Genomic DNA, 115,343 nt, shown 5'->3' on the forward strand with positions numbered 1-115,343 from the left:
TAACGGAACAGATACAGCACAAATGCCGCAATGATCAGCACATAAACCAGCAGAGTCCTTTTCATGAGATGATCCAGCCTCCTCTCTCAGCCGGTTGCAAAGTGTTCTAAATCCATATGATGTTTCAAGTTAAATTGTAAACGGATTCACATCAAATGTGAACCTGTCCGTTTAACATGACCGTCATCCGGTGAAAAATAATTAATCAAGCCTTAATCTTCGGGGGATACAATAGACAGGTAGATCATACGAGTGGGCTACAAGAATGAAATAAAGGAGCAACGAAATTGGAAAAAACGTTCAGAAGGCCACGCATTGATGAATGGACAGAACTGCGTGGATTGGCGTTTCTGGCTATCGTCCTTCAACACTCGATCGGTGAATACATTTACAGACCGGATATCCAGAGCCCGGACTCTGTCATGCTGGGCATCATTTATCATTTGACCCGTTTTGGGACGCCGACCTTCGTGTTTCTATCGGCCGCTCTTTTATTTTATAACTATAAATACCGCCGGGCTGCAGCAAATGCACACTGGCTCGGCAAGAGATTCGGAGATATCTATATTCCCTTTATATTTTGGGCGGTGGTCTACTGGATCGTCGCCCGCAGTTGGTCGAAAATACCGCTGACCGGTCCCGGCTGGTGGCAGAGCCTGTTGCGTGAAATGATCATTCCCCTCAGCGGCTACCACCTCTGGTTTGTCGTGATGATTTTTCAGTTCTATGTGCTGTTTCCTTTGTTCGGACCGGCATGGAACGCGATCAAGCCTTTCTTCCTGAAGGACAACGGTACGGGGAACGGTGTACGAACTGCAATCATGCTGAGTGTGCTCGGAGTCCTTTATACTGTACTCATGCATTGGTCGTATTATGACATGTCCGGCTGGCTGCAAGGACTGCCTCGTCCACTGCAATTTTTGGTTGAACACCGGACTTATATTTTTGTCATGTATTTCTTTTACTTCGTTCTGGGCGCGGTGTGTGCAAGCATGGTCGGATCATGGCGGTTATTCGTACAACGATCGCTGCCCTGGAACGCCATTATCTTTCTGTTTCTCTTTACGATGATGGGCTATACGCTGCTTCGGCAATCGGGAGAGACCATCAATCTGAACATATCCACCTATCTCAAACCGAGCACCTTTCTGTTGATTGTTTCGCAGATGCTGCTGCTGTACGGACTACTGCTTCGCCCGCATGCTAATGCTGCCCCCGGAAGATTCCGCAGGATGCTGGCCTGGATGGGAAAATATTCATTCGGCGCTTATCTGTGCCATGCGTTGCTCTTGTATGGGGTTGCTTACTTTACCCGCAGCCTTCCTCTCCAGAACCTGCATCTCGCTGTGGCCGTAGGCAGCTTTGTCATCGTAGCCTGCACCGCTCTCGGGGTTAGCAGACTGCTGTCCGCACTGCCTGGCGGGCACTGGATTATCGGCGCCAGCGGACGCCGCAGCCGGCACAAGGGTCCAGCCGACCGGCAAGAATTCCAAATCTTTGCCGGAAAGAACCGCCCCTGACCCAATGAAACAGGCAGCCTTGGGGGTTGAAGCACAAAAAAGGTCGAGAACAGAAGAAACTTGCTGCTGTTCTCGACCTTTTTCGCTCGATGAATTACTCCCCGGCCGTCGCTCGTGCATTGGACGGTGTGCGTTCGAAGCTGATCGGCGCTTTCCGGTTGATCATCTGCTTGAGGTCCCCCGTCATTTCGTCCTTCAGCTTGCGAATCAGCTCATCCTCCCCCATACCCCGCTTTTGCGCAATTTCGGCAACGGACTTTCCTTTGCGGAGCTCTGTTTCCAGTTGGGTCGGTGTCAGGCCCAGGATGCGGGCAACCGCTGCACGGTCAATTCCCACTCCCCAGCCTCTTGGCCGTGATCTGTGAAAACCGTGCAATTCCCGTAACGGCTTGTTCACCATCTGCTTCACCCACGCCGCTCCAAGGGCCTTGCGAGCCTTGGCTTCTTCGGCCGTGAGGTGTCCCTGCTTGACAAGCTCGTCCACACGAGCGTTGAGCATGGGTACCAGCTTGGCAGTAAGCTGCTCCTCCGACCAGCCCGAACGCTTCTTCGCAATTTCCGCCAGCGTGCTTCCCTTATCGATCTCAGTGGATAGCTCCTGAGAGGTCATCCCCAGCACTTTGGCAACCTCGTTCAGAAAAGACCAACGGGGACCCGTGTGTCCCTGGTCAATCCTTTGCTCTGGGGCGGATTTCTCCTTACGGGCCTCGTGAGGCGGATGTACCTCAGACGCCTGAGCCGCAGTCAACGGACCCGAGCTCATTAAGAGGGCCGCCATACTGGCCGTTCCGCATATGTACATGAATTTGTTCATTCTATCTCGCATCCTTCCATTATTCTCGCCGCAATTATCGGCAATTTCTACAACACTTTGCCATGAATCGAGCCATTTCTCCCTTTCATTTGTATTATTATGGGGGTCAACCATGAATAATATGCGTTTATGACGAAAACAAGCTCTTGCAGGAATAGCGGACAAGCATTAAGATGCTTATAACAACTAGATTACATGCTTAAAATTGAAGCTATTCGGATGGTGGGGAAATGGAATGGTACACGAGGTACAGGCATGAGCTTGAGCTGGTTTTTGCTGAAGCGGAGAAACGGATTTCCTCTTTTCCCGCTCCCCTGAACACCATGGGGCAGGAGTACGCCGCGCAATTCAACCCTCTGCTGGAGGACAGCACACGCAATTATATTTGCTATCTGCTCCCGTTCTGGGTAAACGAAATTGCCGACCTGCAGCCTGATATGATCCGCCGTTTGTCTTTGGGCAATGTATATATCATGCTGTCCTTTCTCCTTCAGGATGATGTGATGGATACAGGCCCGGACGATTGGAGAAGCCGTCTCGCTCTTGCCCAGTTGTTTCTGACTGAAAGCATGGATGTATACCGCGCACTATTTCCACCCGACTCCCCCATTTGGGATTATTACAGGCTTTATGTGAACGAATGGGCGGCAAGCGTGGCTAAAGAGGGGCGAAGTGACGATTTTCAGGAGAACCCATCCGGAATCTCCGGCAAGGCAAGTCCGCTGAAACTGGCGGGTACCGGAGTGCTGCTGCTTTCCCAGCAGGAGCATCTCCTCCCGGCAGTCACCGATATGACGGATCAGGCGCTGCTGATATTGCAAATGGCCGACGACTGGGCGGACTGGAGAGAGGATTTGAACGAAGGCAGCTACAACTGCCTCTTGTCCTTCATCGGTGCCGAACATGGGGTCGGGTATAGGCAAGGAGTCTATGCAGAGGAGATGATTGAAGAGGCTGTATATTCCCGCAACGTATTGAACCGTTACGCCGCTTCAGCGGCCGAGCTGGCTTACACCCTTTCAGAGCGTAGGCCGATTATCCACGGTCTGGCTAGTTTTGCCGCCAGTGTGGCCGATGAACTGGCCGAGGCGGCGGCTTATATTGCCCGGGAAAGGCAGCTTCTGCTTAGCGGAGGGTTGCAGTACTTGTTAGACCATGGAGGAGGTCCCTCCTCGTCTTAAACTGTTTCGCCAAAACGTACCTTGGAGAAAGGATGATAAGAATGTCTGTAGAACTTACCGCACAAAACCAGCTCATTCAAAAAGCATGGGAGGATCAGGCTTTCCGCGAAAAGCTGATGCAGGACCCTAAAGCAGCAATCCGCGAGCTGCTTGGAGTCGTCATACCAGATCATATCCAGCTTAAAACTGTACAGGAGACGCCTGATCAGTTGTATTTGGTCATCCCGCCTGATCCTGCCCGGATGATTCCGGCCGCATCCAAACCGGAAGCAATGTGGTAAAAAATTCCCGTTAATTCCCCCCTTAAACAGGGTACTCCCTGGCCTAGTAGGCCAGGGAGTACCCTGTTGTTCATCGGTTATAGGGAAGTCCCCGCTCATGAATGCGGAACAGGGCTCGTCCCCGCAGCAGGAAAACGGATCGTTGACTCCGTTCCTACTCCTTTAGCACTTGTAAAAGTTATCCGTCCATCCATAGCCTCAATGATCCGAAAGGTGACCATCATCCCCAGGCCCGTACCCTTCGTTTTATTCGAGAAATACGGCTCTCCGAGCCTTGTCAGCGTCTGTGCATCCATTCCTTCTCCATTATCACGGATATGTATGAACACCTCATTGCCCGTCCTGTAAGCACGGATATGAATCTGTCCTTCGTCCCCCAACGCCTCAATACTGTTCTTGATAATATTGATAAACGCCTGCTTGAACTTGGAGGAGTTGCCTTTAACGGCAAGGTCAGTCGGGATATCAAGATAAATCTTACCGCCCTGCAAGTTCGCCATCGGACTGATAATGCCTTCGATATGCCTGAATTCATCATCAATATGCAGAATCTTGATATGCTCAAACTCCGGCTTGGCAAAGGTAAGAAAATCGGTAATGATATTGGACGCACGGTCCAGCTCTTCAAGCGCAATTTGCAGATAATCCCTGTTCTTTCCTTCCTCTTTACCGCTCATTAGCTGCAGAAATCCTCTAGTAACCTGAAGCGGATTGCGCACCTCATGGGCGACCGAGGCGGCAAGGTCGCTGATAATCTCCATCTTCTCCGACCGCTGCAGCTCGTTATTGAACATTTCCAGCTCCTGCGAATACTGCACAACCTGCCTATGCTTTTCTGCGAGCCGTCTGCCGAGAATCGTAATGAGCGAGATGACAAATCCAACGACTCCCCATTTCCATAGAAACAGGTTGTAATGCCCTTGCCGGATATAAAACCATAACAGCTCACTTATGGAAGCCGCCGCAAAACAGGCGAAGCCCACAGATAGAATGACCGCTTCACGGTCTCCCTTCCAGGCCCTCTTCAAGCTGGCCACCATCAGGAAAATCAGCAGCGCCATAAGCTGCAGTCCCAGCATCGTAACACTTGCTCCGTAATATAGCCTGTAGTAACGCTCCAGCGTCAGCAAATTTACAGTCATCAATAGGAGACAGACAACGGAATAGAACGTAAGCCATTTGCGAAAACGTCGGATATAGGCGATATCTCCAAGCATTTGCTCAAAAAATAGAGCTAGGGAAGGCGGCAGTAAAAATAAGGCGATGTCGAAAAGCGCTAAATATAATTCCCCGTATTCTCTGTAAAATGTAAACAAGAAAGGGGAATACGTGAGAATCAGCAATCCTATTGCCAAAATAACGGCGCACAGGGACAGCCAGACAGAGAGGTTCGGCTTGAATAAGAATGTGGAGCACATCGCGAGTGTCAGCGCTACTAAAATAAATGCACTTCCCAGAATGACATCAAATAAATCCTTCTGAATCATGATGTTCATCAATTCCCGTTGATCTCCGGCAAGGACCTCGCCGCTGATTCCAATCCGTTCCATTCTGCTGTCAGTCCAAATGTACAGCTTTTTGCTGCTGTCTTCACGGTCCAGCGGCAGCAGTATTTTATTCTGCTCGTAGTTATAGGAACGGAAGGATTCATACACAATAATTCCGTCCTTATACAGGATGACATGCCTGCCATAGACGTTTTCCAGCAGTATTGCCGGCGTCTCGGAGCCTAGCTCTGGAAGAGTCATGCGAATCCAAGCAGAAGTAGAACTCGTCGGCCGGTTGTTCGGTACTTCATCAGATCCTACCTGCTTCCAGTCCTCGGAATCCGCAGGCGGCTTAGGAAGACTGCCTTCCTGGGGAGTGCTGTTCCATAACATGTCCCATTGTGTGATGGGCTGAACGTTGGACACCATTCCGGCGGCGGAGACAGAAGAGCCCGTTGCGGCTGCCAGCAGGAGCAGAAACCAAAAGGCTACCGCAATTTTAGGGATGTATTTCATTTGTAAAGCACCTCAAGCATAATATTGGGTTGCCAGCTTTGATTCTATTTGCTCATTTTTAACTAATTCTATGTACAGGGGCCTCACACCTTCTTGCAGCCTAACCTTTCTACCAGCCGAATAGAGTACGGCAAAGCGCCGGAATACGAGGTCAACAGACTCATCGTTCCGGCGCTTTGCTGTCATCGGCTTCAGATCGGGAGCAATGCAACCGTATCCTTGGCTTCCAGTTCGGCTACCATACGATTCCAAGTCTCCGGCTTGTTCAGCAACACTGTGTAATATCGACGCAGGAACGAAGTCACCAGCTTGGTGTCCAGTTCGGTGATCTGGTCATCCTCAGGCATGAAGCCAAGGTTAAGGCCTTCCACCGCTTCCCCGTCATTGTTCCAGGATGGATGGACATACTCCAGATCCAGAGCCTTATAGCCCAAATGCGAGAGCACCTCACGCCGCACATACGGATCCATCGGCTTCACACCGCCGAATTCGTGGTCATTGCCGCGGTACGGGTCGTAAATTTCGGCGAACATGCCGAACAGCTTTTGGCCGCTCTCTGCCGCAAGCTTATGTAGGTCCGCCTGGCGGTTCTTCCAGAGGTAACGCCCGATGCCGAGGCCCGGGCTGCCGATAATCGTGAAGTCGGTCATGGCCACATTAAAATCCGGGTAATAGCGGTATTCCGTAGCGCCTACAACCTCTTTCTCATGCACAGCGACAAAGACACGGATGCCCGGGTCTTCCAACGGTTCTTTCCACAGACTGTATTCCAGCACTTCTTCGGGCGGAAACACCTCCTTCATCAAACGGTGCATTTTGGCGAACAGAGGGTCTTCAATACTTGTAATGCGATGATATTCCATGAGCTCACACTCCTCGTTTCGATTCAATTAAGGGATCTGCCGACTGCGAAAAGGGTTTCTCCATTCCATCAGCAGAGCATAATCACAGGACTGTTCGTCCTCCAGGTAATTTGTCAGCACGCGCACCGGCATACGCCCACAGCGAAGCAGGAAGGTCAGCACAGAGTCCTTCAATTCCCCGGCCATTACGGCATCAACATACTGTTCAGCGGTTAACCGGCCGGCATACTCATGATAACCAGGCATTCGTCCGGCTCCCAGCAGCCGTTCAAGCTTCAACTGGACAACGACATCATAAAGTGAGAAAAGCAGCCATTTGCCCAGACCCAGCTTGCGGAAAGCCGGGCGGACGGCAATGTCGATCACATACAGCGCGTTGCCGTCAGGCCGATGGGTGCGGATGTAGCCCTGATCCGCCACCTCTTCCCATGTATGCTCGGCATGCTCTGAATCATAATCCACGATCAGGCTTGTAACTGAGCCCGCAAGCTGCCCGCCGATTTCCACACAGAGCGCCCCCTGCTGGAACCTCTCCACGTGGGAGGTCAACTGCTCCCTGTTCCACCACAGCTCCGCTGGATACGGCGGCGGGAAGCATTCCTGCTGGATGCGGATCATACCGTCAAAGTCCTCCGGCCCGTAATTGCGGATCACAGCCTTGACGGGACGATTTCCGTCGAATACGTATATTTCCTTATAATACACCCGCTCAGCTCCAATCCGTGTAAAGATCGGTGCGCCGGTCCCTCCACGTTGTAACCGAACCACGCTCCCGCACCTGATACAGCAGCTCCAGATCCAGATCCGCCGTCACGATCATATCATCGTTCAGCTCGCCTTCCACCATAATGCCACGCGGCGGGAACGGGATATCGTTCGGCGTAATGACTGCGGCCTGTCCATAGTTGGCTCTCATGAAGTCCACCGTCGGCAGTGCGCCAACCGTTCCGGTAAGGACCACATAAACCTGATTTTCCACCGCACGGGCATGACTCGTATAACGTACCCGGTAGAAGCCGTGGCGGTCATCTGTACAGGACGGACAGAAAATGATATCCGCTCCTTTGGCCTTCGCCATTCGCACGATTTCGGGAAATTCGATATCATAACAGGTTAGCATAGCAATCTTTCCCTTGGAGGTCTCGAAGATCTGAAGCCCGTCACCGGGAGCCATATTCCATTCATGAACCTCCGTCGGCGTAATGTGCAGCTTCGCCTGTTCCGCAATGCGGCCGTCAGGATAGAACAAATGCGCTGTATTATATAAACGGTCACCCCTGCGCACAACGTGAGTGCCTCCGATAATATGCATATTCGTACGCTTGGCAAAGGAAGAAAACAACGCACGGTAACGATCCGTAAAATCAGGCAAATCATTAATGGTCAACACATTGCCGTTGCCATCCCCGATGGACATTAGCTGTGTCGTGAAAAACTCGGGAAACAGCACAAATTCCGCACCGAATTCCTGAGCTGTCTTTATGTAATGCTCCGATTGAAGCGCAAACTGCTCAAACGAATCAATCGTGTGCAGATGGTACTGCACGGCCGAGACTCTTATTTTGCTCATAGGTCCTCCTTATCCAAACCGGTGTATATTCCTGCACCACATTATAACTTGAACGTTTTTTTTAATCCACAACTCAGTTGCGGTCCATAGGCCTGATCCGTCCTGCCGAGGAAGCGGCCGTCCGGGGGCCGGACGCCTTGCTCACTAGAGCCAGAATGCCCTTTCCCCTGAACCATAGCAGCAGTGCGGCTGCCAGCAGGGCAGCTCCGTTGATGACGAACACCCACTGAATATCCAGCAGATAGCCGAGCAAACCGCCAATGATCGGGCCCGCCATCATAGCGAGTTGTGATGAGGACTGGTTCAGGCTGAAGGCGCGGCCACGGAAATCCGGCTCCGTCACCTGCACGATCAACGCGTTAATTGCCGGGAGTACGGCGGCATAAAAGAGCCCGTAACCGAACCGGAGCATCCCGAAGCCGATAAAATCCGTTACAAAAAATTGCAGGATATTGCCGAGGCCCGAACCTACAAGTCCGATCAGGAGCACTTTGCCATAACCGATGCGGCCGCCGATTTTCCCCCAGCGTGGAGCCATCAGCACCGTGGCAATGCCAACCGCAGAGAAGACGATTCCCGAGGTCAGCGAGGCGCTGCTCCGGTCAACTCCCATCTCAAGCATATATACCGTAATGAGCGGCTCCAGGATCATCACCGAGAACGTGCTCAAAGCCACCAGGCCCAGCAGAATGACAAACGTCCGATTGGCGAAGGCCTGTCTCATATCATCCCTGACATGCGATCTGGCCGCCGAACGGTTGAAGTTCTGCTCCTTGGCTCCGAACGTCCCGATCAGGGCCGCAATCAGCACCACCGCCGCCGAGAAAAGAAAAGCATTCCGGTTACCATAATAATGGCTCACCACCCCGCCGATGAGTGGGCCTATAATACTGCCCGTTGCGCCGGATGTCGCCATAACGCTCAAGGCATAACCTGTTTTCTCCTCAGGCGTATTCGTGGCAATAAGCGCGATCGACGCCGGAACAAACCCGGCCAGCAGCCCCTGCAGCACCCGTACAACCAGGAAGGTGTAAGGATCAACCACGAAATAGCTCAACAAATAAAGCGCCGCCAAGCTGAAACCCGAGCGGATCAGCATCGGCTTGCGCCCGTATTTGTCAGACAAAGATCCCCAATAAGGAGCTATAAGAGCACTTGCCAGAAATGTAATGCCAAAGGCAATGCCTGACCAGATCTCCAGACGGTCCGTCACACCCAAATCTGCACTCATGAAAATCGGCAGGAACGGGATCGAGATAGAGTAGGCGGTGCTGCAGAAAAACACCCCCGTCCACAATACCGCAAGATTGCGCTTCCAAGAATATGCCATGTTCACACGTCCTTTCCGTTGCCTTCCATTCTACGCCTGTTTCCGGAATTGTCCAACGTCTGACACCTCTTCCAGACTTGGAACGGCAGCCGGCAAGCTGTTATAATCAGGGAGAATGGAGATGAGATAAATGGCTAAGAAAAGAAAATCAGCGGCTCCCGCTCCAGCCGCACAAGACAAACCCGCTACTCTGAAGGACCTGCTCAGCAGCGATGTGCTCGAGAAATTGAAAGCCCAAGCGAATGAAGCCCAAGCGGAGCAGGAGAGGCGCCAGGAAGAAGAACGGGCAAAGGCGATTGCGGCACGCAAAGCCGAACAGAAGCGGCTAGACAATGATTTCGAGTATCTGCTGAACAACAGCAGCATGGACTGGAAAAAACACAAGAAATAATCCTATCGATGTAAAATTGGGAATTTGGGGACAACAGCAATGGAGGAATGGTTCGTTCTCATCTATGATGCGCTTACATAATAAGCTGCAGCCATTCCTTCACGTGCTTGAACCAATACAGAACCACAATCCAGCCCGGCAGACTGAACAGGATTCCCCATATCAGACCTTTAATCAGCTTTGTATTGATGTCCATCATTCACTGCCCCTTTTCTTTGGGAATAGCAGCAGTATGGTCAAGAGACGGGATTTTCAACCCGGATTTTCTCGCTCCTACACTTTAGGGTATGATAGAAAATGAAAAAGTTATCTGCCAACTCAGATGAAATCGAACCGGAGGTCATAGTTATGATGAAAAAAATAATGCAGCGTCCGCTGCTGCTGAGCTTGTTCGCCCTACTGCTGATCGTGGTGGCCGGATGCGGCACGAAGCCAGCAGGCAGTGCCCAGACAGATCAAGCGCAAACCCAGAGCGGAAGCGGCCAAACCGCCGCCGGTGCTGAGCAGGATTCTTCCGCACCATCCGGCACCGGCGACGTGGATACGAGCGGAACCACTTCCCACCCTATAGTGACGATCGAAATGGACAGCGGCAAGACGATTAAGCTTGAGCTGTACCCGGAGGTGGCCCCGAATACGGTGAACAACTTCATTTCGCTTGTGAAAAACGGATTTTATGACGGCACCACCTTTCACCGTGTCATTCCAGGCTTCATGATTCAGGGCGGCGACCCTGACGGGAACGGCACCGGAGGTCCGGGCTATGGTATTAAGGGCGAGTTTAAAACCAACGGCGTTAAAAATAATTTGCTGCATACGACCGGCGTGCTGTCTATGGCCCGTGCGGCCGATCTCGATTCGGCGGGCTCCCAATTCTTCATCATGGTTGCGGATGCGCCAAGCCTTGACGGCCAATACGCCGCCTTCGGCAAAGTCATCGAAGGAATGGACGTTGTGAATGAAATCGTGAACCTGCCGCGTGACGCAAACGACAAGCCGGAAAATCCGCCGGTGATGAAGAAGGTTACTGTGGATACACTAGGCAAAGAATATCCAGAGCCTGAAAAAGTTCAATAAAATCCGAACAACAAATAAACAAGCCTTGGTCCGGTTGAATACCACCGAATCAAGGCTTGTTTGTGCGTTCATTACCAATAAAGATTAATACTTCGTGATCAGCCAATTGGGTTTAGCCCAGCTTAATTTACCGGCTCCGGCTCCATCCGAAGCGGTCAGGCGGCTGCTTAACGTTGCCGGATCATCCGCTGCATAGCTGTACGGCAGCGAGCTAAACCCGTTCCAGGAGAAATCCAAGGCTGCCGCCGGGTAAGGTGCCAATGGGCTGCCCTGCGTATCGCTGTCCCCCCGGAAGGTCGTGCCGTTAGCTGTATAGATCGTGTCTACAGCTTTGATTTTGCCTGTATATTTTGCATTATTCGCATCTTTCTGATTGTTGCGTATTGGGGAAGCAACGTCGATAATTTCCGATTTTTCAACCAGCACAGCTCCGTTTTCCGTAGAAATCGCGCCGTTGCTGATCACATCAAAATGATAGCCTTTAGATGAAATCGCCGTTTGCATAGCAGGCGTAATTTTGTTCTTTGCTGCAGCAAGCTGTGTATTGTCCATGACAATATTGTAAGCATGCACATTGCCACCGCGCAGTCGGGGCATACGGTCCATGATGTTGAGATAGTAGTTGTGATGCAGGGTTACTTCAAGATCGGCATTATCTGCGGCAAACTCGGTTGCGCCGACCAGATGCATTTTTTTCTGGCCCGCTATGATGGCGATAATATCCTCCTTGCTCAGTCCGACCGCACTGCTTCTAAGGTAGGCGTACATCGGGTAGGCAGATTTATTCGCTTCCATGACATTCATCTGCTGTGTCACCCAACTGTTTGCGCTTTGATCGTCCCCTCGGAAATAAGACCAGGAAATGGTTACCCCATTGCTTCCCTTCTTCACGTCAATGACACCGTCGTAAGCTTGATTGAAGGTGCAATGATCAATCCAGACTTTGGAGCTTGCGCCTTCAACGGTGATATAATCCCAGTCATTCTTATCATAATCGCCCTTGGTCGCTTCATCCCATTCCCAAAGCTCGTCAAATTCGAGATTACGGATGACCAGATTGGAGCTTCTTTTAATCGTAATCCCCGCATGCTTGATTTTGGCACCATTTGCCGAGAAGATAGTCAGCCCGTCGAAGCCGTCGATGGTGATCTTACTGACACCCGTCTCTTTAAGTACCGGATGAGTGAGTGGCGGGTTATGCTTAGCAAAGGGCGAGGTTTGGGCCGCTGCTGGAATCTCGTTCCAGCCCAGATCAAGATCGTTCATAATTTCAATAACTTTCACTGTTGAACCCTTTTTCAACGCTTGCGCCAAATCCGTAGCTGAATAGACTTTTGCGTAACGTGAATCGGATTCGGCAATATTTCCGCTCCCTGTATTACCGTAAGCAAAACCCGTCAGATCATACTGGCTGTTGATGCTCGCTGCTGCCTCCAGCTCGCTTCCATTCTCAACATTGCCACTGAACGACGCGATGCCTTCGGCATGAGCTTGCCCTCTTAACGACGGAGACAAAGCCAGAACCAGCACACCACAAAGCAATGTAGAACCGATCTTCCTCCTCCATATTTGCCGCTTCACTTTACGATCTCCTCCTCCACAAAATTTTGGGATTTGATTAAACCGGCAATATGGTTTCTGATAATCTCCACATTTAGTATGTTATATCTCTCAAAATATCACAGGATAAAAGAAGTATGAATGGGTAATTTTTCCTGGTTCTGAGATTGTTTTTGCTCATATATCAATTTTTAGACAAAAATTCCCTCCGGCTTCAATGCCCGAGTTCATTTTCATGATCTCAGCTCGCTATCCGCCGTGAGGGGATTCCCATTCATGCCGGGAAACCGGCTATTCGTGATTCGGCTAACTTAATTCTGATTCGGATCCTCTCCGTGCACCCGCCGGGCAAAGTCTACAAACTGGAATTTGTCGAGACGGTGCCGGGATTCGGTATATTGGAACTGGGTCGTGTCTTCAAGATAGACATAATTGCGAACGACGACGATATGCCGGTAGTCATGTAGATCCAGCAGACGGCGGTCCTCTTCGGTCACTTCCTCGACGGAAATTTCCTTCTTGGCATAGCTGATCTTCAACTGCAGATCCCGCTCCAGATATTCATAGATGGAATGGCTGGCAATTTCCTTGTCCAGCGACTCAACAACCGAAGACAGGAAAAAATCCTTGTCCAGAATGATCCGTTCCCCTTTAATCTCTCTCGACCTTACCACCTTCCAAACGGGCTCACCTGCAGCAATCTGCAACTGTCTCGCCAATTCCGAAGATGCGGGTATAAGCTTGACCTCATACACATGCGTCTTTGTGCTTGAGCCGATTATTTCCGACATTTCCTTGAAAGATATAAGTCCTGTAACGGAAAATTTCATCCGTCCTATATCCAGTACAAAAGAGCCTTTACCCTTGACCTTGTGAATATATCCGTTCTGGGCCAACAGATTCAGGGCTTTGCGCACAGTTTCCCGCGAAGTGTCGTACTCAGCGGTGATATCATGCTCCGAGGGCAGCTTCGTACCGGGCGCCAGCCGCCCGGCCTGGATCTGCTCCGAATAATCATTAAAAATTTGCAAGTAGATGTTCCTATTCAATGTCATCACCGCATTCATTTTAACATGAGCATTTTGCACAATCCAGCTTCCGGCTCATTCCCTTGGACTGCCCTCTACAAGGCTTCTACCCTTTCAGATGAACTTTAAGCACGATATCCTGACCGCTTCGAACCTCACCCTGTGCGATTTGCTCCACCCGTTCAATCCGTTCCTGGCCGCCAGCCAGAATAATCGGCGTAATCAACGGATGTCCGGCTGCGCGAATCCGTTCGCGGTCAAACTCCAGCAGCAGTTGGCCGGCTTTTACCACATCGCCCTCCTGAACGTGGACGGTATAACCGCTGCCTTTTAAAGACACCGTATTGATTCCGACATGAATAAGAATCTGAACTCCAGAGACATGCTCCAGCATCACGGCATGTTTGCTCTTGATCACATGGGCCACCACACCGTCGAACGGAGCCGTGATTTTGCCCTCGGCCGGTTCCACGGCAATTCCCTGACCCATGGCACCGCTTGAAAAAGCGGGGTCAGGCACTTCCGACAGCTCCACCGTTTTGCCCGTTAACGGAGACTTGATTTCCAGAAAGAGCTCCTTGTTGTCTGCGCTTTCAGAAACCGCCGGGTACTCTTGTTCAACAATCGTTTCAGAACGTTCGGCAGCTTCCGGTTCGGTATTGAAGCTATTATCCACATTGCCGATTGTCTTGCGGTTCGTCCACTTGCCATAAAGCAATGTCGCTGTGAACGGAATGATCAATACAATGGCCATGCCCAGGAAGAATACACCCCACTGGTTAGGATAGATGGACAGAAAGCCGGGAATACCGCCAACGCCAACGGAGGACGCAAGCACGCCATTCACCGTCAGTAAAACGCCAGCTATAGCGGAGCCGATCATACCAAAGACGAACGGAAATTTGTATCGTACATTGACACCAAAGATAGCAGGCTCCGTAACGCCCAGAAAAGCAGAGACCGAAGACGTTACTGCAAGACCTTTGCTTTTCTTTTGCTTAAATACGAGCAGCATGCCCAGTGCGGCTGCACCCTGTGCGATATTGGATAGCGCCAGCATCGGCCATAGGAAGGTGCCGCCCTGGGAAGCGATCAGTTGTACATCCACCGCCAGAAAGGTATGATGCATGCCGGTAATAACAAGCAGCGCATACAGCCCGCCATAGATCAGCCCGCCAAGCGCAGGAGCCAGTCCGAAAATATAAACCAGCCCGGACGTAATCGCGTTGCCGATGGCAAACGTAACCGGTCCGATTACGGTAAAAGCCAGAAAGCCTGTAATTAAAAGCGTTATGGGAGCAACGATCAGCAGCTTGAACGCGTCAGCCACCCTTTTATTCATGAATGCTTCAATCTTGGCCAGGATATAAGCCGAAACCAGCACAGGCAGCACCTGGCCCTGGTAACCGATCTTCTCCACCTCCCAGCCGAACAGGTTCCATACAGGAACGGTTCCGTTCGTCTTCGCTTCAGCATAACCGTAGCCGCTTAACAGGTCGGGGTGGACGAGAATCAGCCCAAGCACGATGCCAAGCAGCGGGCTGCCGCCAAAACGGGTCACGGCAGACCAGCCTATTAAGGCCGGCAGGAAGGTAAACGCCGTGCTTGCAATCGTATTAATGATGGAGGCGAAATCCTTCCATTGCGGATAGACCTGCACCAGCGATTGCCCGTCGAAGAAAATGCCCGGCCCAGTCAAAATATTGTTAATCCCGAGCAGCAGACCGGCGGTCACGATCGCTGGCAGAATAGGAATAAAAATATCTGCCAGCGCTTTGATCGCCCGCTGAATCGGATTTTGCTTTTTGCTTGCAATCTCCTTCAGCTCATCCTTGGTGACCCGCTGCCCACCGGTGATCTTCATCATCTCGTCATACACTTTATCGACAAGACCAGGCCCAATAATCACCTGGAATTGCCCCTGGGTAGAGAAATGCCCTTTGACCAGCTCATTGCTTTCAAGCGCGGCTTCATCCACCTTGCTTTCATCCTGCAGCGAAAATCTGAGCCGGGTAACACAATGCGTGGCTGCTTCGATGTTTTCTTTGCCACCGACAGCCTGAATGATCAGCTCTACATCCTTCTTGTTCATCGCCATGTTACTCTCTCCTCTGAATTAACATCAATGCTTAACGGATAATCCACATAAAAGAAGCGTACGGGCTCAGCTCCAACTGCTGCTGCAGTTCAGGCTCAGCGTCTGTGTTGCCAAGCAATAGTTTAGCAGGTGTGTCTTTGATCATAGTCCAAAAATGATCCGGGAGCCTAAATGCAGCCTCGTCCGCACTGAAATTGGAAATGACAAACAGCATTTCGCTGGCATTCCTGCGGCTGTAAGCAAAAATTTGGGGATGTTCTTCGTCAAGCCGCTCAAAACTCCCATCCGTAAACACCTGAATCTGCTTGCGCAGCGCTATCAATTTACGATAATGCTGGTACACCGATTTCGGATCCGATAATTGCTGCTTCACATGGAGGGAACGGTACCGCTCATCCACCTTGATCCAGGGAGTTCCACTCGTGAAGCCGGCCTGCGGGCTGTCGTCCCACAGCATCGGAGTTCTGGAATTGTCTCTTGAGCGCTCCTTGATGATAGCAAAGGCTTCCTCGGCTGCTTTGCCCCGTTCCTGTAAAATCCGGTACATATTTTGGGATTCGATGTCCCTGATTTCATCGATGCTGTGCCACTGCGGATTCGGCATGCCGATTTCTTCCCCCTGATAAACGTAAGGAGTACCTTGCAAACCATGAAGGGTCGTTGCCAGCAGCTTGGCGCTTTCAGCCAGATAAGGACCATCATTGAGGAAGCGGGATACGGCGCGTGGCTGGTCGTGATTGTTGAAGAATAAGGCATTCCAGCCGCCGCCCTCCTGCATGCCCAGCTGCCACTGGGACAGCAGCTTTTTCAACTGCTCAAAATCATAAGGCATAAGCTCCCATTTATTATTATTCGGATAATCCACCTTCAGATGATGAAAGTTAAAGGTCATGGAAAACTCCTTTTCATCCGGGTTGGAATACCGTATGCAGTTCTCCAGCGTTGTAGAAGACATCTCTCCGACCGTCACCATATGATGTGGAGCGAATATCTTCTCGTGAAGCTCCTTCACAAACTCGTGAACACGCGGCCCGTCCGTATAATAGACACGCCCGTCTGCTGGCTGGCTCGCACCTTCATCATTAGGAAACTGCTGATTTTTGGAGATCAGGTTGATGACATCCAATCTGAAACCGCTAACACCTTTCTCCGCCCAAAAGGTCATCATCTTGATAACATCTTCCCTAACCTTGTCATTCTCCCAGTTCAGGTCAGCCTGGGTCTTGTCAAACAGCGTGAGAAAATATTGCCCCGTGGTCTCGTCATACTGCCAGGCCGGTCCGCCAAATTTGGACTGCCAGTTATTCGGAGGTCCGCCATCAGGCGCCGGATCCCGCCAAATATAATAGTCTCTGTACGGGTTATCCCTCGATTGTCTGGCTTTCTTGAACCATTCATGCTCCGTCGAGGAGTGATTGACCACAATATCAATCATGAGATGCATCCCGCGCCTCCTAATCTCACGAACCAATTCGTCAAAGTCCTCCATCGTACCAAAATCGGGGTTGATGCTGTAATAATCCGCCACGTCGTAACCGTTATCATTTTGCGGGCTGACATAAACCGGCTGCAGCCAGACGATATCGATCCCGAGATCCTTTAAATAATCCAGCTTGCTGGTCAGGCCCTTGATATCCCCTGAGCCCGAACCGGTCGTATCCTTGAAGCTCTTCGGATATACCTGATACACCGTAAGCTTTCTCCACCAGTCCTGTTCCTTCATCCTGCTCATATGAAATGCCTCCAAAATTCAGTAATAAAAAATGAAATCCAGCCAAATAACCTGTATATACAAGCAAGTTGATTCTATACCTGTATATACAAGTTGTCAATCTTTTTTCTTCCCCTTTTCAGGAAACAAATGGATACAAAAGAGCCGCTCCACAGCGGCTCCCTTCTCCCCAAATGTATAAATTCCTGTTTAACCCGCTTGCTTCTGTTTTCCTGATTTCAATGATTGCATGATGATAAATAACAGCACGGATACAGCCACGGATGCTGCACAAACTGCGAACAGTACAGAATAGCCCATAAGCTGGGACACCCATCCGAGAATAATAGCTCCCAGCCCAATGCCAAGATCGAACGCTGTCATAAACGAGGCGTTAGCCACTCCCTTTTTGTGCGGAGGAACAAGCCGCAAATTCAACACCTGCAGCGCCGGCTGTGCAGCACCGAAGCCGATCCCGTAAAGAACAGCAGCAATCATCACAGACAATAAGCCACCCGCGAAGCTTAGGATCACCAGCGACAATATCGTCACAATCAGCGCCGGCACGATCACGTACCTCTCGCCGATCCGGTCGGACAGCTTCCCTGCTATCGGCCTTACTAACGTTAATGAAATAGCATAAACCAGAAAGAATGTACCCGGGTTGACCTGGATCGATTCCGAGAAGAGAGGTAAAAAGGTGGTGATTCCCCCATAAGCCACAGCCAGAAAGAAAAGGCAGACCGTCACAGGCAAAACCGATTTATCGAACATTTCTATTTTCCCGCCTGCTTTTTTGGGCTGGAACGGGATCCGGACAGGAGCAACCAGCAAGAACGCCACGACGGACAGTCCTGTTGCAGCCAAAAAAAGCGCGTGAAACGATCCGTTGTCCAACATCCACACACCCAGCATAGGTCCTGTGGCCATAGCCAAGGTCATCGCCATCCCGAACCATCCCATGCCTTCTCCCCTGCGTGATTCCGGAATCACGTCCGTAACGGAAGTGCTGACAGCCGTTGTTGTGAACGCCCAGCTCGCACCATGCAGTACCCGAAGCGCAAACAGGCTCAGCAGGCCGCCCACCCAATCGTAAAGATACATAGACAGGATGAATACCAGAAATCCGCCGAGCATAAACGGCCTTCTGCCGTAGCGGTCAAGCAATCCGCCCACAAGCGGGCGAAACAATACCGCAGTTATCGTAAAAGCGCCGGCAGCAGCACCAATCTGCGCTTCGTTTCCCCCGATTTCTTTAATGAAAAGCGGCAGCGTAGGCAGCAGCAAATAAAACCCCATAAACAGCATTAACATAGATAATGTCATTTGGATAAAGGACTTCGTCCATATGCGCTCCATTGTATCCTCCTTGCGGGCACCATTCAGCAGGCCGTTAGTCTTCCTGCGCCTGGACCCGTTCTATTTCTTCCTTAACCCACTGCATTTCCGTCTCCGCCAGCCGTTTGCGATGGTCGAACACCCTTAATAGCTGAACACGCTGCTTCTCCGGCTCCGGCTTGTTCGTCTGCAGGTAAAACTCGAAGTCTGATACCGTTTTAAGGCTCTTCACCAGAAGCTGCAAATATTGATTCAGACATTCTATGCGAAGCTCTTGGGTTACATACTGAAAATAGACCATTTTGAAACGGAAGGTGTACTGTGTCTCGATATCCCAATTGGAATCGAACGGTGACGCCATAAGCTCCACGAAACGTTCAGCTCCCGCGTTTGTAATCTCGTATATTTTTCTTGTCCGTCCCCCTTTCGTTTCCTCCTCCACACGCAGATGGATCCAGCCGGCATCCGTCATACGGGACAGGAGAGGATAGAGCGTTCCCGAGCTGATCTTCCGTCCAAGCCCGACGGAGTTCTTTAGAACGTCCTGCAGCATGTAGCCGTGCTTCTCGCCAGTCATCAACTCTCCCAGGATAAACAATTCGTACAATGCATTCACAACCATTCTATATATGTCTTTTCGATATATATTATATGTCGATTCGATATATGTGTCTATATCTTTATTATGATTCGGCCAAAAAAATACCGCAGTCCACAACGCCGAAATTCAACGCTAGACTGCGGTATTGGCTCACTTCCATCTCTACGGCTAACACCTGAGCTCATTTTCTTAAAAAATCCCTTTATCCTTTAATATAGCCAGGCTAATCTCTGCTGCCCTGCTTCCACTGGCCTGTTTTTCATTTTGCATATTCGCCGCAAAAATATACGTTCTGCCTCCGTTTTCCACATAACCTATGAACCAGCCATTGATATCTTGGTGGCTCACCGTACCTGTGCCTGTTTTCCCGGATAAAACGGCTCCATCTTTTTGCTTTAAGCGGATGGCGGCTTTGACTGCACTAACATGACGCTCATCAAATCCAAATTCATTGTTGTATAAAGCCGTTAACAGCTGAACCTGCTCTACAGGAGAGATTTTCAACGAGGATTCCAGCCAAAACTCCCCCATTCCTCCAGACAGATTCAGATTGCCGTAACCGATCTGCTGCAAATACATCTGCAGGCGCTCCTGCCCCACCTTCCTATCGATTTCCTGGAAATACCAGTTCACCGAGCTTTTCAGCGCTGAATTTAAATCCTGGTCCCTGTTCCAGGAACTAAAAGGATAGGACTTCCCGTCCCAAGGCAGGGTGGATTTTTCAGTCGTGATCACATTCATCTCCAGTCCAAACAGCGAGCTGTAAATTTTATAAGTGGAGTCCGGGGAAACTCTGGTTTCACTCTTGTCTTTATTGTAGATTTCATAGCTATCGGCCCGCATATCATACAACACAAAGCTGCCGTCAGTATCACCAAAATACCGCCCAAGATCCTCATACACCACACGCTCGCTGTTCCATTCATAACGGTCATCATCCTGCGCCATGACGGATACGAATGGAAACTGGGCCATGATCACAAGCCCCACCATCACAAAGATTGCGAAGCCCTTCAGCTTCTGCAGCCTGGTTTCCGTTTTGAAAGCGGCGATTCTTATAATACGTTCTTTGATCTGCTCCTTCGGGCCTGCCAGGGAGCTGGCCAGCACAGCATTTCCAGAGGCTGCTGAAGTCTTCAGAAAATGAATAATGGTATTGCCATACTCGCCGTAGCATTCAGGATCAAGTGACTGCAAAACAGCGGTATCACAGGCGATCTCCCGGTCCAGCCTCATCTCGCGGAAAGCGATCCAGACCAGCGGATTAAACCAATAAACCACTTGAAAAATCAATGTGAAATAGTTCATCACCATATCTTTGTTTTTATAATGATGCAGTTCATGCAGGATAATATATTTCATATCTTTTGCGGATAACCAGGTATCCGAGGATTCAGGGAAAACGACATAGGTGCGCAATAAGCCAAACGTCATTGGAGATGAGACAAGTGGAGACTCACCCAAAATAATGTTGCCAGAGATTTTTAACTCCCGCTTGCACTGCTCGAACAAATTTATAATTTCCGAATTCTCCATGGCGGACGTTGTATTTTGAATCAACCACAGCTTGCGCCAGCCGTGTAGGGCCACACCGGTCAAAACCAGCACTCCCACCGCCCATATCACGGCAATCACATGGTTCAGAAAAGCCGGCGAGGTGCGCTGAACAGACAGTGAAATGTCCTGCAGCCAGTTTACGCTGTCCGCAGTTCGGTCTGGAGCTTCACCGCCGGTGGCACTATGCACCAGGCTTGCCGGGTCGGTCGTAAATAAAGCCGTAACATGATCGCCAAAGCCAAAGAGATGCTGAGGAATGAACGGCAGCGTCAATGCAATGAACAGCAAAGACCACAGATTGTACCGCCACCTGGCTGACAACTGCTTTTTGAAAACGTTCCTTATGGCAAGCACAAGCCCGACGGACAGGGAGGATACGGCGAACATGATCAACAAATAGGAAAGGCTCATGACCCGTCTCCTTTTTTAAATCGATCATCCAAAATCTTGCGCAGCTCATCGATATCCTCTTTGGACATTTGATCATGCTCCAGAAAATTCAGCACCATGGAATTCAAGGTTCCATTGTAAAAACGGTTAAGAAAGCTTTTGCTCTCGTGCTCGATATATTCGTCTTCCTGAATCAAGGGCGTATATACAAAAACACGGCTTTCTTTTTTATAGGTCAGCGCCTTTTTCTTAACCAGCCGGAGCAGCAGGGTTTGAATCGTCTTCGGACTCCATGTGCTCGTCTTGACAAGCTTTTCAATCACTTCATTCGTGCTGATCGGCGCATGATTCCAAATCACTTTCATGACTTCGAACTCGGCTTCCGAGATTTGCGGCAATTCTTTCATTACAGGAACCTCCATCGAAAAGTTTAAGCTTGATCTATTATATAACGCCTTCCTCTTCATTTCACTTAAGGCTTGATTTGTGGCGATATCTTAGTACAATGGTTTTATGACTACTCAAAAAATAATAAATGACGAGCTCCGAGTCAAAATATTTAAGGCATTAGCGGATGAAACAAGATTGGACATCATACGGGCTCTGTACACCAGCAGAAAGGAGATGAATTGTGGAGAAGTAGGAGACATTCGCGATACTACGAAATCGAATACTTCGTATCACTTGCGTGCTTTAAAGGAGGCGAAATTGATCAAGGTACGAAAAGAAGCTCAAGCGAAGTATATGAGTATCGATTTAGAGACGTTTCAAACTTACTTACCTGGATTTCTGGATACGTTGTAGACGGAAATTTTTTTCTTCATTAGTTCAATAGTTTTTGAACTTTATAACTATTAAAAAGGGTGAATAACATGTTTAGATTAACGACCTTGTTCTTCCTAGTCATGTTTGTGATCGGCACGGATACTTTTTTGATTTCTCCGCTCATCCCCACGCTTCAAAATATGTTTCATATTCCGACCGAATATGCGGGTTGGATGGTAGGAGCCTATGCTTTAGGTTATGCCCTATTTGCACTGATTGCCGGACCTCTTTCCGATGGTTGGGACCGCAAAAAGGTCATGCTCTCCGGCATGGTCTGTTTCGCGGTTTCGACCATGTTATGCGGCTTTGCCACAGGGTTTGGGTCGATGTTCTTATTCCGGTTCTTGGCCGGAGTCAGCGCTGCATTTACGGCGCCTCAAGTCTGGGCCTCGATCCCTGCCCTGTTCCCGCCATCCAAAATCGCCAAAGTATCAGGAATCGTCATGGCAGGCTTGGCTGCATCCCAAGCGTTCGGCATCCCTATTGGAAGCCTGCTTGCCTCCACCCATTGGTCTTATCCCTTTTTCACCATCGGAGCATGTGCATTATTGGTCGCGGTATTTATCTTCTATGCTTTACCCGCAATGAAACCGAATCAAGACCCACAAACCAAGAATCCGATTTTCAGCAGATACCTCCCTCTATTGAACAGCCCATTGGCGAGAAGGGCCTTCCTCGCTCATTTCTTATTTCAAGGCGGATTCTTTGCTGCCTTTTCTTTCATTGGAAAATGGGTGACAGACCGCTTTCACCTTTCAATTGATCAAGCAGGGTATGTCATGTTTTTTCTTGGTCTCGGGAATATAGTCGGGAGCTTCGGCGGTGCCTATGTGATCCAAAAATTAAACCGTTTCAATACGCTGGTTGCGGGTTTTCTTGTCTCTATCGCATGTTTCATTGTTTTGCCTCACTTGCCATCGGTTGCGGCCTTCGAAGGTGTTTACTTTTTCATATTCGTTAACATGGGAATCGCTTTTCCACTCATATTGGGAATGTTGAATTCATTAAATCCGACCATCCGCGGCACGATCTCCAGCTTGGCCAACTCGATCATGTACGCTGCGACAACGCTCGGTTCTTGGATCGCTGGTCTGCTTTACGCGACTTTTAACGGTTTTTCCAGCGTGGGTTTGTTTGCGGCTGCTTGCTTTGCCGGTTCGTTATTATGTTTTATATTCAGCGGTATTGTGAACAATCAAGCCCAAGCCAAGAAGGAGCTTGCATCATAAAGGCCTTCCCACTGTCCAAAATATCACCTTGTGAAAAGGGAGGAGGGCGTTTCACAGCCCTTCTCCACCATTTCGGGGGTTTCGCCACAATTACTCCAGGGCTTGCAATGCTGTCTTGGCTGCCTGGGCGATTAAAGCATTGTCATACTCGGCATCCTCGGTATCACGGCTGGACATTACAGCGATGATGACAGGTTCCCGGTCTGGCGGCCATACGATGGCAACATCGTTGCGGGTGCCATAACCTCCTGCGCCCGTCTTGTCACCAACTACCCAATCCTCTGGCACACCTGCCCGAATCAGTTCGTCACCGGTAGTATTTTCCTTTAACCAGCCGATAAGCAGTTCTTGTTTGTCATCAGGCATGGAGTCGTCAACCGCCAGCACTTTGAGGCTGTTGGCAAGGGCCTTGGGCGTACTCGTATCACGCGGGTCCCCGGGAATAGCTTCATTCAATTCTGTCTCATAGCGGTCGGCCATAATTACCGTGTCACCGTTGGCTCTCATCGCTTTTTCGAAGCCTTCAGGCCCACCGAGCGCTTTCAACAGCAGATTTCCTGCCGTATTATCGCTATAACGGATGGCCGCATCGCTGATTTCCTTGAGATCCATTCCAGTATCCACATGCTGTTCCGTAATCGGTGAATACGTGACCAGATCATCCTTGGTAAACTTAATGACTTCATCCAGTTCATCGTTTGATTTCTGCTGCAGAACCGCGCCTGCTGCCAGGGCCTTGAAGGTGGACGTATAGGCAAAGCGCTCATCGGCCCGATAGGCAACCTCTTTGCCTGTGCCTGTATCCAGAACAAACACGCCCAGCCGGGCGTCATACTTGCTCTCAAGCTGTTCGAAAGCTGCATTCGATTCGTTGGATGTTTCCTTCTCAACCGGCGGATTTGAAGCACTGACGGGCGGGCTCGAAGCACCCGTTTTTGTGCAGCCAACCAGTACAATTAGACAAAACACCGACACCAATAGAGCCATTTTATTTATAACAAATAAGTATTTTTTCAAGATGTAACCCTCTTTTCGTTATACTATTGTTCGGAATCCTTCTTTCTTATTTTTCGATGCATTGGACTGGCATCCCCCCCTTGTCTTTTATATATTACAACTGTAATACTTAAATTATTACATGTGTAAGTTTTATAGTCAAGCTCACGCCTTTAGCACATACAAAAAACGAAGTCCATCAGCCGTAAGCTCTGGTTTAAAGAAAAAGGACCCTCGCATGAGAGCCCGGTATAATGGTATAATTTAGCTTGTACAACACACCTTGAGTGGGTCGGTTCCCTCCAGAAGGGAGGTGAACCGTATGAACTTCTCTTTCTCAGATGTTATCATGTTTGCAACTTTTCTTATTGCACTCCTGACATATCTGGATAAAAAGAAGAAGTGACCCGCTCATAGGTCGCCACCTGTGAGGTCACTTCTTCCCGCTTAAATATTCTGCTAGAGGGGTGAACCCGCTCAAAGTTGTTGCGCTGGGGACGGTTGGTGGAACCGTCCTTATTTCTATTCTTACTTTAACATACCCTTTTTTATACCTCAAGATAATAGTGTGAGCACTTAATTGTAGTGGCCTTACTCTTTCTTAACTCCCCGGACACCGGCATAGACGGCTTCGCACAGCTCCGTTGTATACCTGCCTGACATTCCCTCGAGCGCCGTATTTGTGAATGCAACAACACTGAGCTCTTCTATCGGGTCAACAAACCAGGAATGACCGTAGGTCCCTCCCATCCGCCATGTTCCCAGCGATTCCGGTGTATCGGCAGCAGCAGGATCCTTGAGCAGTGTAAAACCGAGGCCAAAACCTCTTCCTGGCCAATACGGCATCTCGAGATCTCCAATTTGATTGGTCGTCATTTCCGTGACAAGCTCTTTCGGCAGAATCGGAGCTCCACCTTGCCGCAGCGCCTCCAGCAGCTTAAGAAAGTCCTCGGCACTGCCAACCATACCGGCTCCCCCGGAAGGATAGGCAGTCTTATCGTTAGCGCGAACAGGTGCAAGGCGAAAACCCGCCGTTCCCTCTACAAATGGTATGGTATCAAACTCTAGCAGACGGCGGGGCTCCCCGGAACTGTCAGCATAAGCAGCAGTCAGCCTCTCATTGTCCACGGCAGCAAAATCCGTGTCATTCATGGCAAGCGGCTGGGTAACAAGCAGCTTCACAGCTTCACTTAACGGCAGACCCGTGACCTTTTCAATAACCGCTCCAAGCACATCCGTTGCAATCGAATATCTCCACATTGTTCCCGGTTCATAAAGAAGCGGAACGGAAGCAAGTCTTTGTAGGTTCTCTTCAAGAGTTATCCCGGCCAGCTCCATGCCATCCGATACTCCAGCAAGCTCATATGCCCCCTGATCTTCCTGAAAGAAGCGGTATGTTAAGCCCGCGGTGTGCGTAATCAAATGATGAACGGTTATAGAGACATCTTGCCCATGGGGCAGCTTGGGGCGAAAATTAGGCAGCCACCTTTCCACTAAATCGTTCAACTGCAATCTCCCTTGGGAAATTAATACTAAAGCTGCAGTTGATACAATGGGCTTGGTTACCGAAGCGTAACGGAATAAAGCATTTTCCTTCATTGGCCGTTGCTGCTCCCGATCAGCCATACCCGCGGCCCTGCTGTATACGAGGTTTCCGCCTAATGCGATTTGTACAACGGTACCCACGACTCTTTTTTCTTCCAGTGTACGGTTGATCACTTCATTGACCTTGGTTTGCAGGAACTCCAGGTCTATACTTCTCATGGGTATCATCCTCTCTCAATAAGCTATTTACTTGATTCTTTAAAGCAGTGTGTTTATTATATAAATGATTTCGCCAGTTTTACATAAGGTGATAAAGCCCTAAACGGACAATTGCGATGAATATAAAGGTATTTGAAAAGAATATCTTATAACTTAAAAGGAGGGGATTTCATGGATGAAATTGATAAAAGTATTCTGTTCCATTTACAAAGCCAGGCGAGATTATCAATGACCGACCTGGGAAAGCTGGTAGGGCTGTCTCAGCCTGCCGTAACGGAACGAGTGAAAAGGATGGAGGAAAAAGAAGTTATTGAGGAATATCGCGCCGTGATTTCACCACAAAAAGTAGGAAGGCAGAGCACGGCCTATATGCTTGTTCGCACACGGGATTGCTACGCCTTCATTGATTTTTGCCGTTCATCACCGGAGGTGGCGGAATGTTATCGAATAAGCGGAGAACACAACTACTTATTGAAGGTTCTGACGGATTCAACCCAAGGACTGGAGGAATTTGAAAACCGATGCGATCAATACGGAACCTATACAACGCTAATCGTGATGTCCTCACCAATCGCATATAAAAATCTCATTGAAGAAACAAATCTGCTTGCATAAAGCAGTGAATACACCCTTAACCGGAAGGAAACCCATGCTTTCTAGCCAGCCAAGTGATAAGCAAGGCGGGGAGCAGCAGTATGAATAAGGAGCCTGGGAGGGATCCCGCCCCGAACCACTCGAGAAGGAACCCGCCGATGATGCCTCCCCCGCCGATTGCCAGGTTCCATGCTGTAACCAGCATGGATTGGGCTATATCCGCGCTTTGGCCTCCGGCTTGAGCGATTGCAGTTTGCAGCAATGTGGCCGCTCCCCCAAACGTAAGTCCCCATGCGGTAACACCAAGAATAATAACCGCCGGTTGGTCAGTACCGCTCCCCAAGGCGGCTGATACCAGCGCAAATCCCCCAATGCTGATTAGAACCAGAGATCTCAAGAAACGGTCAATCAGCATGCCGGTAATCCAAATACCGGCGACAGAGGTTATACCGAAAATAAGCAACACCAGATCAACCCGTTGGGCAAGGGAAGTTCCCGCAAGGTAAGATGCAATATAAGTGTAGAGGATATTATGAGCCAGTACCCAAGCCACAACGACGAACAAAATCGGGCGCACCCCGGGGATCAGAAAAACCTTGTGAAGCGGGAGCTGCCCACCTGCAGGCTCTCCGGCATAATCCGGCAACTTCCAAAGCACCCATAATATGAGGGCTGCTGTCAGCACAGATACGGCTGCAAAGATGAAACGCCACCCCATATATGAACCGAAAAAGGTACCGACCGGAACACCTAACGCCAAGGCCAAGGGCGTCCCGGCCATAGCCACCGCCATTGCTCTACCTTTCAGTACATCAGGCACCATTCGGCGAGCATAACCGGCAGTCATGCCCCAGAGAACACCAGCAGAGACCCCGGCAAAAAAACGTGCAGCAAGCGTCAGCATATATACAGAAGACAATGCCGTAACGGTGTTAAAAACCAGAAAGCCGAGGATACACATCAATAAAAGAGGGCGGCGTCTCCAGCCACGCGTAGCCGCTGTCAAAGGGATAGCCGCCACAAGAGATCCAACCGCATACAGCGTGACCCATTGTCCGGCAAGAGCCTCCGTGATCCCGAGGTCTAGCGCGATTTGAGGCAGCAAGCCCGCGGGCAGGCTTTCCGTTAGAATACAGATAAATACGGCCATGGAGAGCGCGAGCAGTCCAGCCCAGGGCAGACGTTTGGAAGACGACACGTTGGTGTCTCCTGCGGATAAAAAAGTAGGATTTGAACTCACAAAAAGATGTCCCCTTTGCTCCAAATTTTAACATCCATGCAAAAGCTATTTGCTTTGCGTATAAGCTTACATAAATAAACAGCAATTTTGCATAGATAATTAAAGGTAAATTGGGACTTATATGATGAGAATCCTTTTATTTATTGAGATTTACTTTTAATTTTAATTCGAACGCTAGAAAGAGGGTGTCCCCAAAGGCTCTTGACCGGGGTACTCTTTTCGTGTGTGTTTCGTGCGTGGGTGAGACGCTCCGAGAACGAAGCATTCCTACAATCACTGTTGACCCTTCGGGTCAAAGGTGAACGCTGCCGCTTTTCCGGAATTGCTTCGTCCTCTCCGCTGCTTTTGTGCATCCCCCAACTTAACAAGAACAACCGGAAAGCGCAATCTTCTGGCTTAACAAAATTGAAAAGGGGGATGCCCCAAGCCATTTTCATGACTTTTGGAACAGCCCCTATCTATGCACTATATTCGTAGCCATTTGCTCAAGCTGGTGATACCGAAGTGTGATTTACAATTGCATCAATAATAGTATCCCAGTCGTTATGATGAAGTTCGTGCCCTATGCCTTGCAGCATCAACAAGCTGGCCCCCGGGATGACTCCGGCAAGAGCTTTGCCATGTTCAAGCGGAATAACCGGATCCTCCGAGCCATGGATCACAAGCACGGGAACAGAAATCTCTGCTGTCCTTGTCAGATAGGATTCCCCACCTGTTACCATACCGTGATTATTCATGCTCTCCGGGTTGCTGCTTCTTTGCACTTCTTCTGCAGCCAAACGACGAACCCTGTCTTCGTCATAGGAATACTTGGTTCCCGCACAAATCCTTCCTCTGGCAACGATAAAATCAATCACCTCATGTTCATTCGCCCAGTTTAATGTCCCAAGATTAGAGAAAAAGCTCATCACCTTCTCTTCCATCGGCGGAAGCCCAGGGGCGAAATTCGAGGTAGCCAGCAGTGTGACCGTCAGAACTCGGTCAGGATGCCGCAAAGCCAGCATCTGAGTTAACATTCCGCCCATGGACATACCTGCAATATGGGCTTTTTCAATTCCGTACGCATCCAGGATACCAACAGCATCGTCGACCATGTCCTCAAACGTATACTCAGGATGGCCAAGCTTGTAGGTGACGGAGCGACCGACATCACGGTTGTCATAACGAATGACAAAACGTCCCGCATCGGCTATACGCTGACAAAACTCCTCCTCCCACCACACCATGGAGGACTGGGCTCCCATGATTAATAAAACCGCCGGGTCCCCTGGATTCCCAAAGCTTTGGCAGCAAATATCAACACCATTAACTTTTATAAGCTGTTCGTTCATCGTTACAACATCTCCTTCGCTTATATACATATTCGAGACACAAAAAAACACAGACATCCTGATGTCTGTGCAACCGTAATCGAATATATGACATGCCCAAATATACGCAAGGAGATACCCGCAGTACATGTGAAAAGAACCACCCTACAAAAAGAAGAGTGACCTGATACAAATAGCGGACTCACGTGAAAAAGGCAAACCTATCCCGATTACTCTGCACAAGACAGAGGAAAAGCAGCAAATTCACTTATTTGCAATGCTTGCTCAATCGAGAAAAATTTACCACACGTAACCCTCCATTCGTTAAACTAACATCAGGTTACCATAGATCATTCATACTGTCTACGTTGTTATTGGAGGTCCACAATTCTCGGCAAGGCCCCATCAAAGCGGCTCCTCCCGTTTATCCCTATTAATTCAGGTTCAACGTGCTTTTACTCTGACAGTACAGCCTGCAGGCGTCAATTGCCCAATCCGATCCTTGAACAGCCATAGCTCCGGCGTATCCCGGATTCCCTGTACCTGCAGCTCAAACGCCTCCAGTGGAAGACTTTCCACCTGCAGAAACAGACGGTTCCCATCCGTTTCGGCTGTTTTCAGCCTTATAGCTTTCCGGGCTCCGTCAGCCTTGATCATGTACACTTCTATCGACTCAGGGCCTGTGGGAGCGATGCGCTTACTGAAGGTTATGACTAGCTCGTCTTCACCTGATCGGTCGCTCTTTACGGGAACAGGAGGCTCATCATACATATAGCCACCCAGATGGTACTCGTAGGCGGTCCAGGCATCGTAGCCGTGCTTGTGTACGGATGAGCTGAACGCTGTCAGCCAATCCCTGCCTTTAACCATCCGCTCCAGTGAGCCGATGTCTGCCTGCACGCCGAGCGGCAACCCCGGAAAAGCAGCGCGAATCGGATCGGCAAAGCGCCAGTACTCCGCAATATAGTCCGGCGGAAGCTTCGGCCGCATCCAGTCCGGCCAGTGCGTCTGCAGGATATGCATATCCGGGCGTACCTTGCGGATCATTTCTACAGCATCGATACCCTGCCACTCGCGGAGCTTGGCTGGCGCTAATCCCCTTCTGTCCCTTACTGCCAGCGACCAGGTTGCAATCCGTATATCCGGTCTGGCCTCTCGGACTCCTCCAGGGCCGTTCACCAGCTCGTCAATTAGCCCGTTCACCGCATCAACCCTGAACTCGATCCAGCACCGATAGAGCTGCGGTACCCTGCGGTAATAATTTGCAGCCCATCGGTTGCGGAACTCGGGCATTTCCGTTCCATACCTTTCCTTGAATGCACGCTGTGCATGCAGCCCGACATCCCCGTAGATTCCGCTGTACAGGCCGTTCCACTCCGGAAAATACGGCTCAGCCACTTCGAAGCCATCGAAGGCAATTTCCGTGACCAGACGTGTGGCGGCCGCTTTTTTCCACTCTACATATTCCTTCGCAAAATGAGATAACCGCTGGAAGCCATCCTTTGGCTCCCGCAGCAGTTCCATTCTCCAATTGCTCCACTGCGGAGGCAGATGGGACACGCCAAAGGCTCCATTGCCAAGCACCATTGCCCACACCGCGATGTCCCTCCGCTGCAGGGCGTCAATAATTCGGGTATGTATTTTATTTTCCTGCACGACAAAATAATGAACAGTACGGTAGCCCGCCCTCTCTATCTCTTCCGCCACACTCTCCGCAGACCTGTCCGCATAATAAGGAAACAGCGGATCCATCTGAATACTCGGGCCCTGCATCGTCCACGGCCTGATTGTATGATCTGTTCCATTGACGTTATGTGACATTGGAGCCTCCTAATGGAATAGGTTGATCCCTAATTGGGTTCTATGATTCATTCGCTTGCAGTTGAGGGTATGTAATAACAAGACTAAGGAGCACAGTTCGGAACAGGAGGAGCAAATCTATGGCGGAGCAGCGACTGCAAGGTAAAATAGCAATAGTGAGCGGCGGCGGCTCAGGGATTGGCAAAGCTACCGCTATCCTTTTTGCCAGACATGGCGCCAAAGTAGCGATGCTTGACCGCACGCCGGACAAAGCGGAGCAAACAAAGGCCGAGATTGAACAGACCGGCGGCGAAGCCCTGGTTGTGGAATGTGATATTTCCAAAACAGACACGGTTGAAGCTGGCATGCGCAAGGTGGCTGACACCTTCGGAAGGATCGACATCGTGTTCGCCAATGCGGGCATCAACGGCGCTATGGCCCCGATCGAAACGATGGAAATCGCCGATTGGGATACGACGATGAACATCAACCTGCGCGGCACGTTTGCCACGGTGAAATATGCAATTCCTTTTCTGAAAAAGAACGGCGGCAGCATCATTATCAATAGCTCGGTCAACGGCAACCGGATCTTTTCCAATATCGGATTTTCAGCCTATGCCTCCACCAAGGCGGCACAGGTTACCTTCATGAAGATGGCGGCCCTGGAGCTGGCTCGTTATAAAATCCGCGTCAATGCAGTGTGTCCGGGAGCCATTGAAACACAGATTGGCGACAATACCTACCCTTCCGACGATCTCAAGGAAGTGCAGATTCCCGTGGAATTCCCGGAAGGCGATCAGCCGCTGCGGCATGCGCCGGGCGAGCCGGAGCAAGTGGCTAATCTGGTGCTGTTCCTCGCCTCCGACGAAGCCTCACATGTAACGGGGACCGCTATTTATGTCGACGGGGCTGAGTCGCTGCTGCGCGGATAACCCTTGTGAAAGCCCGGACCCTTGCTTACAGCAAGCTGTCCGGGCTTCAAGCCGTTATTTCCTCCGATGCGCTTTCCCTTTTACCCGATAACAGCTTGAACAGCAGCAGCATGCACGAAAAGAACATGAACGCCACGGCCTCCTCGGCTAGTATGTAATATGGATAAGGTCCCAACAAATCCAGCAGTGATGGCGTATCCGGCTTACCCCGGAGAAACATATAATTGGCATCCAGCAGCAGGTCGGCAATCCATACGATCAACGCGCAGCCGTTCAGGAACAGCATGGCCAGTCCGATAGACTTCCATGTAGGTCTGCAACCCTCAACCCAGGTCATATACAGACTCGCGAGGATAATCGCCGCATGGGCAACAAAAAACTGTATAAATCTGAAATGCGGAAAATCATATGCCAGATTGGGGGTTACCACAGCCTGGAGTGCACCGGCGATTCCGGCAAAGAACAGGAACTGGTACAGCAGTCGACTGCGCGTCATCAGCATCACACTGGAAAGCAGAAGAGTAATACTACACAGCTCCAGCGGCAGCGTCCGGCTGGCATCCCATACCTGCTGCTGAATATACCAGCACTGCAGGCACACCTCTGAGGCTAACAGTATTGCAGCAAGCAGCCAGCGCAGCCAAGCACGCAGTTTGTCACGGCTGCGGATCTGATGCCGTAGGACAAAGAGCAGCCATACTACTGCCGCAATGATCCCGATCCAGACCAGATGCGGCGATGAGAAGGCCTGAAACACGTCACTGGAATAAGCATCAAGCCACATAAACTGTTCACTCAACCGGATTTCCCCCTAATAAATCCTGGACGTCTCCTCTGCGCCTTCATCCCCGACTTTCGTTTATGCAGCAACTGCCCAATAGCCGCCCTGGCACAAAATAGTGAAAACACCAGAAACAAAATAGACCATAGCCATGCAGGCACATGTGTCCAGGAGGCCAAATTCGCCGCATCCCCTGCTTGTGACGGACTAACTAGCGAGGCCGTGAGGATAATGATCGTGCCCGCTACCGATTCTTCAAGCGTGATGAAGGCCAGCAGCAGATAATACAGCTTACCGAGGGTTCGTCCCCCCAGCAGCATTACGATGACATTCAGCACAATAAAACCGGCAAGCCACAGCAATCCGTAGCCTTCATGTACATACAGAATGATCATGACAGCAGCAACCAGTGTCATTACTCCCAATCCCCACTGGTGCCGCTGTCTCGCATGCAGGTAAAACAGCAACACGGCAAACAAGGATGCTCCTGTATATCCAGCCAGTGAGGTCAGGATGGCGCTCGCCTGCGAGGTGATAATGGAATAGGTAACTCCGCTGTGATCCGCATTGAGGTCGATCCGCTGCACTTGACCGGACATCACCAGCGTGACCACCGCATGGGCGAATTCATGGATCATCGTGTTCAGCGTTCTGAAGATATGAGAGAACGGAATAAACCGGGTGAGCAGCGCGGCTCCGGCGAGTAGCAATAACGTTCTGAGCCATTTTATCAAGCGGAATCGGCAACCTTTCCCGGTTCATGTTGGACAGGCAGAAGGGTAATATCAGACAGGGCTTGCCCGAACCGTTACATTCATCTTATGATAAGAGAAAGCCTACAGCAACCCGGGCCTTATTCATCCGCAAAGGAGACCTTATTTATGCCTACTAACCGCAAGCTGTGGACGGACGGAGACTTCCAGGAAGCCATCGACCGACACCTTCCGGTCCGCATTTTTGAGGATGACCAGCTCGTTGGCTCCGGAGGCCATGTCATCCGCTTCGACGACACGACCGTTGTCATCCAGACATCCGTAAGCGACCTTGCTTATCACGACCGCAGCCGCTGCGAATTTTTTGAGTTGAGAAGATAAATCGCATTATTGGGATTTTTCACTTCGAACCTGAGCTGCCTGTGTCTTCAGCATAAGCTTGCCCGTAAGCATCCTTAAGTCATCCGAGGCAGATGATAGTTCCTGCATAATTGCCGTTTCCTCATGCGCCGCACGATAGATTTGCTGCGCTCCCTCCGCAAACGAGACCGACATCTCTTGAATACGGTTCATATAATCATATGTCTGCTCTACCCGCCCAGTCTGTTCGGAGACGGAGTTTTCCAGCATACGCACTCCATCCACGAACTCGTCAATGATTCGGTGAAGGTCATTTAACGTGGTTTCCACCGAACGGGTACGGTTCGCTTCTTCCCGAACAAGCCCATTTTGCTGCTGCATGAGGGATACCGCTTCCGTGACCTGCTCCTGAATATGGCTAATCATCTGGTTAATCTCCTCGACAGAGGAAGAGCTTTGAGACGCCAACGTGCGGATATGCTGGGCCACTACGGCGAAGCCGTTGCCCTCTTCCCCTGCTCTTGCAGCTTCTATGGAAGCGTTCAAGGCGAGCAAATGGGTCTGCTCCGCAATTTCCTTCACTGTACCTGTAATCGTTTCGATCCGGTCCGCTTCCCGTTCTAGCTTCGCGATGACCTCATGGGAACGCTGATGGGATTCCGACAGAGTGTCCATACCGTCCATCAGCGAGGAAAACAGTGATTGGGTCGAATGAACGGAGCCCTCCATCTTGCCTGAAAGCTCCATCATCTGATTGGATTTCGAATGCATCAGCCGGAAGTCTACAAGCATCTGATCTGCCGTCTGCAGGGACAGCTCGGAAGCCTTCTTTTGCTCCTCCACCCCAGAGACAATATCATCGACTGCATTGGACATGGCCTCAATTTGTGCAGTAGCATGGGCAATCGCGGTGCTCAAGGTTTCGGCATTATGCGAGGTTGTCCTAGTGCTGTAAGAGATTTCGTCCAGCATTCCGCCGATATGGGTCAGCATGTTGCGAAACGCATCGTACAGCACTTTAATTTCATCTCCGGACCGCCGCTCGGGAATGACCACATTCCAGTTGCCGTCTGTCGCTTCCTCCGCAGCCTTGGCCAGGTGAACAATCGGACGGGTCAGCCACTTGGAGGTCAGCCAGCCGAGAATTCCTGTCCACAGCACGCCCAACAGCAAAATGATCGATACGTAGAGCCAATCCGCCATGCCGGGGGCAATCCATTCCTTCAGCACAAAGATGAAAAACGAGCTTGTCCCGTATGTGATGGCGGATATGGCTATAAATCCTGCAACTATTTTCGTTCCCAAGGATAATTTCATCGTTTACACCTCTGACATCGCTTTTAGAGACTAATTTACCAGTAAATCCTAGCGATAAATGTGATATATGTCATTGATATATCTAAATTTAGCAACAAAGTCGCTATTCTTTAGGCTTTTCTCCCTATACATATCTAAATTCGCAAACTTCCCTGAAATTGCAGCTTCCGCAAGTACGCCGGGACGGCATCGGGGTAAAAAAGGACATCGGTTTGGGCCGGTTATAATACTCATCATCCAGGCAGGATTTCATCTCTTCAATATATCGGCCCACATTTTCTTCAACTTTAGCAATATCTTCCTGAACGGGCTTGTAGGTTTCACATTCTCCAGTGACCAGATATTCTACCCGTAGCTCAAGCTGCTCCAGCGGAATGTTGTATTTCTCCCGCACATAAGAGGCATATAAATACAACTGATCCGAGAAATCCCCTTCCTTGCCCGTCTTCCAGTCCACAATAACCATCTCGCCATTTTGCCGCCTGTACAGCAAATCCATTTTGACATACACCTTCGTATCATGGAGTAGCATCGTATCCCATTTTTCCGCTTCAACGACGCGGGCGCCCCCGGCGCTCAGCTCCTTCCATGCTGCAGATGTATACAGGTTGCGGACAATCGCGCGGCGACGGTCATTAATAATGGAAATCCGGTCACGGAGCGCTTCCTCCCCGTAATAGATTTCAGACAGCATCAGCCGCTGCTTGGGCTGTCTGATCCAGGCCTCACGGTCTTGGGATTCCTTATAGCCTTGGTTCAGCATTTCCCTTATGACTTTATCCAAAAATCCCTGTCTCGGCGGCTCTCGACGTTCATCCACCGTACGAACGGCCGATTCACACATGCGGTGGGCCAAATCGCCGAACAGCAAATATAAATTGCTCAATTGCTTCAGCCGGTATAAGGTGGCCTGCTCCTCTGAAGCCAGCTCCCGGTTCCAGCCGTTGTGGGAACCGTAATAGTGAAAATAATATTTACGCAAGCATTCATCAAACGTATTGGCCCTCGACTGAGAGTAGGACCAGGGCGGATACATAACCAACTTGGCCACTCCCTTTCTTGATTGAAATGGTCTACCGATGATTATACCTCAATCCGACCGGAAATGGGGAATAGAAGAGAACAAATGTTCTTTTTTTAAGCAAAAAGATAGCAGACCTGCCGCAGCAATGGCCTGCTATCTTTTGTTCTAAAGAGATTTAGTCGCGCTCAATCACCAGTAGCCCGTCATCGGACGAAACATCCGCTCCAAGAGCTGCTGCGGCCTGACGAAGCGGAACATACATCGTACCGTACTCATCAGTAAATACCGCCTGCGGCAAGGCAATCGTTCGTTCGCCCACCACAATCCGCTTCATACCGTTTTTGACCACGAACGTTTCTTCCGTAATATCATCGGTCACCGTGATTTGCTTCGCAGCCGCATCCCACTTCAGATCTGCATCCAGCTCATTGGCGAGATCACGCAGCGGGATCATGGTCGTGCCTTTTTTACTCACCAGCGCATAGTAGCCGTCATCCGGATCAATGACAATCTCCTTATGCGTCAGCAGCAAATCATTCTGCAAGATGTCATAAACCTTCGAGCCACTATCAAAGTTGCGCAGGGTTTCTCCCGGGGTCATGTCTTCACCGTCCACATGGATAACACCGTCAGAGATGTCCACCTTATCGGCTGTTACCGCACCATTCACATTCCACGTCTCGCTTTCGGAAAGGAATGTAAAGGATGTGATTGGCAAATCTTCCGTTTCAGGAAGGGCAACCGTCAGCTCAGTACGCTCTTGGCGCAGATCGTTATTCTCATCAAAGTACAGGTCGGTTTTCAACACCGTATTCGGTCCGAGCACAGTCTTGAGTTCCGGCACCTGTGTATACATCAGGCTTACGCCAGCATCATATTGGCTTACGGCCTGGTCCAGCGCATCCTTGGTTTTCGTGAACAACGTATTCACAATTTCTTCACGGTTAGCGCCAAACTCGGACAGGCCTTCTTTTACAGTTTCTTCTTCACCAACAGCGGCAGCGATCTCGGCTGCCAAATCCAGTCCCTGACTGATCAGCTTCTTCAGCCCTTCCTCGTCCTGGGACAGGCTCTGAAGCAGCGGTTTAACCAGTTGAACCAGTTCTTCTCCTGTCAGTTGAGCAGACAGCTTGGTCAGTTTAACCTGTTCTCCGTTTACTTCCTCGGTTACAGAATCAACGGAGATGTCAGCCGGATTCGGCGAATGCTCGATGAACAGCCCGGCAGCTTCCAGCACCAGATCATTGATCTTGTCCTTGTAAGCATACGGATCGAATCCCTCAGGCAGACCTGCGAGCGCTTCATCCTGCTTCAATCCTATGTAGTAAGGCTTTTTGGAGCCTTCCAGCTCAAATGCCAGCCCCGCCTCATCCATGGACATGGCGAACGGCAAGCTTACATCTTTGTACTGGAAAACACCTTTGGCGGATACAACATCTTCTGATTGAATTTTGGCTTCGTATACGGATATGGACACAGAGTTAATAAAATCAATGATTTCCCTGTCTTCTGCTGACGCACTGCCAGCCGGCTCAACATGAAAAGATAAGCTGGAGCTGGACTCCTGCGGTTTGACTTTAAGAGTGCCCAGCAAGCCTTGATTAACATCGAACCCTCCCACCGCCTGACAACCCGTTAAGACAACGAGCAGCAGAATAAGCGGAGCTGCAAGCCATTTTTTCAGCTTCATGTAAATCCCCTTTCCCAAACTTTTTTTAAAAAACTATACAGTCACATAAAAGTTGGTTGCTATTTTCCATTATCGCAATCTTGCCTTGATTTGTAAATGATCGATATACAAGTCTCAGCTTCCTTCCGACTGCAGCATGCGATGGGCCAGCAAAGCCATTTCCAGGCAGCGTCTCTTGTCGGGTGACAGCAAATCCGCACCGACAATTTCAGTGATTTTCGTAAGTCGGTTGTACAACGTTTGCCGATGGATGTAGAGTCTGTCGGCTGTATCCTTTTTAGAGCCGCGGCATTGAAAATACATATCCAGCGTGTCCAGTAGCTGCATTTGATGCTCCTGATCGTATGTTATGAGAGCACCTAGGTGGTCTTCGACAAAGGTGACAAGAAAAGGAGCTCTAGGCACAGCCTTTAGCATCTGATAGATTCCGAGATCGTCATAAAACAGGATATCCTTCATACGTGCCACACCTCGCGCGGTTTCTATAACCTGATACGCCTCGTGAAAGCTCTGGTCTGACTCCAGCACCCGGCTCCTGCTCTTCCCGAAGCCTGCATGAATGCGCACTCCATGCAGTTCTTCTTCCGTATACCGGATCAGATGCTGAACAATATCCGACAAGGTGGCCCGCAGGTTGGACAAGGAGCGTACCGTTATCGATTCCTTGGCACATAACAGATAACACTGGTTACCCTTCATCATCAGCAGGCTGTGCAAATTATTTTTCTTGAGCAGGGAGCGCAGCAGGACAAGGATATCCTGGTGAATCGCTTCGCGGCGCACCTGGACTGCTTCCTTGTCAATTGACTCCACCTCAATCATCCCTGCCATGAACAGATATTCACCCTTGGCAAGCAGACGGAGCCCCATCCGGGTCTGGGCCTGCTCCTCACTTCTGATTTGTCTATTAATTAACTCCTGGATCAGTTCATTTTGATTCCGTAACAGCCGTTCCTCCAGAAACTGAGTGCGCAGGACAAGTGTCGCAGCCGCTTTGGCTGTATAGTCGAGTAACAGCGATACGGCTTCTCCCGGCTTCTCACCCTGCAGCACAATACCGACGGCGGAAAACACCTGCCCAAAGCAAACGACCGGCTGAAATAAAACCGAGGTATGGCTGGTCAATGGAAAAAGAAGATGAACATCCTGGTCCGCATGAATCCGCCCCTCCACTTCACGTCCGTATAGATCCTCCAGCTCCTCGGCGAGCCCCGCATCGATGGAAGGCATGAACCGGTTAGCGTCAATCGAGGATATATAAACCACCGGTCTGGATACATAATCATACAGCAGTCGCAATATGGCGGTCATATCCGAGCTGCGCAGTGTCTCCTGCTGGAGCTTACGCGAGAAGCTTTCCAGATTTTTCAACAGCAGATGATGACGGTTAATGAGCAAAGAGTGAATGTCCTGTGTAATTTCGACAAAACGGACCGGCTGTTCAAATACGATGACTGGAAAATCATGCTCCTCGGCCCATTGCAAAATTTCGTCGGGAACCGCATCAATCGTAGTGCCGAATTCCACGCATAAACCGGCCGCTCCCTGGCTGAACAACTGCTTCATATATTCAATTCGTTCTTCCTCGTAACGCTTCAGCCACAACCCTGTCGTCAAAATAAGATCATTTCTGCTCACAAAGGGGGAGATATGCGTAATTTCCAGCACATGCACCCAGCCGACCAGACGGTGACCCCCCCGTTCTCCCGCAGCAAGCTTAGCCCGATGGAATACTGGACGCTTTAACATTTCAGCAATAGTAAGCTGCTCTTCACCGTTCATTCGCTCACCTCTTATGTCATAATAAATAACATGAATATTCGATTTTCTACCAAATCGCGCCAGACATATCATCATAATGTCTATCTAAATCTCAGAAATCATCGACACTATGTATGATGCCATTCCTTAGCACCCCTTGTAAACTGGTATTAAATCTAACATACGAGGTGCATGACGATGATCATCGGAGTTCCCAAAGAAATCAAGAATAATGAAAACCGGGTGGCCCTGACCCCTGCAGGAGCCTCCGAACTGGTTCGCCGGGGTCACACCGTACTGATCGAACAGCATGCCGGTACGGAAAGCGGATTTCAGGATGAGGAATATGTGGAGGCGGGTGCTTCCCTGCTCGGAGCGGCGGCCGAGGTTTGGTCCCGGTCCGAAATGATTATGAAGGTAAAAGAACCACTGGAAAGTGAATACGGCTACTTCCGTCCCGGCCTCATCCTGTTCACTTACCTCCATCTTGCAGCCGAGCCGTCCCTGGCCAAAGCTCTGACCGAAAGTGGTGTTACGGCCATCGCTTATGAAACGATCACCGTCGGCGGAACGCTCCCACTGCTGACTCCGATGAGTGAGGTAGCCGGACGCATGTCGGTGCAGATCGGGGCCCAGCTTCTCGAAAGGCCTAAAGGAGGCAAAGGCATCCTGCTATCCGGAGTACCCGGCGTCAAGCGCGGCAAAGTCGTCATCATCGGCGGTGGTGTCGTTGGAACCAACGCAGCCAAGCTCGCTGTCGGACTTGGGGCTGATGTGACCGTCATCGACCTGAGCCTCCATAGACTGCGGCAGATGGATGATATTTTCGGCAACCAAATCAACACACTGGTATCCACCCCTGCCAACATCGCCCAAGCCGCCGCAGAGGCCGACCTGCTGATTGGAGCTGTCCTGATCCCCGGTGCCAAAGCTCCGAAGCTTGTTACGGAGGACATGGTCAAATCGATGCAGCCGGGGTCCGTTATTGTGGATGTTGCTATTGACCAGGGAGGCATCGTCGAGACAATCGACCGGATTACAACGCATGATCAGCCTACTTATGTAAAGCACGGGGTTGTGCACTATGCGGTAGCCAACATGCCGGGAGCCGTTCCACAGACCTCCACCATCGCGTTAACGAACGCTACCATGCCTTTTGCCGTGCAAATTGCAGACCAAGGGGCTCAGGAAGCCATTCGCAGCAGCGAGGCCATACGAAACGGTACCAATGCCATGAACGGAAAAATTACGTACGAAGCGGTCGCGCATGATTTGGGTTATGACTATGTGCCCGTCCTTCAGGCTATGCAGGAAGCGGCACTCCACTGAGACGCTCCGAAAACGAAGCATTCCTCCAATCCCTAAAAGGGAACCCGCGTTTGGTAAAAAGAAAAGGGGCTGTCTCTCAGTAAAAGGAATTTACTAAGAGACAACCCTTTTCATGCTAGCAGAAATCTAACGAATAAGAGAAAGGTTTCTTCGAACAGCTTCACCCGTTCTGCAGGACCGGAAGCGCCCCGTCGCTCCCGTCGCTGTATACATTCTCCGCTTCCCTTCTGAACGAAGCATATGTATTTTTAAACCGATTCTGCATTGATCCTGCCTTGTCACGATGCTCTTCATAGAGAAACATACACTGCAGCAGGATATCCTTCATGCCGCTTTCGCGGGCGAAGCGGACGCTGTGCAGAAGAGCTTCGAACCCTTCCTTAAATCGATCCCCTGCGATCAGGTAAGAGGCATAATAATAGTATAGCCGAGCACGACTGCTCTTCTCCGGAAAAGGTCCTCTGTGGATGACCATCCATTCACCATGAATCTTCTGCGCGAATAAGGAAAGCTCTTCATCTATATTGTAATGATACTCTACTGCTGCCCTTAACATATTCGCAACTCCTTCTTCCGCTTCCCGAGGGTGACGCTGCAGGAATTGAACATAGGAAGGAAGAACGTCACTGCAGCCCGCCAGCAGGTCAAGCTCCAAGAGCTTCCCTTCGGCGATTACCTCGAGCATGCGCACGGCCGACGCAGCCCTGTCCTCGAAACCCGCTATCCTGCTCATATCTTTGCAGACAGCTACACATTCGCGTGCTCCCATAAGATCCCCCAGTTCGACCAGGGCAGACGCTTTAAGAAGCTGGCTCCGTGCGTAATAGACTGCTGGTATCCGCACATTCTCGTCTGTTTGGGCGATCATTTCCCTTTCCTTGCTGCCTTTACCGGTACGGGACAAGGCCAAAGCCAGCTCGCCCAACTCAACCGCATACCGGTAAGCATCTTCCCATCTGCCTGCCACCGCAAATTGCTCAGCCAGATTCCATAATCCATCCATCGTGCAGTCATCGGGAAGACGGAAGCGGTAAGGGATGAAGCGGATCGCTGCGTCCGTCGGTCTGTCCTGAAACCTGCGGGCAATCAGAAACATCCGATACTGGCTCATGGCCAGCCTCTCCGAATGACTGTATTTCTCACTCTCCGTGACACATTCGTACAGAATGGACGCCTCTGCAAAGTACCCTTCCTCATACATCAAGCCTGCAGTCTCATAAATCCCGGTGATATGGGCAAGATCATCCAGCAGTTGCCCAAGCACCTTCCTGATACATTCTTTCTTTCCTAAGGAAGCGCAACGCATCAGGAAGGGGCGAAGCCGGCGCCAATGTGGAGCGGCCTGGTTGAAACACTCGTCAATAAACATCTCATACAAAGCTCCTTCCTCATAACCCATGCCTCCCGTAATCCGGTCCAACTGGCCCACAGATAACGGTTTGGGACAATGAGTATTCAGAATGGAGCTTAGCGTGCCCCGATTGATCCCTGTAATCCGCGAGAACCCCTCCAAGGTAAGATGATTGTGTTCCAAATGCTCTCTTAACAAGTCGCGTATCGTAGTTGTGTGTTTCACATTATCCACCCCCAGCTACGAAAATGATCATCCATGAACGAAACACCATAATTTGGAATAAGTTAATTATATTTTCAATCTACTCGTTCAGTCAATTCCATTTTTCCAAAAGAAAAAAACATCTATCGACGTATTTCCCAACAACTCAGCCAAAAAACCCCTTATCCGACAAAATGCCGTTAAGGGGTGGGAGTCGAATTCAGTTTTGCAGATTAAAATCAAGTGTTTACCATTGCTGTCGTTTTCGGGAAATAACCCACTTTGATGGCATGGTTTATCATGTTCTCCATGAAGCGGCTGTTGGGAGGAGCGCACGTAATGCCGATCCCATACAGAGCCTCAGAGGTCAACGCACATCCGTAACGGTAACGGGAATCCTTCGCGCCGTCTCCTTCAAGCTGGGCCATCGCTAACTTAACGCCTTCCGTATTTTTCGGAGCAGCGGGATCAAATAGCCATGCCCTGTACGCATCCTGCTCCATCCATTCAATTTCATATCCATATTCACGGATGAGATTGACCCACGAGGTATACGAAATCGTCTGCGGATTGCAAATATGGAACACCCTCCCCAAAGAATGGGGTTGCAGCGCGAGGGCAACGATCGATTTCCCTGCGTAATCGATCGGCGTGAAGTCGACCTCCCATTGTACCTTTGGAGCTTTGCCGAGCAGCAGCATTGCCTTTAACATGCGATAGAATGAATTGCTGTCGATATTTTTCTGGAAAAGCCCGCTTTCCGAATGACAGGACAAATTGCCTGCCCGGTAAATGCTGACATGCAGCCCCTGCTGTGCCGCAACCCTAAGCGCCTTCTCCGCTTCCAGCTTGCTGTTCGTGTACAGGTTCTCCACCTTAAGACTCGGACGCAACGTCTGTTCGCTTACGACCTCCTCCCACTGCCCGCTTAATGCCAGGTCTTCCGGTATGCCCATCGTCGAAATATGATGGAACCGGACAGGGTTTACACATCCACGCGCAAGCTCGATTAAGGAAAGCGTACCGGCTATGTTCGTTTTCGCGAATTGCTCTTCGTCTCCGAAATGCCTCACGTCAGCGGCGCTATGAACAATCATGTCCAGTACGCCTGTCAGCTCATGTATCACTTTAGGCGAGATACCAAGGTGCTCGCGTTCCAAATCTCCTTCCACTACAATAACGCGGTCCTTCATGAGCTCATGAACGGACGGGCCAAAGAAATAGTCCATATGGCTCTGAATCCGTATCATACCCGGAATAATTCCCGGGCGGACCAGGCAATACACAGTGGCTTTGCTTTGGACAAGCAGCTCATGCAGCAAATAAGCGCCGAGATATCCAGTAGCTCCCGTTAATAACACGGCTTTAGGCTCCTGAAAGCTGATTTCAGCATTTCCGCTTCGCTGCGGGATAGGCGGATGCTCTTCTAACGAAATAGCAGGTCCGGCCAACAGGGCAGAACGCTCCTCCGTTCGCGGCTTGTCCACCGTCAGTTGCCCGATGTGTGCGGATAGCGCTTCGATCGTCCGGTGCTGGAAGAAATCGTTGATTTTCAAATCCGGGTAATGCGGCTTTAACAGGACCAGGACGTGGATGATCGCCAAAGAGTCGCCGCCAATCGAGAAAAAGTCGTCGTACCGGCCCACCTGCTCCAGCTTCAGCACTTCCTGCCACGACTCCGCAATACGCCGCTCGATAGCCGTAGCCGGCGCTTCGAATTCGGCTTCCGACACGGCCAGCACCCGATGATCATAGTTGCTCAGACTTTTCCGGTCGATTTTCCCTGTTGGAGAGGTCGGCATGGCGTCAAGCTGGACAATCCATTTCGGAACGAAATAGGAAGGCAGCTTCGTTCCCAGCAAACGCTTAATGGCAGAGGATGGCAATAAGCTGCCGTCTTTCGTCGTAAAGTAGCCGACCAGCATATTTTGTCCGTCCGCATCTTTCTTGGCAATGACGGCCACGTTTTGTACGTTAGGGATTTTGGCGAAGCTGTCCTCGATTTCCCCGATTTCAATGCGATGACCCCGAATTTTAAGCTGGGAATCACGGCGGCCGACGTATTCGATCGTTCCGTCCGGGAGCAGCTTCGCAATATCGCCGGATTTATAGATTTGTCCTTCGCCAAACGGATTAGCGATAAAGGCTTCCGCCGTTTTTTCCGGCTGGTTCAGGTAGCCTTTGGCCAGGCCAACTGTAGAGATATATACTTCACCATGCACGTTAACCGGACACAGTTGATCTTCTTCATTAACGATATAGACCTTGTAATTATGTATCGGTCTACCGATTGGAACATTCGTCAAGTCGTCCGGAATGAAACCACGAATCGTGTGTGTTGTCGTGCATACGGTGCATTCTGTTGGCCCATAGACGTTGACAATGTCGATCGCATCCTTGAATTTACGCTGGAATGCGCGAATCTGCTCGCCGTAAAGCGCTTCGCCCGCTACCGTAATCAGCTTTACACCGGATAGCTTGCGGTAGCCTTCGTCTGATAAATACGCGGACAGTTGGTTGAAAAATACGGTCGGAAGAATCGTAATGATGGTTGTTCCCGTTCTTTCGATGGCTCCAGCAAACTCCTCGACCGATACCCGTTCCTCATGCGACAGCAAATACAGATGCGCACCGTAAAATAACGCTCCGATCGTATCCCACACCGAGGCGTCAAAGCTATAGGTGGCGAACTGCGTAAGCACATCTTCGGGTCCAATCCGGCAATCCGTGCGGACCGTTTCGCCTAAGTTAACTACGCCTTCATGCGCGATCAGCGCTCCCTTAGGCCTTCCCGTTGAGCCAGACGTGTAAATGATATAAGCGAGATCATCGGGTCTCACCCCGTTATCGACATTCCCGGTGTCTTCATAAGCATCCGTTATGCCGGAATCCATTGGAATAGTCTCCTTAACCGTCTTCACTTCCGCACACAGCAGCGTTACCTGCTCTGTATATTCGGTTTTGGTCAGGATGAAGGAAGAACCCGTATCCGCCAAAATGTAGCGATTGCGATCTTCAGGATGCTCAGGGTCAACCGGGACGTATATACCTCCCGCCTTGAGGATGCCAAGCAGACTAACGATAAGCTCAAGACTCCGCTCCATAAAGATCGTGACGAATTCACCCTTACGCAATCCCCGGTCCAGAAGCATCCGGGCGGTACGATTCGCTTTTTCGTTTAATTGCTGGTACGTAAGCTGCCCATGGATCGACGACACCGCTATCCGTTCCGGATATAAAGCAGCCGCCTGCTCGAACATGCCATGGACGGTCATCGATTTGTCGTAAGGCCATGCCGTATCGTTCATTTGCTCATAGACAGCTTTATCCTGCTCCGTCAAAATATCGATGGCGGCGGTCAGGCGGTCTGCATCCGTAAGCGCCGCATGGAGCAACGTATGGAAATATTGAACGTACCTGCGAACCGTGCCTCCCAAGAGGACGGAGCTGTCGTAAGTCACGCGTATGGTCCAACGACCGCCGCTATCAAGCAGTTGCCAGTTCAGCAGCTCCTGTTCCGTCCCAATCGGCTGTCCAACCGAGAACCGGGTGTCAAACTGAAGCTCCGGGGCAGCGGCCGCGCCTGCAGCCATTTGAGCGGTTATGCTGCTTTTTAGACTGGTGAAGGTTTGTTTCTGTTCGAAGCTCATCAGCAGCGGAACGGCTTTTCCTTCGTTCGAGATCCATTCCGCTATAATGTCGGTTTCGCCCGATAAACGGTACAGCAGCGCAAAATAAGCGGCTGCCACAACCTCAACTTGCTCTCTGCCGTCCGCCAATTGCCCGAGCTTGACGCTCAGGCCTTCCTCCATGAGAACATCTACTGTTAAATAGGAATACGTGCGGCTGTGACGTGACGAATCGAGCGGGATGAATAGCAGTGGACTTTCAGTTACCAAAGCAGTTGTATGATGATTAATCTCCGTCATTTTGTTCATTCCTCCTGAGCAGTAAAATGTCTCCACATCAGCCTCGATGTTAGGACAAAAGATGGTTTGCCTTAACTGCGTACTTGAAATTGGTTAAGAAGCGTCTGAAGTTTTTCCGATAGATCCGTAAGTTCTGTAGAGGATTGGACGATAACCTCCATATTCTCCTTTTGCTCTTTGACAGAATCGGAGATTTTGGAGCTGTTTACAGCCGTTACGCCCACTGAAGCCGACAAGCTTTCGGACGTTGCCGTAAGCTCCTGCGTTCCTGCCGCCAGCTCTTCCGTCGAACTGGACACCTCCTGGATTTGCATCGTTACGTTTTGCGTAGCCTGCAGAATTTCACTTAAGATCTGGCCCGTCGTATCGGTAATCTGCAGACCGCCGCTGACTTCACGGGTACCTTGCTCCAGCGCCTGAACGGCTATCCGGATCAACCCTTGAATTTCTTTGATAAGCTCCGAAATTTGGTTCGCAGATTGATCCGACTGCTCGGCCAGCTTCCTTACCTCACCAGCGACAACGGCAAAACCTTTGCCATGCTCGCCTACCCTTGCGGCTTCGATGGCCGCGTTTAACGCCAGCAGATTGGTTTGGCTGGAAATGTTCATGATAATCGATACGATGTCCCCGATCTCCTGGGAACGGCTGTCCAGCGACTTAATGGCATTCGTCGACTTTCCAACGAACGTTTGGATTTGCTCCATTTGTGTCATCACCTGTTTAACGACCGTATTGCCTTCCGTCGATTTCATTTCCATGTCGTACGCTTCTTGCGCAACCTTCGAAGAATTTTCAGCGATGTTCTGGATGACAGTTGCAATTTCAGACATGGCTCTCGCCGTACTGACGGAAGCTTGTTCCTGATCCACGATCCCTTGCGAGATTTCCTGAACACTTGCCGTAATCAGGTTCGAATTTGTGCTGTTCAGCTCCGAAATTTCACGAAGGCTCTTGGCGGAATTTGTGACCGCATGCGAGGTATGCTGAACCTGAAGCATCATATCGTTCATTTGGTTCACCATGCTGTTAAACTTGCTGTTGACGATCCCTAGATCATCCAGGCCGGTCTTCAGCTCGACATTCAAATTGCCGCTGCTAACCGCTTCAATACCGCGCACTAATTCTTTAATAGGTCTCAAAGTCAAACGCGACACATAGAACTGAATCAGGAAGATGAGCAGCATGAAAATAACCATGATGGTTATGCCGTTCACAAGCAGCTTATGAAGTCCTTCGGGAACGGCGCTGGCATCCGCGTCGGCACCGAAGAAGGCAATAATTTCTCCCTTCTCGTTCTTCACCGGATAAACGATCGTCGCCCAGATGCCGAAGTCGTCGGAATAAAGACTCGTAAAGGTCGGTTTGCCGACTTCAAGCATCCCGGTAATCGCAACAGCCATCGCTTCCGGCTGATCGTACATATCGCCGATGTTAACGTTATCCGCCGAGAATGCTTCAACAAGATTGGTAGGCATAGCAATAAGCGAAGTTTTGTTACCTTCCACCAGCTCCGTGCCGAACAGATATGCTTGCGCGATATTCGGGTTGTATTTATGGATATCATCCAATTTCACTTGAAGTTCAGCTTGTGCCGCTCCTTTGTAGCTCTTCTGGGCGATCGCTTGGGATACGAGAGCCGGATCGATTTCTTCGGCCCATTTCTGGGTAATCGCCGTAATTTGTCCCTGCAGTTGCTCAGTCAAGATGGATTTTTGTGTTATGTAACAGGATGTAATCAAAATCGTACCAATTAAAATAATGTTAATAAAGGCCAGCAACAAATTTTTTGTGAAGAAGGACATACGTCTTATCAACAACATCTGTTTTAACGCTCCTATTATAATTTTATTGTCGTAGGTTTGGCTGCATTTTTAAATTACGGCTTAATATCCTCCCTTTCCTATATTGAGAACCCCATATGATCTGACTTGAGTTATTGAATAATCAATATGCCGCCAAATTTCTACATAGACTATTCTATTAGTATCGTACTTTTTGACTAAAAAATTAATAGATTATTGTAAAAATTTCGTTAAACTATTGAAATGATAGTTCTAAAGAACTATACAAAAAAAGCTCTGGCCCAACAACACAAACAGACACAGATTTAGGCCTGTTTGTGTTGCTGTTCAGAGCTTTCTTTCAGGTCCTCACTCTAAAAACAAAATTATGCAAGATAGGCTTCCTTCACCTGATTGTTGGACAACAGCTTGGCCGCGTCGTCCTGCAGTATGATTTCGCCAGTCTGAATGACATAACCCCGATGGGCGATTTGCAGCGCATGGTACGCATTTTGCTCCACCAGCAAAATGGTCATACCCGCTTCATTCAACTCCTGTATAATTTCAAAAATTTGATCCACCAGCACCGGCGCGAGCCCCATGGAGGGCTCATCCAGCAGCAGTATTTTCGGATTCATCATCAGACCTCTGGCAATGGCAAGCATCTGCTGCTCCCCGCCGCTCATCGTGCCTCCTGCCTGATGGTAACGCTCCTTCAGACGCGGAAAATAGATGAAGGCCTGTTCAATCCGCTGTTTGATCAGCCTTTTGTCTTTGACAGAGAAGGCCCCCATCTCCAGATTTTCCTTGACTGTCAGCTTGGGAAATATGCGCCGTCCTTCGGGAACATGCGCTATTCCTCCCAAAGCGATCATATGCGGCTGCTCGGAGGTAATGTCCTTTCCATTGAATTCTATTCTGCCCTTAGTCTTAACCTGACCGCAGATCGATTTCAGTGTTGTGGATTTCCCCGCACCGTTCGATCCGATGAGCGTTACAATTTCCCCTTCATTCACATGGAGGGAAATGCCCTTTAACGCCTGTATTCCGCCATAATAGGCTTCTATGCCTTCCATAGTCAGCAAGCTCATATTGTCACCTCTTCTTCCACTGCGCTCTTTCCGAGATAAGCCTCAATAACCTTCGGATTCGAGCGGATATCCCCAGGGCCGCCTTCCGCAATCTTCTCCCCATGGTCGAGTACAAGAATATGATCGGACAATTCCATCACCAGCTTCATATCATGCTCGATCAAGATAATGGAGATGCCAAGCTCCTGCTGAATACGGCGGATTAGAGTCGTCAGTTCCACGGTCTCGCGCGGGTTCATGCCGGCGGCCGGCTCATCCAGCAGCAGCACCGAAGGTTTGGCCGCCAGCGCACGTGCAATCTCCAGCCGCCGCTGCGCCCCGTAGGACAAACTAGCCGCTTCTTCGTTATACCATTGCTCTAGGCCAACATATTCCAGCAGCCTGTAAGCCTCCATTTTAGCCCGCTGCTCCTCACGCCGCACCCGCGGCAGATTCAGCAGTGTACCCACCACACCAGACCGCAGATGAATGTGCATGCCAACCATGACATTCTCCAGCACGGTCATGCTGCCGAAGAGGCGGATATTCTGAAAGGTCCGCGCAATGCCCTGGCTGGTAATGCGGTCAGGCTTCACGTTCACGATGGATTTGCCCTTCAGTTCAATTTGTCCTTCATCCGGAACATAGATGCCGGTGATCATATTAAAAAATGTTGTTTTCCCCGCACCGTTCGGTCCGATGACCGCCGATATTTTCCCTTCCGGAAATTCAAAATTCACACCGTTCACGGCTGTAAGACCGCCAAAGCGCTTGACCAGATTCGTGATTTTCAATACTGCCATATGGGTTTCCTCCTTCCGTGTGTGCTTATCATTTGGACAGTGCCTTGGTATTGACAGCAGCAGGCTGTTCCTTCACCTGCTCTAGCTTCACCGGACGATTCTTCGCCGCAATCAGCCCATTCGGCCTAAAAATGGCAACAAGGATCAGAATAGCACCGAAAATAAACCGCTGCATCTTCGAAGGAGACAGTGCATTCGGAACCTGCACAATACCCTGCATGGACAATTGGTTCAACCAATTTGTAAATTCGGTCAGCACTTGCAGGTTCAGGATCGTTACAAGACTAGCACCCAAAATGACACCAGGAACACTTCCCATCCCTCCCAGCACAACCATAACCAAAATCGTTGTCGACTCGATCAAGGTAAAGCTTGTCGGATCAATAAATGTTTGCTTGGCGGCGAATACAACCCCCATCATCCCCGAGAAGGATGCGCCGATCGCAAAAGCCGTCAGCTTCGTCCGGATCAGCGGGATGCCCATGGATTGGGCAGCGATCTCATTCTCGCGCACCGCCTTCCAGGAACGGCCAAGTCTTGAATGCTCGAATCTGCGGACTGCAAAAATGACAACGCCCAGAATGACCAATACTATGAAGTAAAATTGATGCGGAAACGTAAATTGAAAGCCGAACAGATTGGGCGGCTGAATCGAGGACAGGCCGAGCGCTCCGTTCGTGATGTTCACTGGCTTCTCCAGGTTGTTGAAAATAATCCGGATGATTTCACCAAAGCCAAGGGTTACGATCGCCAAATAGTCGCCTTTCACCCTCAGCACTGGCAGTCCCAGCAAAATACCGAATATGCCTGCCATAAATCCACCGAGCAGAATGAAGACCCAAAATGACGCTCCCGAGAGCGGGAACAGATCACCTGAAATGAAATTATTCGCCTGATCGGTAGCAAAAATGCCGTACGTATATGCGCCCACCGCAAAAAAAGCGACAAACCCCATATCCAGCAGTCCGGCAAAGCCGACCACAATATTCAATCCTAGAGCCATTGCAATATAGATGCCGCACTGTGTCGCAACCTCCATGTAAGACTCATACGCAGGACCGCCAGAGCTTGCGAACGGAATGATCAGCACGAGCAGCACACCGGCAATGGCCCACTTCATGCCGTTGCTGAAGGTTGTGTAATACAGAAGCAGCAGCGACCCGAGCATAAGTAGAAAGGAAATGACCGATTTATCCATAAAATAGACACCGGAGGCGGCCACAGCTACAAACAACAGCAGCAGCGCAGCCTGCGCTGGCTTATTCGTAATCAACGTCTTCTTAATGAGTTCCACCGGATTCACCTACACTTTCTCTTTGATGGCTTTGCCGAACAAGCCCTCAGGTTTGAAGATCAGAACAACAATCAGAATCGCGAATGCAAATACATCCTTATACTCGGCACCAAAGTTGCCGTTCGTAAGCAGACCCAGGTTAGCCGACGCGAACATTTCCAGCACGCCGATCACCAGCCCGCCAAACATAGCCCCACGGATATTGCCGATTCCGCCAAGCACCGCCGCTGTGAATGCCTTCATGCCCAGAATAAAACCGATATAAGGATCGATGGTTCCATACTGCTGAGCGAATAATACCCCTGTAGATCCCCCAAGAGCCGACCCGATGAAAAATGTGAGTATAATGACTTTATTTACGTTGATGGACATCAGGGAAGCTGTCTCCCGGTCCTGGGCCACAGCACGCATAGCCACTCCCCATTTCGTCCGGTTAACGAACATATCAAGCCCGACCATCAGCAGGATTGCAACAATCAGAATAAAAATAGTGTTCGTTTTGATGGAAGCGTTCGTAAAAGCTCCAGATATGGAGGAAAGAGGCAGGTCAATCCTTCCCTCAAACAGTGAGGGTGTGCTTACAATGTAGTTGCCGGTTTTCAATTCGGCGATAAAACGGATCAAATCCTGCAGTACAAAGGAAACGCCGAATGCGGAAATCAGAGATATCAGCTTGGGCGCCTTGCGCAAGGGCCTGTATGCGACCCGTTCGATTCCGACCCCCAGCGCTCCTGTCACCATCATAGCTACAAAGATAATGAGCACATAGGACAGCCATGCCGGCAAACCGCCCAGCACACCAAAGCTTTGAAACAGGAACAGTACAGCAGTTCCCACAAAAGCGCCGGTCATAAAGATTTCCCCGTGCGCAAAGTTAATCAGCTCCAAAATTCCGTAAACCATAGTATAGCCCAGCGCAACGACGGCATAAATGGCGCCTAACGCCAGTCCGTCAATCAACACCTGCGGCAGACTTTGCAGCATCGTCGAGAACATATTGGTTACCCCTCTCCATTTGATACGAAAAACGTCACCCAAAACAACAGCCAGGCTGTATGTCCGATCCGGAACATACCTCCTGGCTGCGTGGATCCCAGATTACTTATTTTCGATTTCCGAGACCATAGCTCCCGGGTAGGTCGCTCCAGCAAACTCATAAATGAATACTTTGGCATACGAGTTATCACCGATCTCGTCAAAAGAAACCTTGGTGGCAACACCTTGGAAATCCTTTGTAGCCCTGACCGCGTCTCGCACCTTCTCACGGGCCGGCAGCTCGCCGCCGTTCTCTTCGATAGCTTTCTTGATCGCTTCCAGCATGACGGTCATGGAATCATAGGCGTAAACCGAGTAGCCTTCAGGCTTCTTGCTGAATTTCTGCTCATACTTCTCAGCCCACTCCTTGCCTGCTTCCATCTTCGAAATATCACCAGCAACAGAGCTATACAGCGAGCCAGTAACATCTTCCCCGGCAATATCCACCAGGCCTGAAGAGTCCAAGGCATCTCCGCCCATAACCGGTGCCGTAATGCCTTTATCACGGGCCTGCTTGATCAGCAGTCCACCTTCAGCGTATAAACCGCCAAAGAAGATAAAGTCCGGATTTTTGCTGGCAACGATGTTGAGTACTCCGTTAAAATCCTTCTCACCCACCGTTATGCCTTCGTAACCCGAAATGGTAGCTCCGAGCCCCTCTGCAGCATCACGGAACGCTTCGGCAAGTCCCTGCCCGTATGCTGTTTTGTCTTGAATGATGAAAATATTTTTCGCTTTGACGGTATTAACCGCATATTCCGCAGCCGCCGGCCCTTGGAAATCATCGCGGGCAACGACACGATTCGCCACTTTCAGTTTTCGGTCTGTGAAGTCTGTAGCTGTACTTGCAGGAGAGATCATAGGAATGTTGTATTTCTCATAAACCACCGAAGACGGGATGGAAACACCTGAATTCAGATGTCCGATCACACCCAGCACCGCTTGGTCAGCACCGATGAGCTCGGAGTTGGCCACACCCTTCTTGGGGTCACTCTGATCGTCATAAGGAACCAATTCCAGGTCATATCCAAGAGCTTTAAACTCTTCCGCATGATCTTCCAGCGACATTTGTGCACCAAGCTTGATCGATTCGCCTTGAATGGAGCTTCCTCCAGATAATGGAGACTGGGTTGCGATTTTAATAACTTTGCCGCCTCCGCCCGCAGCCGGGGTACCCGAGCCTTCCGGTGTGGTGGATGCAGCGCCTCCTCCGCCTCCGCAACCAGCCAACAATCCGGCTATGAGTGTTAATGCCAACCATCCTTGTCCCTTCATCTTCACAAACATTCCCCCATTTTCTTTTTTGTGTCACTTTATTTAACATCAAGTGATATGAATAATATAATTAGTATACACAGAAACATATAATTGGGCAATTCCTTTTTTCGGATTTTAGCTTCATAAATATCAGTGAAAATTGAATTTATGTTTCATTTTTAATGTTTATATTATTTTTAATTACATTTTTTTATTTTGAAACAAACAATTCAAGCACTATTTCATCAAAACATGAAGGGTGCAAGGAGGGGGTACAAATTTCCCATCAGAATATAGGTCATATAAACTAACACAGAAAAACACATTCTCGGATATTCCCGAAAATGTGTTTTTAACTTAATCACTAATAATTCTGTTAGTCTGAATCTCTTAAGTACTCATTCAACTGTCGATAGATGCCCACAATTTCTTCCATTGGCATGCGGACAAGCCCGCTGGAGGAAGGCGCCACAAATTCATGCGTGAACGGAAGAAGCGGGTCCGGCTGAAATCCCCAGTCCGCCTGCCTTCTGCGGCTGTACTCCGTATACACACCTTTGCCTACAAAACATGCGATCCGGGGACGGTAAATGACCAGCTTCTCCCGCAACATGCGCCTGCCCTCCGCATATTCGTCGCGCGTAATATCCTCAATACCCTTCGTCGGCCTGGCCACGATATTGGTGAACCCATAACCCAATTGCAGTAAATCCCCATCTTCAGCAGCCTGATACAATCTCGGTGTCAGGCCCGACTGATGCAAAATACGCCAGAAGTTGTTGCGCGGGTTGGCATAATGATGTCCCGTCTCTCCCGAACGCAGACTCGGGTTAAAACCGATAAAAACGACGGACAGACCACGCTCAAGATGATCGGGAATTCCGTTCATACGATGTCGAGCGGCATTTTGCGCTTCGGCGCAGAAAACACATCGTCGATCTGCAGCAATTCCTCCTCGGTCAGTACAATACGGGCCGCTTCGGCGTTTTCCCGGACATGCGCTTCCTGGACAGCCTTAGGGATGGCAATCACATCTCCGCTGCGGATCACCCAGGCCAGAGCAATTTGCGCAGGACTCGCACCATGATTTTCGGCAAGCCGCCGGATGAGCGGGTGCTGCAGCAGTTCCTTGCGCAGCCTTCCGCCTTGGGCAATGGGACAGTACGCCATAACCGGAACACGATGCTCCCTGCACCAGGGCAGCAGATCATGCTCGATGCCACGGGATGCCGCATGGTATAGCACCTGATTGACAGCGCATTTCGTTCCGTCTGGAAGCCGCCACAGTTCCTCTATGTCGGATGTATCCAAATTGGAAACGCCCCAGCGTCTGATTTTCCCTTCCCTGCACAGCTTCTCCATCCCCTGAACAGTTTCTTCAAGCGGGATGCTGCCGCGCCAGTGCAGCAGATACAGATCGGCATAGTCCGTGCCAAGGCGCTTCAGACTGGCCTCGCAGGCAGCCGCCAGCCCCTTGCTGTCCGCATGGTGCGGATAAGCCTTGGTCACGATAAATACGCTGTCCCTCTTTCCTTTTATCGCTTCCCCGACGATTTTCTCAGCCTCTCCATCCGCGTACATTTCAGCCGTATCAATTAAGGTCATGCCCAGATCAATCCCCATCTGCAGCGCCTTGATCTCTTCCCCCCGTGCCGAAGCATTCTCTCCCATGTTCCAGGTCCCCTGGCCGATCACCGCCACATCCGTGCCATCAGGTAGCATCACTCTTTGAGAATGTTGTCCGCTCATCGTAATCCCTCCTTGGTTAGTTCCTTCTTCATACTTATACATGTATTATGGCAGAAAAAAGGATCCGGAGCATGTCCGGACCCTTGACTGCAGCACCTACTCTGGTGCCGCTACAATCAGCAAGCGCCAACCCATAATATAAAGTAAACGCCCTGGAAATAAGGCGTTTGCTTTATATTATTGTTGGAATTTTATAGTCATCAACTCGTTATCATGTCTGTTAATGATTCTTTTGATTTCTGGCATTTCAGCTTTAATAATCGTAACATCCTTTTTCACATCTTCGATGTCACTCTTGACACTTGCAACCTTGCCGATTAATTGCGTAGCCATTTCATTATTTTGTTTGGTTAAGCCTTCCAAATCGTCAAATCTATTATTCAATTGTTTGAAATTTGCGTCAACCGTATCAAATCTTGCATCAATTGCATCGAATCTTGCCCCAAAACTTTCTAACATTTTTTTCAATTCTTCCATGCTTTCCACGCCCCATTCATGGCCTTTAGTCGTATTTTATCATTTAGCTTGCTATCTGCTCAAGCAGCAGATTTGCTACTACGGCCAAAGCTACTCAAGTGGACGTGTATTGCCATGCAGCGCTTTCTCCAGCTCCGGCGTCATATCTTTACGGTAAATCACACTGTACCGCTCATCGACACCCACCTTGGTTCGAATCAGATAAGCTACATCTACAGTACTGGAGTCAAAATCACTGTTATGCTCCAGCACTTGCTTTTTGACTTCCGTACTCTCGAGGGTAAAAGCTCCGTTCGATTCTTTCAGACGGGCGAACTCCTCTTCCAAACCGATCCATGCTGACGCGGCATTCGCCAAGCTGTTGCCTTCTAGCCGCACCAGCTCCATGTTCATTTTTTCAGGATCTACCTGTACGCTTGTGGCATATCCGGTTTGATTCAACCAGGTCTGCACATGCGTAAATGAACGTCTTACCGGGTAGGACTGGGTCCGGTGCTCCCTGTACGAGCCCGGAACATCCCAATATATGCTGATGTCCGTCTCAGGAATAAGGCTTGTGGTCATTTCCTCATAGCTCAACTGCTCCATATCCTGCAATAAAGCTTGCTCAAGCGTCCGCATGTCTGCCGGATTCTGGACCGTAATCCGATGATTCGGGGCAATGCTGCTGGATATTTCCGCATACGCCGTCGTACCGTTTAATTTATCCAGCCAATATTGGCTTTTTTTATAATCGGAAAATTCCATAACCGTTTTCAACTCATCTCTGAACTGTTCTTCAGGAATCCGATATTCACGATACATCGTACCGCCATCCTTTAGGCGATAAAACATGGCCACGCTCCGATAATTGACAGGAGAGCTGTCAACGGAATATTCAGGCGGACGCTCTCTTACAATCTCGCGCTGAAGACTGAGAACCGCAGCGATATAATCTGGATTGCGGGAAAATGCATTTTCCTCCTCCGTATTAGACCGGTCAAAATAGTCGCCCATATAAACTTCACTGACGGAGTAAGCAGCCGGAATCCGGGTTTCATACCCCGTAATGCCGGATACCGATCCATACAGCAGCAGACCGATGCCCGCCCCATATACGACCAGCTCAAACGCCACTTTCTTCGACCATATCTGCCAGCTTTTCCGCAAGATGATTTCGCTGACAAAATAACCGGCCACCACCCCAAGCACATAACCTGCGATCAGCCATCCTGTTTTTCCATTGGACTGAACGTCAAAGTAAATCCCCGAAACCGGCATCAGACAAAGAATCATGCCAACTTTGAACAATGGCCGAAAAAAGGTATGTGCAACAGCCTGACCTGCAGACTCCATAGACCGTTTCTTATATAGGAAATAAGACAACCCAAGGAACAATATGGCCAGCGCCGCATAAATAAGCAATTCAAGGATGCCGAAGGGCCATTGCGCAATGCCAATCATGCGGTACAACGGAGACACAAAGTCAATTCCAGGATTTGCAACCACCCTTTCCGGATAACCATACAAATAACGGTTAAAGTGGGCAGTCAGCAGCATAGCCAACAGCAAGGGCAGAAATAGAATAGCGTACACCGCCACCGTCTGAAAAATAGACTGTCCCGTACACATCCCAACAAGCAGACTGAAGCTGTACAGGAATAGCGTGATGACAGTGACCGTAACTGCCCATGAAAGAACATCGGATAATGTGAACAAGTAGTCCAGGTCCTGTCTGCCGGACAGCAGAGCAGTGATTGCCGCTGTAAGCCAGACCGGAACGATCAGCAGCAGTAGTCCGCTGGTCAGATGAGCGGTCAGCAGGTGTTCCCTGCGCAGCGGCAGACTATGATACAAATCAGCTGCTGGCCTGCTCTGTATGTATCTTGTGATGAAGACGCTCGCTATAACCGGAAGGCTTAGAATAAAGATCATCTGTACATCCCCATGATACTCAAACAGATTCCGTACGTGGACAACCGTCCCGTTCGGCGACCCTATCATCAATTGCAGCGGCAGCGTGAACAGCAGCCCGGCCAGATACAGGAAACCAATCCATCCGTGCTGCCGCAAATTTTGACGGATTACCCCGCCGTTAAAGAAGAATCAGCTGGATGTCATAGCCGGCGTCCCCCATTTCGTAAATAAAGATTTCCTCCAAGGTAAGCGAAAGCACATCAAACACATAGGGGTCGAAGGATTTCACGATACGGCTGACGTCTTCACGTTCTCCCCGTACAATGTAGAGGACAACGCTGCCTCTGGTCTCCTTGTGCAAAACATCCAGCCGCTCTTCCATAACCTGCTCATGAGCCTGCTCCCGGAACGCGATCTGGATCTTATGCGTGTCCTCCTTCAAATCATCCACTTCTTTCTCCAAAACCAGCCGTCCCTTGTGCATAATGGCAACATGATCACATAAGTCCTCGATTTCGCGCAGGTTATGGGAGGAAATGATCACCGTCATGCCACGTTCGGCCGCATCCTGGAACAGCAAATTTTTAACATGCCTGCGCATGACCGGATCCAGACCATCAATCGGCTCATCCAGCACCAGCAAGTCCGGCATGCAGCTAAACGCCAGCCAGAAAGCGGCTTGCCTGCGCATCCCCTTCGAGAATCGGCTCAGCTTGCGCTTCGTATCCAGCTTGAACACTCCGCCAAGCATGGCGTAACGTTCCTCGTTCCAGCCCGGGTACACCGACCTGTAAAAACGGGCCATCTGCTCAATGGAGGATTGCGGAAAAAAGTAAGGGCTATCCGGCAAAAAGAACATACGCTGCTTCACCTTGGGATTTTCATAGACGGTCTCCCCCTCAATTGCAACTCCACCCTCATCAGGTTTGTATATGCCTGCAATCATTTTCAGCAGTGTGGTTTTGCCTGCCCCATTGGAGCCAAGCAGACCAAAGATGGAGCCTTTCCGCACCACAAGTGTCAGACCATCAACCGCCGCTTCCCCCTGAAATCGTTTCGTGACCTCTCCCAGCTCAATCATGGGGCATCCCCCTTTCCTGCCGCTTCACAGCATCATGATACAAATCGTCGATCTCCCGTTTCGTCCATCCCAGAAATACCGCCTCTGTCATCAAACGCAGCAGCTCTGTCCGAAGCTTCTCTCGGCTCGCTTCCTGGGGATGGTGCTCGGGCGGAGCTACAAAGCTGCCTTTTCCCTGCACCGAGTAGATGTAACCCTGGCGCTCCAGCTCCCGGTAGGCTTTCTGTATGGTGTTCGGATTTACAGTAAGCTGGGATGATAGTGTACGCACGGACGGCAATTGCTCGTCCACCTGCAGGGCACCGAACACGATCAGATCCCGGATCTTATCCTGCAGTTGTTCGTAAATCGGCTTGCGGCTCCGCACATCCAATTCGAACATACTTCTCCTCCCTTCCTTGGTGTATTGGTTCTGCCGCTTCCGGTCTCACCATAACGCTCATCAACTGTACTACTATTAATAATACAGTTAATACGCTTTGTCAACAAAAAAGAGCCGCCGCTACCTGCTCGAAATTAGCAAATAGCGACGGCCCCTTTGGAGCCTGCTTCCATATGATTTAAAGTATACGCCCCAGAAAATGCTGCAGAAAGCGTTCCGCGTCAACTTCAACACATACGTCGATAGTCTTTCCAGCACCGGTGGACGCTTCATCGGCTGATATTTCATACGTACGGCCGACGGTTGGGGAGTCTCCCGTGTCCACAGCAACATACATCGGCTGTGTGGTCACAAAATCCGGAGCAATCGCCACACCTACAGCGAGCGGGTCATGCAGCGCGCAGCCTGCGATGCCCGGCTTGAAATCTTGATAAGCCTGCATATAAAAATCGGTCATATCCGCCATAAATTCGGCCAGCTCACTGCCCTGATCGCGCCAGGCGTCCACGGCAGATTGCGGAAGCAGCGTCTGCATCGTCACATCGAGGCCTACTAGCGTTAGCTTGAAGCCTGCGGTTAATACGTATTCCGCCGCCTCAGGATCTGCATAGATATTCGCTTCGGCTGTCGGCTTCACATTACCCGGCACAGTCACCGCACCACCCATAATGATCAAACGGTCAAGCAGCTCCGGCAGTTCAGGACAACGATCAAGCGCAAGCGCCATATTCGTCAACGGTCCTACAGCAATCACCGTCAGCTCCCGAGGATATTTGCGCGCCTGCTGAATGATAAAATCAGCCGCATGCTCTGCAGCCGCCGAACGCAGTGGATGCGAGCTAAAGCAGTTGCCAATGCCGTCTTCCCCGTGAATATGCCTCACATAGGGCTTGAACAGCTCCCTTGCATAGGGCTTGTCCGCTCCTTCATACACCGGGATCTCTTTATTCAGCTTCTCCAGCAGCACCAGTGAATTGCGGGTCGCCTCCGGCAGCGAAATATTTCCGAATGTTGTCGTTAATCCAAGCAGCTCCAGTTCAGGCGAGTGAACCGCATAACCAATGGCCAGCGCATCATCAATGCCTGTGTCCACATCCAGTATGATTCGTTTCTTCATTCCTATCCTCCATCAGCAGTTATCCAACTGATTATACACCAATGGATGCCACAAGTCCCGAACACAGCGCTTCGCTCAAAAACCAGTCTGAGAACTCTGCTCTCCATTCTACTTTGATTCGTTGGAACAGCTCTGTGCAGGAAGTATGGTATGCTTGAACCGCCTTCTCTCCCCCAAGCTCACTGCTGCCGACCTTGCTTCGCAGCTCAGATACACCTTCCATATACCGGACCCAATGTTTGTCCAGCAGTTGAATGTACTTCCTGCCCCAATGCAGAAGAGTCCTGCTCACTGCCGGCCGTTTCAATAGACACAGCCAAATATCAGACCAAGCCTGCTGAAGCTCCTGTCCGCCCAGAGCAGCTCCCTGCAGCAGCAGATGGCCATCTGCCAGTAGGTCACGCCCCAGCATCAACAACCGTGTCTGCACCTTCTCCCGATCAACAGCATCGCTTTCAAGGATCATGGAGGAGACATGCGCATGCAGCACATGCTTGATATTGGCCTTCTCCCACATTTGATCACGCCGTTCAAATATAAGCTGCCGGTGGGTATGTACAATCCGTTCCATTTCCACCATATGCAGCCATTCCTCTTCCCAGCGTGCTTCATTCAGCCGCAGCATCAATCTGTGACGTTCCTCTGTTGTCTTCGGCCATATCGACACTTCCCGGCAGGATGCCTCAGCTTCTCGGGAATCTCTTTTTACCAGACACTTCAGACCGGCTGTTCTCAGACTTTCCGCTGAATCGGTCGCCGTTGTCCCGTCTGTTCCGGCAACCCGGAAGGAAACCTGCTGCCGACGATAACTTATGACTTCTTCCGTCAATGACCTTTTTCTCAAATCGGAAGCGGACAAAATAATCGTGTCCAGGCCATAAGCTCTCTGAAGAAGGCTTGCCTCCCTGCCAGCTCGGTCCGTCATGCCCGCGAGGCTCCCGTACTGCTGCATATAGTGATGCACCGATATTTCAGCATGGGGCCCCGTATGCGGATGCTTCGTTGCTCCGCATGGCTCCGACAGGGTGATCGGGGTCAGCAGCTGATGAACCAGCACCTGCTCGGCATCGTCGATGACCGCGCAGGCATTGAACATCTGCATACGTTCGCCTGCATTCATGATGAGATGATCGTGTAAATAATCTGAAGCAAATTCCCTGAAATCACCGAAAGTGATGTCCGTTAGATAAGCCTGCTGCTTTTCGGCGGCCGATGCATCTGTAAGATTGCAGCCTGCGGTAAGCCCAAGCAGGGTATACACCGGATATAGAACCTTATAGTCCTTCCATGAGGATTGATTTTCCAGCGACATCATATGTACCCCGCGTCCCTGCTGGGCATACCATGCGCATGTCAACACCGAGGCGAGCAGCCTTTCTTCTCTGGATGCCATTTGAACGATTTTCCCCTCGGACATCCACCAGCCTGCCGTTATCTGAAGCTCATGCAGTTCAAGCCCGGTTACCCGTTTGACCGCTTCCTTCACTGCCGCAAACACGCGGTATTTATGCTGATGGCTGCCTTGTTCCGCTCCTCTGCTTCGTCCGGCGAGGTTCATTTGCCTTTTCAATTCACTGTCCTTCACAAATCGGAGCTGCCGATGCAATGAAGTGATCTGGATCAAATGCTGATCCATGGAATCCGGATGACTTTCGGCTGTCTGCTGCCTCCGTTCACTCATCTCAATCATTCCTTTGGATATATTCATATCTTTTTTTACATCCCAAGGTAACATACTATTCTGAACGGATTCTGAACAAATATTCAAAGCTGAAATAATCGAACAAAGAGGGGAGCTATAATTCTATGTTAAGCGAATAAAATACAGCAAAATACAGCAAAAAAAGCCGTGCAAAAAATTCACGGCCCATCTACGATCCTTATCCATGTAGAATAAACCCGACTTCCCCTGTCTTGGTATAAATCACATGATCCGCGCCCATCCGCTGGTACACGCATCTCGGATGCATCATCTGCCGGGTAATCACATACATCTCACTCTCCGTCCAAGACCTGCAGATTTGCAGATAGCGGCAAGTGAGATTCAGACTGCTTTCAAATACAAAAATTCTCCCAACCGTCATTTTGGGAATCACCCATTTGTCCATCATGGACGTATCGATTCGGATGATTTGCTCCACTCCCTGCTTCGCAAATTGCTTCTCTTCCGCGCTGCTGTTGGTCAGCACGGCAAAGGACAGGCGGTGATGCATTAGCAGCTTTACAAATTTCCGGCCGTCATTGTTAGGAGCAACAACCAGAATGGTCTCATTTGGCATTCGGATCCTCCTTGAATATTCGGGGCAACAAAAAAAGAAGCCATGGGGTCCGAGTAGCGTCCCACGGCTTCTTCCGGAGTCCATAACCGATCAAGCATGAACTGGATTTCAGTCGGTTTTGCTGCCTCTCCCTGTACGCTTACGAGGTTAGCTGTCGGATTCGGGCGAGAGAGTCGCCCTACGCGGCCGAGACCTTGAAATCTCCTCCGCGATTCACCCCTGCAGCCACACCTATTCCAGCTCTCATACCGGAATAAGACGGCTGCTTTGGTTCCCCCATTTTCCGCTTTGCGCGAAAATTCAGCGATTAAAGCAAGATAACTATTATTGAAAGATTTAAATTACGAAATGAATCATACACCCCGCCGACAGACAGTGTAAAGACTTGTATTTCCCGAATCTCCTAAAAATTTGCTGTAAGCAAAAAAACAGGAGAAACGTTCGTCCCCCCTGCCTTCATAAATCCCCTGTTTCTTGCCGCCTTCCTTCTACTTTATTTTTCCGTATTTCCGATAAACAACTGCGCATACCGGGTGAGACTCCACGCGGCCTGCTGGGAGATCTGCTCCTCTTTTTGGTTTTGGCTGATCTGAGAAATAAATTTCGTCATCAAACCTGCAGCTTTGTCTGCATCCCCTTGCTCCAGTTGCTTCTGAGCCTGCTTCAGCGTGCTGTTCAGCCGGGAAGCGAGATCCCCCTTCACTTCTTTCGCTGCACGATACTGATCAAATGCGGATTTCAGGCCGTTCAGCGCGCCAGGCGCATGGAAGGCGGGAAGCGGCACATCCGCCCAATTCGTGTCTGAGGCCAGATAGAAACTGGTATACGATGGTTGATTGTATCCCATATTTTGCCGAGCCACCCCGGTTCGATACTGCGCATCATGCATGAGGGTGTACATTTTGCGATCCGTCACTTCCGTGCTCAGATAAATTCGGATGGCAGAGCTATCTGTCTTGCGGACAAGCATCTCTTCTCTCCAATCCCCGAAAATATCCGCCACCAGCGAAGGCGTGCCCTTGGTGTAGTTGTTGGTCCGTGTTCCGTCGGCTGTCAATAGGACACCGCGTTTCCAGTCTTCGATCACCGGCGTAACGTCAATCGCCCCGTTCACAATTTGCGTTGTCATGTCCGCTGCCCATTTTATGTTCATATTAGTGCCAGGCATGCTGCTGCTGATCTGCTCCCCGTCTGCCGTCCACAACCCGACCGCCCATGTCTCCAGCCCCCGGCGTTCAGGCTCAATATCCCCTACCATGCCGCGTCCTGTATCCTTGCCTGTATATCCGCCATAGATGACCTCCCCGGTTGCCGCATCACGCAGAGAATAGCCGTAAGGAGCATAGGTGCCACCTTCATGAACCATGAAAATCTCCTGTCCCGGCCGGTCCGGGTCAATATCCGTAACATGCAGCGCATCCCCGTGTCCCAGACGGGCAATGGTTCCGGGAGCCGCGCTTTGCGCAGGCATTTCATCCATAGAGCTGTACAGTAGGCTGCCATCGTGATCCACGGTTGCCGAGCCATAGACGATTTCATCCTTGCCGTCCCGGTCAACATCCGCTACGCTCAGGGAGTGTGCCCCCTGGGTCGTCAATGTGCCCAGCTCCGGATCGGTGCCGTCCCTGCCGTGCGGACTGTCATTAAACGGATTGCTCATGCTCGTCCAGCCGCTGTCCGCCACCCACTGCTTCCGCAGATGTTCACCATCCCACTGGTAGGTTACGAGGACAGAGCGTGTGTAATAGCCGCGCGCAAATACGGCGGACGGACGAATGCCATCCAGATAGGCCACTCCTGTCAGAAAACGGTCCACCCGATTCCCCGGCTCAATCCGGGCCATGGCATAATCTCCCCACATCAGACCATCGTCCTGCCGTCCCGGCTCATAGCGCACGGTATCCAGCTCTTTCCCGGTGTCCCCGTCAAAGACTGTTAAATATTCAGGTCCATCCACAATAAAGCCTGCAAAGGTGCGCAGATCATTCCTGCTGCTGCGGGCAGGCGCGTATTCATCGATGAAATAGTCCGCCAGCTCCTCCGCGTCCGCACGGGACAGCGGGTATTCATACCTTTGCTCTACCCCGAAGCATTCCTCCAGCGTCGCCGGCCAATGTCCGTTCAGCACCTCCTCATGCCGATGCCAGTTCATGAACATGTCCACCACATGCTCGTAATAATCATCGCTGCTCATCCGGTAATCATCCTTATGACTGTAGCCTGCCCGGATATCCTCACGCGGCATCGTAATGTACCGCTCCTTAGCAGGTCTACCTTTTTGGTTGTAGGTGATTACTTTTGTGCCCGGGGCCGTTTTGAACATCAGCTCAGAGCGTCCGTCCCCGTCGAAGTCATAGACCAGCATTTGGGTATAATGCGCGCCAGAACGGATATTTACCCCGAGATCGATCCTGTACTTTAAGGTCCCGTCCATCGCATATGCATCGACATAAGTATTCCCGGTATATCCTTTTTGTGACACATCCTTGGAATTGGAGGGGTCCCATTTTACAAAAAACTCGTATTGCCCATCTCCGTCCGTATCGCCCACACTCATGTCATTGGCGGAATACGTGTAGCCTTCTCCGGCAGGAGTCACTCCGTCGGCAGGCTTTTGCAGCGGGAGATCGTAGAAACCACCGCTCCAGGGGCGAACCGCAGCACTTTTGCCCAACTCCAGTCCATACACGCTGTTCGCAGCCCCATGCTTCACTTCCTCTTCATATACCACGGCGGCAACAGAATACAAGGATTGGGAGGTGCCCTCCGTATCAAGATAGTTGGTGCTGTCTGTCACAGTCGCAATATTGATCCCGTCCCGATAGACGTTAAAATGAGCTCCGGTCAAGCCGGATGCCGAGTCCCCCGTTACTTCATCAGCCAGCAGACGCCAGCTCAGAAACTGCCCGCCTTCCACAGAAGCGGCCACCAGGCCCCGGTCCAGGTATTCCAACTGAATCCCGTTCGTATTGTCCGGCGGTGCTCCCCTGTCCGCGTATACATTCGTCCCTCCGCCTGGCATTCCTGCGATCAGCAGCGCTGCCCCTACTACGGTGATTGCCCATTTTCTGACGTGCCTGCTTGTATGTCTGCCCATTCTCATTTCCCCTTCCTAATATTCAAGTGAAATGATTGCGCTTTCATTATAATTCCTTCTCTATTATAGTTTTGCCTGGGCAGGTCGCACATTTAAATTTCAGAGGCTTTTCGCTGCTAATCCGTAGAATTCCCGGCGCAAGGACGACAAAGAGAGGCATCCAAAGGATGTCTCTCCATGCTTTTACAGAGACATAACCGTTAAGTATAATACGCCTTACACCCGCTCTCCATATAGAATCCCCGTTCCATTTGTACCTATATAAACACGGCCGTATACCCTGCGGTCACCTGTCATCGCGTTGGGGTCGTTGCCGGGGAACGGATAATCGACACTGATTTTAACCCAGGTTGCTCCCATATCGTCCGAGCGGAAGATGCCCTCATCCTTAAATCCGCTTACTTTGCCGTACACAAATACAGCAGGATTGGTGCGTCCAGGGGCATTTTTGCCAAAACAGAAGAGAAATGCCTGTTCAACGGACGACAGCTTGCTGAAATTCAGGCCGCTATTGCTCGAACGGTATATTCCTTGATCATTGAGACTGACCCATACCTCTCCCTTTATACCGGGAGCTGTCTGCACCGCATGCCAGGAGGTAGCCTGCGACGGCAGTGTAGCAATATGTGTCCATGTCGCGCCCTTGTCGTCGCTGCGGAAGAAACGGCCTGTTTTCTCATATGCATAAAACAGATTGCCGTGCGCCTTGTCCGCAGCAAGCGGCTGATAATAGTTGGCGAAAATATGCGACCCTGTCAGCAGCTTCTCCGGTCCTCCCGTGCTTCGGTTCCATGTGCGGCCCCTGTCTCGGGTATAATAAATAGCCCCCTGCTGCGGCACCCAGACGATATGGTTAGGAGACACTGCCGATACCGCGACCTTGCCTCCCTGGGCACCTTTATAGGGAAGGCTGGCGAATGCCGTATAGTCCAGTCCCCCATTCACGGAATATCCCCCGTTGCCGGGATTCGCGCGCCCATCGCCGTTCCAACCGTAGGTACCGACCCGCACAACAAAATTCGGGTTGTTCTCCTGAATGTCAATACCGGTTGTCGTCAGTTCCTTAATGCCGCCTTTGCCTGTAAAATAGGTGGCTTCGGGATATTGATCAAGGGAAGTGTGATCAAAGCCGCCGTTATCCGCAATCCCGCTGTGAAGAATGCAGCGTCCATCCGGAGGGCTGACGAGATTCGCCACATTCACAACCGTCTCCAGCCCTTTTGCATCATTACACCACAGGGAAGGGATCTGCGTGATGTCATCCGTCCGCCATGCGTAGTACCAATCGGTCATCCAGACCCTGCTGCTGTTGAATGGATCAATGGTCAAGGAAGAGGTCGCCGAGGACCAATGCCAATCCGGCATCCACGGCACCAGCAATTCTCTGCTGTATTGCACCTGCTGCCAGGTGGCACCGCCATCGGCTGAACGATAGATCGGGTTGCCGTGGCTGTCGAGCCTTCTGGCCGTCATTAATATTTCGGGCCGCTGCGCATCCTGAGTAATGGAGCCGAAGGTTTTGCCTGCATCCGGTGGAGGCGTGATATCCGTCCAGACGCCCCCGCTGAATTTAGCAAGTCCCTCCCCGTGCGCTACATACAGGGTACCATCCGCACCGATTAACCCGCGATTCGGCCGGAACGGACTCCCTTCGAGTATATTCCAGGTCTGCCCGGCATCCTCGCTTACGTAGACACCTGATTTGAAAGCGCCTACAAAAATTCTGCTGCTTCCTTGCCCCGGTGAGCCGGATGCCGGATCACACAGAATGAACGAGATTCCATTCGGTGCATTGTTCAGTACCGGAAAAGCATCCACATGCACCCAACTGCCGTTGGCCGCCCCTTCCGTGCTGCGGAACAAGCCGTCAAACCTGGAGCCAAAGTACACCGTACGACCGTCATTCGGATCAACGGCCAACCGCTCCCCTGCCGTTCGATTGGAACCGTTTGCATGCATGCGGACGTCCTTGCCATTGACCGATAATCCTGTGCGGGTCCATGTATGGCCGCGGTCTACCGATTTGAAAATATCGCTCGGCGTCCAATAATCGTATTTGCCAAGTGCGGCATATACGATTTCCGGATCGGACGGATCCAGGGCGAGACTCTCACCGCCATACAGATTCACATTACTGCGATTCGCCCAGCCCGAAAGATGAATCCATCTGCGGTTCGGCTCATCCCAGCGGTACAGTCCGCCTACATCCGTCCGGATGTATACCAGATTAGACTCCTTCGGGTGCACCACCAATCCTGTCACATAACCGCCCCCACCAATAGCCACACCCCCCCACGCATACTTGTCCGACACCTCGATGGTTCTCGCCAGGACTTTCTTCATTCTGATGATTTCCATTGTTCTTCACCCTCTCTTCTCAATTATGGCTACTAACAAGCGGTTACCGCTTGTCTGTTATCATTGTATGCCAGAAAAATGGAAAAATCCCCGTTCCGAAGTGGGAACGAGGATTTTTTCTTGATTACCTGCTGGAGCCATTCAGTACTCGTTGAAATAAGACTGGATTTGCGCCGCATCCTTCGTCTTAGTCAATGCAAGCATTAGCAAAATGCGGGCTTTTTGCGGATTCAGAGAGTCCGTTGACACAAAATTTCTGGCAAGGTCCGAGCTTGAGGAGGACACCGTTCCGCTGCCGACACGGGTAGAGCGGGCGATAATGATCCCTTTTTCACCTGCATCCTCTGCTCCTTCAGATGAAGCGCTAGACATCGAGCCGTTGCCGGAGCCGGCGACGACAATGCCTTGGGCCCCTGCCGCTGCGGCCGCATCATACAGATAACGTCCGTTGTTTTGGTATTCGTATAGAATATCGACCTGAGGCAGTTCCGTCAGACCGGATATATCAAATACGGATTCGGTCGTATGCTTGCGTGTTGGTTCATTATAGAACAACACTTTGTCCCCTACTACAGCGCCAAGATACCCCTGCTCAACAGACTTGAAGGTATCTACAGCCGTCGTATTGGTCTTGGTAATATATCTCGCAGAGCCAATCCGGTCATTCAGCATAATCATAACCCCTTTGCCTTGGGCTTCAGGAGTACTGACCACCTTGACCGCATTGTACAGATTGAACGGGCCATCTGCACTGATGGCTGTCGCCGGACGCATTGAGCCGACTACTACGACCGGTTTGTCGCTTTTGACGACCAGATTAAGGAAATAAGCCGTTTCTTCAAGCGTATCCGTGCCATGAGTAATGACAATTCCGTCCACATCTTCACTGGCAAGCAATTCATTAATCCGTTGGGCCATTTGCAGCAGAATGGTATTGTTAATATTTGGGCTGCCGACGTTGGCAACCTGTTCACCGCTGACATTCGCAAGCATCTTCATCTCAGGAACAGCGTTGATTAGAGTCTCTACGCCGAGAGCTCCTGCCTTATAGCCCGTTGTATCCGTATTGGAGCTGGATGATCCGGCAATCGTTCCGCCGGTAGCCAGAATAACCACATTCGGAAGGGCTGGATTGACTTCAGATTGTGCGGGTACAGCCGTGACTTCCATAGCCGCGGCTGCCGTTCCGGTCAGTCCGCCTGTCGGTAGTAATGTGCTGGCAAGCAGACCGGCAGTCAGTACAGGGATAAAGAATAGTTTTCTCATTTTCATGGCTCATTCCCCTTCCAAATTCTTTCCACAAACAGTAATGTTAAATAACAAATAAGATATTTATATGTGATTATAGTAACAAAAAAAACAAATAGTCAATAAATATGTAATGAAACATAACATAATCAAGAAATACAGCGTGTATACAACGTGGAACTGCCCTCTCATTTGAAAACACGGCATCTTTCAAATCATATTGACAGAGCTCACCTAAGAGGATATGATTCTAGCAATTTCTTTCGAGAATCATCAAAGGGGGATGTTTCATTGTCAGCTTTATTCAAATCACATACCGTGTCACGTAAAGTGCTTACCATCTCTACCGCATTCGTAATTTCCACCCTTGCAGCTACGGGCACTCCAACGTTCGCCGCTGCACCGGTGGCGGAAGCCGTTGTTACGGCTCCTTCATTGTCCAGCTCCAAGGCAAACAGCAATATTTCCTACCTGCAAAACCGTTTCGAGGTAACTTTGCCAGCGGCGCCAACAGTGGGCGATTATATCACCGTGATGGGCAAGCTGCTGGGGCAGACGCCGCCATTTGCAAAGGATGCTGCTCCCTTGACTCAAGTAAATGCAGTCAGTCTTGCTGTGAAAGCAGCGGAACTGAAGGAATTGGCAGATACCTACACACCTGAGAAAGCCGCCTCTTCACTGGACCAAGCGGGCGTTAGCGGTATTGAGAAGCTAAGCCCCGAGATCATCCAGGAGTTGGCTGCTGCTGTGGATACAGGTCTGCTTCCGGCGGATGCTGTGGGCTCCTTTAGACCGGATAGCCAAGCGGACAACGTTTTGGCGGCCGATTTGCTGGCAGGTGTCCTCTCTTTTCACGGCTCGTATAAATCTTACATAGGCAGTGTGCTGGATAACGATATTTTCGCAAAGCTGAACGATGCCTACGACACCCAGGAGCTTGTCATGGCACCGGAGCTGCAGAAGATTTTCGATGAAGGCCTGAAGCAAGGTCTGTTCACCGGCTACAACATTAAAGATCAACGCTACGACGCCCACTTTGATCCAACCTTGTCCCTTACCTACGGACACAGCGACCTCAAGCATTCCATTCAACTGATCGGACTGCTGCGCAGTGAAGGCATTCAGGCGAAGGTACAGTTGGAACCGAAAACATCGGCTTTTGTCTATCTGCAGGAGTGGGGCACTCCGACAGAATCTGATGATTACAAGGTGGTACAGATTGAAAACGGCAACTATATCGCCTATGCCAAAGAATACGATCTGGCTCTGGAATTTGAATCTGCTGCGGACAAAGAGCAGTTTGACGGCGTTGTGAACCGATATGCCAAAAAAGACAGCGAAGATGAAGCCGGGCTGATTACTGCCTCCTGGTGGCAGCCGCTCTATTACTCGCTCCCGTCCATGAACAATTATATGAAAATCTCGAATAACCGGATTGACGCCGGCAGCTACTATGCACAATCCTTTTCACTGAAGGAAGACACAGAGACCATTGCTGAAGGATTGAACAAGATCGCTCCTGAAGCAGAGGTGCAAACCTATGATTTCTGGGTGGATGCGCCGTTCTACCGCTATCTTAACGGGGAATCCTCCTGATAAGATTTCTTCTGAGATGAATATCGAAAAAAAGGAGTGTCCCAGTTTATTGACCGGGGCACTCTTTTCGTGCGTGGGTGAGGCGCTCCGAGAACGAAGCATTCCTACAATCGCTGTTGCCCCTTTGGGGCAAAGGCGAACGCTTCGCTTTTCCGGAATTGCTTCGTTCTCTCCGCTGCTGCGTGCCTCCCCCAACTTAACAAGAACAACCGGACATCGCAATCTTCTGGTTTAACAAAATTGAAAAAGGATTATGCTGTATACTCCGTGTCCCTCTGCCGCATCAGCAGAGGGGTCAGCACAAGTGCCCCGATTACGAGCAGTCCCCCACTCAACGCATAGACCGTGAAGAGCGAGAGCTGGTCTTTAAGAAAGCCGGATAACGACATGCCGATCACCATCATGCCCATAAAAAGAGGCGTAATCGCTCCGCTCACCCGCCCAATCAGGGCGGCTCCGGTATTCTGTATGATCATGGTCTGAATCCCTGCCTGTACCCCGGAGTAGGCCAAACCGCCAATGACCTGGACCGCGATCGTCAGCGCGGCCACAGTCGATGCGCCAGTTATAACAGTGACAAGCGCACTGCCCATAAGCCCTGTCAGCAGCAGCACCTGCGGCTTCACCCGCTTCGCCACCAGCATAATGAGGATTCCTCCCGCAAGCATGGCAGCCCCGTTGGTCAGTAACAGCCACTGAAGGAAAGTCTTTTCAAGCCCCAATTGATCAACCGTGACGAACAGCAGCAGCGGCTGAGTTAATCCTGCGGCCAGACCGGTCACAGCAAAGGTAACGCTGAGCACCCTCAGCGAGCGGTTAGCCCATAAATAACGAATACCCTCCTTCATTTCTTTCATAATATTCCCGGTTTGTACAGACTTCTTCTCCTTGGCATCCTTAGGCAAAGTGGACAAGATCAGCGCCGAGACGGAAAACATAATCACCGTCAAAGCCAGGGAAATCTCAATGCCGTATTGCAGAAAAATAAACGTGCCGATCATCGGGCCCAATATCATAAACACCGATACCAGCGTTTGCGACATCCCCATAACACTCTGCAGTTGTTCGGCGGGAACATGCTGCTTGTAAAGCTTCATGCCCGACGGCTGCGAAAATTGCGATAGACTGGCCGATACAAGCGTTCCCGCCAGCAGCGCCGCCCAGGTTCCGTATAAAAGAGCAAGCAGCACCCCGAGTACAGAAACGGCGGAAAGCAAGTCACACCATACCATCGTGCGCTTGGGACGCCAGCGGTCGGCCAATGTCCCTCCGATGATCGCAAATACAAAAATCGGCGCATATTCCACCACGGAAATCAAGGATACATAGAACGGATCATTGCGGGTCAAATCCGTGACGTAAAGCAGAACGGCGAAGTTTCTGATCCAGATCCCGAGCTGCAGAAAGATCCGGGATAGGATAATCGTCCGGACATAACGGTTGTTCAACATTTCTCTCATCCTTTGCATGTTAGAATTACAAATCACTCGCTTTATTTTATAGATAATTTATATTTTTGTCTATTATTTTATAGACATAAAATTATTAAATCTATTTAATTTAAATATTTCCAAGATATCGTAGGTTTATATGTCTAGTATTTACATTCCAAATTAAAAAGCCCAACTTCTCTGCAAATCAAAATAGAGAAATTGAGCTTTTCAAATACCATTTGACATGTGAATGTATTATCAGTATAGTATGAATCAATTCACACTTCGCATTAAGGAGGAATCTATGCCAAAAAATACTTTCTTTCGTTTAGATGAAGCAAGGCGCGAGGAAATATCTAATAGCGCTATGCATCTTTTTGTTGATCATCTTTACGAGGATATAACTATGAAGATGGTTTTGGATAGTTTGTCCATGCACCCCGGAACATTTTATCGGTATTTTGAAGACAAAGATGACCTTTATTGTCTCTTAATACGTAATGTGACCCAGAAAAGAGCTGCGTATTTTAATAACAGTAATGAAGACTCCCTTTTCCAGTTTTTCCTTACTGGCTTATTGGGTAACGTTAATGGCATTGTGACCGAGCCACTGAATGAGTTGGAAATCAAACTCACTGAAACATTTTTATACATTCCTGAGAATGTTTTGCTTAAAATATATCTGAATGTGCTAAAGGGCGAGTCATCCCCCTTAATCAAGAACATTTTACGCCGAATGAGGGTTGATGGATATCTCCGACCTGATATTGACGACGACCTGATTTCTTTTATGTTTGAGTCAATGCAGTTTAATTTAGTCATGTTTTTTAGGGAATTCGATATTAAGGACTCTAAGCTGCAACATAAGATTAGCAAGTACTTTGCTGACTTTATGGGTCATGGGCTGCTTGAAGATCATAAATATTCTGAAATTGTGAGCGATCTCAAGAAAGCCAAGGAGTAGATATGATTCACTGAAGATAGGATGTAATAGTTTCACAGTTTTGAAAAGCGCTCATAGCGCAATGTATGTATCTCACATATTAATTAAGGGGGAACAAGAAAATGAAAACTTATGACGTATTTCCACAACCAATTGGCGGCTATACCGTCGGTCGAACCCAGATGGATTTTGAGTACACGGCATCAGATCACTCAAAAAGAGAACTGACGGCGTTTGTCTACTATCCGTCCGACAGTAGCGAAGGGAAGACTACATCAACGTACATGTTTCCTGAAGTCTACGAGATGTTTAATGAGCAGCCACTTCTCACTGCGTTGAAGAATGTTTTCTCTATAGATATCAAGACCCAGTGTTACGACGACCTTGCTCTCTCCGGGAAGGAAAAGCGCTATCCGGTGTTATTCTATGTTTGCGGAGGGGGTGGTTCTCCAGAATGGGGTACGGTGATCTGTACAGACTTGGCAAGCATGGGATATGTTGTGGTAAGCATCGGCCATCAGAATAGCACGATGTATAAGCGTAAAGATGGGCGCCTGTTTAATGTAGCAAAGGATTTTTCGGATGTCCTTATGGCGTTTGGTGAAGATCCGGAGATGCTGGCGTTGGCTGGTAAGATGGAGATGCGGCCTGACGATGAAACTGCCATTGAGATGTGCCGTAACGTGCTTACATTGCCGATACTTGCCAAGTTAACAGAGTATAGTGAATTACAGGCAGAAGATGTAAGGTATGTAGCCGATTATCTTTACAAACTGGACTCTGGAGAGCTGAATTCCATCTTTAAGGACAGATTGTTGCTTGACATCGGCATGGGCATAGTCGGACATTCTTATGGAGGGCCAACGACGGCGATTGTTTGCCGGGACGACGACCGGTTCGTCTGCGGGATTGGCTTGGATAGCGGTGCGTTCGGCCTTCTCGACAGCGACCTTAAGAAACCCTTCTTGCTGCTGTTTTGTGAACCTAACTACAACATGAATGCGATAATTGGCGCTAACAATAGCATGGAAACCTATTATTTCTCTGTTGATCGTGTTGCGCATTTAGATTACTGCGACATCGTGTTTACCAGTGTTAATGAGGAAGTCAGAGGCGAACGGGATGCTATGGAGATGCGAAATCTTGTTACAGACTATACGAAGAACTTTTTTGATCATTACATCCTGCAGAAGGCTGCAAGTGTAGAAAGTCTGGCATACGATGGCGTGGACTTGATCAAAAAGACCAGCAACAAGTGACATAACCGAGAGGTTGCTGATAAACGCATGTCAAAGAGCTAGCCGTACAGACACAGAGCCGATAACCCTATTACGCGGTTATCGGCTCTCTCATATTTCAGGCATTGTTTTCTATTTGAAGTATCTATTTCTGTCTTAGCTTGACATCATCCCACCCAAAAAATTGAAAATGCTATTTGTGAAAATATTCAGATTGAAACCTGCCATGACTATGTCCTTTCATACTTCGCTACCTGATTGCCGTCAGCCGAAACATTTCTAAAAGTAATAGAACGACTCGAATACATACGAGGTATGGAATTAGAAACGGTACAAATTAGTCATTTGCATCGCAATCGTCTGTTACAGCTATCTCGCTTAGGTTCAAGATATGAGCCTTATGCATTTCGTGACTTTCAAGAAAATAAACGATATTCGATATTAACCGTCTATTTATTACATCTTACTCAGGAGTTAACGGATAAAGCTTTTGAAATTCATGACAGACAAATACTCAGTCTGTTATCAAAAGGCCGTAAGGCTCAAGAAGAAATTCAGAAACAAAACAGTAAAAAGCTGAATGAAAAGGTAGTAGACAATATAGAGATTTTGAGGAATATTTGTTTTCAGAGGATACATGGAATCAAACGAAGGGAAATACGAGGTTATCAGTTAGTTTATCATTCGGAGACTTTATGACAGAGAGAAACAGCAGCCTTAATGAAAGATTAAAGTGGTTATCTGCAAATTTCAACAAGTTAGATGGAGTTTCTCTTGAACAAGGAAAGTTATCAATTTCACGCTTAGAAAAAGATGCTCCAGAAGAAGCAAAAAAATTTAGTGCAAGTCTTTATCAGATGCTTTAGGAATGGGAATGAATATTGGATTGAGTAAGATGGCTGAAGCAACACCCGGACTTACATATAAGCAACCAGCCAATGTGTCTCAATGGCGCATGTATGAAGACGCAATGAATAAAGCCCAATCTGTATTAGTGAATAGCCAAGATGAACAGAAGGAATATATGGAGCGGAGGAGAAGGAACCGCTTGATCTTACCTTCGAAAATGAAGCGAGGCTGCACGGCATCTATCAACAGCTGAACGAGCTGGAGAAGGAAGTGAAAGAACTTTCAAGTCAGGCCGATCATACAAGCCGGGCCGATCAGCGAACCGGAAAGCGGACCAAACCTAACAGCAAATTCAAAGGAGGCATCGAAAGGCATCAGGAAAGGCCTGTGTGCGTTATCCGTTGATGGCCTTGTACATAGGTCCGAGGCGGAAGGTGTATGCTTGTATCCAGCAGTTCCGGCATCGGGTATAATGATCTGTAAGTAAAGAACGAAGAGACTCGCAGGATCAAATGATTCGGAATCTATTTTTGAAAGGAGCGTCTCTCCATGTCAATGGTACGCAAACTCCATCCTCATATTGCAAAAGACTTAAGGAAGTTTTTATCTGAAAACAATATTTCCACCAAAAAGCTGGTTATTGATCTTGATGCAGAAACGATTGAGGACTTCGATGATTATTCCGTTGACGATATTTTAAGTGTAGCGGGAATTCTGAAGCCTGGGGAAGCGCAAGAATTATTAGACCACATTCAAGAGTCTCGGGAGGGCTGGGGAAAGTGACACATAGCCACTCCGGATACTTATTCGATTCGAACATTGTCATCGCCATTCTGGACAACGACCATGCCGCTGTTAACCTAGTTCGACAGGCCCAAGAAGAAAGACGGCGAATATTTTTTTCAACGATTACTGAGTGCGAAGTATTAAGCGGAATCAAACACAGTCAGTTTTTAATAGCGGAGCGAATGTTTTCCTCCAGATATGTGATCCATGTTGACTCTGCCATTGCAAGAAAAGCCGCTTTCATACAAAGCGAGCAAAGAGGCAAAGGGCGAAAAATAAAGACTCCTGATGCCCTTATCATAGCAACTGCCTTTATAGCTGATTTGGTATTGGTTTCACGGGACTCAGACATGAACTTTGTTACGAGTGAATACGGGATGACTCTGCTTAAGGTATGATGGTGCATGGCAGGAGACACAATATTATACCGCAAACCGTTTGGAACATCCTCGATAAGGAAGGTCGATTTCGCTACGTGTCGGATTATTTCCGCTTTCTGCACCGTTCCTTTGTCAAAAAGTCACAGCGAGGACCATTTCTAGATTTAGCTGATTCCTTGTGTTGCCGCCCGTTTCCCGACAGGGAAACTGAGCGGCAATAGTATTTTTGTTAGATTGAAACTGGTTCCTGTGTTGAAGAGCAGTTGGGGAAGCTGGCATGATGATTCCCCCCATGATAAGCTAGGCACCTTCAGGGAGTGAGTGCTCCCACCGCCTGAAGAGGCGGGGCTTCTTGTTTCGACGATCGCTGCCTTTCTGTAGGAAAGGTCTGACTGGATCTCCACAAGCGTTCGATGCGGCACACGCATCCCGTTCGGGGCAAACCCTCCCTACGGTATTCAGTCCATCACGCTACGATGCTCAAAGCCCGCTGCAAAATGACCTGGGCCGAAACGATGTCTCTGTCCTGCACCCGTCCGCATGCTTTGCATTCATGAAGCCGGACGCCAACGTTTTGGGAACATTCGCACCGCATATGCAGGTTTGCGATGTGCCGTGGGCGGGCACTTCTACGAGTCGCTTCCCCTGTCTTGCCGCTTTATACGACAGATACGTGATGAACCTTCGCCATCCGGCATCCGAGATGCTTTTGGACAGCCGGCGGTTACGGATCATGTTCTTCACTTTCAACTGCTCTACCGCAATTAGGTCATGTCTCTGAACGATGCGGTGCGATTGCTTGTGCAAGAAATCTTTCCGCTGACGCGCCACTTTCTGGTGGATGTTCGCGACCTTCTGTTTGGCTTTCTGCCGGTTGCGGGAACCGCGCGCTTTCCGGGACAACCCACGGCATCTTCTCTGCTCTTCGAAGATGCCGTGGGTTGTCCACCTTCGTCTCATCGGACAGCGCCGCAAATGTGCGCAGCCCGACGTCGATGCCCACGGCTGTTTCCGCCGTCTGACTGGCTTCCGCTGCCTCTATGTTTACGCCGATCCCCGCAATCCACCCGTCTGAATGCCGTTTCACGTTGATTTGGGTCACATTCGCCCGGTCAAACGGTCGATGTGCACGCATGCGGACAAAGCCGATTTTGGACAGATAGACGTATCCATCCCGGGCGAAAGTCTTGTCTACCGCACCAGGCTGAGGGTATGTAAAGGAGAGGTATCGGTCGGCCGACTTATAATGGGGAAAACCCGCCTCGCCGCGAAAGAACCGCTGATAGGCATCATCCAAACGCCGCAGGCAATCTTGTAGCACTTGTGAATGAACTTCTTTATATTCGGGAAATTCCTTCTTGAAGGCGGGCAATTCATTTTGCTGCATGGCATAGGTGACGGTTCTGCCCTCTTGATGGTAGACGGTATCCCGTTGCTCCTTCGCCCGATTGTATAGCTTCCGGCACATGATCAACGTTCGGATCATGAGTTTTTCCTGTTCGGGGGTCGGGTAGAGGCGAAATTGATACGTGATTTGCACGAAGGGTCACCGCTTTAATAGGAACGTATATTCCTATCATACCACACAAACATTCGACTAGGAAAGTGCCCGCCTCATACAATAGACAAGTGCATTTAGGCTTCGCCTAACCGAGATTCATCCCCTGCTCAAAGTTTTGTGAGCGCTGCTTCCTGAATAAACTTCGAACAAAACTCGCTTCGGAAGCATAGGCTTAGAGGAAGGGGACTTCTCTCGGAAGGATGTTAAAACTATAAACTTTGGTTGCGGTAGCTTCCATTCTCCTCACTCTCCTTTTCTTTTCCAAATCTATAATCTCTTATCATTTTTGATAGTAGATTATTCGATAGGTTACTTAGGAATATTTTCGGAGTTCAGTATAATTCCATAGAAGTCAGATTACCCAGCAGTTCGAACAATTCTATGTAATGTCTATAACATTATAGTACGGACTTGAATAGCAAGAGCCATTGCCAATATACGCTGGAGAATAGTTTCAAAACAAGGTCCTGAAAAGCCGGTCCAGCAACAGGCCAACCAGGAAATCCGGTTGACCTATAGATACGAGGGAGCTTCGTCAGATCATTTGCCCTGTCGCAACACTCTCTGGAAATAACGATTGAGCTGCAAAACTATTCCTGTACCTGGATTTCCAGCAGCCTTGCTGCTGTCGGTCCCGGCATGCTGATCTGAAGCTCGCCCTCCACCGCATCCCACATCCAGGAGCATTCATAGCCCTGCGGGTACAGACAACGAATATCGGCGGATTTTCCCTTCAATTCATCGAGCGGCAACACCACGGTCTCTTTCTCTCCACCGGTCCGCCATACCGCTACATACCGCTTATTCCCGCTGCGCAATCCCAGGCTGATCCAGTCATCCTGCGGCGTGGGCAAGCCGAGCGGCCAGAAAGGCAGAGCTTCGCGGATATCCTGCCGGATCGTTTTATATACATCCAGCGCTTCCTTGACCAGTGCCTTTCTGCGCGGACTCAACTCTGCCAGATGTCCGCTTTGATGCACTCGCAGCAGCAGGGCGTTGACCATATTGAAAATCACTTCTTCATCGTCACCCTCGCGCAGCGGATACGACCATACAGCAGACTGCTCGGGAGTGAGAGCGGCCGGTGAAGCAGCAGCGATGGAGGCGTACTTGATGTAATCCTCCTGGTCGCTGGTGGACTGGATGCTGTGCCTGCTCAGCATCGCATAATCCATCCGCATGCCGCCGGAGGAGCAGTTCTCGATGACCAGCTCGGGATAACGTGCGAAGATGCTGTCCAGCCAGGCCAGATACGCACGGTTATGCTGCAGCAGCCCGTCTCCGAAGCTGTCCGCTTCCGTCTCGGTACCTATCCCTGCATTAATGTTATAGTCCATTTTGATATAGCCTACCCCATAGTCCTCGACCAGACGGCGAATCACCTCGTCGGCATGGGCTCTGACCTGCGGATGGCGATAATCCAGTTGATATCTGCTGCGGTCCTTCACCCGTTTGCCATGTCTCATGAAAAACCAGTTATCGTCCGTGTCCGCCAGCTTGGGGCTGTTCATTCCTATGACTTCCAGCTCCAGCCACAAGCCTGGGATCATCCCCTTGCTGCGGATATAATCAAGTGCATCCTTTATGCCCTCCGGGAAACGTTCAGCAGACGGCATCCACTCACCTACACCGTCCCACCATTCAGCGTCCGCATACCAGCCTGCGTCGATACAGAAATATTCACAGCCTACCTCCGCCGCGGCATCTACCAAAGGCAAGAGCTTGGCCGTCGTCGGACTTCCCCACAGGCAGTTCATATAATCATTGAAGATGATCCGCAGCTCCCGATTATCGCGGTTAGGTCGCCGTATGATTCGGCGGTAAGTGGTCAGTTGAGCGACGGCTGCTTCGAAATCACCCTGAACCACGCCAACTGCAGCCGGAACTGATGTGAATTCCCGGCCAGGCTGGAGTCGGACAAGCCAGTGGTTGTCATGCTCCGTTGGACCGCTGATCAGCACCGTCAGCGTATCGGACTGTTCAATAATTTCCCAGTGCCAGGAGCCGTTATGCTCGATCTGCCAGAACAGGCTGGAGCCTGCCTCCCTGTTCTCCAGCACGGCCATCGGCACATGCTCTGCGGCCGACCATGAACCGGTATTGCTGCAGGACACACGCTTGGAGCCCCTGTCCTTCATATGGGACATGCCCAGCTCAGGCAGCGAATAGGTCCTCCACTGCAGCTCGCTCTGCCAGCCGTGGTGGGGGATGGAAATCCGCATTTTGTCGTCACGGTCTCTTTCCCCCTCCTTGTCCAGTCCCGTCAGCGCGAACGAAGAGACATACTCTACATCTGCCGGCTCGCTGCCGTTATTTCTGAGTACCGTCCAACTGCGGACAACCTGCACACCCTCATAAAACTGAAGATGCTGCACCGCCTCTACCCCGGTTACCGGATCTTCAAGCTTAATTTCAACCTTGCGGCCCAGCGTATTGCGCTCGTCTCGGTGGCCGCTATAGGTCATGCGCAGGCCGGGATAGGATGCCCGGTGTGTCCTTCCGTGATACTCTGCCCGGTCCTCACCAGACAACTGCAGCTCAAGCAGTCGATATCCCGGTTGATGCTGCTCCTGAATGGAGCCTTCTCTATAAGGCTGTGCTGCAAAATGCAGCAGCCTCACATCCTTCTCTTCCGTTACTTCCAGTACCAGATAAAGCCCGTTTTCCTCAATCTCGATTCGATCCGCCTTCATTGCCTGCTCATCCCTTCTTGTTCTGCCGCCGCAGGTTCTGTATACAAACATAACTCAGCACAAATGCGCCGAGTTATGTCCACAATTTATATAAGTCTTGATCCTACTGAGCGGAGCCCAGTTGAACCCATGCTTTCTCAATCTCGGTGACCGTCTGATCCTTCGTCGCATTGCCACCCACATAAGCCTGCATCAGCTCACCGAATTTCTGATGGAACGTATCCAGCGAGTAGTTAACGGACAGATCGCCGGACGACTCCGTTTTCAAAATTTCTTCCATTTGCTTCGGCATATCCAGGTCAGGCAGCGGAGCTTCCTTGATCGGCGGAATCACCTTCGCTACATCGGAGAACCAGCTTTTGCCATAATCTGATGTATACAGCCAGTTGAAAAAGGCAATCGTCTCATCCTTAACCGGGGAATCCACGTTAATGCGCAACGCCTGGTCCGCACCGGTTACAATTTGCGACTGCTCAGGCTTGTCGCTGACCGGATAACCCATAATGCCGATCTTCAGCTCAGGGGTGATTTTCTTGAGCGCTTCCTCATCCCATGCACCTTTACCTGTCATAAACGCAGCCTTGCCTTGAGCAAAATCGCTCACTTCCGCATTGCTGTCGCGTTCAAGCGGTTTGTCGGTGCCATTGGCTATAGTCAAATCGATAAAGGAAAAGAAGTTGTTGTACAGCACCGGATAATCCTTGATATGCGCCTTGCCTGCGATAAAGTCGCTGACAAGCTGCTTCGGTTCCACACCCGCATCTTGAGCGGCGGTATTTACATAGTGCATGAAGATATGCTTCCATACCCACCATTCTTTATAAGCGTTGGCGAATGGCGTAATGCCTTTGGCTTGCAGCTTCGTAACTGCATCCTGCATTTCGGCAACCGTCTTTGGTGGTGTCGTAACACCAGCCTGCTCCAGTAGATCCTTGTTGTAGATCAGGGCAAACAGATTGCCCTTCACTGGCAGGCCAAGCACTTTGCCGTCCGAGGAGCTCATATTGGCGCGCACCGCATCCGTCATCGCTGCGGCCAGCGGCTCGTTCGTCAGATCCGCACTGTAATCCGCATACGTGTCAATGTCGCCGCCGGCGGTGGTCTGGAATACATCCGGCGTGCTGCCTGATGCAATTTTGGATTTCAGGATGGTGTTGTAGTCGGACTGCATAATTTCCAGATTTATCGTAACATTCGGCTTCACCTTCTTATACTCGGCAATGTATGCGTTAAAGGCGTCCGTATACTCAGGAGAAGCGGTAAACATGTTAATTGTAACCGGTTTCGAATCATCGCTGCCGCCTGTGTCAGAGGAAGCTTCATTACCGCCGCCTCCGCAGCCGCTCAGTAAGCCGACTGTCAACAGGAGACTGCCAGACAATGCCGCGAACTTTTTGAACATCGATATTCCCCCAATTGATCGTTTAATTTGTTTTCATGTGCTCATTGTAGTGAATAGCGCTTGCATTAGAAATGTAGATAAGTGAATAGTTGAGGGTAAAAAAGTAATTTTGTTTCCGCAATCATTTCCAATTTTCTATTGCGTTTGCAAGCTTGCCCGGTACTCGGAAGGAGACAGCTGATAATAATTACGGAACGCCTTGCTGAAGTAATTTTTATCCTTGTAGCCGAGCATATCCGAAATCTCCTGGATTCTAAGACCCGGGTCGTTCAACAGCTCCTTAGCCTTGTTCATCCGCACCTTCTGCACATACTCATGAATACCGTGCCCGAACTGCTGCTTGAACAGCTTCATCAGGTATTCCCGGCTCAGAAAATACTTCTCGGTGAACATGGAAATTTTAATGTCCTCAAAATAGTGCTGATCGATATAGGTTTTAATATCGGCGATATCAAACGGCCTGCCGCCGGCACCTTCCTCCGCGGCCAGCCGGCTGTAGAATTCCAGCATCCGATGCATCACCTGCGCGAACTGATCGAATGAGGCGAAATCCATGGAAATGATATCGGCCGCACTTCTCCGCGCCTCCTCAGGCGCCACCGTCACCGCATTCATGCCTTGCCTAACGCCTGCTTCCCGCAAAATCATGTCCAATTCCTGCAGCGTCCGGTCCGCATCACCCAGGCTGAATTTTTGCCGGGCGCGGATCATGTGAATAAAGTCGCTCAACAGGTTTTTCGCATGTGCGAGTCCCCCCGTCTCGAACGCTTTCTGAATCATCGTCAGTTGGCCTGTCACCGGGCATGTGTTGGCGGCCACTGCCTGCTCCGCTGTCTGAACCAAGGGCTCGCCCCTCAGCTTCAGCACATCCAGCGAGGCAAACCAGGCCTTCACGGAAGCATAAGAAGAGGATAGACTCGTCACCTCCTGCTGAGGCCCGCCGATGCCAGCCACCGCCTTGAGCCCGAAGAGCTGATGAAGCGAGGCAACAGCCTTCCGGACCCTATGCCCCGCCTGGAATGCCAGATCCTCGGCACGGCCATCCGTCATCGTAAACACGGCGATCACTTCACGCTCCCGCCGCGGATTGACAAAGCTGAAGCACTGCAGCCGTTCCTCTCCCGATTCGGCCAGCACATTCGTCACCGCAAAATCCAATAGCTCCGGGTCGTCGCCAAAGCGGGCGTGGCGTACCTCATCCACATTCATCAAGCGCAGCACGGACAGTAAAAAGCGGTTACCGGGATAATCAGCGCCGATCAACGGCAGAAACGCCTCATGGGCCTGTCTCCGGAAGCTGCGGTCCACAATAGACAGATACATTTTCTCCTTCAGCTTGGGCAGGGACATGTTCAAGGTGATATTTTGCGTAATAATGTCGCTTTCGCTCTTCCGCTTCGCATCCAGCACATCAATCGCTTTGCGCAAGGCCTGGTTCAGATCCGTCCGGTTCACCGGCTTCAAGAGATAATCGATGACCTTCGAACGAATCGCCTGCCGCGTAAACTCAAAATCGTTGTATCCGCTGATCACAATCGTCAGAAGCTGCGGGTAATCCTGTTCCATAATTTGCAGCAGGTCCACCCCGTTCAGACCGGGCATCTTCATGTCCACCATCACCAGATCGATGTTGTGCCGCTTCAGCATATCAAGACCGGTTTCCCCGTTCTCCGCTTCATAAACTTCTGTGATGCCAAGCCCTTTCCAGTCCCCCAGAATGCGGATGGCTTCACGCAGCGGTTCTTCATCATCAACAATTAAAGCTTTATACATGACTGTCGCCTCCTTGCGGTAGGATCATCTTGATATCGGTGCCTGTTGTGTCCGTCCTGATCTCCAGGGCCGCCTCTTCCCCGTATAAAAGCTTCAGGCGCGTGTTCAGATTTTTCAGTCCGATGTTCCCGCTCTCCCGTTCTTCCCACTCCTCGGCAAAGGAAGCCCGTACTTCCTTCAGCCTGCCCGGAGACATGCCCGGACCGTTGTCGCTGACCGAGATCAGCGCCTGCGTTCCCTGCACCTCGGCCGCAATGACAATGCGGATGCCGCCCGTCATGCTTTCCAGCGCGTGCTTGATGGAGTTCTCCACTAGGGTCTGAATCGACAATCGGGGAATCCGCAGGTCCTTCAGGCGATCCTCCCATTCATATTCAACCTGCAGCCGACTTCCGAAGCGGGCCTTCTGCAAGCCAAGATAACGTTCAATATGAGCCAGCTCATCGCGGGCATACACCATCTCTTTCCCGTTAATGGAATAGCGTAAAGTCTGGGCGAGCGCGTCCACCATATCGGCCATATCGAACATTTCACGTTTCAGCGCCTGGGTGGAAATCGCCTGCAGAGCATTATACAGAAAATGCGGGTTGATCTCGGCTTCAAGCGCTTTCAAAATCGCGTTCTTCTCGGCCAGCTTCATTTTGTAGCGCTCGTTGATCAGGTCGTTCGTGCGCTTCACCATTTCGTTGAAGTGGCGGGACAGATAGGCAATCTCGTCATTTCCCTTCACAGGAGCTTCCGCTTCGAAGTCACCGCCGCTGAACCGCTTCATTTGCCAGGAAAGCCTGTCGAGCGGGCGCGTGATCGCATTGGAGGTTAATGTAACCAGAATGACAGCAATAATCAGAAATAGGCCTCCGATCACATAGCCCCAGTTCCGTGTAGCCGTAGCCGTTTCATAGATAGACCGATATGGAATCGGCTTGACCAGCTTCCAGCCTTCATGCTCTCCGGTATTATAGATGACCAGATATTCCTCGTCCCCGTCGGTCCACGTGAATTGCCCGTTTTGCCCGTCGCTCATTTTATCCAGCATCCCTGCCTGTCTCATCCGCGCATATAACGCCTGATCATCCGTATAGAAAGGTACATCATCTGGACTGAGCAATAGCAAATGGTCTCCCTCCGCCACCGGGATATCCTTCATGATGTCCTGCCTGCCCGAATCCTTATAATAAAAAGACAGGACCGCTAAGGGCTCCCGGGAAGAGATCGACCGCAGCACCCGATGGTAAGCCATAAATGTGTCCTCTCTTTCAACAGGGTAGCCTGTCTCCGTATCCGGCAGAGCCAGAGACTGGAAGGACTGATTGCGTGTGCTATCCACGGCGGCCTTATACCAGCTCTGCGCGGGAATGTCCTCGTTATACCCCTGCCGGACAGAAATCGTATACGCTTCCTTGGATACCGTATGATATTTATGCTGATTGACATTATACAAATAAATCGCTTTCAAATCATTTCTTGAATAAAACATACTCCGCAAATACATGTCAATAACCATCTGGGAGGAATAGTCCTGGTCCTCGTCCAGAATCGCGTTCATAATTTCATTGTATTGAAGCTGCGGCACCGCAAGCTGCTCCATCCCCTGTACATAATCCTCCAGGTTCTGGTTCACCAGCAGCAGATTGTTCGTCGTGCTTGCTATGCTGTTCTCCACCGATTCCTTCTCGACGATATGATAGGAAATAACCGTCAGCGACCCGACCACCAGCACAATGATAGAGGTGAACAGCAGCACGAGCTTGTTGACCAGTCGCTGTGTAATCCGTTCTTTGATTCTCGTTACAGTCCCCATCCCCCGCTTACTCATCTCTTTCAGTCCCCTTTTGAAAGCGTACACATTTTTACCCTTAACTGTTTTCTTAAATCCATTTTGGCGGTATCCCCCCTGATCTATAATTCATTATAGCCGAAGGGACTCTCATTTGCAGATCGGCAATAACGGACACAATTTGAATGTTAAAAGAGGTGCGCTATGTTCAAACAAGGGAGAAAATGGGCCGACAGGTTCGAATTCGGGCTGTTCACATGGCCGGTATTACTGTGCGTGATTATCGCCTTCTATGTTCCTTTTCTGATGACCATACGATATTCCCTTACACAGTGGAACGGAATTTCCAAGCATCCGAAATTTGTCGGCTTGGATAACTTCAAGCAAATCCTGATGGGTGATGCCAATTTTGCCAATGCGGCCTGGTTCACCGTCAAGTATGCGATTCTGTACATCGTTCTGGTGAATGTGCTGGCGATTCTGCTGGCGGTTGTGCTGGATATGAAGCTGAAAAGCTCGGCCTGGCTGCGGGCGGCCTTCTTCGTCCCCTATATTCTCAGCCTTGTCATCGTCGGTTTTATCTGGAAATTCATCTTCATGCAGGGGTTTGAATCACTGGGCGCAAGCACAGGCTGGGGTATTTTTCAGCTTAGCTGGCTCGGAGAGGAAGGGCTTGCCTTTATCTCCATATTGGCCGTCTCCATCTGGCAGTCCATCGGATTTTATATGGTGATTTATATTGCGGGACTGCAGGCGGTGCCTGAGGACCTTAAGGAAGCGGCGATTGTGGACGGTGCAGGTCCGGTCCGCAGATTTTTCAGCATCGTGCTGCCATTGCTGGCTCCATCCATTACGATTTCTGTCTTCATGGCACTGACCAACTCCATCAAGGTGTTCGACGTCATCCTGTCGCTGACCGGGGGCGGACCAGGGGGCACCACCTACAGCATCGCTTATGATATTTACCGGGATACGTTCCAGAACAACCTGTATGGTTATGGAACGGCCAAGGCGTTGATTCTGTTCGTCGCGGTGCTGGTGATCACCGTAATCCAGTTGTCCATTTTCAAACGCAGGGAGGTTGAAGCCTGATGAAAAAGAGCAGAGCCGGGCGCATCCTGCTTGAGATCGGGATGATTATTCTATCGATTTTATTCCTATATCCGCTGTTCCTCGCGGTGAATAACTCGTTCAAAAGCTTTGGCGAGGTCATGACGGATGTCGTTGCACTGCCACAAAAGCTGAGCTTTGAGAATTATGCTTATGTATGGGAATTTATCAACTATCCGAAGCTCTTTATCAATAACACAATTATTACCATACTGGGATTGGCCGGCATCATCTTCATCTCTTCTATCGCTGCTTACAAGCTGGCGCGGACGAAGTCCCGTTGGAGCGCAGTGATCTATATTCTGTGTATCATGCCGATGCTCATTCCGTTCCAGTCCATCATGCTGACTGTGCTGCGCATGGCCAAGGACCTGCACCTGTCTGACAGCACCTGGGGACTGGGCCTGCTGTACTGGGGCTTCGGCGCTCCGCTCGCGGTGTTCATCTACCACGGATTCGTGAAGGGCATACCGCTGGAGATCGACGAAAGCGCCAAGATCGACGGAGCCTCCGGCTTCCGCATGTTCTTCTCCGTCATCTTCCCGCTGCTGAAATCAGTCACAGCAACTATTATCATTATTGATGTCATGTGGATCTGGAACGACTTCCTGCTGCCGCTGCTTATGGTCAACGGTTCGCCGGATACGAAGACGTTGACACTTGCGGCCTACACCTTCGTCGGTCAGTACACCTCAGATTGGCAATATGCCATGACCGCGATGGTTATGGCCGTCCTGCCATCCATCATCGTCTTCATCTTCCTGCAAAAATATATCGTGAAAGGCGTGGTCGCCGGAGCCGTGAAGGGCTGATCCGGTGTAACGCCCAGCAGCCCCCGACCGTTGATCCGGCCGGGGGCTGTTCATTTCCAACTTGCAGTTGTACCTTTCACACTCGCAGTGCTATCTGTTTAATTTAATTTTCTCTTAATCCACCATTACCCATACCTAATAATATATGGGTGAATAGATTGTTGTACACCTAAGAAAAAGGAGTGATTGATTGAATGTCTCAAGCTAATATACCCAACATTACATCGACGATCGACATCACAAGAGAAGAAGCGATAACGCTGATCATTGCGTCCATTGCGATGGAGGAACTGGGGTTAAGCCACATCCTGAATGCCGAGGGAGAGAAGCTGCAATACGTATTGGGTACGCTACCCGGCGTATCATTGGCAGTGCCACCTACCATTGGGGACTTGTTGGCTGTAAATGACAGCATCCGTAAAACCCTGAAGGAAACCGTAAAAAAGGACTGGGTGCTGAGCAATAAATTGGACATGGTGTTGTGTGATGCCAAGAAACCGGTAGCTCCGATAGGCCCAACATGTGTACCATTCATGTATACTACTGAGTTTCCACTTTGCGGCCCTACCGTGGTCGGCCCTGTTATAACATGCGTACCCATTAATTATAACAGTCCAATACCATGTGTACCGCTCCAACTTCCATCAGGTGCAACCTGTGTTCCCGTACCTCCTGCCGGCTGTGTTCTATCCGCAGGGCCAAGCGGTGTAACATGTATATCTAGAACCGTAGCGGAAGAAGTCTTGCTAACAGCACCCAGATGTTAGGCTGACAATATATCGTGAAAAGCGTGGTCGCCGGGGCTGTGAAAGGCTGATCCGGTGTAACGCGCAGCAGCCCCCGACCGCTGATCCGGCCGGGGGCTGCTCATTTCCAGCTTGCAATTGTACCTTAGAAAGGGAGTGAATGGATTGTCACAAGCTAATATACCAAATATTACATCGACGATCGACATCACAAGAGAAGAAGCGATAACGCTGATCATCGCGTCCATTGCGATGGAGGAGCTGGGGTTAAGCCACATCCTGAATGCCGAGGGAGAGAAGCTGCAATACGTATTGGGTACGCTACCTGGCGTATCATTGGCAGTGCCACCTACCATTGGGGACTTGTTGGCTGTAAATGACAGCATCCGTAAAACCCTGAAGGAAACCGTAAAAAAGGACTGGGTGCTGAGCAATAAATTGGACATGGTGTTGTGTGATGCCAAGAAACCGGTAGCTCCGATAGGCCCAACATGTGTACCATTCATGCGTTCTGTTACCGTGCCAGTTTGCGGCCCTACGGAGCTGCCCGTCCCTGTTATCACATGCGTACCCATCAATTATAATGGTCCAATACCATGTGTACCGCTCCAGCTTCCATCAGGGGCAACTTGTGTTCCAGTACCTCCTGCCGACTGTGTTCTACTCGAACAGCCAAGCGGTGTAACATGTATATCTAGAACCGTAGCGGAAGAAGTCTTGCTAACAGTACCCAGATGTTAGGCTAACAATATATCGTGAAAAGCGTTGTCGCCGGGGCTGTGAAAGGCTGATCCGGTGTAACGCGCAGCAGCCCCCGACCACTTATCCGGCCGGGGGCTGCTCATTTCCAGCCTGCAATTGCATATACCTGCGGTTACATATGAAAAAAGAACTATTTTCCCGAAATTTTATAGTTTTATTACAAAATTAGGGTCAACAATCATCATTTCTCTGTTACTCTCTAGATGGGTTCAAAAAAATTCCATTCGGGAGGGATATTGCATTGAGAAAGCGATGGTTCAAACAAGGAGCAAGCCTGCTGCTCATGCTCACAATCGTAATTACAGGATGGGCAGGAACTGGAGTACAACGGACATTCGCCGCGGATGTGTTAACCGTCAGCGAAGCGATTACGCAGGGAAACAGCGGTAGTCAGGCAACAGTGGAAGGTTATATCGTCGGACATGCTTCCGGCTCCTATGCCGCGGATTTTGAGGCCCCTTTCGCTAATGATTACAATGTGCTGCTTGCAGACGCTGCCGATGAACAGGACAAGACCAAGCTCATGGATGTGCAATTGACCACTGACTACCGAGCAGAATATGGCCTGCAGACAAATCCCGACCTGATTGGCACCAAAATCCGGGTGACTGGCACACTGGCCGCCTACAATAGCTTTCCGGGTATAAAAAGCCCTACCAGCATAACGCTGGCATCGGATGAGGATGGCGGCGGCACTCCCGGCGGAGATGACGGTGGAGGCGGCGATGGCACTGATCCGGGCGACGTTCCGCCATTAGAAGGCGGTATGGGCAAAAAAGTACTGTTCGACAATACGCATGGCCAAACGGCTGGGGCCGCAGACTGGGTTATTGAGGGAGCCTTCTCAGATTTCGCTAACGCCTTGGCTGCTGAGCAGTTTGAAGTCGATCAGCTTGACCGCTCCATTCCCTACACATTCGGAGAACAAGCCATCACGTATAACAAGCTCAAGGACTACGACGTATTTATCGTCGGCGAAGCCAACATTCCATTCAAGCAAGCGGAACAGGAGGCTATACTGCAGTTCGTCAATGAAGGCGGCGGTCTGTTCTTCATCGCCGACCACTATAACGCTGACCGGAACAAAAACCGCTGGGATGCTTCCGAGGTCATGAACGGCTACCGCCGGGGAGCCTACGCCAATCCGGCACTTGGCATGACGGCCGCCGAGGCCGCCTCGCCTGCCATGGATGATGTGAGCAGCTCGGACTGGCTGGCCGATAACTTCGGGCTCCGCTTCCGCTACAACGCAATTGGCGACGTAAGTGCCACCGACATTGTTGAACCCGCCCAGGCTTTCGGCATTACATCCGGCGTTGATGCTGTCGCTATGCATGCCGGTTCGACGATCGCCATTCTTGACCCCGATCAAGCGAAGGGGCTCGTGTATCTCCCTGAAAGCGGCGTTTCCCCTTGGGGTTACGCGGTCGATCAGGGCGTCTACAATGGCGGAGGCCGCGCGGAAGGTGCCTATGCGGCTATCTCCAAGCTGGGCCTTGGCAAAGCAGCGTTCATTGGTGACTCCTCGCCGGTGGAAGACGCTACCCCCAAGTACCTGCGCGAAGAAACAGGCACATCTAAAAAGACCTACGACGGCTTCAAAGAAGTAGACGACGGCATCTTTCTCGTTAATACGGTTAAATGGCTCGCCATGCAGGAGGATTACACCAGCTTGGACCAGGTGGACGGCCTGACACTGGATTCACCGACCTCCCTGCTCGCTATGGAAGCACCGTCCGCTTCGACGGAACCGCAAGCCGAGCCATGGGACGATCCAGAAGCCGGTTACCTGTGGTACGACCCGACGACGTTCAAGCCCGGCTCGTACGGCTCGACGCAAAGCCCCGGTGAACCGACCGGCTTCAGCTTCACGCTCCCGAATGACCTGGCCGCAGGCGGAACGTATACCATGACCCTCAAGGTAAACGGGCTTAAGGCGGGAGAAACGCTCTCTGGCCTAAGCGTTGGCATGTATCTGCCCGGTGGTGAGCAAATCGCCCGCTTCCAAGCTGAGGATGGCGGCTGGTCATCCTACGGCTACAGTCCGGCCTTCACATTGACTGCCAACCATGAAGGCAGCGCCGAGCAATCGCTGACCTTCCAACTGAAGGCCGGCATTTCCGGCGCAGCCAGTCTGCGTTTGAAGCAGGGAAGCAGCAATGCGCTGACACAGTCGGTTACCATCTCCGCCGCCAGCGCAGCTATAACGGATTTTCAAAGCAAGCTTTACCAAGCAAGCCCTACTCCTCTCTCAGCCTCTGCGGCTCTTGCCAGTTAAAATAGGACAAAGTACAACCCCAAGACTGCCCTCCGTCTGCTGACGGCAGGGCAGTTTTTACACTTCATTTACATACTGTGTACGCAAAAAAAATGGCCAGACGCTATTCTAATAAGAATCTACAGAAGGAGGGACACAGGTATGACAACAGAAACACGCCGCCGGGTCGCCATCTTGACGACAAGTGATATCCACGGCTTTATTCAGCCCTACTCGTATACGGAGGATGGGCCTTCCGATCTCGGATTTGCCCGCATTGCAGGTCTGATCGAGGGACAACGCAGGCTATGGGGCGACCATATGCTTTATGTGGACAATGGCGACAACCTTCAGGGCTCGCCGCTCGCCTATTACCAGGCTAAAGTTGACAGCTCCGTGGAAAATGTAATGATATCGTGTCTGAATGCGGCCGGCTGCTGTGCCGCAGTTGTAGGCAACCACGAATTCAATTTCGGGCTTTCCTATTTGCAGGAGGCTATGCGGCAATCGGTCTTTCCCTGGCTGTCAGCCAACATTTTGTCCGCCGCAACCGGTGAGCCCGCCTTTGGCAGGCCCTATCTGGTTCACGATACCCCGGATGGCATCCGGATTGCCGTTCTGGGCCTGACGACCGCACACATCCCGATGTGGGAACTGCCCGAGCATATTGAAGGACTTCGCTTCGAGGACCCGGTTGCATGTGCAAAGCTTTGGGTTCCTTATCTGCGGAATCAGGAAGCGGCGGATGTTGTAGTCGTTGCTTATCATGGCGGCTTTGAACGGGATTTGCTGACCGGTGAGCCCACCGAAGCGCTGACAGGAGAGAACCAGGGCAGCGCTCTCTGCCAGGAGGTTGAAGGAATCGATGTACTATTGACCGGACATCAGCACAGGCATGTCGAAGGAATACATCTGCATGGCGTAGCTGTCATACAGCCCGGGACGCAGGGCCAATTCCTGGGAAGAGTCATCCTTGAGCTGGAGAGCGGCGGTATTCAAGAGACATCATCCCAGGCCCGGACTACAGGGGACAAGCAGCGCTGGAGGGTGGTCTCCACACATTCGGAGCTGATTCCTGCCGGAAAGGTTGAGCCGCTGGGCCGGATTCTGGAGCTGACGGCTCCGGTTGAAGCGCGCCTGCAGCAATGGCTGGATCAGACCCTCGGTGAAACGGCCGGAGATATGCTCATTATGAATGTGCGTAAAGCGCGGCTGGAGGAGCATCCATTCATTGAGTGGATCAATCGGGTACAGATGGAGGTAAGCGGAGCTCCGATCTCCTGTACAGCATTGTTTGACGAACATACTCCCGGTTTCGGTGAACACATCTCTATGCGGGACATCCTCGCCAATTACAAGTTCCCCAACACACTCCGTGTCCTGCGGGTGACAGGTCGGGATATCCGGGAAGCGCTGGAAAAATCGGCTGAGTATTTCATACTGGAGCAAGACGGTCGCATCGGAGTAAATCCAGCGTTCCTGCTGCCGAAGCCCCAGCCCTATAACTATGACATGTGGGAAGGCATCGAATACGTCCTGGACGTTTCCCGTCCCCCGGGACAACGGGTAGTTCGGCTGGAAATGGATGGCGCACCCATGCTGTCCGAAGCGGAGTACGAGGTCGTAATGAACAACTACCGAGCGGGGGGCGGAGGCGGGTTCGACATGTTCCGGGGCAAACCCATCATCCGAGAGCTGCCAACAGACATAGCGGAGCTGCTTGCCGACTATATCCGCGCAAAGCAAACCGTGACAGCCCGTGCCAATCATAACTGGCGAGTAATCGGTGGCATTTAAATTTGAACAAACACCAGGCTGCCGTTACCGGAGTCAGTTTTATTTAGGCTGGGATATGCACGGAGCAGCGGAGAGAACGAAGCAATTCCGGAAAAGCGAAGCGTTCGCCTTTGCCCCAAAGGGGCAACAGCGATTGTAGGAATGCTTCGTTCTCGAAGCGTCTCCCTCGCTGAAGCCCAACCTTTACTATCCTTTCACCAATTTAGAGCGAAGCCGGTTGGATAACCATTCGATGATTAAAATAAGCACAACAAGCCCGATCAGAATGGCACCCACCTGACTCCATTTATAACTCCTCATAGCAAAAATAAGCGGTGCGCCAATTCCCCCGGCACCAACCAGTCCCAGGATGGAGGCCTCACGCATATTCATATCGAACCGGTAGATCATGACCGATGAAAAGACAGATAACAACTGCGGCACGATCCCGAACCTGATCTTTTCAAATGTTGTGCAGCCGATGGAGGTCATCGATTCCAGGACGCGGGTATCCAGCTCCTCAATCGCATCCACAAACAGCTTGGCAAGCATTCCGATCGAGACAAGACCCACCGTAAGAACCCCAGCAAAGGGCCCCGGCCCTGTCACCCGAATCAGCATCAAGCCGTATACGAGCGCGGGAATCGTCCGGATCGTAATGAGCACAAGCCTCGTAAGCCAGGAGACTGGCTTGGGGACGATATTGGAAGCCGCCAAAAAAGCGAGCGGAACCGCCAACACCGCCCCCACAAGAGTGCCCAGAAAAGCAATGGCAACCGTTTGCACCAACAGATATACAACACCCTGTTCCGTAAAGTTGAAAAGCAGACCGAGGTCCGGCTGCACAAGCCCTTTAAAAATATTAAGCGCAATCCGGGCACCGCTTTGATCCATTTCCTGAAAGCTTACAGCCGTCAAGGACCATACAAACAGCACAAGGACGACAGCAATAATAGTGATGATATAGCGATGATGGCGCGGAGCAGCAAGCAGTTGCTTTTCTATTGTCGTCATAACCCGATTTTCTCCCTTATATCAGCTTTTTCCGGAAATGCTCGCTAATCGTCTCAATCAGATATACGGTGACGATTAAGGCCAGAATAATCATGCCAACGCCCGAATAATCCCGCCAGCCCAGGTTCTCATTGATGAGCAGCCCGATTCCTCCGGCTCCGACGTAACCCAGAATAGCCGCATAACGAACGTTTCCCTCAAAGCAAAACAGGGAAGTCGACAGATAACCCGGAAGCACCTGGGGAAGAGCCGCATAACGAAACGCCTGAATTCTTGTCATCCCCAGAGACTCCATCGCTTCAAACGCGCCCATATCGACATTTTCAATTTGTTCATACACCAGCTTCCCGACATAGGACAAGGTAAAAAGCATAATCGCAACCGTTCCCGCCATAGGGCCGAGTCCAAAAATAAAGGTTGCAATCAAGGCGGTCACAAGTGTAGGCAGTGTTCTCAGAAGGCTGAGCACCGTTTTGCAGATGACCACAATCACTTGGCTGTGAACAATGTTCGAAGAGGCCAGCACGGCTGTGGGAAGTGCCAGCACGGCTCCGATCATGGAACCGAGCAGGGACATCTTGAGCGTATCCAGCAGCGGCTCCCAGATCCCGGCGAAGCTGCCCCAATTCGGAGGAATCATGTCACCGATAATCACAAAAAATTGGCCGATGCGTGCAACAAGCATGTCTATGTTAAAGTCGGTAAATTGTACGGATGCCATGGTGCAGATCAACAGCATCAGCAGAACTAAAGGCGTCCAGGACCTTTTTTGCAGAACAACTTTGCCGTTTGGCAGCTTTATGGATTGAGGCGGGAGGATCTTGTCAATCATGCTTCTCCCCCTCCCATTGGCCGCCATAAATATGCTGCAGGATTTCCGGTGTTACCTTGGATGCTTCCCCGTCAAAAACAACTTCCCCTTGGCTAATGCCGATGATCCGGTCCGCATATTCCAGAGCCATGTCCACGTGGTGAATGTTCATGATGACGGAAATGCTCATGGCCTTATTTATGTTTTTGAAATCATCCATCACCACCCGGGCAGTCACCGGGTCCAGCGATGCAATCGGCTCATCCGCAAGAATGATGTCGGGGCTCTGAGCCAATGTCCGTGCCAGAGCAACTCGCTGCTGCTGGCCGCCGGATAGCTGGTCTACACGAACAAAGGACTTATCCAGAATTCCTACCTTATCAAGAGCCTCCAGCGCTTTGATCTTCTGCTCCCTGGTATAGATGCCTGTCCATTTCCGCCAATACGGAAGCTCAGGCACAAAGGAGACCAGCACATTTTTAAGCACCGTGGTTCTCGTTACGAGGTTGAAGGATTGAAAAATCATCCCGATGCGGCGGCGGAAACGGCGGATCTCCCTGCCCTTTAGCTTGGCCACATCCACATCATCCACCATCAATGTGCCGCCTGTAATCTCATGCATCCGGTTAATACAGCGAATCAGCGTCGATTTTCCTGCCCCGGACAAACCGATGACCGCTACAAATTCGCCCTGCTCAATCCTCAGATTAATGTCGCGCAGCGCGGCCGTCCCGTTGGCATAGGTCTTATCCACATGAATAAATTCAATCATGGAGCTGCTTTCATGCTTCTCAACAGCTCTTGCGCTTTTCTTTCGCCATCATAGTCGGATGCTTGTGCTTCCTTGTAGCCTTCATGGGTATAGACCGCAATGACGTCTTTCCCTTCATCCGTCTGGGCAATAGCGACAAAGGCTCTTTGCAGAGCTGCTTTAAACTCATCGTTCATGAGCGCACTGTTTTTGCTGACACTGATGGTATCGTTGTAAATCGGCTGCGTTACGCCAATCACATTCGTTTCGTCCCAGATCGCACCCTTCCGTCCGAAGTCAGTTGTCCATTGCTCCGCATAATCTCTTCTTGCATCGGCATAAGCCACGATAACGTCCGCCTGACCTGCGGACAGCCGAGCAAACGAGCTGCCGTAGGAATCCGATTGAACCACATGAGCAAGGTCGGTTATGCTTTTCTGGTAATGCTCCTGAAGCCACAGCGTCGGATAAATATATCCGGCAGAGGAAGAGGAAGACATGACAGCCCAGTTTGCACGATTCAAATCATCCCAGGTCAGCTCTTCGCCGCTGTTCACTTTTTCAGCCAAAGCCTTTCCCTTCTCAGTAGGCCCGGTTATAAAAAGACTTCGGTAATAGGTTACCTGCTCGTCCGTCGGCTCTGTCGGCTTATTGGCATTCCAATCCTTCGGAGCGTCCGAATCATTGGACAGCCCTGCACGGGTTGCCGTCAATATCACATCTGCGCCGTCATCGTACAAAGCATACGTTCCGCCTGGAATGAAGCCAATGTCTGTTGTGCCGGCTGCCAGTGCTTCACCCACCGCTTCGTAAGTCGTTCCGACATTAATGTCCACGTTACCTACTGTGTAACCTTCGGTCTGCAGCTGTTTTTTCAACAATTCCTTGAGCGGCTCGGTTGTCGTAATGATTTGCTCCGGGTCCTTGGATGGAACAAAGCTCACCTTGAGCTCCTGGATTTCCTTATTTCCAGAGGAAGCCTCACCAGATGATTCACCCGTTCCTGAAGCGTTGCTGTTTGTAGTTGCATTACCGGAGCCACATCCGGCCAACAGCCCGATGGCCAACATGAATGGGACAAAAAGCTTGAATTTGTTTTTCACTTACACAGACCCCTTTGTAATAGATTGTTGTTATGTATCGCTTGGAAACAAGCACTATCATACTTCTTGAGTATCATAGAGGGGTTAATCCTATGTAAAAGGAATGATAAACCTTACAAATACATACAATTCAACTTCGATGGTGTCCCCAAAGGCTCTTGACCGGGGGCACTCTTTTCGTGCGTGGGGAGACGCTCCGAGAACGAAGCATTCCTACAATCCCTGTTGACCCTTCGGGCCAAAGGGGACCGCTCCGCTTTTCCGGAATTGCTTCGTTCTCTCCGCTGCTGCGTGCAGACCCCTACTTAACAAGAACATCTGGAACGCAATCTTCTGGTTTAACAAAATTGAAAAAGGGGCGCCCTAAGCCATTTTCATGACTTTTGGGACTGCCCCTTTTCTGTTGCCAGTATCTTCTCTTCTCTTTATTCCTTCACCCAATGCTTATACAGCACTTGTGTCCCTTTCTCGTCGTAGCCCAGCTCTGACAGTTGCCGGTACAGTGACTCCGCCAAGGCAAGCCCCGGAGTATCCATTCCCATCTCCCTGGCTGACTCCAGCGCAATTCCCATATCCTTGATAAAATGCTTCACATAAAAGCCAGGCTCAAAGTTGCCGGCAATCATGCGCGGCCCCAGGTTGCTAAGCGACCAGCTTCCTGCTGCCCCGCTTTCAATGCTCTTAAGCACCTGTTCAGGATTCAGTCCCGCATGCTTGGCGTAAGCAAGCGCCTCGCAGACGCCGATCATATTGGTAGCGATAGCAATCTGATTGCACATTTTCGTATGCTGTCCCGCACCGGCTGCGCCCTGCAGCACAATATTGGTTCCCATCAGCTTAAGGATCGGCAGAACGGCTTCGTAATCCTCCTCGCTGCCTCCGACCATGATGGACAGCCTCGCTTCCCGCGCTCCGATATCCCCACCGGATACCGGAGCATCCAACGCATGCCGCCCTTTCGCGGCAGCGGCTTCATGAATCCGCGCAGCCAGCAGCGGACTGGAGGTTGTCATATCGATCAAGTAAGCCCCGCTGCGGGCGTTCGCGATCAGACCGTTCTCTCCAAGATAGATCTGCTCCACATCATGAGGATATCCAACCATCGTGATGATCACATCACACTCGGCTGCCAGCTTCGCGGTTGTAGCCTGCCATACCGCTCCCTCCTGCACCAGATCATCCGCCTTCGATGCCGTGCGTGTGTATACATGGACGGTGTGCCCTGCCTTCATAATGTGACGGGCCATGCTCTTGCCCATCACCCCGATTCCAATAAAACCGACGGTTGCCTGTTCCAGCTTGCTGATCATTAAAATCCCTCCGTTACTTCGTGCCCGATTGGCGTAAAATCTTAATCTATATGACAATCTGTATGACTATTTCGCTCCTTGCTCCCCCTGTTCCTTCTGTATCCATTACTCTTGTCCGAGGTTCCATTCCGGGTACCCGTTCACTGACGGTGTATATACGAACTTTCCCTGCTTCATAACCGCTCATGGACATGTTTAACGCATTAGCTCATCTAGCGTCCTCTCCCACCGCTCCAGCACCTCGGCAGGATTGTTCAAACGAATCGTAACGCCCGTCAAAATATCGGCATACTTCGCTGTATCTGTTCTGGACGCAGCAACAGACGCCGCAAAGCGAGTGCGCGGGTACTCCGCATCCGGCAGCTCGGGCAGCTCTTCTAGCAGCAGCCTTAGATAATGCGCCTTGCCTCCGGCAAAAGCGGCCAACGTCGCTTTACCCGTCCTAATCATATTGCCTGTCGTCGTTGTGCCGGGCCAAAGTGCCAATCGCAGGCACCGCCTGTCCAAAGCCACGATCTCTCCCGCACTGATCATCGCGATATGCGGCCAAAGATCCTCCGTAACGGTAAGCAGCATCATCGCGTCCCCTTGCTTGCATTCCAATCTGCTTCCGTCAAGCAGCCAGAACAGCTCCTCGCTCATTTGTACTTCTTCCACGGGCTGACCTCCCCTTTTTACTGGCATTGTTTTTATAAAAATACGATAATGGATTTATATGAATTGTCCAAGGTTAGGCAACTTCTGTTATCATATATAATGAGATATACTTAAATCTTTTTTTCCTAAATAAAGGCATAAGCACCTAAACTAAGTATTATATGAAAGGAGGGATAACTGTGCCGGAACATGAGAACTTGAGTCGGAGAATTGAAGAATCCAGACAGCAGCTCTACGCATTGGAGCAAGAATACGGATTAACTCATGCCTCTGTTCTCAAGCAATCGATGGTTTTGGACGAGCTAATCAACGAATACAACCGGAAATTTTATGCGCGAACCAAAAGCCGTTTTACGGGAAGCAGCCAGTTCTTGCGCGAGGAACTTTTGCCGGGTCACTCGTATTTGTACTGCAGCCCTTTCGCCGTTACTTTAAGTTGATCGTAGATCTGCCGTCTGTTCAAAACCATACGACTTGGGGAGAACTTCGAGAATATGTATAATCCTTCAAAAAACACATTGGCTTCTGCCGTCTCTTACTTCTGAAAGAGTTACAGACAGAAGCCAATACATTTATATCCTCTTCTTTTCCCTCTCTTATTTCATGACCAAAGTCAACTCTCTGTGAATCCTCGATTTTACTTTCTCAATATGTAACGCTCTCGCCTTTATAATTCTTCGTCTCAATAACAAATAACCCCTTGGAGTGATTACAACGTGATCGACCTGGGAATAACCGGAGTGGGCTTTGGGGCTGCCGGGTATTTCGAATCACATGCTCTATGAGGAGCGTGACTCCTTGTTCCCGTTGCGAAATGATCGGCCCCTCGCGATTTCAATCCACACGCTCCATAAGGAGCATGACTACAACGCCTTGTCCAAATATTTTGTCAGCCATGCGATTTCAATCCACACGCTCCATGAGGAACGTGACGATGACCACTTCTGTCCAAGCCCGGGATTTCGGATTTCAATCCACACGCTCCATGAGGAACGTGACTTGGATGGCATGAAATATCTCAAGGCACAACAATATATATTTCAATCCACACGCTCCATGAGGAACGTGACGTCCAATCCAATTTGGCAAGTGGACCACTTAATGATGATTTCAATCCACACGCTCCATGAGGAACGTGACAGAACAACCATGAGTAACCCAAACCCAAACAAACAATTTCAATCCACACGCTCCATGAGGAACGTGACAGCGAAAATATAGTGGATTCATCCTCTTTCGGCATGAATCTCCTACAAATCCTTGTAAATCAATGCTATAAAAGTTTCAATTCACAGTTGACTTTTCAGCTTCCAGCTTATAAAGGGATGCTTTCGACAAAATTCGAGGTGCGAATGTCCCAGGGATTTCATGTGCGCTTCACATTCGCACCTCAGAGAATGCGTGGGCTTTCCATATCATATTGACTCTTTGGCACGGATACATTCAAACACCGAGTTTTGCACACGTTGACCGCGGTCTACACACTTCTTCGCTACTTTATTAGTCCGTCGGTGCCTGCCTTCTTTATACACTGTACTGACATCATACGTAATCAGAACCAGCAACACAACCTGCTTCCACAAAAAATGGCGGATATTCATCATGATCCCCACGGATATGTCGGGCCAGCAGCAAGCGAGTAAGTCGAACAAATGAATGCTCCTCATAACGAGGGAATTCTCGCCTCGTGGAGCGTGACGTACAAGGAGACAGCATGATCGGGGACCACATTACCATTTCAATCCACACGCTCCATAAGGAGCGCGACAGCGGAAATGTAGTGGATTCATCCTCTTTGGGCATGAATCTCCTACAAATCCTTGTAAAACAACATACATCCGCGACAAGCATATAATGGTTATGGGAGCAGTCATCAACCTTAAAAAGCCACCGATGTTGGCGCTTATACCTGGCATCGGTGATTTCGAAATAAGTATTATGAATATATTTCGTGATTATGCTATAATGTAGTCATCAGTAAGGCTACAAATGGGTAAAATAAAAAAATAGCCACGATGCTCTAACATCGCAGCTATTCCAGACAAAGGCCGATGGGCAACCACGGCGAGATTCTCAATACAACTTCGAAAAATCACCGGAGCAGGGTCCCAACCTATTCCCGGTGGTTTTTCTTGTCTCGCACGATTTTCCAGGCACCCCACAAGGTCATTACACCTACGGCAATGCTGATCAGCTTATCGCTGATTTCCAGGAAGCTCTGTACTATTCCAAGAAGTGACACGGCGTCACCCCCTCTCGGGTTGGCTTCGCCGCGTCTTCCCACCGGTTACTTTGTCTCTACTATTGTACCATTTTTGGGTAACTTTTCGAACTGAATCTTTCACTTTCAAGGCAGTGGCCATCATTCGGACTAAAACTCTTGCAAACTGTAGACTTGGGTACATGGAAGTCGCTAACACTGCTGAAGTAGTTGTGAAAAGAACTTATAATTCAGGTCATTGGACGACATTTGCAGGGGGAGAAAAATTTGAAATTTTGGTCTAAATCAATAATGATCTTTAGCATAATCATAGCCGTCACAGCATGTTCCAACGGGAAAAATACCGATTCGGAAAACAATCATTCTGAAACAAATAATAGTCAAAATGAAGGGGCAGAGGAGGAATTTTTAACAGGGGTACATTTTCCGGACACTAATGATTTTTTGGTCCACAAATTCGATATCACTTATGACTCGGCGACTAACACAATAAATTATGATGTAGTCTATAGTTTTGGAGAATTACCAAAAAAGTATTTATTACAGGGAGAGCATTCGTATTATCTATATTTAGACATCCCGCAAGATTACGCTAAGTTTTTCACTGCCGAATTAACAACGCCTGTTAAAGGAGAGAGCCTAATTAATGGAGATGATAGTTATCGTACCGCTAGGTATCAGACAAATATAAAGGCCCCTTTAAAGGGGCAATTAACAAACGATATTATTAATTCAATAGTACAGCATCCCCAAGGTTACTCTATAACTGTATTTGAAAAACCAGATTATCCTGCCAAGCGAATCGTTGGAGTTTATGAATTCGTTGATTTTTTGCCTCCAAATTTAAAATAAATGGAAATGTAAAAGTTTGTAACTACAGCCCCGCGCTGCCGATAGGCAGCGTTTTTTTTCGTTTCCGGCAAACCAGACTGCTGATTACAGGCATACCTTATTTCAATCCACACGCTCCATAAGGAGCGTGACTTTGATATGACCTTTTCCACGAGTCTCGGCATATTTCAATCCACATGCTCCACGAGGAGCGTGACTCGCAATTCCGCCACCATCTGAGCCGGGCGACATCATTTCAATCCACACGCTCCATAAGGAGCATGACTTAACACCATCGTGGATTACCGGCAGAAGGCAGGCAAATTTCAATCCACACGCCCCTCGCGGAGCGTGACCAAATACTTCGCTTGATTAATTTCAATCCACACGCTCCGTAAGGAGCATGACGTTTAGCCTTGCGGGAACGTGTTCGTGATCTGGAGATTTCAATCCACACGCTCCATAAGGAACGTGACGATTGAGTGGATTCCTTAATCCCCTTTAACTGAATTTCAATCCACACGCCCCATAAGGAGCGTGACGATGGCCGACATCTGCTGCAAGTAGATAAAGTCGTATTTCAATCCACACGCCCCATAAGGAGCGTGACCCATTCCACAATTGCCTTGGCTACACCTAGAACCTATTTCAATCCACACGCCCCATAAGGAGCGTGACAGCGAAAATGTAGTGGATTCATCCACTTTGGGCATGAATCTCCTACAAATCCTTGTAAAACAATGCTAGAAAAGTTTTAATTCTCAGTTGACTTTTTAACTTCCAGCTTGAAAATGGATACTTTCGACAAAATCCGAGGTGCGAATGTCCCAGAGATTTCATGTGCGCTTCACATTCGCACCTCAGAGAATTCGTGGGCTTTCCATATCATAGGACTCTTTCGCACGGATACATTCAAACACCGAGTGTTGCACACGTTGACCGTGGTCTACACATTTCTTCACTGCTTTAGTCCGACGGCGCCTGCCTTCTTTATACACTGTACTGATATCATACGTAATCAGAACCAGCAGCACAACACCCACTCCTCGCGGAGCGTAACCTGGGTTTTTAAAGACGCACTCGTTGAATATGGCGGAACTTCAATCCACACGCCACACGCTCCACAAGGAGCGTGACTTTAAAAAAACATAATGAGGTGATTGATTTGGGAGATTTCAATCCACACGCTCCACAAGGAGCATGACTCCGCGCTGCCCACTTCCGTATTGTCTCCCACCGATTTCAATCCACACGCTCTACAAGGAGCGTGACAGCGAAAATGTAGCGGATTCATCCTCTTTAGGCATGAATCTCCTACAAATCCTTGTAAAACAATGCTAGAAAAGTTTCAATTCTCAGTTGACTTTTCAACTTTCAGCTTAAAAAAGGGGTCTTTCGACAAAATCTGAGGTGCGAATGTCCCAGGGATTTCATGTGCGCTTCACATTCGCACCTCAGAGAATCCGTGGGCTTCCCATATCATAGGACTCTTTCGCACGGATACATTCAATCACCGAGTTTTGTACACGTTGACCGTGCTCTACACATTTCTTCGCTACTTTAGTCCATAGGCACCTTCCTTATTTTTCCACTTTACTATCATCATACGTAATCAGAATCAGCAACACAACATCTACTTCCACAAAAAGGGCGGATATTCATCGTGATCCCCAACGGATATGTCGGGCCAGCAGCAACAAGTGAGCAAATCGAACAAATGAATGCTCCTCATGACGAGGGAATTCTCGCCTCGTGGAGCGTGACTTGGACAACTGCAGCAAGCTTGCCGGGCTACTGATTTCAATCCACACGCTCCATTAAGGAGCATGACCTGAAAGAAGTGGTCGCAATTCTTCGCGCCATACGTGAATTTCAATCCACACGCCCCTCGTGGAGCGTGACATATAATCGATCTTGATAGAGAGTCTGGAGGGTTTATTTCAATCCACACGCTCCATGAGAAGCGTGACCGGCAACGGGCTGAGGCTGCATATATGACCTTAAAATTTCAATCCACACGCTCCATAAGGAGCGTGACATTCAGATTTCCACCGGACCAAAATAAGTTTTGTGATTTCAATCCACACGCTCCATAAGGAGCGTGACGCAGCATCGGCCCTGTTCTTATACTACGCTGTCAATTTCAATCCACACGCTCCATAAGGAGCGTGACTGACAGCGAAAATGTAGGAGATTCATCCCCTTTAGGCATGAATCTCCTACAAATCCTTGTAAAACAATGCTAGAAAAGTTTTAATTCTCAGTTGGCTTTTCAACTTCTAGCTTGAAAAAGGGTTCTTTCGACAACATTCGAGGTGCGAATGTCCCAGGGATTTCATGTGCGCTTCACATTCGCACCTCAAAGAATACGCGGGCTTTCCATATTATATTGACTCTTTCGCCCGGATACATTCAAACACCGAGTTTTGCACACGTTGACCGTGATCTACACTTTTCTTCGCTACTTTATCCGACGGTGCCTTCCTTCTTGTTCCACTGTACTGTCATCATACGTAATCAGAACCAGCAGCACAACACCTGCTTCCACAAAATGGCGGATATTCATCGTGATCCCCACGGATATGTCGGCCAGCAGCAGCAAGCGGACCGAACAAATGAAAGCTCCTCATGACGAGGGAATTCTCGCCTCGTGGAGCGTGACATGGACTAGACCCCAGTGTTAACCACATGTATCGATTTCAATCCACACGCTCCACGAGGATCATGACGAATGAACATTTCAAGGTGTTGGTGCATTTTCCCATTGTTCTTCCGTCCCCACAAAAAAGTTTAGTTTCTCAGGGGATTTTTCTTCTGAATCATCAGCTCCGCTTCTTCCACCTGATGAAGTCCCCAATCCATGAATCCATGTTTTGTTTGTTGGAAACTCGGTCAGGCTTCCATCCGTTTCAACATAATAAAGAACGATTGTACCAGTAGTATTTTTGCTTGAAGTCATTATTTTTCCGGATTCAGGGACTTCGTAAACAATGGTACGCTCTCCTTCTTTTTTCAAAGCCGGAGCACCAGGCTGTTCAAATGTAACTTCAATCCATCCTGTAAATCCCTTTGGCAATAAAAATTTATGAGTAGGGTAATCCGTTTTGCTAAAATAATAAGCGCTTCCTGCCACAATGCAAGCAGTCACTACTAGCACGGCAGCCAGAACCAATAATAAATTGCCATGCGTCATTTTCCGCATAACTGAATCTCCTTTCATGAACACCCCATTCTCTGCTGGACCCAGAACCTTACGAATGGTTTTCGCCGTCTTTACCGAGCTTCATGTAAGTAGGGTGGTATTCCTTTTGGCATGTCGGAGTCGTCCTGTCAGGGTAACTTCCAGATGTCTTCTTATAAATTCAGGTAAAAGACCAACAGGCTATTAAGTGTTAAGGAACATGGGGCTATAACGAACATTGAACGTGAAGAGACCACAATCGATATGAAGAACCATACAACCAGTACCAGATACATAACTGAAAAATTCGAATTTAATTCAAATGGTGAGGTTGTGGAATGGGATGGAATTAGTCCTCGTTCTTGGACGGCATAAGCCGTCTTCTTTGTTTTCGTTCGGAGGTGGACACGTATTGAGGTTATCAATATATCGGTTTGTCGCATAGGAGATGAGCGCGTCAGCGGCTACCTTACGAGGATGCCGCTCCGCTTCATCGAAGTGGCCCCAATCGACTTGGGGCTGTTGGCCAGGAGGGGTCTCGAAAAACTTCCCATTCTTGATCATTGTCTCTCTCCCCCATACGGAAAAGTGTCTGCCGATTATGGGGAATTTTCAAGTGCCGTTATTGGGGATTTTACCACTGCTGTTCACAATGAGGAGCGTGACGCCAAAGACGGCCAGAAGCTTTCCAAGTCTGTTCAATTTCAATCCACACGCTCCATAAGGAGCGTGACCTCCCGGCTCCGTGCGGGGTGTCAAGCGCGGCACAGATTTCAATCCACACGCCCCATAAGGAGCGTGACTTTTTGCACTAAATGAGTCGATAAAGACACCGGTATTTCAATCCACACGCCACACGTCCACGAGGAGCGCGACCTAAACGCACGCAAGATGCTGGACTTGATTTCCATTTAAATCCATATGCTCCTCGTGGAACGCGACGGGTACCGGGAGATTACGCTTCCGGAAGGGCATACGTGATTTCAATCCACACGCTCCATAAGAAGCGTGACCCGAATCTAAAGCTGAGGTTCAGCGTCTGACTCAAATTTCAATCCACACGCTCCTCGTGGAGCGTGACGTGGCGCACTTGCTGCAAAATCTACCTATTCATATTTCAATCCACACGCTCCATAAGGAGCGCGACGTATCGCACTTTCCAAGCTCTATGTCCTTCCACAGCATTTCAATCCACATGCTCCATAAGGAGCATGACCGGCGAATGTATTTGATAACCAGGAGTTGGTCCGATTTCAATCCACACGCTCCATAAGGAGCATGACCTTCAGGCCAGCTAAAATGCCGACCACTTTTAGCAATTTCAATCCACACGCTCCATAAGGAGCATGACCGCGTTGAAAGCAGAAAATATGAATATCAAGCTTGATTTCAATCCACACGCTCCACAAGGAGCATGACACAACGAAGGCATACAAGGTTAGCCCGGAGCTATTTCAATCCACACGCTCCATAAGGAGCATGACTTGTCGATTCGCTTGGTTCCGATAATCCTAGCTTATTTCAATCCACACGCTCCATAAGGAGCATGACGTTATCACCCCGGGCACTGACCTTTACAAGCTGTGGATTTCAATCCACACGCTCCATAAGGAGCATGACCAACGACCAAAAGCCATACCACTTATGGCGCTATCGATTTCAATCCACACGCTCCATAAGGAGCATGACAGCGAAAATGTAGTGGATTCATCCACTTCGGGCATGAATCCACTACAAATCCTTGTTAAACAATGCTATAAAAGTTTTAATTCTCAGTTGACTTTTCAACTTCTAGCTTAAAAAAGGGTTCTTTCGACAAAATCCGAGGTGCGAATGTCCCTGGGATTTCATGTGCGCTTCACATTCGCACCTCAGAGAATTCGTGGGCTTTCCATATCATAGGACTCTTGCACGGATACATTCAAACACCGAGTTTTGTACACGTTGACCGTGGTCTACACATTTCTTCGCTGCTTTAGTCCGACGGCGCCTGCCTTCTTTATACACTGTACTGATATCATACGTAATCAGAACCAGCAGCACAACACCCACTCCTCGCGGAGCGTAACCTGGGTTTTAAAGACGCACTCGTTGAATATGGCGGAACTTCAATTCACACGCCCCTCGTGGAACGCGACGGGTACCGGGAGATTACGCTTCCGGAAGGACATACGTGATTTCAATCCACACGCTCCTCGTGGAGCGTGACTGTATCCACCGTTGGATGCGCTCCTTATGCTCCGATTTCAATCCACACGCTCCACAAGGAGCATGACCGCCTGCCATATGTAGTCCATCGGGTTTTCTCTATTTCAATCCACACGCTCCATAAGGAACGTGACCGAATTATGGGGACAGATTAAGGACATGTTGGAAGAATTTCAATCCACACGCTCCATAAGGAACGTGACAGCGAAAATATAGTGGATTCATCCTCTTTGAGCATGAATCTCCTACACATCCTTCTAAAACAATGCTATAAAAGTTTCAATTCTCAGTTGACTTTTCAACTTCCAGCTTATAAAGGGATGCTTTCGACAAAGTTCGAGGTGCGAATATCCCAGGAATTTCATGTGCGCTTCACATTCGCACCTCAGAGAATTCGTGGGCTTTCCATATCACAGGACTCTTTGGCCCGGATACATTCAAACACCAAGTTTTGCACACGTTGACCGTGGTCTACACATTTATTGGCTACTTTAGTCCGACGGTGCCTGCCTTCTTTTTCCACTGTACTGACATCATACGTAATCAAAATCAGCAACACAACACCTACTTCCACAAAAATAGCAGATATTCACCGAGTTTCCCACGGATATGTCGGGCCAGCAGCAAGCGAGTAAATCGAACAAATGAAAGATCCTCATAACGAGGGAATTCTCGCTTTGCGCCGTCAAACAACCCTTTGAGTAACACAAAGACAATCCGTGCGGAGAATAACGGACCGTAGACGGCATTTTTGGTTGTGCCATATCACGTTGGAATGTTGAAGTGGTGCTTGGGGTACTCACCGCTTGAAACGATGGATTCAACTTCTTCGCCTGTAGGGATCGTCTGAAGAATCGGCAAAATCATGTTAGACTTTTTCTACCATACGCTCCATAAGGAGTGTGACATTAACTCCTAGTTGATCCACACGCCCCTCGTGGAGCATGACCGAACGGAGAGATTTACATTTTACTCGCGTGTTTTGATTTCAATCCACACGCCCCTCGTGGAGCGTGACTGGTGAGACGTCCGTTTGTGACGGTCAGAATCATGATTTCAATCCACACGCCCCTCGTGGAGCGTGACGGAGGACTTTATTCATGGCATTGACACTAGTCATTTCAATCCACACGCCCCTCGTGGAGCGTGACTCCCGCCCACGCTGCATGATGTTCTGCCAGTTAATTTCAATCCACACGCCCCTCGTGGAGCGTGACAGCGAAAATATAGTGGATTCATCCTCTTTCGGCATGAATCTCCTACAAATCCTTGTTAAACAATGCTATAAAAGTTTTAATTCACAGTTGACTTTTCAACTTCCAGCTTATAAAGGGATGATTTCGACAAAATCCGAGGTGCGAATGTCCCAGGGATTTCATGTGCGCTTCACATTCGCACCTCAGAGAATGAGTGGACTTTACATATCATGTGCCTCTTTGGCCCGGATACATTCAAACACCGAGTTTTGCACACGTTGACCGTGGTCTACACATTTCTTCGCTACTTTAGTCAGATGGTTACTTCCTTATTTTTTCATTTTACTGACATCATACGTAATCAGAACCAGCAACACAACCTGCTTCCACAAAAATAGCAGGTATTCATCGTGATCCCCACGATATGTCGGGCCAGCAGCAGCAAGCGAGCAAATCGAACAAATGAATGCTCTCATGACGAGGGAATTCTCGCCTCGTGGAGCGTGACCAGAAGAAAGAGGCTTGAAAGTGGATCTCGCAGAAATTTCAATCCACACGCTCCATGAGGAGCATGACTTGAACCAGTGGTACGGTCCGACGGGGTTACAGTTATTTCAATCCACACGCTCCACCAGGAGCGTGACTACCTTACGAGTATCTGACGAAAGCTGAGTATGTAATTTCAATCCACACGCCCCTCGTGAGCGTGACGGGATATATACATCCCCCATCCCACCAAAAGGAATTTCAATCCACACGCTCCTCGTGGAACGTGACCAATATATGCTAACTTTTTGCTTTTATCTCCGAATGATTTCAGTCCACACGCTCCATGAGGAGCGTGACGAGAGCAGTAAAGTTAATAGACCGCGTTGCCCTGGTATTTCAATCCACACACTCCATAAGGAGCATGACTTGCAAGATGATTTTGTCCGGCGCGCATACGGATATTTCAATCCACACGCTCCATAAGGAGCATGACGCTATTCTCCAAAAAGTGCTGCAAACGAGGGAATTTCAATCCACACGCCCCTCGTGGAGCGTGACAGCGAAAATATAGTGGATTCATCCTCTTTCGGCATGAATCTCCTACAAATCCTTGTTAAACAATGCTATAAAAGTTTTAATTCACAGTTGACTTTTCAACTTCCAGCTTATAAAGGGATGATTTCGACAAAATCCGAGGTGCGAATGTCCCAGGGATTTCATGTGCGCTTCACATTCGCACCTCAGAGAATTCGTGGGCTTTCCATATCATAGGACTCTCTCGCACGGATACATTCAAACACCGAGTTTTGTACACGTTGACCGCGGCCTACACACTTCTTCGCTACTTTAGTCCATCGGCGTCTACCTTCTTTTTCCACTGTGCTGACATCCTACGTAATCAGAACAAGCAACACAACATCTACTTCCACAAAAAGGGCGGATATTCATCGTGATCTCCAACGGATATGTCGGGCCAGCAGCAGCAAGCAAATCGAACAAATGAAAGCTCCTCATGACGAAGGAATTCTCGCCTCGTGGAGCGTAACTTGGACAACTGCAGCAGGCTTGCCGGGCTACTGATTTCAATCCACACGCCCCATAAGGAGCGTGACCCTACCATCAGTACAGCAACCGTATCACGCGCAGTATTTCAATCCACACGCTCCATGAAGAGCGTGACCATCCTCACTTTCCCCCGTTTTCCACTCATAGGTATTTCAATCCACACGCTCCATGAGGAACGTGACCAGAGAGCGCCACCTGAGCGCCGCCCGTGAGGTTATTTCAATCCACACGCCCCATAAGGGGCGTGACGGTCCTCATGTTATTTTTCGGATAGTAGAGTGTTTTAATTTCAATCCACACGCTCCATAAGGAGCGCGACCAGACTAGCAACTCCTATTTCAATCGTAGATAATATTATTTCAATCCACACGCTCCATAAGGAGCGTGACGAAAAGCTGTACAGGACATGATTGATCATGGATACATTTCAATCCACACGCCCCATAAGGAGCGTGACTCTGCTTCCTCTTTATTTCTTCTTTCTTTTAATCATTTCAATCCACACGCCCCATAAGGAGCGTGACGGCGATGACGGTGACACTGAACCTGATCCGGATATTTCAATCCACACGCCCCATAAGGAGCGTGACATATCCCTATGGATCAGTTCCACGAGTATGAGCTGCTATTTCAATCCACACGCCCCATAAGGAGCGTGACGGTTTCCATATGCCGCCCAGTTGAGAGCCCGCGATTTCAATCCACACGCCCCATAAGGAGCGTGACAGCGAAAATGTAGGAGATTCATCCCCTTTGGGCATGAATCTCCTACAAATCCTTATAAATCAATGCTAGAAAAGTTTCAATTCTCAGTTGACTTTCCATATGACCGCGCCCTACAAATTTCTTCGCTGCTTTAATCCGACGATGCCTGCCTTCTTTTTCCACCGTACTGTCATCATACGTAATCAGAACCAGCAACACAACACCTACTTCCACAAAAATAGCAGATATTCACCGAGGTCCCCACGGATAGTCGGGCCGGTAGCAGCAGCCAGCGAGCAAAGCGAACAGATGAAAGCTCCTCATGACGAGGGAATTCTCGCTTTGCGCCGCCAAGCAACCCTTGGAGTAACTCAAAGACCATCCATGCGGAGAATAACGGACCGTAGACGGCATTGCCGGTTGTACCCTATCACGTTGGAATGTTGAAGTGGTGCTTGGGGCACTCTCGACTCTAATCCTTCGAGCAACTTCCATCATGAGATCCGCAGGTATCTGTATTTTTTTCATTTTTGTGCATTCAGGGGATACATTGGATTCCGTGCATCAGCTTCTTTAGGCTTCGACGCATTACGGCTCCCTCCAAACTTCACATACCACTTGCCATTTCAATTCACGCTCCTGTATAAGGAGGGACTTATCACTATAAATTTTGCATTCAATGCAGAATTCATAATGGGATTTCAATTCACGCTTCTATATAAGGTGCGACTGCTACTTCCCCTGGTATTAAGGATTTAAACCGTTAGAAATTTAATTTCCAATACACTGCACACTGCTAATGTGAGTATGGTTAAGCTCGCTTAGCTTCTAGAATCCTGGCCGCTTGTAACCCCCTCTGAAGGAAATCCTGGTTATTCTGTCTTAGGTGTAATTAAAAAAACATATAATATCTATGCAGCGGCCACGGATGGAATGACATGCATACTATAGATATACATGATGTATTCTACCAATTCACTTTACATAAACCTCATTAATTACCTATTTATTCTAATTATTCAACAATAAAGGCGACTGCCCTAACACTACACATCCTAATATGGCATAGGTTAGACTAATCCAACCGAAAGGAGAGATTATTCTTGTCTCAATCTAATTTGCCGAATATTACACCAACAATCACGATTACAAGAGACGACGCCATTTCCTTAATAATAGCCTCGATCGCACTGGAGGAATTGGGACTCAGTCATATTTTGAACGCAGAGGGCGAGAAGCTTCAATATGTACTGGGGACCCTGCCTGGTGTAACGGCACCGGTCGCATCCATAAGTGATTTGCTGGCCGTGAATGAAAGTGTTCGGAAAACTCTTGCAGAAACGATCAACAAAGACTGGGTTCTCAGCAACAAGCTGGAAAGGGTTTTGGATGCAGATAACCTTGTGGGTCCAACTGGCCCAGCGGGTCCAACCGGCCCATCCGGAGGGGCACCAGGTCCAACCGGTCCAACCGGACCTAGTGGATCAGCGGGTGCAGCGGGAGCAACAGGTGCCACGGGCGCAGGTGTTACCGGTCCAACTGGCCCTAGTGGAGCATCAGGTGCATCAGGTGCAACTGGTCCAACTGGCCCTAGCGGGGCAGCAGGCGCAGCAGGTGCTACAGGTGCCACGGGCGCAGGTGCCACTGGAGCGACAGGTGCAACTGGCCCTAGTGGGGCATCAGGCGCAGCAGGTGCGACAGGTGCCACGGGCGCAGGTGCCACTGGAGCGACAGGGGCAACTGGTCCTAGTGGAGCATCAGGCGCAGCAGGTGCCACTGGAGCAAGCGGTGCGACGGGCGCAACAGGCGCAACGGGTGCCACCGGAGCTACGGGTGCCACCGGCCCGACAGGCCCAACAGGTCAAACTGGAGCAACCGGAGCAACTGGGGCAACTGGAGCTACGGGTCCAACCGGTCCAACGGGTCAAACTGGAGCGACGGGCGCTACGGGTCCAACTGGCCCAACGGGTGAAACCGGAGCAACTGGAGCGACGGGAGCGACGGGTGCCACTGGAGCGACGGGTCCAACTGGCCCAACAGGTCAAACTGGAGCGACGGGCGCAACCGGAGCAACAGGCGCTACTGGTGCCACTGGAGCAACAGGTCCAACTGGCCCAACAGGTCAAACCGGAGCAACGGGCGCTACTGGAGCAACTGGAGCAACTGGAGCGACGGGTCCAACTGGCCCAACGGGTCCAACTGGAGCAACTGGCGCTACTGGGGCAACGGGCGCTACTGGAGCGACGGGTGCAACAGGTCCAACGGGTCCAACTGGAGCTACAGGCGCTACTGGGGCAACGGGCGCTACGGGCGCAACTGGAGCAACTGGAGCAACTGGAGCGACGGGTCCAACTGGAGCAACTGGTGCCACTGGTGCCACTGGAGCTACGGGCGCTACCGGAGCAACAGGCGCAACTGGAGCGACGGGTCCAACGGGTGAAACTGGAGCAACTGGTGCCACTGGAGCGACGGGCGCCACTGGGGCGACAGGAGCGACTGGTTCATAATCATCTTTTTATTGGCAGTAAACAAGGAGGCGAACATCACTTATGAAGGATGCAACTTCCATTCTTTTCGGAGCAACCTACCTGCGGATTTCACGAGATAAAGGCGAGAATGAGGATACCTTGCAGAATCATCGCGAAATGATGGCCGCATTTTGTCAACAGAATGGTTTTACATACGATATTTACGAAGAAATTGTAAGCGGAGGGAAATACGAGCTTGAGGACAGACCCCAGTTGCAGCGATTGCTGGAGAACATCGAGAAATACCAAGCGATTTTTACGGTATCTCTGGATCGTCTCTCACGAAACGGGCTGGTGTCCCAACAAATCAAGCAGCTGTGCATGGATCACGAAATCAAGATCATCACCCCTTCACAGACCTTCGACCTGTCCAATTCGCAGGAAGACCGCGTGCTGTATGATGTAAGCTCCATATTTGCCACACTGGAATATGAGATGATCGGCCGCAGGAACCAGTACAATAAGAGACAGCGTGCCCAGCGCGGGGAATACGTCAGCGGGAAGCCTGCCTATGGCTACAGAAGAAACCCCACCACCCATAAATTGGAGATCCATGAACCGGAAGCAGAGATTGTGCGTTACATCTTCAAGCTTCACATCGAAGGCCTGGGCACCCGGAAGATCGCCGACATGCTCAACAGTAAAGGATATAGACCTCCGCGTTGTGATACGTTCCTGCCTTCCACCGTGAAGAGAATCATCACCAATCCGGTCTACAAGGGGAGCCTCGTCTTTCAGAACCGCAAGCGCATCAAGGAGAACGGCAAATATACGTTCAAGGTGCTGGATACGATCACCACCGACCATGCCCACCCTGCCATTATTCCCCCGGACCAATGGGATCAAGTTCATCAGGAACGCACCGAGCGTGGTGCAAAAGCCATTGGGCTGCGCGAGAAAGCTACCGTCAAGGCAGGCACAACGATGCTGAAGGACCTGCTCTTCTGCGGGGTATGCGGAAGGAAATTGACCATAAAAAAAGAAAGAAATGGTGCGTATACGATCAAGCGCTGCGACTATGTATCGCTTGACCGTGAAGAGAAGTGCGAGAATCACGGCATACGGTTAAGGTTCGTGGAAGAAGAAATTCTAAGGAAGCTGCAGGCCTACCGGCGACAGCTACAGCAGGAGCTGCAGCATATGCAGCAGCAAAATACGCGCAATACACACGCTGAGCTGCAGCAGCGCCTGATTCACGTGAAGGATCAGATGGAAGAAAACAAGAAGCGGCGGGCCGATCTTCTGGACCTTGCCCTGACAGGGACTTTCCCGCGCGATAGGTTAAAGATCAGGAAGGAAAGACTGGTGGAACAGGAGCATGCCTTGCAGGAAATGAAGGAAGCAGTTCTGCAGGAGATGCAGGCGCTTGAAGCCTCTTCCGGGATGGAACAGATGAAATGCATCCTGGCTCTGCTCGATCAATTCGAGTTTCAGACGGCTGAAGAACAGAACATGACCTTGAAGCAGTTTATCCGGCGGATTCATTACACCAGGCTGTTGCCCGACGACATCAAAGTCTTGTCTACCCGATCCCGTGAACGCCAGGAATATCCGTTCGGTTATACGATGGAGTATCTGTGATACCCATGACCGTCCCGGTCACAGGCGATTGGACCGCGAGTCCATCTGCGGAGACGTTCTTCCCACTAATAAGGGACTCCGCAAAAGGAATCCCTTCTTTTCTAATTGAATTTAGCAACGGATGTATTCGACATTCGTCGCGGCTGCGATTCCAATGAATACAAGCTCAGATCAGTGCAGTGAAATCCATGAAATAGCCGCCCGTAGCAAGCGTGCAATGGGGTGGCAGAAGCTTTTCCTTACGGCTGCAAATAATGCATACACGCACCTTTTATGGGTTATTTGTAAAAATTACAGGTGGAATATGAATTGACGTCTCCACAGGCGCAACGGGTGCAACAGGGGCCACTGGAGCAACCGGGATGACAGGGGTGACTGGCCCTACTGGACCGACGGTGACGCAGAATAA

89 protein-coding genes, 8 pseudogenes, 4 CRISPR repeat arrays and 1 riboswitch (2 of these 102 cut by a window edge) are annotated in these 115,343 nt (G+C 50.0%); of the genes and pseudogenes, 28 read left to right on the forward strand and 69 right to left on the reverse strand.

Features of this window, described 5'->3' with window-relative positions:
- Positions 1-65, reverse strand: partial view of a substrate-binding domain-containing protein gene (locus tag OIN60_RS20015; RefSeq protein ID WP_305756640.1) — the 5' portion only. The gene continues 943 nt to the left of window position 1, outside the view; the window shows 65 of its 1,008 coding nt (coding positions 1-65); the start codon lies at positions 63-65; its stop codon lies beyond the left edge, outside the window.
- A 222-nt stretch (positions 66-287) separates the two neighbouring features.
- On the opposite strand from OIN60_RS20015, the gene OIN60_RS20020 reads away from it, so the two are divergent.
- Positions 288-1,520: an acyltransferase gene (locus OIN60_RS20020; RefSeq protein ID WP_305756641.1), complete on the forward strand. Its 1,233-nt coding sequence runs from the start codon at positions 288-290 to the stop codon at positions 1,518-1,520.
- Between the two features lie 94 nt (positions 1,521-1,614).
- On the opposite strand, the gene OIN60_RS20025 is transcribed toward OIN60_RS20020, so the two are convergent.
- A complete protein-coding gene (locus tag OIN60_RS20025) occupies positions 1,615-2,334 on the reverse strand; it encodes a hypothetical protein (RefSeq protein ID WP_305756642.1) in 720 nt (239 codons plus the stop codon).
- 230 nt (positions 2,335-2,564) lie between these two features.
- Between OIN60_RS20025 and OIN60_RS20030 the strand changes: the two genes are divergently transcribed.
- Positions 2,565-3,515: a hypothetical protein gene (locus OIN60_RS20030; protein ID WP_305756643.1), complete on the forward strand. Its 951-nt coding sequence runs from the start codon at positions 2,565-2,567 to the stop codon at positions 3,513-3,515.
- 41 nt (positions 3,516-3,556) lie between these two features.
- Positions 3,557-3,796, forward strand: coding sequence for an NHLP leader peptide family RiPP precursor (locus OIN60_RS20035; protein ID WP_305756644.1), 240 nt, complete (start codon positions 3,557-3,559; stop codon positions 3,794-3,796).
- A gap of 95 nt (positions 3,797-3,891) precedes the next feature.
- On the opposite strand, the gene OIN60_RS20040 is transcribed toward OIN60_RS20035, so the two are convergent.
- The 5 genes from OIN60_RS20040 to OIN60_RS20060 all read right to left on the reverse strand — a co-directional run bounded on the left by OIN60_RS20040 (position 3,892) and on the right by OIN60_RS20060 (position 9,562).
- The gene (locus OIN60_RS20040) at positions 3,892-5,799 is read right to left on the reverse strand and encodes an ATP-binding protein (RefSeq protein ID WP_305756645.1); all 1,908 of its coding nucleotides are present in this window, start codon (positions 5,797-5,799) and stop codon (positions 3,892-3,894) included.
- 191 nt (positions 5,800-5,990) lie between these two features.
- Positions 5,991-6,662: a GNAT family N-acetyltransferase gene (locus OIN60_RS20045; RefSeq protein WP_305756646.1), complete on the reverse strand. Its 672-nt coding sequence runs from the start codon at positions 6,660-6,662 to the stop codon at positions 5,991-5,993.
- Between the two features lie 27 nt (positions 6,663-6,689).
- Entirely contained in the window at positions 6,690-7,367 is a 678-nt protein-coding gene (locus OIN60_RS20050; protein ID WP_305756647.1) for a GNAT family N-acetyltransferase, read from the reverse strand.
- Between the two features lie 4 nt (positions 7,368-7,371).
- Entirely contained in the window at positions 7,372-8,232 is an 861-nt protein-coding gene (locus OIN60_RS20055) for a carbon-nitrogen hydrolase family protein (RefSeq protein WP_305756648.1), read from the reverse strand.
- Positions 8,233-8,305: 73 nt separating this feature from the next.
- Positions 8,306-9,562, reverse strand: a complete 1,257-nt coding sequence (locus OIN60_RS20060; protein ID WP_305756649.1) for an MFS transporter — start codon at positions 9,560-9,562, stop codon at positions 8,306-8,308.
- Positions 9,563-9,692: 130 nt separating this feature from the next.
- Between OIN60_RS20060 and OIN60_RS20065 the strand changes: the two genes are divergently transcribed.
- Entirely contained in the window at positions 9,693-9,953 is a 261-nt protein-coding gene (locus OIN60_RS20065) for a YqkE family protein (protein ID WP_305756650.1), read from the forward strand.
- A gap of 73 nt (positions 9,954-10,026) precedes the next feature.
- On the opposite strand, the gene OIN60_RS20070 is transcribed toward OIN60_RS20065, so the two are convergent.
- Positions 10,027-10,152: a hypothetical protein gene (locus OIN60_RS20070; protein ID WP_305756651.1), complete on the reverse strand. Its 126-nt coding sequence runs from the start codon at positions 10,150-10,152 to the stop codon at positions 10,027-10,029.
- A 149-nt stretch (positions 10,153-10,301) separates the two neighbouring features.
- On the opposite strand from OIN60_RS20070, the gene OIN60_RS20075 reads away from it, so the two are divergent.
- Entirely contained in the window at positions 10,302-11,030 is a 729-nt protein-coding gene (locus tag OIN60_RS20075) for a peptidylprolyl isomerase (protein ID WP_305756652.1), read from the forward strand.
- An 84-nt stretch (positions 11,031-11,114) separates the two neighbouring features.
- Here the strand turns inward: OIN60_RS20075 and OIN60_RS20080 are convergent, their stop codons facing one another.
- From OIN60_RS20080 to OIN60_RS20115, 8 genes are all read right to left on the reverse strand, one after another.
- Complete coding sequence (locus OIN60_RS20080; RefSeq protein WP_305756759.1) at positions 11,115-12,506, reverse strand: pectate lyase family protein; 1,392 nt, start codon at positions 12,504-12,506, stop codon at positions 11,115-11,117.
- 395 nt (positions 12,507-12,901) lie between these two features.
- The gene (gene treR, locus OIN60_RS20085) at positions 12,902-13,639 is read right to left on the reverse strand and encodes a trehalose operon repressor (RefSeq protein WP_305756653.1); all 738 of its coding nucleotides are present in this window, start codon (positions 13,637-13,639) and stop codon (positions 12,902-12,904) included.
- Positions 13,640-13,724: 85 nt separating this feature from the next.
- Positions 13,725-15,716, reverse strand: coding sequence for a PTS system trehalose-specific EIIBC component (gene treP, locus OIN60_RS20090; protein ID WP_305756654.1), 1,992 nt, complete (start codon positions 15,714-15,716; stop codon positions 13,725-13,727).
- Between the two features lie 31 nt (positions 15,717-15,747).
- Positions 15,748-17,448, reverse strand: coding sequence for an alpha,alpha-phosphotrehalase (treC, locus tag OIN60_RS20095; RefSeq protein ID WP_305756655.1), 1,701 nt, complete (start codon positions 17,446-17,448; stop codon positions 15,748-15,750).
- A 189-nt stretch (positions 17,449-17,637) separates the two neighbouring features.
- Positions 17,638-18,786 carry an MFS transporter gene (locus OIN60_RS20100; RefSeq protein ID WP_305756656.1) on the reverse strand — a complete coding sequence of 383 codons (1,149 nt, stop codon included), beginning with the start codon at positions 18,784-18,786 and terminating at the stop codon, positions 17,638-17,640.
- 34 nt (positions 18,787-18,820) lie between these two features.
- Positions 18,821-19,381 (reverse strand): PadR family transcriptional regulator, encoded by a 561-nt coding sequence (locus OIN60_RS20105; protein ID WP_370872574.1) that lies wholly within the window; start codon positions 19,379-19,381, stop codon positions 18,821-18,823.
- 174 nt (positions 19,382-19,555) lie between these two features.
- Positions 19,556-21,334, reverse strand: coding sequence for a BlaR1 family beta-lactam sensor/signal transducer (locus tag OIN60_RS20110; RefSeq protein WP_305756658.1), 1,779 nt, complete (start codon positions 21,332-21,334; stop codon positions 19,556-19,558).
- On the reverse strand, positions 21,331-21,720 hold the full coding sequence (locus OIN60_RS20115; RefSeq protein ID WP_305756659.1) for a BlaI/MecI/CopY family transcriptional regulator: 390 nt from the start codon (positions 21,718-21,720) through the stop codon (positions 21,331-21,333). Before OIN60_RS20115 ends, OIN60_RS20110 begins: the two co-directional genes overlap by 4 nt.
- A 106-nt stretch (positions 21,721-21,826) precedes the next feature.
- Between OIN60_RS20115 and OIN60_RS20120 the strand changes: the two genes are divergently transcribed.
- Positions 21,827-22,117 (forward strand): ArsR/SmtB family transcription factor, encoded by a 291-nt coding sequence (locus OIN60_RS20120; RefSeq protein WP_095287432.1) that lies wholly within the window; start codon positions 21,827-21,829, stop codon positions 22,115-22,117.
- Positions 22,118-22,185: 68 nt separating this feature from the next.
- Complete coding sequence (locus OIN60_RS20125; RefSeq protein WP_305756660.1) at positions 22,186-23,367, forward strand: MFS transporter; 1,182 nt, start codon at positions 22,186-22,188, stop codon at positions 23,365-23,367.
- 90 nt (positions 23,368-23,457) lie between these two features.
- Here OIN60_RS20125 and bla read toward each other — a convergent pair whose 3' ends face one another.
- Together bla and OIN60_RS20135 are read right to left on the reverse strand one after the other, a co-directional pair.
- On the reverse strand, positions 23,458-24,354 hold the full coding sequence (gene bla / locus OIN60_RS20130) for a class A beta-lactamase (protein ID WP_370872575.1): 897 nt from the start codon (positions 24,352-24,354) through the stop codon (positions 23,458-23,460).
- Positions 24,355-24,954: 600 nt separating this feature from the next.
- Positions 24,955-26,127 (reverse strand): serine hydrolase domain-containing protein, encoded by a 1,173-nt coding sequence (locus OIN60_RS20135; RefSeq protein WP_305756662.1) that lies wholly within the window; start codon positions 26,125-26,127, stop codon positions 24,955-24,957.
- A gap of 171 nt (positions 26,128-26,298) precedes the next feature.
- Between OIN60_RS20135 and OIN60_RS20140 the strand changes: the two genes are divergently transcribed.
- Positions 26,299-26,742, forward strand: a complete 444-nt coding sequence (locus tag OIN60_RS20140) for an Lrp/AsnC family transcriptional regulator (RefSeq protein ID WP_305756663.1) — start codon at positions 26,299-26,301, stop codon at positions 26,740-26,742.
- 16 nt (positions 26,743-26,758) lie between these two features.
- On the opposite strand, the gene OIN60_RS20145 is transcribed toward OIN60_RS20140, so the two are convergent.
- From OIN60_RS20145 to OIN60_RS20155, 3 genes are all read right to left on the reverse strand, one after another.
- Complete coding sequence (locus tag OIN60_RS20145; RefSeq protein ID WP_305756760.1) at positions 26,759-27,871, reverse strand: MFS transporter; 1,113 nt, start codon at positions 27,869-27,871, stop codon at positions 26,759-26,761.
- 575 nt (positions 27,872-28,446) lie between these two features.
- Positions 28,447-29,292, reverse strand: a complete 846-nt coding sequence (gene mle, locus OIN60_RS20150) for an alpha/beta fold macrolide esterase (protein WP_305756664.1) — start codon at positions 29,290-29,292, stop codon at positions 28,447-28,449.
- A gap of 423 nt (positions 29,293-29,715) precedes the next feature.
- Positions 29,716-31,092: a molybdopterin-binding domain-containing protein gene (locus tag OIN60_RS20155; RefSeq protein ID WP_305756665.1), complete on the reverse strand. Its 1,377-nt coding sequence runs from the start codon at positions 31,090-31,092 to the stop codon at positions 29,716-29,718.
- 119 nt (positions 31,093-31,211) lie between these two features.
- Between OIN60_RS20155 and OIN60_RS20160 the strand changes: the two genes are divergently transcribed.
- Positions 31,212-32,003: an SDR family oxidoreductase gene (locus OIN60_RS20160; RefSeq protein WP_305756666.1), complete on the forward strand. Its 792-nt coding sequence runs from the start codon at positions 31,212-31,214 to the stop codon at positions 32,001-32,003.
- Positions 32,004-32,049: 46 nt separating this feature from the next.
- Here the strand turns inward: OIN60_RS20160 and OIN60_RS20165 are convergent, their stop codons facing one another.
- Both OIN60_RS20165 and OIN60_RS20170 read right to left on the reverse strand, forming a co-directional pair.
- Positions 32,050-32,787 carry a YwaF family protein gene (locus OIN60_RS20165; protein ID WP_305756761.1) on the reverse strand — a complete coding sequence of 246 codons (738 nt, stop codon included), beginning with the start codon at positions 32,785-32,787 and terminating at the stop codon, positions 32,050-32,052.
- 11 nt (positions 32,788-32,798) lie between these two features.
- Positions 32,799-33,518, reverse strand: a complete 720-nt coding sequence (locus tag OIN60_RS20170) for a M50 family metallopeptidase (RefSeq protein ID WP_305756667.1) — start codon at positions 33,516-33,518, stop codon at positions 32,799-32,801.
- 147 nt (positions 33,519-33,665) lie between these two features.
- On the opposite strand from OIN60_RS20170, the gene OIN60_RS20175 reads away from it, so the two are divergent.
- A complete protein-coding gene (locus tag OIN60_RS20175) occupies positions 33,666-33,878 on the forward strand; it encodes a hypothetical protein (RefSeq protein ID WP_305756668.1) in 213 nt (70 codons plus the stop codon).
- 6 nt (positions 33,879-33,884) lie between these two features.
- On the opposite strand, the gene OIN60_RS20180 is transcribed toward OIN60_RS20175, so the two are convergent.
- The 4 genes from OIN60_RS20180 to OIN60_RS20195 all read right to left on the reverse strand — a co-directional run bounded on the left by OIN60_RS20180 (position 33,885) and on the right by OIN60_RS20195 (position 39,670).
- The gene (locus OIN60_RS20180) at positions 33,885-35,174 is read right to left on the reverse strand and encodes a methyl-accepting chemotaxis protein (protein ID WP_305756669.1); all 1,290 of its coding nucleotides are present in this window, start codon (positions 35,172-35,174) and stop codon (positions 33,885-33,887) included.
- A 124-nt stretch (positions 35,175-35,298) separates the two neighbouring features.
- Entirely contained in the window at positions 35,299-36,216 is a 918-nt protein-coding gene (locus OIN60_RS20185; RefSeq protein ID WP_370872559.1) for a RecB family exonuclease, read from the reverse strand.
- Positions 36,217-36,373: 157 nt separating this feature from the next.
- Complete coding sequence (locus tag OIN60_RS20190) at positions 36,374-37,888, reverse strand: copper amine oxidase N-terminal domain-containing protein (protein ID WP_305756670.1); 1,515 nt, start codon at positions 37,886-37,888, stop codon at positions 36,374-36,376.
- Between the two features lie 114 nt (positions 37,889-38,002).
- Entirely contained in the window at positions 38,003-39,670 is a 1,668-nt protein-coding gene (locus OIN60_RS20195; RefSeq protein WP_305756671.1) for a PucR family transcriptional regulator, read from the reverse strand.
- A 177-nt stretch (positions 39,671-39,847) separates the two neighbouring features.
- Between OIN60_RS20195 and ald the strand changes: the two genes are divergently transcribed.
- Positions 39,848-40,978 carry an alanine dehydrogenase gene (gene ald / locus OIN60_RS20200; RefSeq protein WP_305756672.1) on the forward strand — a complete coding sequence of 377 codons (1,131 nt, stop codon included), beginning with the start codon at positions 39,848-39,850 and terminating at the stop codon, positions 40,976-40,978.
- 160 nt (positions 40,979-41,138) lie between these two features.
- Here the strand turns inward: ald and OIN60_RS20205 are convergent, their stop codons facing one another.
- The 20 genes from OIN60_RS20205 to OIN60_RS20300 all read right to left on the reverse strand — a co-directional run bounded on the left by OIN60_RS20205 (position 41,139) and on the right by OIN60_RS20300 (position 69,407).
- Entirely contained in the window at positions 41,139-42,554 is a 1,416-nt protein-coding gene (locus tag OIN60_RS20205) for a hypothetical protein (protein ID WP_305756673.1), read from the reverse strand.
- A gap of 218 nt (positions 42,555-42,772) precedes the next feature.
- Entirely contained in the window at positions 42,773-46,462 is a 3,690-nt protein-coding gene (locus tag OIN60_RS20210) for a non-ribosomal peptide synthetase family protein (RefSeq protein ID WP_305756674.1), read from the reverse strand.
- A gap of 71 nt (positions 46,463-46,533) precedes the next feature.
- Positions 46,534-48,285 carry a methyl-accepting chemotaxis protein gene (locus tag OIN60_RS20215; RefSeq protein WP_305756675.1) on the reverse strand — a complete coding sequence of 584 codons (1,752 nt, stop codon included), beginning with the start codon at positions 48,283-48,285 and terminating at the stop codon, positions 46,534-46,536.
- Between the two features lie 347 nt (positions 48,286-48,632).
- Positions 48,633-49,337 carry an ABC transporter ATP-binding protein gene (locus OIN60_RS20220; protein WP_305756676.1) on the reverse strand — a complete coding sequence of 235 codons (705 nt, stop codon included), beginning with the start codon at positions 49,335-49,337 and terminating at the stop codon, positions 48,633-48,635.
- Entirely contained in the window at positions 49,334-50,119 is a 786-nt protein-coding gene (locus OIN60_RS20225; protein WP_305756677.1) for an ABC transporter ATP-binding protein, read from the reverse strand. Before OIN60_RS20225 ends, OIN60_RS20220 begins: the two co-directional genes overlap by 4 nt.
- 28 nt (positions 50,120-50,147) lie before the next feature.
- Entirely contained in the window at positions 50,148-51,422 is a 1,275-nt protein-coding gene (locus OIN60_RS20230; RefSeq protein WP_305756678.1) for a branched-chain amino acid ABC transporter permease, read from the reverse strand.
- Entirely contained in the window at positions 51,423-52,409 is a 987-nt protein-coding gene (locus tag OIN60_RS20235) for a branched-chain amino acid ABC transporter permease (RefSeq protein WP_305756679.1), read from the reverse strand.
- A 102-nt stretch (positions 52,410-52,511) separates the two neighbouring features.
- Positions 52,512-53,723 carry a branched-chain amino acid ABC transporter substrate-binding protein gene (locus tag OIN60_RS20240; protein ID WP_305756763.1) on the reverse strand — a complete coding sequence of 404 codons (1,212 nt, stop codon included), beginning with the start codon at positions 53,721-53,723 and terminating at the stop codon, positions 52,512-52,514.
- Positions 53,724-54,081: 358 nt separating this feature from the next.
- Positions 54,082-54,594, reverse strand: coding sequence for a mismatch-specific DNA-glycosylase (locus OIN60_RS20245; RefSeq protein ID WP_305756680.1), 513 nt, complete (start codon positions 54,592-54,594; stop codon positions 54,082-54,084).
- Complete coding sequence (locus tag OIN60_RS20250) at positions 54,591-55,454, reverse strand: aldo/keto reductase (RefSeq protein WP_305756681.1); 864 nt, start codon at positions 55,452-55,454, stop codon at positions 54,591-54,593. The genes OIN60_RS20245 and OIN60_RS20250 overlap by 4 nt, the downstream gene beginning before the upstream one ends.
- Positions 55,455-55,631: 177 nt before the next feature.
- Positions 55,632-55,931, reverse strand: a complete 300-nt coding sequence (locus OIN60_RS20255; RefSeq protein WP_305756682.1) for a hypothetical protein — start codon at positions 55,929-55,931, stop codon at positions 55,632-55,634.
- Positions 55,932-56,021: 90 nt separating this feature from the next.
- Entirely contained in the window at positions 56,022-57,983 is a 1,962-nt protein-coding gene (locus tag OIN60_RS20260; RefSeq protein WP_305756683.1) for a multidrug ABC transporter permease, read from the reverse strand.
- Between the two features lie 22 nt (positions 57,984-58,005).
- Complete coding sequence (locus OIN60_RS20265; RefSeq protein ID WP_305756684.1) at positions 58,006-58,908, reverse strand: ABC transporter ATP-binding protein; 903 nt, start codon at positions 58,906-58,908, stop codon at positions 58,006-58,008.
- Positions 58,901-59,290, reverse strand: a complete 390-nt coding sequence (locus OIN60_RS20270) for a GntR family transcriptional regulator (RefSeq protein WP_305756685.1) — start codon at positions 59,288-59,290, stop codon at positions 58,901-58,903. Before OIN60_RS20270 ends, OIN60_RS20265 begins: the two co-directional genes overlap by 8 nt.
- A 178-nt stretch (positions 59,291-59,468) precedes the next feature.
- Positions 59,469-60,407 (reverse strand): nucleoside hydrolase, encoded by a 939-nt coding sequence (locus OIN60_RS20275; protein ID WP_305756686.1) that lies wholly within the window; start codon positions 60,405-60,407, stop codon positions 59,469-59,471.
- Between the two features lie 31 nt (positions 60,408-60,438).
- Positions 60,439-62,115 (reverse strand): DEAD/DEAH box helicase family protein, encoded by a 1,677-nt coding sequence (locus OIN60_RS20280; protein ID WP_305756687.1) that lies wholly within the window; start codon positions 62,113-62,115, stop codon positions 60,439-60,441.
- Between the two features lie 172 nt (positions 62,116-62,287).
- A complete protein-coding gene (locus tag OIN60_RS20285; RefSeq protein WP_305756688.1) occupies positions 62,288-62,686 on the reverse strand; it encodes a hypothetical protein in 399 nt (132 codons plus the stop codon).
- A 122-nt stretch (positions 62,687-62,808) separates the two neighbouring features.
- Positions 62,809-63,002, reverse strand: a riboswitch (cyclic di-AMP (ydaO/yuaA leader).
- 177 nt (positions 63,003-63,179) lie between these two features.
- Complete coding sequence (locus OIN60_RS20290; RefSeq protein ID WP_370872560.1) at positions 63,180-65,783, reverse strand: rhamnogalacturonan lyase; 2,604 nt, start codon at positions 65,781-65,783, stop codon at positions 63,180-63,182.
- Between the two features lie 216 nt (positions 65,784-65,999).
- A complete protein-coding gene (locus OIN60_RS20295) occupies positions 66,000-68,141 on the reverse strand; it encodes a WD40/YVTN/BNR-like repeat-containing protein (protein WP_305756689.1) in 2,142 nt (713 codons plus the stop codon).
- 141 nt (positions 68,142-68,282) lie between these two features.
- The gene (locus OIN60_RS20300) at positions 68,283-69,407 is read right to left on the reverse strand and encodes a type II asparaginase (RefSeq protein ID WP_305756765.1); all 1,125 of its coding nucleotides are present in this window, start codon (positions 69,405-69,407) and stop codon (positions 68,283-68,285) included.
- Positions 69,408-69,680: 273 nt separating this feature from the next.
- On the opposite strand from OIN60_RS20300, the gene OIN60_RS20305 reads away from it, so the two are divergent.
- Positions 69,681-70,985 (forward strand): hypothetical protein, encoded by a 1,305-nt coding sequence (locus OIN60_RS20305; protein WP_305756690.1) that lies wholly within the window; start codon positions 69,681-69,683, stop codon positions 70,983-70,985.
- A gap of 251 nt (positions 70,986-71,236) precedes the next feature.
- Here OIN60_RS20305 and OIN60_RS20310 read toward each other — a convergent pair whose 3' ends face one another.
- The gene (locus tag OIN60_RS20310; RefSeq protein ID WP_370872561.1) at positions 71,237-72,436 is read right to left on the reverse strand and encodes an MFS transporter; all 1,200 of its coding nucleotides are present in this window, start codon (positions 72,434-72,436) and stop codon (positions 71,237-71,239) included.
- A gap of 286 nt (positions 72,437-72,722) precedes the next feature.
- On the opposite strand from OIN60_RS20310, the gene OIN60_RS20315 reads away from it, so the two are divergent.
- The 5 genes and pseudogenes from OIN60_RS20315 to OIN60_RS20335 all read left to right on the forward strand — a co-directional run bounded on the left by OIN60_RS20315 (position 72,723) and on the right by OIN60_RS20335 (position 76,632).
- Positions 72,723-73,382, forward strand: coding sequence for a TetR/AcrR family transcriptional regulator (locus tag OIN60_RS20315; protein ID WP_305756692.1), 660 nt, complete (start codon positions 72,723-72,725; stop codon positions 73,380-73,382).
- 101 nt (positions 73,383-73,483) lie between these two features.
- Positions 73,484-74,620, forward strand: a complete 1,137-nt coding sequence (locus tag OIN60_RS20320) for an alpha/beta hydrolase (RefSeq protein WP_305756693.1) — start codon at positions 73,484-73,486, stop codon at positions 74,618-74,620.
- 240 nt (positions 74,621-74,860) lie between these two features.
- Positions 74,861-75,599 (forward strand): annotated as a pseudogene (locus OIN60_RS20325) (Tn3 family transposase); the annotation flags it as partial.
- 398 nt (positions 75,600-75,997) lie between these two features.
- Positions 75,998-76,231 carry a hypothetical protein gene (locus OIN60_RS20330; protein ID WP_305756694.1) on the forward strand — a complete coding sequence of 78 codons (234 nt, stop codon included), beginning with the start codon at positions 75,998-76,000 and terminating at the stop codon, positions 76,229-76,231.
- Positions 76,228-76,632, forward strand: coding sequence for a type II toxin-antitoxin system VapC family toxin (locus tag OIN60_RS20335; RefSeq protein ID WP_305756695.1), 405 nt, complete (start codon positions 76,228-76,230; stop codon positions 76,630-76,632). Before OIN60_RS20330 ends, OIN60_RS20335 begins: the two co-directional genes overlap by 4 nt.
- A gap of 462 nt (positions 76,633-77,094) precedes the next feature.
- Here the strand turns inward: OIN60_RS20335 and OIN60_RS20340 are convergent.
- The 5 genes and pseudogenes from OIN60_RS20340 to OIN60_RS20360 all read right to left on the reverse strand — a co-directional run bounded on the left by OIN60_RS20340 (position 77,095) and on the right by OIN60_RS20360 (position 85,859).
- Positions 77,095-78,154, reverse strand: a pseudogene (locus OIN60_RS20340) (RNA-guided endonuclease InsQ/TnpB family protein).
- 611 nt (positions 78,155-78,765) lie between these two features.
- A complete protein-coding gene (locus OIN60_RS20345; protein WP_305756696.1) occupies positions 78,766-80,868 on the reverse strand; it encodes an alpha-galactosidase in 2,103 nt (700 codons plus the stop codon).
- 103 nt (positions 80,869-80,971) lie between these two features.
- A complete protein-coding gene (locus OIN60_RS20350) occupies positions 80,972-82,270 on the reverse strand; it encodes an ABC transporter substrate-binding protein (RefSeq protein WP_305756697.1) in 1,299 nt (432 codons plus the stop codon).
- 135 nt (positions 82,271-82,405) lie between these two features.
- On the reverse strand, positions 82,406-84,043 hold the full coding sequence (locus OIN60_RS20355) for a response regulator (RefSeq protein ID WP_305756698.1): 1,638 nt from the start codon (positions 84,041-84,043) through the stop codon (positions 82,406-82,408).
- Positions 84,036-85,859 carry a sensor histidine kinase gene (locus tag OIN60_RS20360; RefSeq protein WP_305756699.1) on the reverse strand — a complete coding sequence of 608 codons (1,824 nt, stop codon included), beginning with the start codon at positions 85,857-85,859 and terminating at the stop codon, positions 84,036-84,038. Before OIN60_RS20360 ends, OIN60_RS20355 begins: the two co-directional genes overlap by 8 nt.
- Positions 85,860-86,024: 165 nt before the next feature.
- On the opposite strand from OIN60_RS20360, the gene OIN60_RS20365 reads away from it, so the two are divergent.
- The 6 genes from OIN60_RS20365 (at position 86,025) to OIN60_RS20390 (ending at position 93,304) form a co-directional block, all read left to right on the forward strand.
- The gene (locus OIN60_RS20365; protein ID WP_305756700.1) at positions 86,025-86,912 is read left to right on the forward strand and encodes a carbohydrate ABC transporter permease; all 888 of its coding nucleotides are present in this window, start codon (positions 86,025-86,027) and stop codon (positions 86,910-86,912) included.
- A complete protein-coding gene (locus tag OIN60_RS20370) occupies positions 86,912-87,742 on the forward strand; it encodes a carbohydrate ABC transporter permease (RefSeq protein WP_305756701.1) in 831 nt (276 codons plus the stop codon). The genes OIN60_RS20365 and OIN60_RS20370 overlap by 1 nt, the downstream gene beginning before the upstream one ends.
- Positions 87,743-87,936: 194 nt before the next feature.
- Entirely contained in the window at positions 87,937-88,509 is a 573-nt protein-coding gene (locus OIN60_RS20375; protein ID WP_305756702.1) for an alpha-helical endospore appendage domain-containing protein, read from the forward strand.
- Positions 88,510-88,653: 144 nt separating this feature from the next.
- Complete coding sequence (locus tag OIN60_RS20380; protein WP_305756703.1) at positions 88,654-89,229, forward strand: alpha-helical endospore appendage domain-containing protein; 576 nt, start codon at positions 88,654-88,656, stop codon at positions 89,227-89,229.
- A gap of 304 nt (positions 89,230-89,533) precedes the next feature.
- The gene (locus OIN60_RS20385) at positions 89,534-91,528 is read left to right on the forward strand and encodes a DUF6359 domain-containing protein (RefSeq protein ID WP_305756766.1); all 1,995 of its coding nucleotides are present in this window, start codon (positions 89,534-89,536) and stop codon (positions 91,526-91,528) included.
- A gap of 141 nt (positions 91,529-91,669) precedes the next feature.
- Positions 91,670-93,304 carry a bifunctional metallophosphatase/5'-nucleotidase gene (locus OIN60_RS20390; RefSeq protein WP_305756704.1) on the forward strand — a complete coding sequence of 545 codons (1,635 nt, stop codon included), beginning with the start codon at positions 91,670-91,672 and terminating at the stop codon, positions 93,302-93,304.
- A gap of 186 nt (positions 93,305-93,490) precedes the next feature.
- Here OIN60_RS20390 and phnE (OIN60_RS20395) read toward each other — a convergent pair whose 3' ends face one another.
- From phnE (OIN60_RS20395) to OIN60_RS20420, 6 genes are all read right to left on the reverse strand, one after another.
- Positions 93,491-94,297, reverse strand: coding sequence for a phosphonate ABC transporter, permease protein PhnE (gene phnE, locus OIN60_RS20395; RefSeq protein WP_305756705.1), 807 nt, complete (start codon positions 94,295-94,297; stop codon positions 93,491-93,493).
- Between the two features lie 16 nt (positions 94,298-94,313).
- Complete coding sequence (gene phnE / locus OIN60_RS20400; RefSeq protein ID WP_305756706.1) at positions 94,314-95,129, reverse strand: phosphonate ABC transporter, permease protein PhnE; 816 nt, start codon at positions 95,127-95,129, stop codon at positions 94,314-94,316.
- Positions 95,122-95,880, reverse strand: coding sequence for a phosphonate ABC transporter ATP-binding protein (gene phnC, locus OIN60_RS20405; protein WP_305756707.1), 759 nt, complete (start codon positions 95,878-95,880; stop codon positions 95,122-95,124). Before phnC ends, phnE (OIN60_RS20400) begins: the two co-directional genes overlap by 8 nt.
- Complete coding sequence (locus OIN60_RS20410) at positions 95,877-96,929, reverse strand: phosphate/phosphite/phosphonate ABC transporter substrate-binding protein (protein WP_305756767.1); 1,053 nt, start codon at positions 96,927-96,929, stop codon at positions 95,877-95,879. Before OIN60_RS20410 ends, phnC begins: the two co-directional genes overlap by 4 nt.
- A gap of 458 nt (positions 96,930-97,387) precedes the next feature.
- Positions 97,388-98,272 (reverse strand): NAD(P)-dependent oxidoreductase, encoded by an 885-nt coding sequence (locus OIN60_RS20415; protein WP_305756708.1) that lies wholly within the window; start codon positions 98,270-98,272, stop codon positions 97,388-97,390.
- Positions 98,273-98,467: 195 nt separating this feature from the next.
- Positions 98,468-98,914: a pyridoxamine 5'-phosphate oxidase family protein gene (locus OIN60_RS20420; RefSeq protein ID WP_370872576.1), complete on the reverse strand. Its 447-nt coding sequence runs from the start codon at positions 98,912-98,914 to the stop codon at positions 98,468-98,470.
- Between the two features lie 194 nt (positions 98,915-99,108).
- On the opposite strand from OIN60_RS20420, the gene OIN60_RS20425 reads away from it, so the two are divergent.
- Positions 99,109-99,369, forward strand: coding sequence for an aspartyl-phosphate phosphatase Spo0E family protein (locus OIN60_RS20425; RefSeq protein ID WP_305756710.1), 261 nt, complete (start codon positions 99,109-99,111; stop codon positions 99,367-99,369).
- A 996-nt stretch (positions 99,370-100,365) separates the two neighbouring features.
- On the opposite strand, the pseudogene cas2 (OIN60_RS20430) reads toward OIN60_RS20425, so the two are convergent.
- Both cas2 (OIN60_RS20430) and OIN60_RS20435 read right to left on the reverse strand, forming a co-directional pair.
- Positions 100,366-100,494: pseudogene (cas2, locus tag OIN60_RS20430) on the reverse strand (CRISPR-associated endonuclease Cas2); the annotation flags it as partial.
- Positions 100,495-101,042: 548 nt separating this feature from the next.
- Positions 101,043-101,171 carry a hypothetical protein gene (locus OIN60_RS20435; protein WP_305756711.1) on the reverse strand — a complete coding sequence of 43 codons (129 nt, stop codon included), beginning with the start codon at positions 101,169-101,171 and terminating at the stop codon, positions 101,043-101,045.
- A 246-nt stretch (positions 101,172-101,417) separates the two neighbouring features.
- Between OIN60_RS20435 and OIN60_RS20440 the strand changes: the two genes are divergently transcribed.
- Positions 101,418-102,002 (forward strand): hypothetical protein, encoded by a 585-nt coding sequence (locus OIN60_RS20440; RefSeq protein WP_305756712.1) that lies wholly within the window; start codon positions 101,418-101,420, stop codon positions 102,000-102,002.
- A gap of 866 nt (positions 102,003-102,868) precedes the next feature.
- Here OIN60_RS20440 and cas2 (OIN60_RS20445) read toward each other — a convergent pair.
- From cas2 (OIN60_RS20445) to cas2 (OIN60_RS20475), 8 genes and pseudogenes are all read right to left on the reverse strand, one after another.
- Positions 102,869-103,012: pseudogene (gene cas2 / locus OIN60_RS20445) on the reverse strand (CRISPR-associated endonuclease Cas2); the annotation flags it as partial.
- Positions 103,013-103,435: 423 nt separating this feature from the next.
- A pseudogene (locus tag OIN60_RS20450) lies at positions 103,436-103,537 on the reverse strand (CRISPR-associated endonuclease Cas2); the annotation flags it as partial.
- A 313-nt stretch (positions 103,538-103,850) separates the two neighbouring features.
- A CRISPR array of direct repeats spans positions 103,851-104,154; the repeat unit is 33 nt.
- 232 nt (positions 104,155-104,386) lie between these two features.
- Positions 104,387-104,511, reverse strand: a pseudogene (gene cas2 / locus OIN60_RS22705) (CRISPR-associated endonuclease Cas2); the annotation flags it as partial.
- Positions 104,512-104,721: 210 nt separating this feature from the next.
- On the reverse strand, positions 104,722-105,183 hold the full coding sequence (locus tag OIN60_RS20455) for a DUF6843 domain-containing protein (RefSeq protein WP_305756713.1): 462 nt from the start codon (positions 105,181-105,183) through the stop codon (positions 104,722-104,724).
- 1,229 nt (positions 105,184-106,412) lie between these two features.
- Positions 106,413-106,852: a CRISPR direct-repeat array (repeat unit 33 nt).
- A 224-nt stretch (positions 106,853-107,076) separates the two neighbouring features.
- A pseudogene (gene cas2 / locus OIN60_RS20460) lies at positions 107,077-107,202 on the reverse strand (CRISPR-associated endonuclease Cas2); the annotation flags it as partial.
- 553 nt (positions 107,203-107,755) lie between these two features.
- Entirely contained in the window at positions 107,756-107,926 is a 171-nt protein-coding gene (gene cas2 / locus OIN60_RS20465; RefSeq protein ID WP_305756769.1) for a CRISPR-associated endonuclease Cas2, read from the reverse strand.
- A 360-nt stretch (positions 107,927-108,286) separates the two neighbouring features.
- Positions 108,287-108,587: direct repeats of the CRISPR family, unit length 33 nt; unit sequence ATTTCAATCCACACGCCCCTCGTGGAGCGTGAC.
- A gap of 200 nt (positions 108,588-108,787) precedes the next feature.
- Positions 108,788-108,940, reverse strand: a pseudogene (cas2, locus tag OIN60_RS20470) (CRISPR-associated endonuclease Cas2).
- Between the two features lie 855 nt (positions 108,941-109,795).
- Complete coding sequence (gene cas2 / locus OIN60_RS20475) at positions 109,796-109,933, reverse strand: CRISPR-associated endonuclease Cas2 (RefSeq protein WP_305756714.1); 138 nt, start codon at positions 109,931-109,933, stop codon at positions 109,796-109,798.
- 201 nt (positions 109,934-110,134) lie between these two features.
- Positions 110,135-110,846: a CRISPR direct-repeat array (repeat unit 33 nt; unit sequence ATTTCAATCCACACGCCCCATAAGGAGCGTGAC).
- A 1,082-nt stretch (positions 110,847-111,928) separates the two neighbouring features.
- Between cas2 (OIN60_RS20475) and OIN60_RS20480 the strand changes: the two genes are divergently transcribed.
- From OIN60_RS20480 to OIN60_RS20490, 3 genes are all read left to right on the forward strand, one after another.
- Positions 111,929-113,332 carry an alpha-helical endospore appendage domain-containing protein gene (locus tag OIN60_RS20480; RefSeq protein WP_442417850.1) on the forward strand — a complete coding sequence of 468 codons (1,404 nt, stop codon included), beginning with the start codon at positions 111,929-111,931 and terminating at the stop codon, positions 113,330-113,332.
- Between the two features lie 42 nt (positions 113,333-113,374).
- The gene (locus tag OIN60_RS20485) at positions 113,375-114,934 is read left to right on the forward strand and encodes a recombinase family protein (protein ID WP_305756715.1); all 1,560 of its coding nucleotides are present in this window, start codon (positions 113,375-113,377) and stop codon (positions 114,932-114,934) included.
- Between the two features lie 362 nt (positions 114,935-115,296).
- Positions 115,297-115,343: the beginning of a hypothetical protein gene (locus OIN60_RS20490; RefSeq protein WP_305756716.1), read on the forward strand. Its footprint extends 376 nt past the window's final position; only the first 47 of its 423 coding nucleotides appear in the window; the start codon lies at positions 115,297-115,299; its stop codon lies off the right edge, out of view.

The sequence above is a fragment of the Paenibacillus zeirhizosphaerae genome, assembly GCF_030705605.1.
In the GTDB taxonomy this organism is placed as follows: Bacteria; Bacillota; Bacilli; order Paenibacillales; family Paenibacillaceae; genus Paenibacillus; species Paenibacillus zeirhizosphaerae.

Excerpts from the sequence above, each read along its gene's own strand:
- phnE (WP_305756706.1), bottom strand. The coding sequence starts at position 95,129 with ATGATTGACAAGATCCTCCCGCCTCAATCCATAAAGCTGCCAAACGGC.
- OIN60_RS20390 (WP_305756704.1), top strand. The coding sequence starts at position 91,670 with ATGACAACAGAAACACGCCGCCGGGTCGCCATCTTGACGACAAGTGAT.
- OIN60_RS20310 (WP_370872561.1), bottom strand. The coding sequence starts at position 72,436 with ATGTTGAACAACCGTTATGTCCGGACGATTATCCTATCCCGGATCTTT.
- OIN60_RS20300 (WP_305756765.1), bottom strand. The coding sequence starts at position 69,407 with ATGAGAAAACTATTCTTTATCCCTGTACTGACTGCCGGTCTGCTTGCC.
- mle (WP_305756664.1), bottom strand. The coding sequence starts at position 29,292 with ATGAACGAACAGCTTATAAAAGTTAATGGTGTTGATATTTGCTGCCAA.
- OIN60_RS20235 (WP_305756679.1), bottom strand. The coding sequence starts at position 52,409 with ATGTTCTCGACGATGCTGCAAAGTCTGCCGCAGGTGTTGATTGACGGA.
- OIN60_RS20365 (WP_305756700.1), top strand. The coding sequence starts at position 86,025 with ATGTTCAAACAAGGGAGAAAATGGGCCGACAGGTTCGAATTCGGGCTG.
- OIN60_RS20115 (WP_305756659.1), bottom strand. The coding sequence starts at position 21,720 with ATGAAAGAATTGCCGCAAATCTCGGAAGCCGAGTTCGAAGTCATGAAA.
- OIN60_RS20270 (WP_305756685.1), bottom strand. The coding sequence starts at position 59,290 with ATGTTCGAATTGGATGTGCGGAGCCGCAAGCCGATTTACGAACAACTG.
- OIN60_RS20345 (WP_305756696.1), bottom strand. The coding sequence starts at position 80,868 with ATGAAGGCGGATCGAATCGAGATTGAGGAAAACGGGCTTTATCTGGTA.
- OIN60_RS20035 (WP_305756644.1), top strand. The coding sequence starts at position 3,557 with ATGTCTGTAGAACTTACCGCACAAAACCAGCTCATTCAAAAAGCATGG.
- OIN60_RS20140 (WP_305756663.1), top strand. The coding sequence starts at position 26,299 with ATGGATGAAATTGATAAAAGTATTCTGTTCCATTTACAAAGCCAGGCG.
- OIN60_RS20060 (WP_305756649.1), bottom strand. The coding sequence starts at position 9,562 with ATGGCATATTCTTGGAAGCGCAATCTTGCGGTATTGTGGACGGGGGTG.
- OIN60_RS20220 (WP_305756676.1), bottom strand. The coding sequence starts at position 49,337 with ATGAGCTTGCTGACTATGGAAGGCATAGAAGCCTATTATGGCGGAATA.
- OIN60_RS20100 (WP_305756656.1), bottom strand. The coding sequence starts at position 18,786 with ATGGAGCGCATATGGACGAAGTCCTTTATCCAAATGACATTATCTATG.
- OIN60_RS20265 (WP_305756684.1), bottom strand. The coding sequence starts at position 58,908 with ATGATTGAGCTGGGAGAGGTCACGAAACGATTTCAGGGGGAAGCGGCG.
- OIN60_RS20410 (WP_305756767.1), bottom strand. The coding sequence starts at position 96,929 with ATGTTGGCCATCGGGCTGTTGGCCGGATGTGGCTCCGGTAATGCAACT.
- OIN60_RS20075 (WP_305756652.1), top strand. The coding sequence starts at position 10,302 with ATGATGAAAAAAATAATGCAGCGTCCGCTGCTGCTGAGCTTGTTCGCC.
- ald (WP_305756672.1), top strand. The coding sequence starts at position 39,848 with ATGATCATCGGAGTTCCCAAAGAAATCAAGAATAATGAAAACCGGGTG.
- OIN60_RS20225 (WP_305756677.1), bottom strand. The coding sequence starts at position 50,119 with ATGGCAGTATTGAAAATCACGAATCTGGTCAAGCGCTTTGGCGGTCTT.
- OIN60_RS20355 (WP_305756698.1), bottom strand. The coding sequence starts at position 84,043 with ATGTATAAAGCTTTAATTGTTGATGATGAAGAACCGCTGCGTGAAGCC.
- OIN60_RS20195 (WP_305756671.1), bottom strand. The coding sequence starts at position 39,670 with ATGAACGGTGAAGAGCAGCTTACTATTGCTGAAATGTTAAAGCGTCCA.
- OIN60_RS20045 (WP_305756646.1), bottom strand. The coding sequence starts at position 6,662 with ATGGAATATCATCGCATTACAAGTATTGAAGACCCTCTGTTCGCCAAA.
- OIN60_RS20165 (WP_305756761.1), bottom strand. The coding sequence starts at position 32,787 with ATGTGGCTTGATGCTTATTCCAGTGACGTGTTTCAGGCCTTCTCATCG.
- OIN60_RS20290 (WP_370872560.1), bottom strand. The coding sequence starts at position 65,783 with ATGGGCAGACATACAAGCAGGCACGTCAGAAAATGGGCAATCACCGTA.
- OIN60_RS20160 (WP_305756666.1), top strand. The coding sequence starts at position 31,212 with ATGGCGGAGCAGCGACTGCAAGGTAAAATAGCAATAGTGAGCGGCGGC.
- OIN60_RS20110 (WP_305756658.1), bottom strand. The coding sequence starts at position 21,334 with ATGAGCCTTTCCTATTTGTTGATCATGTTCGCCGTATCCTCCCTGTCC.
- OIN60_RS20055 (WP_305756648.1), bottom strand. The coding sequence starts at position 8,232 with ATGAGCAAAATAAGAGTCTCGGCCGTGCAGTACCATCTGCACACGATT.
- OIN60_RS20065 (WP_305756650.1), top strand. The coding sequence starts at position 9,693 with ATGGCTAAGAAAAGAAAATCAGCGGCTCCCGCTCCAGCCGCACAAGAC.
- OIN60_RS20145 (WP_305756760.1), bottom strand. The coding sequence starts at position 27,871 with ATGGCCGTATTTATCTGTATTCTAACGGAAAGCCTGCCCGCGGGCTTG.
- OIN60_RS20210 (WP_305756674.1), bottom strand. The coding sequence starts at position 46,462 with ATGACGGAGATTAATCATCATACAACTGCTTTGGTAACTGAAAGTCCA.
- OIN60_RS20485 (WP_305756715.1), top strand. The coding sequence starts at position 113,375 with ATGAAGGATGCAACTTCCATTCTTTTCGGAGCAACCTACCTGCGGATT.
- OIN60_RS20320 (WP_305756693.1), top strand. The coding sequence starts at position 73,484 with ATGAAAACTTATGACGTATTTCCACAACCAATTGGCGGCTATACCGTC.
- phnE (WP_305756705.1), bottom strand. The coding sequence starts at position 94,297 with ATGACGACAATAGAAAAGCAACTGCTTGCTGCTCCGCGCCATCATCGC.
- phnC (WP_305756707.1), bottom strand. The coding sequence starts at position 95,880 with ATGATTGAATTTATTCATGTGGATAAGACCTATGCCAACGGGACGGCC.
- OIN60_RS20285 (WP_305756688.1), bottom strand. The coding sequence starts at position 62,686 with ATGCCAAATGAGACCATTCTGGTTGTTGCTCCTAACAATGACGGCCGG.
- OIN60_RS20070 (WP_305756651.1), bottom strand. The coding sequence starts at position 10,152 with ATGATGGACATCAATACAAAGCTGATTAAAGGTCTGATATGGGGAATC.
- OIN60_RS20180 (WP_305756669.1), bottom strand. The coding sequence starts at position 35,174 with ATGAAATTATCCTTGGGAACGAAAATAGTTGCAGGATTTATAGCCATA.
- OIN60_RS20420 (WP_370872576.1), bottom strand. The coding sequence starts at position 98,914 with ATGAGCGAGGAGCTGTTCTGGCTGCTTGACGGAAGCAGATTGGAATGC.
- OIN60_RS20240 (WP_305756763.1), bottom strand. The coding sequence starts at position 53,723 with ATGAAGGGACAAGGATGGTTGGCATTAACACTCATAGCCGGATTGTTG.
- bla (WP_370872575.1), bottom strand. The coding sequence starts at position 24,354 with ATGGCTCTATTGGTGTCGGTGTTTTGTCTAATTGTACTGGTTGGCTGC.
- OIN60_RS20385 (WP_305756766.1), top strand. The coding sequence starts at position 89,534 with ATGCTCACAATCGTAATTACAGGATGGGCAGGAACTGGAGTACAACGG.
- OIN60_RS20350 (WP_305756697.1), bottom strand. The coding sequence starts at position 82,270 with ATGTTCAAAAAGTTCGCGGCATTGTCTGGCAGTCTCCTGTTGACAGTC.
- OIN60_RS20280 (WP_305756687.1), bottom strand. The coding sequence starts at position 62,115 with ATGAATATATCCAAAGGAATGATTGAGATGAGTGAACGGAGGCAGCAG.
- OIN60_RS20315 (WP_305756692.1), top strand. The coding sequence starts at position 72,723 with ATGCCAAAAAATACTTTCTTTCGTTTAGATGAAGCAAGGCGCGAGGAA.
- OIN60_RS20295 (WP_305756689.1), bottom strand. The coding sequence starts at position 68,141 with ATGGAAATCATCAGAATGAAGAAAGTCCTGGCGAGAACCATCGAGGTG.
- OIN60_RS20215 (WP_305756675.1), bottom strand. The coding sequence starts at position 48,285 with ATGTTGTTGATAAGACGTATGTCCTTCTTCACAAAAAATTTGTTGCTG.
- OIN60_RS20275 (WP_305756686.1), bottom strand. The coding sequence starts at position 60,407 with ATGAAGAAACGAATCATACTGGATGTGGACACAGGCATTGATGATGCG.
- OIN60_RS20455 (WP_305756713.1), bottom strand. The coding sequence starts at position 105,183 with ATGCGGAAAATGACGCATGGCAATTTATTATTGGTTCTGGCTGCCGTG.
- OIN60_RS20255 (WP_305756682.1), bottom strand. The coding sequence starts at position 55,931 with ATGGAAGAATTGAAAAAAATGTTAGAAAGTTTTGGGGCAAGATTCGAT.
- OIN60_RS20415 (WP_305756708.1), bottom strand. The coding sequence starts at position 98,272 with ATGATCAGCAAGCTGGAACAGGCAACCGTCGGTTTTATTGGAATCGGG.
- treC (WP_305756655.1), bottom strand. The coding sequence starts at position 17,448 with ATGAGCAGGATGAAGGAACAGGACTGGTGGAGAAAGCTTACGGTGTAT.
- OIN60_RS20245 (WP_305756680.1), bottom strand. The coding sequence starts at position 54,594 with ATGAACGGAATTCCCGATCATCTTGAGCGTGGTCTGTCCGTCGTTTTT.
- OIN60_RS20125 (WP_305756660.1), top strand. The coding sequence starts at position 22,186 with ATGTTTAGATTAACGACCTTGTTCTTCCTAGTCATGTTTGTGATCGGC.
- OIN60_RS20360 (WP_305756699.1), bottom strand. The coding sequence starts at position 85,859 with ATGAGTAAGCGGGGGATGGGGACTGTAACGAGAATCAAAGAACGGATT.
- treP (WP_305756654.1), bottom strand. The coding sequence starts at position 15,716 with ATGGCGATGAACAAGAAGGATGTAGAGCTGATCATTCAGGCTGTCGGT.
- OIN60_RS20330 (WP_305756694.1), top strand. The coding sequence starts at position 75,998 with ATGTCAATGGTACGCAAACTCCATCCTCATATTGCAAAAGACTTAAGG.
- OIN60_RS20135 (WP_305756662.1), bottom strand. The coding sequence starts at position 26,127 with ATGAGAAGTATAGACCTGGAGTTCCTGCAAACCAAGGTCAATGAAGTG.
- OIN60_RS20025 (WP_305756642.1), bottom strand. The coding sequence starts at position 2,334 with ATGAACAAATTCATGTACATATGCGGAACGGCCAGTATGGCGGCCCTC.
- OIN60_RS20250 (WP_305756681.1), bottom strand. The coding sequence starts at position 55,454 with ATGAGCGGACAACATTCTCAAAGAGTGATGCTACCTGATGGCACGGAT.
- OIN60_RS20030 (WP_305756643.1), top strand. The coding sequence starts at position 2,565 with ATGGAATGGTACACGAGGTACAGGCATGAGCTTGAGCTGGTTTTTGCT.
- OIN60_RS20040 (WP_305756645.1), bottom strand. The coding sequence starts at position 5,799 with ATGAAATACATCCCTAAAATTGCGGTAGCCTTTTGGTTTCTGCTCCTG.
- OIN60_RS20370 (WP_305756701.1), top strand. The coding sequence starts at position 86,912 with ATGAAAAAGAGCAGAGCCGGGCGCATCCTGCTTGAGATCGGGATGATT.
- OIN60_RS20155 (WP_305756665.1), bottom strand. The coding sequence starts at position 31,092 with ATGTCACATAACGTCAATGGAACAGATCATACAATCAGGCCGTGGACG.
- OIN60_RS20175 (WP_305756668.1), top strand. The coding sequence starts at position 33,666 with ATGCCTACTAACCGCAAGCTGTGGACGGACGGAGACTTCCAGGAAGCC.
- OIN60_RS20120 (WP_095287432.1), top strand. The coding sequence starts at position 21,827 with ATGACTACTCAAAAAATAATAAATGACGAGCTCCGAGTCAAAATATTT.
- OIN60_RS20375 (WP_305756702.1), top strand. The coding sequence starts at position 87,937 with ATGTCTCAAGCTAATATACCCAACATTACATCGACGATCGACATCACA.
- OIN60_RS20190 (WP_305756670.1), bottom strand. The coding sequence starts at position 37,888 with ATGAAGCTGAAAAAATGGCTTGCAGCTCCGCTTATTCTGCTGCTCGTT.